Annotated in this window: 109 protein-coding genes and 3 riboswitches (2 of these 112 only partly in view); of the genes, 64 read left to right on the top strand and 45 right to left on the bottom strand. The window is 69.5% G+C overall.

Going from position 1 to position 113,170, the window contains the following annotated elements; translation table 11 throughout:
• On the bottom strand, window positions 1–184 hold the 5' portion of the coding sequence (locus SK854_RS07625) for an NAD(P)/FAD-dependent oxidoreductase (protein ID WP_319974285.1). It extends 1,613 nt beyond the left edge of the window; the window shows 184 of its 1,797 coding nt (coding positions 1–184); the start codon lies at window positions 182–184; its stop codon lies beyond the left edge, outside the window.
• Window positions 185–281: 97 nt separating this feature from the next.
• Between SK854_RS07625 and SK854_RS07620 the strand changes: the two genes are divergently transcribed.
• Entirely contained in the window at window positions 282–1,451 is a 1,170-nt protein-coding gene (locus tag SK854_RS07620; protein ID WP_319974284.1) for a helix-turn-helix domain-containing protein, read from the top strand.
• Between the two features lie 134 nt (window positions 1,452–1,585).
• Window positions 1,586–2,788: an SdrD B-like domain-containing protein gene (locus SK854_RS07615; RefSeq protein ID WP_319974283.1), complete on the top strand. Its 1,203-nt coding sequence runs from the start codon at window positions 1,586–1,588 to the stop codon at window positions 2,786–2,788.
• 60 nt (window positions 2,789–2,848) lie between these two features.
• Here the strand turns inward: SK854_RS07615 and bdeA are convergent, their stop codons facing one another.
• Window positions 2,849–3,700 carry a bis(hydroxyethyl) terephthalate hydrolase gene (bdeA, locus tag SK854_RS07610; protein ID WP_319974282.1) on the bottom strand — a complete coding sequence of 284 codons (852 nt, stop codon included), beginning with the start codon at window positions 3,698–3,700 and terminating at the stop codon, window positions 2,849–2,851.
• Between the two features lie 189 nt (window positions 3,701–3,889).
• On the opposite strand from bdeA, the gene SK854_RS07605 reads away from it, so the two are divergent.
• From SK854_RS07605 to SK854_RS07590, 4 genes are all read left to right on the top strand, one after another.
• Window positions 3,890–6,259: a helix-turn-helix transcriptional regulator gene (locus tag SK854_RS07605; protein WP_319974281.1), complete on the top strand. Its 2,370-nt coding sequence runs from the start codon at window positions 3,890–3,892 to the stop codon at window positions 6,257–6,259.
• 13 nt (window positions 6,260–6,272) lie between these two features.
• Window positions 6,273–6,686 carry an acyl-CoA thioesterase gene (locus SK854_RS07600; protein WP_319974280.1) on the top strand — a complete coding sequence of 138 codons (414 nt, stop codon included), beginning with the start codon at window positions 6,273–6,275 and terminating at the stop codon, window positions 6,684–6,686.
• Window positions 6,683–7,783, top strand: a complete 1,101-nt coding sequence (locus SK854_RS07595; RefSeq protein ID WP_319974279.1) for a zinc-binding dehydrogenase — start codon at window positions 6,683–6,685, stop codon at window positions 7,781–7,783. The genes SK854_RS07600 and SK854_RS07595 overlap by 4 nt, the downstream gene beginning before the upstream one ends.
• 170 nt (window positions 7,784–7,953) lie before the next feature.
• Entirely contained in the window at window positions 7,954–9,075 is a 1,122-nt protein-coding gene (locus tag SK854_RS07590; protein ID WP_406601751.1) for a S1 family peptidase, read from the top strand.
• A 50-nt stretch (window positions 9,076–9,125) separates the two neighbouring features.
• Here SK854_RS07590 and SK854_RS07585 read toward each other — a convergent pair whose 3' ends face one another.
• Together SK854_RS07585 and SK854_RS07580 are read right to left on the bottom strand one after the other, a co-directional pair.
• Window positions 9,126–10,487, bottom strand: coding sequence for an alpha-amylase (locus tag SK854_RS07585; protein ID WP_319974277.1), 1,362 nt, complete (start codon window positions 10,485–10,487; stop codon window positions 9,126–9,128).
• A 92-nt stretch (window positions 10,488–10,579) separates the two neighbouring features.
• The gene (locus SK854_RS07580; protein ID WP_319974276.1) at window positions 10,580–12,004 is read right to left on the bottom strand and encodes an MFS transporter; all 1,425 of its coding nucleotides are present in this window, start codon (window positions 12,002–12,004) and stop codon (window positions 10,580–10,582) included.
• 52 nt (window positions 12,005–12,056) lie between these two features.
• Between SK854_RS07580 and SK854_RS07575 the strand changes: the two genes are divergently transcribed.
• The gene (locus tag SK854_RS07575; protein ID WP_319974275.1) at window positions 12,057–12,746 is read left to right on the top strand and encodes a TetR/AcrR family transcriptional regulator; all 690 of its coding nucleotides are present in this window, start codon (window positions 12,057–12,059) and stop codon (window positions 12,744–12,746) included.
• Here SK854_RS07575 and SK854_RS07570 read toward each other — a convergent pair.
• On the bottom strand, window positions 12,733–13,311 hold the full coding sequence (locus SK854_RS07570) for a class I SAM-dependent methyltransferase (RefSeq protein ID WP_319974274.1): 579 nt from the start codon (window positions 13,309–13,311) through the stop codon (window positions 12,733–12,735). The genes SK854_RS07575 and SK854_RS07570 overlap by 14 nt on opposite strands.
• A gap of 252 nt (window positions 13,312–13,563) precedes the next feature.
• On the opposite strand from SK854_RS07570, the gene cmtR reads away from it, so the two are divergent.
• Together cmtR and SK854_RS07560 are read left to right on the top strand one after the other, a co-directional pair.
• Window positions 13,564–13,881, top strand: coding sequence for a Cd(II)/Pb(II)-sensing metalloregulatory transcriptional regulator CmtR (gene cmtR / locus SK854_RS07565; protein ID WP_319974273.1), 318 nt, complete (start codon window positions 13,564–13,566; stop codon window positions 13,879–13,881).
• On the top strand, window positions 13,874–14,497 hold the full coding sequence (locus SK854_RS07560; RefSeq protein WP_319974272.1) for a cation transporter: 624 nt from the start codon (window positions 13,874–13,876) through the stop codon (window positions 14,495–14,497). Before cmtR ends, SK854_RS07560 begins: the two co-directional genes overlap by 8 nt.
• Here SK854_RS07560 and SK854_RS07555 read toward each other — a convergent pair.
• Window positions 14,454–15,107, bottom strand: coding sequence for a class I SAM-dependent methyltransferase (locus tag SK854_RS07555; RefSeq protein ID WP_319974271.1), 654 nt, complete (start codon window positions 15,105–15,107; stop codon window positions 14,454–14,456). The two genes, SK854_RS07560 and SK854_RS07555, sit on opposite strands and share 44 nt — an antisense overlap.
• 43 nt (window positions 15,108–15,150) lie before the next feature.
• On the opposite strand from SK854_RS07555, the gene SK854_RS07550 reads away from it, so the two are divergent.
• Complete coding sequence (locus SK854_RS07550) at window positions 15,151–16,308, top strand: glycosyltransferase (RefSeq protein WP_319974270.1); 1,158 nt, start codon at window positions 15,151–15,153, stop codon at window positions 16,306–16,308.
• A gap of 42 nt (window positions 16,309–16,350) precedes the next feature.
• Entirely contained in the window at window positions 16,351–19,326 is a 2,976-nt protein-coding gene (locus SK854_RS07545; RefSeq protein WP_406601750.1) for an MGH1-like glycoside hydrolase domain-containing protein, read from the top strand.
• Here the strand turns inward: SK854_RS07545 and SK854_RS07540 are convergent.
• From SK854_RS07540 to SK854_RS07525, 4 genes are read right to left on the bottom strand one after another with little or no spacing between them, the layout of a single operon-like run.
• Entirely contained in the window at window positions 19,323–19,931 is a 609-nt protein-coding gene (locus SK854_RS07540) for a TetR/AcrR family transcriptional regulator (RefSeq protein WP_319974268.1), read from the bottom strand. The genes SK854_RS07545 and SK854_RS07540 overlap by 4 nt on opposite strands.
• Before the next feature lie 56 nt (window positions 19,932–19,987).
• A complete protein-coding gene (locus SK854_RS07535) occupies window positions 19,988–21,526 on the bottom strand; it encodes an acyl-CoA synthetase (RefSeq protein ID WP_319974267.1) in 1,539 nt (512 codons plus the stop codon).
• Entirely contained in the window at window positions 21,526–22,653 is a 1,128-nt protein-coding gene (locus SK854_RS07530) for a DUF5938 domain-containing protein (protein ID WP_319974266.1), read from the bottom strand. The genes SK854_RS07535 and SK854_RS07530 overlap by 1 nt, the downstream gene beginning before the upstream one ends.
• A 4-nt stretch (window positions 22,654–22,657) precedes the next feature.
• Window positions 22,658–23,461, bottom strand: coding sequence for an SDR family NAD(P)-dependent oxidoreductase (locus tag SK854_RS07525; protein ID WP_319974265.1), 804 nt, complete (start codon window positions 23,459–23,461; stop codon window positions 22,658–22,660).
• A 134-nt stretch (window positions 23,462–23,595) separates the two neighbouring features.
• Between SK854_RS07525 and SK854_RS07520 the strand changes: the two genes are divergently transcribed.
• From SK854_RS07520 to vanX, 4 genes are all read left to right on the top strand, one after another.
• A complete protein-coding gene (locus SK854_RS07520; protein ID WP_319974264.1) occupies window positions 23,596–24,234 on the top strand; it encodes a TetR/AcrR family transcriptional regulator in 639 nt (212 codons plus the stop codon).
• Window positions 24,235–24,302: 68 nt separating this feature from the next.
• A complete protein-coding gene (locus tag SK854_RS07515) occupies window positions 24,303–25,259 on the top strand; it encodes a D-isomer specific 2-hydroxyacid dehydrogenase family protein (protein WP_319974263.1) in 957 nt (318 codons plus the stop codon).
• A complete protein-coding gene (locus SK854_RS07510; protein WP_319974262.1) occupies window positions 25,256–26,272 on the top strand; it encodes a D-alanine--D-alanine ligase family protein in 1,017 nt (338 codons plus the stop codon). Before SK854_RS07515 ends, SK854_RS07510 begins: the two co-directional genes overlap by 4 nt.
• The gene (vanX, locus tag SK854_RS07505; RefSeq protein ID WP_319974261.1) at window positions 26,269–26,877 is read left to right on the top strand and encodes a D-Ala-D-Ala dipeptidase VanX; all 609 of its coding nucleotides are present in this window, start codon (window positions 26,269–26,271) and stop codon (window positions 26,875–26,877) included. The genes SK854_RS07510 and vanX overlap by 4 nt, the downstream gene beginning before the upstream one ends.
• 9 nt (window positions 26,878–26,886) lie before the next feature.
• Here the strand turns inward: vanX and SK854_RS07500 are convergent, their stop codons facing one another.
• The 4 genes from SK854_RS07500 to SK854_RS07485 form a co-directional block, all read right to left on the bottom strand.
• Entirely contained in the window at window positions 26,887–27,942 is a 1,056-nt protein-coding gene (locus SK854_RS07500) for a sensor histidine kinase (RefSeq protein ID WP_455032260.1), read from the bottom strand.
• Between the two features lie 122 nt (window positions 27,943–28,064).
• On the bottom strand, window positions 28,065–29,192 hold the full coding sequence (locus tag SK854_RS07495) for a BMP family lipoprotein (RefSeq protein ID WP_319974890.1): 1,128 nt from the start codon (window positions 29,190–29,192) through the stop codon (window positions 28,065–28,067).
• Between the two features lie 82 nt (window positions 29,193–29,274).
• Window positions 29,275–29,799 carry a GNAT family N-acetyltransferase gene (locus tag SK854_RS07490; RefSeq protein WP_319974259.1) on the bottom strand — a complete coding sequence of 175 codons (525 nt, stop codon included), beginning with the start codon at window positions 29,797–29,799 and terminating at the stop codon, window positions 29,275–29,277.
• Window positions 29,796–30,788, bottom strand: a complete 993-nt coding sequence (locus SK854_RS07485; protein ID WP_319974258.1) for a hypothetical protein — start codon at window positions 30,786–30,788, stop codon at window positions 29,796–29,798. Before SK854_RS07485 ends, SK854_RS07490 begins: the two co-directional genes overlap by 4 nt.
• Before the next feature lie 133 nt (window positions 30,789–30,921).
• On the opposite strand from SK854_RS07485, the gene SK854_RS07480 reads away from it, so the two are divergent.
• From SK854_RS07480 to SK854_RS07450, 7 genes are all read left to right on the top strand, one after another.
• Window positions 30,922–31,488 carry a MerR family transcriptional regulator gene (locus tag SK854_RS07480; protein ID WP_319974257.1) on the top strand — a complete coding sequence of 189 codons (567 nt, stop codon included), beginning with the start codon at window positions 30,922–30,924 and terminating at the stop codon, window positions 31,486–31,488.
• Window positions 31,485–33,806: a VIT domain-containing protein gene (locus tag SK854_RS07475; protein ID WP_319974256.1), complete on the top strand. Its 2,322-nt coding sequence runs from the start codon at window positions 31,485–31,487 to the stop codon at window positions 33,804–33,806. Before SK854_RS07480 ends, SK854_RS07475 begins: the two co-directional genes overlap by 4 nt.
• 45 nt (window positions 33,807–33,851) lie before the next feature.
• Entirely contained in the window at window positions 33,852–35,786 is a 1,935-nt protein-coding gene (locus tag SK854_RS07470; RefSeq protein WP_319974255.1) for a GH36-type glycosyl hydrolase domain-containing protein, read from the top strand.
• A gap of 30 nt (window positions 35,787–35,816) precedes the next feature.
• Entirely contained in the window at window positions 35,817–36,086 is a 270-nt protein-coding gene (locus SK854_RS07465) for a hypothetical protein (protein ID WP_319974254.1), read from the top strand.
• A gap of 63 nt (window positions 36,087–36,149) precedes the next feature.
• On the top strand, window positions 36,150–37,550 hold the full coding sequence (locus SK854_RS07460) for a fatty acid desaturase (protein WP_319974253.1): 1,401 nt from the start codon (window positions 36,150–36,152) through the stop codon (window positions 37,548–37,550).
• 10 nt (window positions 37,551–37,560) lie between these two features.
• A complete protein-coding gene (locus SK854_RS07455; protein ID WP_319974252.1) occupies window positions 37,561–38,169 on the top strand; it encodes a TetR/AcrR family transcriptional regulator in 609 nt (202 codons plus the stop codon).
• A 21-nt stretch (window positions 38,170–38,190) separates the two neighbouring features.
• On the top strand, window positions 38,191–39,144 hold the full coding sequence (locus tag SK854_RS07450; protein WP_319974251.1) for an SDR family NAD(P)-dependent oxidoreductase: 954 nt from the start codon (window positions 38,191–38,193) through the stop codon (window positions 39,142–39,144).
• Here the strand turns inward: SK854_RS07450 and SK854_RS07445 are convergent.
• From SK854_RS07445 to SK854_RS07430, 4 genes are read right to left on the bottom strand one after another with little or no spacing between them, the layout of a single operon-like run.
• On the bottom strand, window positions 39,141–39,497 hold the full coding sequence (locus SK854_RS07445) for a 5-carboxymethyl-2-hydroxymuconate Delta-isomerase (protein ID WP_319974250.1): 357 nt from the start codon (window positions 39,495–39,497) through the stop codon (window positions 39,141–39,143). The two genes, SK854_RS07450 and SK854_RS07445, sit on opposite strands and share 4 nt — an antisense overlap.
• The gene (locus SK854_RS07440; protein WP_319974249.1) at window positions 39,461–41,410 is read right to left on the bottom strand and encodes a HEAT repeat domain-containing protein; all 1,950 of its coding nucleotides are present in this window, start codon (window positions 41,408–41,410) and stop codon (window positions 39,461–39,463) included. The genes SK854_RS07445 and SK854_RS07440 overlap by 37 nt, the downstream gene beginning before the upstream one ends.
• 59 nt (window positions 41,411–41,469) lie before the next feature.
• Window positions 41,470–42,135: a GNAT family N-acetyltransferase gene (locus tag SK854_RS07435; RefSeq protein WP_319974248.1), complete on the bottom strand. Its 666-nt coding sequence runs from the start codon at window positions 42,133–42,135 to the stop codon at window positions 41,470–41,472.
• The gene (locus SK854_RS07430) at window positions 42,132–42,635 is read right to left on the bottom strand and encodes a winged helix-turn-helix transcriptional regulator (protein WP_319974247.1); all 504 of its coding nucleotides are present in this window, start codon (window positions 42,633–42,635) and stop codon (window positions 42,132–42,134) included. Before SK854_RS07430 ends, SK854_RS07435 begins: the two co-directional genes overlap by 4 nt.
• An 89-nt stretch (window positions 42,636–42,724) precedes the next feature.
• Here SK854_RS07430 and SK854_RS07425 point away from each other — a divergent pair, with 89 nt between their 5' ends.
• The 3 genes from SK854_RS07425 to SK854_RS07415 all read left to right on the top strand — a co-directional run bounded on the left by SK854_RS07425 (window position 42,725) and on the right by SK854_RS07415 (window position 43,761).
• Window positions 42,725–43,015: a putative quinol monooxygenase gene (locus SK854_RS07425; RefSeq protein ID WP_319974246.1), complete on the top strand. Its 291-nt coding sequence runs from the start codon at window positions 42,725–42,727 to the stop codon at window positions 43,013–43,015.
• Window positions 43,015–43,512 (top strand): PaaI family thioesterase, encoded by a 498-nt coding sequence (locus SK854_RS07420; RefSeq protein WP_319974245.1) that lies wholly within the window; start codon window positions 43,015–43,017, stop codon window positions 43,510–43,512. The genes SK854_RS07425 and SK854_RS07420 overlap by 1 nt, the downstream gene beginning before the upstream one ends.
• 69 nt (window positions 43,513–43,581) lie before the next feature.
• Entirely contained in the window at window positions 43,582–43,761 is a 180-nt protein-coding gene (locus SK854_RS07415; RefSeq protein WP_319974244.1) for a hypothetical protein, read from the top strand.
• Window positions 43,762–43,847: 86 nt separating this feature from the next.
• Here SK854_RS07415 and SK854_RS07410 read toward each other — a convergent pair whose 3' ends face one another.
• A complete protein-coding gene (locus SK854_RS07410; RefSeq protein ID WP_319974243.1) occupies window positions 43,848–44,612 on the bottom strand; it encodes an SDR family oxidoreductase in 765 nt (254 codons plus the stop codon).
• 102 nt (window positions 44,613–44,714) lie between these two features.
• Here SK854_RS07410 and SK854_RS07405 point away from each other — a divergent pair, with 102 nt between their 5' ends.
• A complete protein-coding gene (locus SK854_RS07405) occupies window positions 44,715–45,554 on the top strand; it encodes a helix-turn-helix transcriptional regulator (RefSeq protein WP_319974242.1) in 840 nt (279 codons plus the stop codon).
• Here SK854_RS07405 and SK854_RS07400 read toward each other — a convergent pair.
• Entirely contained in the window at window positions 45,547–46,023 is a 477-nt protein-coding gene (locus SK854_RS07400; protein WP_319974241.1) for a GNAT family N-acetyltransferase, read from the bottom strand. The two genes, SK854_RS07405 and SK854_RS07400, sit on opposite strands and share 8 nt — an antisense overlap.
• Window positions 46,020–47,042 carry an alpha/beta hydrolase gene (locus SK854_RS07395; RefSeq protein ID WP_319974240.1) on the bottom strand — a complete coding sequence of 341 codons (1,023 nt, stop codon included), beginning with the start codon at window positions 47,040–47,042 and terminating at the stop codon, window positions 46,020–46,022. The genes SK854_RS07400 and SK854_RS07395 overlap by 4 nt, the downstream gene beginning before the upstream one ends.
• Window positions 47,043–47,095: 53 nt before the next feature.
• Here SK854_RS07395 and SK854_RS07390 point away from each other — a divergent pair, with 53 nt between their 5' ends.
• The 6 genes from SK854_RS07390 (at window position 47,096) to SK854_RS07365 (ending at window position 51,656) form a co-directional block, all read left to right on the top strand.
• Window positions 47,096–47,677, top strand: coding sequence for a TetR/AcrR family transcriptional regulator (locus SK854_RS07390; RefSeq protein WP_319974239.1), 582 nt, complete (start codon window positions 47,096–47,098; stop codon window positions 47,675–47,677).
• Between the two features lie 46 nt (window positions 47,678–47,723).
• The gene (locus SK854_RS07385) at window positions 47,724–48,494 is read left to right on the top strand and encodes an SDR family NAD(P)-dependent oxidoreductase (protein WP_319974238.1); all 771 of its coding nucleotides are present in this window, start codon (window positions 47,724–47,726) and stop codon (window positions 48,492–48,494) included.
• A 96-nt stretch (window positions 48,495–48,590) separates the two neighbouring features.
• Complete coding sequence (locus SK854_RS07380) at window positions 48,591–49,499, top strand: DMT family transporter (protein WP_319974237.1); 909 nt, start codon at window positions 48,591–48,593, stop codon at window positions 49,497–49,499.
• Window positions 49,496–50,140, top strand: a complete 645-nt coding sequence (gene epsC / locus SK854_RS07375) for a serine O-acetyltransferase EpsC (RefSeq protein WP_319974236.1) — start codon at window positions 49,496–49,498, stop codon at window positions 50,138–50,140. Before SK854_RS07380 ends, epsC begins: the two co-directional genes overlap by 4 nt.
• A gap of 22 nt (window positions 50,141–50,162) precedes the next feature.
• Window positions 50,163–51,158, top strand: a complete 996-nt coding sequence (gene cysK / locus SK854_RS07370; RefSeq protein ID WP_319974235.1) for a cysteine synthase A — start codon at window positions 50,163–50,165, stop codon at window positions 51,156–51,158.
• 6 nt (window positions 51,159–51,164) lie between these two features.
• On the top strand, window positions 51,165–51,656 hold the full coding sequence (locus SK854_RS07365) for a cupin domain-containing protein (protein WP_319974234.1): 492 nt from the start codon (window positions 51,165–51,167) through the stop codon (window positions 51,654–51,656).
• Window positions 51,657–51,699: 43 nt separating this feature from the next.
• On the opposite strand, the gene SK854_RS07360 is transcribed toward SK854_RS07365, so the two are convergent.
• The 5 genes from SK854_RS07360 to SK854_RS07340 all read right to left on the bottom strand — a co-directional run bounded on the left by SK854_RS07360 (window position 51,700) and on the right by SK854_RS07340 (window position 57,243).
• On the bottom strand, window positions 51,700–52,701 hold the full coding sequence (locus SK854_RS07360) for a LacI family DNA-binding transcriptional regulator (RefSeq protein ID WP_319974233.1): 1,002 nt from the start codon (window positions 52,699–52,701) through the stop codon (window positions 51,700–51,702).
• Window positions 52,702–52,729: 28 nt separating this feature from the next.
• Window positions 52,730–54,052 carry a GH1 family beta-glucosidase gene (locus SK854_RS07355; RefSeq protein WP_319974232.1) on the bottom strand — a complete coding sequence of 441 codons (1,323 nt, stop codon included), beginning with the start codon at window positions 54,050–54,052 and terminating at the stop codon, window positions 52,730–52,732.
• A complete protein-coding gene (locus SK854_RS07350; RefSeq protein ID WP_319974231.1) occupies window positions 54,049–54,870 on the bottom strand; it encodes a carbohydrate ABC transporter permease in 822 nt (273 codons plus the stop codon). The genes SK854_RS07355 and SK854_RS07350 overlap by 4 nt, the downstream gene beginning before the upstream one ends.
• A gap of 2 nt (window positions 54,871–54,872) precedes the next feature.
• Window positions 54,873–55,847, bottom strand: coding sequence for a carbohydrate ABC transporter permease (locus SK854_RS07345; RefSeq protein ID WP_406601739.1), 975 nt, complete (start codon window positions 55,845–55,847; stop codon window positions 54,873–54,875).
• Between the two features lie 112 nt (window positions 55,848–55,959).
• Window positions 55,960–57,243, bottom strand: coding sequence for an ABC transporter substrate-binding protein (locus tag SK854_RS07340; RefSeq protein ID WP_319974229.1), 1,284 nt, complete (start codon window positions 57,241–57,243; stop codon window positions 55,960–55,962).
• Between the two features lie 310 nt (window positions 57,244–57,553).
• On the opposite strand from SK854_RS07340, the gene SK854_RS07335 reads away from it, so the two are divergent.
• Together SK854_RS07335 and SK854_RS07330 are read left to right on the top strand one after the other, a co-directional pair.
• Window positions 57,554–59,782, top strand: a complete 2,229-nt coding sequence (locus SK854_RS07335; RefSeq protein WP_319974228.1) for a glycoside hydrolase family 9 protein — start codon at window positions 57,554–57,556, stop codon at window positions 59,780–59,782.
• 93 nt (window positions 59,783–59,875) lie between these two features.
• Window positions 59,876–60,820, top strand: a complete 945-nt coding sequence (locus SK854_RS07330) for a glycoside hydrolase family 6 protein (protein ID WP_319974227.1) — start codon at window positions 59,876–59,878, stop codon at window positions 60,818–60,820.
• Here the strand turns inward: SK854_RS07330 and SK854_RS07325 are convergent.
• Window positions 60,780–61,787 (bottom strand): helix-turn-helix transcriptional regulator, encoded by a 1,008-nt coding sequence (locus tag SK854_RS07325; RefSeq protein WP_319974226.1) that lies wholly within the window; start codon window positions 61,785–61,787, stop codon window positions 60,780–60,782. The two genes, SK854_RS07330 and SK854_RS07325, sit on opposite strands and share 41 nt — an antisense overlap.
• A gap of 62 nt (window positions 61,788–61,849) precedes the next feature.
• Here SK854_RS07325 and SK854_RS07320 point away from each other — a divergent pair, with 62 nt between their 5' ends.
• Window positions 61,850–62,248 (top strand): VOC family protein, encoded by a 399-nt coding sequence (locus SK854_RS07320; RefSeq protein ID WP_319974225.1) that lies wholly within the window; start codon window positions 61,850–61,852, stop codon window positions 62,246–62,248.
• Between the two features lie 7 nt (window positions 62,249–62,255).
• Here SK854_RS07320 and SK854_RS07315 read toward each other — a convergent pair whose 3' ends face one another.
• Window positions 62,256–63,692 carry an FAD-dependent monooxygenase gene (locus SK854_RS07315; protein ID WP_319974889.1) on the bottom strand — a complete coding sequence of 479 codons (1,437 nt, stop codon included), beginning with the start codon at window positions 63,690–63,692 and terminating at the stop codon, window positions 62,256–62,258.
• A gap of 416 nt (window positions 63,693–64,108) precedes the next feature.
• Window positions 64,109–64,320, top strand: a riboswitch (cobalamin riboswitch).
• Between the two features lie 111 nt (window positions 64,321–64,431).
• On the opposite strand from SK854_RS07315, the gene SK854_RS07310 reads away from it, so the two are divergent.
• Both SK854_RS07310 and SK854_RS07305 read left to right on the top strand, forming a co-directional pair.
• Window positions 64,432–66,786 (top strand): ribonucleoside-diphosphate reductase subunit alpha, encoded by a 2,355-nt coding sequence (locus SK854_RS07310; protein WP_319974224.1) that lies wholly within the window; start codon window positions 64,432–64,434, stop codon window positions 66,784–66,786.
• The gene (locus tag SK854_RS07305; protein WP_245822242.1) at window positions 66,783–67,811 is read left to right on the top strand and encodes a ribonucleotide-diphosphate reductase subunit beta; all 1,029 of its coding nucleotides are present in this window, start codon (window positions 66,783–66,785) and stop codon (window positions 67,809–67,811) included. Before SK854_RS07310 ends, SK854_RS07305 begins: the two co-directional genes overlap by 4 nt.
• A gap of 53 nt (window positions 67,812–67,864) precedes the next feature.
• Here SK854_RS07305 and SK854_RS07300 read toward each other — a convergent pair whose 3' ends face one another.
• A complete protein-coding gene (locus tag SK854_RS07300) occupies window positions 67,865–68,866 on the bottom strand; it encodes a prenyltransferase/squalene oxidase repeat-containing protein (protein WP_319974223.1) in 1,002 nt (333 codons plus the stop codon).
• A gap of 33 nt (window positions 68,867–68,899) precedes the next feature.
• Window positions 68,900–69,009: riboswitch (cobalamin riboswitch) on the bottom strand.
• 86 nt (window positions 69,010–69,095) lie between these two features.
• Window positions 69,096–69,235: riboswitch (cobalamin riboswitch) on the top strand.
• 80 nt (window positions 69,236–69,315) lie between these two features.
• Between SK854_RS07300 and SK854_RS07295 the strand changes: the two genes are divergently transcribed.
• From SK854_RS07295 to SK854_RS07260, 8 genes are all read left to right on the top strand, one after another.
• Complete coding sequence (locus SK854_RS07295) at window positions 69,316–71,769, top strand: hypothetical protein (RefSeq protein ID WP_319974222.1); 2,454 nt, start codon at window positions 69,316–69,318, stop codon at window positions 71,767–71,769.
• The gene (locus SK854_RS07290) at window positions 71,769–72,608 is read left to right on the top strand and encodes a hypothetical protein (protein WP_319974221.1); all 840 of its coding nucleotides are present in this window, start codon (window positions 71,769–71,771) and stop codon (window positions 72,606–72,608) included. The genes SK854_RS07295 and SK854_RS07290 overlap by 1 nt, the downstream gene beginning before the upstream one ends.
• Window positions 72,605–73,513 (top strand): ABC transporter substrate-binding protein, encoded by a 909-nt coding sequence (locus SK854_RS07285; RefSeq protein ID WP_319974220.1) that lies wholly within the window; start codon window positions 72,605–72,607, stop codon window positions 73,511–73,513. The genes SK854_RS07290 and SK854_RS07285 overlap by 4 nt, the downstream gene beginning before the upstream one ends.
• Window positions 73,510–74,619, top strand: coding sequence for an energy-coupling factor transporter transmembrane component T (locus tag SK854_RS07280; protein WP_319974219.1), 1,110 nt, complete (start codon window positions 73,510–73,512; stop codon window positions 74,617–74,619). The genes SK854_RS07285 and SK854_RS07280 overlap by 4 nt, the downstream gene beginning before the upstream one ends.
• A complete protein-coding gene (locus tag SK854_RS07275; protein WP_319974218.1) occupies window positions 74,616–76,211 on the top strand; it encodes an ABC transporter ATP-binding protein in 1,596 nt (531 codons plus the stop codon). The genes SK854_RS07280 and SK854_RS07275 overlap by 4 nt, the downstream gene beginning before the upstream one ends.
• Window positions 76,208–77,026, top strand: a complete 819-nt coding sequence (locus tag SK854_RS07270; protein WP_319974217.1) for an ECF transporter S component — start codon at window positions 76,208–76,210, stop codon at window positions 77,024–77,026. The genes SK854_RS07275 and SK854_RS07270 overlap by 4 nt, the downstream gene beginning before the upstream one ends.
• 92 nt (window positions 77,027–77,118) lie before the next feature.
• Entirely contained in the window at window positions 77,119–78,252 is a 1,134-nt protein-coding gene (locus SK854_RS07265) for a carboxylate-amine ligase (RefSeq protein ID WP_319974216.1), read from the top strand.
• A gap of 94 nt (window positions 78,253–78,346) precedes the next feature.
• Entirely contained in the window at window positions 78,347–79,552 is a 1,206-nt protein-coding gene (locus SK854_RS07260; protein WP_319974215.1) for a GAF domain-containing protein, read from the top strand.
• A gap of 48 nt (window positions 79,553–79,600) precedes the next feature.
• Here the strand turns inward: SK854_RS07260 and SK854_RS07255 are convergent, their stop codons facing one another.
• Window positions 79,601–81,115, bottom strand: coding sequence for a catalase (locus SK854_RS07255; RefSeq protein ID WP_319974214.1), 1,515 nt, complete (start codon window positions 81,113–81,115; stop codon window positions 79,601–79,603).
• 354 nt (window positions 81,116–81,469) lie between these two features.
• Between SK854_RS07255 and SK854_RS07250 the strand changes: the two genes are divergently transcribed.
• The 3 genes from SK854_RS07250 (at window position 81,470) to SK854_RS07240 (ending at window position 86,100) form a co-directional block, all read left to right on the top strand.
• Window positions 81,470–82,054, top strand: coding sequence for a transglycosylase family protein (locus SK854_RS07250; protein WP_319974213.1), 585 nt, complete (start codon window positions 81,470–81,472; stop codon window positions 82,052–82,054).
• A gap of 186 nt (window positions 82,055–82,240) precedes the next feature.
• Window positions 82,241–84,700: a glycosyltransferase gene (locus SK854_RS07245; RefSeq protein ID WP_319974212.1), complete on the top strand. Its 2,460-nt coding sequence runs from the start codon at window positions 82,241–82,243 to the stop codon at window positions 84,698–84,700.
• Window positions 84,700–86,100: a radical SAM protein gene (locus SK854_RS07240; RefSeq protein ID WP_319974211.1), complete on the top strand. Its 1,401-nt coding sequence runs from the start codon at window positions 84,700–84,702 to the stop codon at window positions 86,098–86,100. Before SK854_RS07245 ends, SK854_RS07240 begins: the two co-directional genes overlap by 1 nt.
• Window position 86,101: 1 nt before the next feature.
• On the opposite strand, the gene SK854_RS07235 is transcribed toward SK854_RS07240, so the two are convergent.
• Entirely contained in the window at window positions 86,102–86,710 is a 609-nt protein-coding gene (locus tag SK854_RS07235; RefSeq protein WP_319974210.1) for a TetR/AcrR family transcriptional regulator, read from the bottom strand.
• Between the two features lie 92 nt (window positions 86,711–86,802).
• Here SK854_RS07235 and SK854_RS07230 point away from each other — a divergent pair, with 92 nt between their 5' ends.
• Window positions 86,803–87,489: an SDR family NAD(P)-dependent oxidoreductase gene (locus SK854_RS07230; protein ID WP_319974209.1), complete on the top strand. Its 687-nt coding sequence runs from the start codon at window positions 86,803–86,805 to the stop codon at window positions 87,487–87,489.
• Window position 87,490: 1 nt separating this feature from the next.
• Here SK854_RS07230 and SK854_RS07225 read toward each other — a convergent pair whose 3' ends face one another.
• Window positions 87,491–88,048 (bottom strand): TetR/AcrR family transcriptional regulator, encoded by a 558-nt coding sequence (locus SK854_RS07225; protein ID WP_319974208.1) that lies wholly within the window; start codon window positions 88,046–88,048, stop codon window positions 87,491–87,493.
• Between the two features lie 95 nt (window positions 88,049–88,143).
• Here SK854_RS07225 and SK854_RS07220 point away from each other — a divergent pair, with 95 nt between their 5' ends.
• From SK854_RS07220 to SK854_RS07205, 4 genes are all read left to right on the top strand, one after another.
• The gene (locus SK854_RS07220; RefSeq protein WP_319974207.1) at window positions 88,144–89,025 is read left to right on the top strand and encodes an NmrA family NAD(P)-binding protein; all 882 of its coding nucleotides are present in this window, start codon (window positions 88,144–88,146) and stop codon (window positions 89,023–89,025) included.
• 110 nt (window positions 89,026–89,135) lie between these two features.
• Window positions 89,136–90,053 (top strand): TauD/TfdA dioxygenase family protein, encoded by a 918-nt coding sequence (locus SK854_RS07215; RefSeq protein WP_319974206.1) that lies wholly within the window; start codon window positions 89,136–89,138, stop codon window positions 90,051–90,053.
• Between the two features lie 520 nt (window positions 90,054–90,573).
• Entirely contained in the window at window positions 90,574–91,545 is a 972-nt protein-coding gene (locus SK854_RS07210; RefSeq protein WP_319974205.1) for a LysR family transcriptional regulator, read from the top strand.
• A gap of 9 nt (window positions 91,546–91,554) precedes the next feature.
• Complete coding sequence (locus SK854_RS07205) at window positions 91,555–92,508, top strand: TIGR03564 family F420-dependent LLM class oxidoreductase (protein ID WP_319974204.1); 954 nt, start codon at window positions 91,555–91,557, stop codon at window positions 92,506–92,508.
• Between the two features lie 221 nt (window positions 92,509–92,729).
• Here SK854_RS07205 and SK854_RS07200 read toward each other — a convergent pair whose 3' ends face one another.
• A complete protein-coding gene (locus SK854_RS07200) occupies window positions 92,730–94,526 on the bottom strand; it encodes a rhodanese-like domain-containing protein (protein ID WP_319974203.1) in 1,797 nt (598 codons plus the stop codon).
• Window positions 94,527–94,632: 106 nt separating this feature from the next.
• Window positions 94,633–95,103 (bottom strand): Lrp/AsnC family transcriptional regulator, encoded by a 471-nt coding sequence (locus SK854_RS07195; RefSeq protein WP_319974202.1) that lies wholly within the window; start codon window positions 95,101–95,103, stop codon window positions 94,633–94,635.
• A 93-nt stretch (window positions 95,104–95,196) separates the two neighbouring features.
• Between SK854_RS07195 and SK854_RS07190 the strand changes: the two genes are divergently transcribed.
• Window positions 95,197–96,024: an LLM class flavin-dependent oxidoreductase gene (locus tag SK854_RS07190; protein WP_319974201.1), complete on the top strand. Its 828-nt coding sequence runs from the start codon at window positions 95,197–95,199 to the stop codon at window positions 96,022–96,024.
• The gene (locus SK854_RS07185) at window positions 96,021–96,437 is read left to right on the top strand and encodes a nucleoside deaminase (protein ID WP_319974200.1); all 417 of its coding nucleotides are present in this window, start codon (window positions 96,021–96,023) and stop codon (window positions 96,435–96,437) included. Before SK854_RS07190 ends, SK854_RS07185 begins: the two co-directional genes overlap by 4 nt.
• Here SK854_RS07185 and SK854_RS07180 read toward each other — a convergent pair.
• Window positions 96,428–97,381 carry a zinc-binding dehydrogenase gene (locus SK854_RS07180; protein WP_319974199.1) on the bottom strand — a complete coding sequence of 318 codons (954 nt, stop codon included), beginning with the start codon at window positions 97,379–97,381 and terminating at the stop codon, window positions 96,428–96,430. The genes SK854_RS07185 and SK854_RS07180 overlap by 10 nt on opposite strands.
• A 48-nt stretch (window positions 97,382–97,429) precedes the next feature.
• Between SK854_RS07180 and SK854_RS07175 the strand changes: the two genes are divergently transcribed.
• Window positions 97,430–98,008 carry a TetR/AcrR family transcriptional regulator gene (locus SK854_RS07175; protein ID WP_319974198.1) on the top strand — a complete coding sequence of 193 codons (579 nt, stop codon included), beginning with the start codon at window positions 97,430–97,432 and terminating at the stop codon, window positions 98,006–98,008.
• Here SK854_RS07175 and SK854_RS07170 read toward each other — a convergent pair.
• Entirely contained in the window at window positions 97,980–98,981 is a 1,002-nt protein-coding gene (locus tag SK854_RS07170) for an NADP-dependent oxidoreductase (protein ID WP_319974197.1), read from the bottom strand. The genes SK854_RS07175 and SK854_RS07170 overlap by 29 nt on opposite strands.
• Before the next feature lie 94 nt (window positions 98,982–99,075).
• Between SK854_RS07170 and SK854_RS07165 the strand changes: the two genes are divergently transcribed.
• The 3 genes from SK854_RS07165 (at window position 99,076) to coaA (ending at window position 102,320) form a co-directional block, all read left to right on the top strand.
• Window positions 99,076–99,939: a LysR family transcriptional regulator gene (locus SK854_RS07165; protein ID WP_319974196.1), complete on the top strand. Its 864-nt coding sequence runs from the start codon at window positions 99,076–99,078 to the stop codon at window positions 99,937–99,939.
• Window positions 99,940–100,139: 200 nt separating this feature from the next.
• Entirely contained in the window at window positions 100,140–101,321 is a 1,182-nt protein-coding gene (locus SK854_RS07160; protein ID WP_319974195.1) for an ATP-grasp domain-containing protein, read from the top strand.
• A 36-nt stretch (window positions 101,322–101,357) separates the two neighbouring features.
• Window positions 101,358–102,320 (top strand): type I pantothenate kinase, encoded by a 963-nt coding sequence (coaA, locus tag SK854_RS07155; protein ID WP_319974194.1) that lies wholly within the window; start codon window positions 101,358–101,360, stop codon window positions 102,318–102,320.
• A 1-nt stretch (window position 102,321) separates the two neighbouring features.
• Here coaA and SK854_RS07150 read toward each other — a convergent pair whose 3' ends face one another.
• Complete coding sequence (locus SK854_RS07150) at window positions 102,322–103,359, bottom strand: fatty acid desaturase family protein (RefSeq protein ID WP_319974193.1); 1,038 nt, start codon at window positions 103,357–103,359, stop codon at window positions 102,322–102,324.
• A gap of 162 nt (window positions 103,360–103,521) precedes the next feature.
• Window positions 103,522–104,157, bottom strand: a complete 636-nt coding sequence (locus tag SK854_RS07145; RefSeq protein WP_319974192.1) for an ANTAR domain-containing protein — start codon at window positions 104,155–104,157, stop codon at window positions 103,522–103,524.
• Window positions 104,158–104,504: 347 nt separating this feature from the next.
• Between SK854_RS07145 and SK854_RS07140 the strand changes: the two genes are divergently transcribed.
• Both SK854_RS07140 and SK854_RS07135 read left to right on the top strand, forming a co-directional pair.
• A complete protein-coding gene (locus SK854_RS07140; protein WP_406601738.1) occupies window positions 104,505–105,002 on the top strand; it encodes a DUF5994 family protein in 498 nt (165 codons plus the stop codon).
• 46 nt (window positions 105,003–105,048) lie between these two features.
• The gene (locus SK854_RS07135) at window positions 105,049–105,921 is read left to right on the top strand and encodes a transglutaminase-like domain-containing protein (RefSeq protein ID WP_319974191.1); all 873 of its coding nucleotides are present in this window, start codon (window positions 105,049–105,051) and stop codon (window positions 105,919–105,921) included.
• Window positions 105,922–105,933: 12 nt separating this feature from the next.
• On the opposite strand, the gene SK854_RS07130 is transcribed toward SK854_RS07135, so the two are convergent.
• From SK854_RS07130 to SK854_RS07120, 3 genes are all read right to left on the bottom strand, one after another.
• Window positions 105,934–106,689, bottom strand: coding sequence for a GAF and ANTAR domain-containing protein (locus SK854_RS07130; RefSeq protein ID WP_319974190.1), 756 nt, complete (start codon window positions 106,687–106,689; stop codon window positions 105,934–105,936).
• 43 nt (window positions 106,690–106,732) lie between these two features.
• Window positions 106,733–107,464: a GAF and ANTAR domain-containing protein gene (locus tag SK854_RS07125; protein ID WP_319974189.1), complete on the bottom strand. Its 732-nt coding sequence runs from the start codon at window positions 107,462–107,464 to the stop codon at window positions 106,733–106,735.
• A gap of 69 nt (window positions 107,465–107,533) precedes the next feature.
• On the bottom strand, window positions 107,534–108,451 hold the full coding sequence (locus tag SK854_RS07120) for a hypothetical protein (RefSeq protein ID WP_319974188.1): 918 nt from the start codon (window positions 108,449–108,451) through the stop codon (window positions 107,534–107,536).
• Window positions 108,452–108,687: 236 nt separating this feature from the next.
• Between SK854_RS07120 and SK854_RS07115 the strand changes: the two genes are divergently transcribed.
• Together SK854_RS07115 and SK854_RS07110 are read left to right on the top strand one after the other, a co-directional pair.
• Window positions 108,688–109,836: a N(5)-(carboxyethyl)ornithine synthase gene (locus tag SK854_RS07115; protein ID WP_319974187.1), complete on the top strand. Its 1,149-nt coding sequence runs from the start codon at window positions 108,688–108,690 to the stop codon at window positions 109,834–109,836.
• Window positions 109,823–109,981, top strand: coding sequence for an RGCVC family protein (locus tag SK854_RS07110; RefSeq protein WP_319974186.1), 159 nt, complete (start codon window positions 109,823–109,825; stop codon window positions 109,979–109,981). Before SK854_RS07115 ends, SK854_RS07110 begins: the two co-directional genes overlap by 14 nt.
• An 11-nt stretch (window positions 109,982–109,992) precedes the next feature.
• On the opposite strand, the gene SK854_RS07105 is transcribed toward SK854_RS07110, so the two are convergent.
• Together SK854_RS07105 and SK854_RS07100 are read right to left on the bottom strand one after the other, a co-directional pair.
• Window positions 109,993–110,433, bottom strand: coding sequence for a YybH family protein (locus tag SK854_RS07105; RefSeq protein WP_319974185.1), 441 nt, complete (start codon window positions 110,431–110,433; stop codon window positions 109,993–109,995).
• Entirely contained in the window at window positions 110,430–110,996 is a 567-nt protein-coding gene (locus SK854_RS07100) for an NADPH-dependent FMN reductase (protein WP_319974184.1), read from the bottom strand. Before SK854_RS07100 ends, SK854_RS07105 begins: the two co-directional genes overlap by 4 nt.
• A gap of 126 nt (window positions 110,997–111,122) precedes the next feature.
• Here SK854_RS07100 and sigJ point away from each other — a divergent pair, with 126 nt between their 5' ends.
• Window positions 111,123–112,007, top strand: a complete 885-nt coding sequence (gene sigJ, locus SK854_RS07095; protein ID WP_319974183.1) for an RNA polymerase sigma factor SigJ — start codon at window positions 111,123–111,125, stop codon at window positions 112,005–112,007.
• Between the two features lie 3 nt (window positions 112,008–112,010).
• Here sigJ and SK854_RS07090 read toward each other — a convergent pair whose 3' ends face one another.
• Both SK854_RS07090 and SK854_RS07085 read right to left on the bottom strand, forming a co-directional pair.
• Window positions 112,011–112,814: a hypothetical protein gene (locus tag SK854_RS07090; RefSeq protein ID WP_319974182.1), complete on the bottom strand. Its 804-nt coding sequence runs from the start codon at window positions 112,812–112,814 to the stop codon at window positions 112,011–112,013.
• A protein-coding gene (locus SK854_RS07085; protein WP_319974181.1) for a hypothetical protein crosses the window boundary here: on the bottom strand, window positions 112,811–113,170 show its 3' end. 411 nt of this gene lie beyond the right edge of the window; 360 of the gene's 771 nt are visible here — the last part of the coding sequence; its start codon lies off the right edge, out of view — the gene reads right to left on this strand; its stop codon occupies window positions 112,811–112,813. The genes SK854_RS07090 and SK854_RS07085 overlap by 4 nt, the downstream gene beginning before the upstream one ends.

The following is a 113,170-nucleotide window of genomic DNA, read 5'->3' as shown; positions in this document are numbered from 1 at the left end:
CGACCCCCTCGCGCCCTTCGACGGTCTTGATGTTCCAGGTGAAGGCGACGAGATCACGCCAGTAGCTGTCGATGGCGAACATCCCCGCGGCGGCGTCGACGTCCCGGGCCCTGAGCGCGGCCTCGAACTGCTCCAGCCAGGCGTCCACGCGAGCTTGCGCCGTGCGATCCATCGTCTGCGTCATCGCCACTCCTCGTCGCTCGTCGTGCTTGCATTCACCTCCTTGCCGCGCTTCGGTGAAACCGTTGCACCGGATTGCATCCCTGGTCCATGCTCGACCGGTGAGCGTGCCCAGGGCAGTGCCGCCCGGTCAGCACCTGCCCACGTATGCCCGCGAACTCGTGCGCATGCACGACGCGGTCATCGCCGGCAGCCGCTCCGCACTGCGCCCACGAGCCCTCGTCTCCCGCTCCTGGAACCGCGTCCTCGACCTGGGCCTGCGAGCAGACGACGTCAACACCCGCGACTGGCTCGGCTCAGCCGAGATCGGCCGCCGCCAGGAAGCGTCCCCGCTGCGCGAGGTGGTCCCGGACCTGCGAGCCGTCGTCGGATCGCTGGCCGACGCCTCCCAGCTGCTGTTCGTGGTGACCGACCACGAGGGCGTCATCCTCTGGCGTTCCGGCACCCCGGCCGTCCGCCGCAGGGCCGACGCGCTGGGCTTCTTCGAGGGCGCCGACTGGACCGAACGCCGCGTGGGCACGAACGCCATCGGCACCGCCCTCGCCGAAGCCGCGCCGGTGGAGTTGCTGGCGGGCGAGCACTTCGAGCAGGGCCAGCACCCCTGGTACTGCACGGCGACACCCGTCCACGACCCGCGCACGGGCTCGTTGCTCGGGGTGATCGACGTGAGCGGTCCGGCGTTGACCCTGCATCCGGCGATCGGCGCGCTGGTCGAGACCGGCCGGATGCTGGCCGAGTCGCGGCTGTGGCGGTATCACCAGGAACGGCTCGACCGGTTGCGGTCCGCGGCCCTGCTCACCGGACCGTCGCTCGTCGTGGACGACAACGGGTGGGTGGCGGCTTCTCGCGGAGTCGCGGTGGGTTCGCGGATCGCCGCTCCCGTTGCCGGGCACCCCGTCGCGGTGCCGGGACTCGGTGCCTGCACGCCGGAACGCCTCGCGGGCGGCTGGCTGATCCGGCCGTCCTCTGTGGACCGGACCGTCGGCTTGGAGCTCGACCTGACCCGGACGCCGCAGGTTCGGTTGTCCGGCGGTGACGCGGACTGGCGTCGCACGATCACCCGGCGGCACGCGGAGATCCTGGTGCTGCTGCATCGCGCCGGACGGGCCGGGCTGTCCGCCGAGGCGTTGAGCAACGCTGTGTACGGGGACGCCGAGCACGTCGTGACGGTGCGGGCGGAGGTGTCGCGGTTGCGGCGGCTGCTGGGGGCGTTGGTGGAGACGCGGCCCTATCGGCTGTCCGGCGATGTGCGGATGACTGTCGTCGACTAGCACCTGTTTCCCTCGGGAGGTGCTGACAGCTGCTTCAGGTCGGCCGACGGTGACGGAGTCCGTCGCGGACGTACCCGCCGGGAACGAGTGGCCACCCGTGCAACGGTTCCTGACGTGGTGGGCACTTCCGGGTTGTGCTGAGAACAGTCATCTTCGTGCTCGTCGTCCTGCTGGCGACGGGAGGAACGGGCCTGGCGGCGGCGCAGGACGGCGCCGAGGTCGAGGTCTTCTGGGACCGCAACCGCGACGGCGTGCGGCAGGCCGACGAACCGCCGTTCGGTCACGCCTACTTCAGCGTCACGAATCCGGACTTCCGAGGTTATCCGGACACCGCGGGCTATCCGGTCTACACCGACGACCACGGACTGGCGAAGCTCGAACCTCGCCGGTGGTCGGTGGCGTTCCCGGAGGAGTCGTACGTGGTCACGACCACGGCGGTCGCGGAGGTCGACCCCGGCGAGAAGCTGGTGATCGGTGTGCACGGCGCCGCGATCTGCGGAACGGCCTGGCTCGACGAGAACGCCGACGGCCGGCGGCAGGACGGCGAGCGCCTGATCGGTGGCCACGAGATCCGGGCACGCCATCCCGTGAACGTCGGGGGCGAACGCACGACGACCACGGCCGACGACGGGACGTACTGCTTCCGCGACCTCCCGGTCGACCACTACCAGCTGACGTCCGCCGACCGCCTGGCCATCGACAGGACGACCTGGGGCGTCGCCCACTGGCGGTCCGATGACGCCGACGAGGACCAGGTGTCGAAGTTCGACGTGGCGGACGGCAGGTCCAAGGTGCTCAAGGTCGACATCCCTGGCACCGACGTCGACGACGTCGACACGGCGTTCGTCAAGGCCGACGAGAACACCGTCGAGCCGTTGGGGATCACCGTCGTCAACCCCGACGGCTCGACCTCTCCGCGAGACCTGGCGGTGGGTGACCGCATCAGGGTGATCGGCGAGTTGCGGGCGAGGGGCCCCGCCTACGACAGCTACAACGGGAGTCTCCACCTGCCGGAAGGCCTGAAGATCCTCGGGACGGAGGGCATACCGGCGAAGGTGGAGGAGCGCAACGCCGTCAGGGTCGGGTTCCCCGATCGCCGTGCGCCCGAACAGGTGGAGCGGGTCGTCGTGATCGCGGAGGTCGAGAAGGCGTTCTCTCACACGGAGGTGAGCCTGTACGGGACGCGCGGGCCGGTGACGGTGAAGATCCAGGCCCTGGGCTTCGAACCCGCGAAGCGCGCGACGACCGTGCGGTGGGACCTGGTGATCACCTTGGCGCTGCTGCTGATGATGGTCTTCTCCGTCTGGTGGCTGCGCGGGCGCAGGACCAGGAGCTGAACGTGGGTCGGGTCGCGGCGCCCCGCGCTCGGGTTGGCGCCGCGACCCGCGTTCAGAGGATCAGGAGTGCGGGCACGTGTCCCGGTACTCCTCGATCAGCGTGCTGCGTCCCGGCGCCGGGCAGAGGAACTGCTCGTAGCGGGTGTCGTTGTCGATGAACCGCTTGAGCCACGAGATGCTGTACTTCGCGATCGTCGTGTTGGACGAGTTGGGTGCGAAGTGCGAGGCGTTGTTGAGCTCCAGGTACGCCTTGTCCAAAGTGGACGGCAGTGACGTGTAGAACGGTTCGGAGTGCGACGAGACCGGGGCGACCGAGTCGCTCTCCGCGCCGACGACCAGGGTCGGGACGCGGACGGACGACCAGTTCTTCGTGGTGTGCCAGGCGGTCAGCGGGATCGCCGCTTGCAGTGCCGGGCGCTGGCTTGCCGCGCGCAGGGTGCCGCCGCCGCCCATCGAGTGGCCCATGACGCCGAGGCGTGACGAGTCGATCCGGGTGCGGACGCTGCTCTGCTGGGTGAGGTAGTCGAGTGCCGCCAGCAACTGCGACGCCCTGCTGTCGGGCTGGTCGTAGATCGTGTTCGTGTCGATCGTGAAGATCACGAAGCCCTGCGACGCCAGGCGCGGGCCGAGCCACGAGATGCTCGACTGCGTGCCGGTGTAGCCGGGGGAGATGACCACGGCGCCGAACGTGCCGGCGGAGGTGCTGGTCGGGTAGTAGATCGTGCCGCCACCGAAGCCGCCCACCAGTGACGACACCGAGGTCTCCGACACGGCGAACGAGCCGCGTGTCGCCTCGATGCTCGAGTTGGTCGGCGCGGGGCCGCGTTCGAACGGGTTGTCCGCCGCGCGGGCTTCAGTGCCCGTGACGAGCACCAGGGAGAGTGCGATGGGAATCAGGGTGCGGAGTTGCACAGCGCTGTACACCTCATTCGGCAGGGAACAGGGGGAGGAACGACCTCGACCCTGCTGCCCCGGCCGCCGGGTCCGCATCGGTGCAACCACCGGTCTCGGTGAACAACTTCGGTGGCAAAACTAACGGTGGTAGGTGAATTTGGGGCCTACCCCTTCCGGAGGAGCCGCTACCGCCGTAAGACTGGTCCGATGCTGCGTGGCCGAGAGCGGCAACGCGTCGCCGTGGACGCGTTGGTGGACCGTGCGCGCGTTGGGCGCGGCGGGGTGCTCGTGGTGCGCGGAGAAGCCGGTTCAGGCAAGACGGCGCTGCTCGACGCCGTGCGGCAGACCTACGACGCGTTGTTGTGTGTGGACGTCCGCGAACTCGACGATGACCTCGTGCAGCTCGCACGGGACGTCGTCGGTACGCGGGCCGCGCTGCTCATCGCGACCGAGGGCGAGGCGTACGGGTTGCCCAGCGTCACGCTCGACCCGCTGGACCCCGCGACGAGCCTGCGGGTGCTGCACGACCTGGTGCCCGGCCTGCCCGCCACGCTCGCCGCCGACCTCGCCGACCTCGCCTGCGGGAACCCGCTGGCGCTGGTCGAGCTGGCGGGCTCGCTCACGTCCGCGCAGCTCGGAGGCATCGCGGCGGCGCCGGAGGTGCTGCCGGAGAACAGCTCGCTGCGGCTGCGCTGGCGAGCGCGGTTCGACGCTCTCTCGCCGCGGGCACAGCACGTCGTCGCGCTGGTCGCGGTGGACGAGGAGATCGACGCGGAGGCACTCGACCTGGACGCGGTGATCGAGGCGGGCCCGTTGGTCGACCCGCGCAGGCTGGTCCGGTCCGCGCTTCAGGTGGACGTGCCGCTGCCGCTGCGGCGAAGAGCCCACGCCGAGCTCGCGGAGACCTTGCCACCCGGTGCCCGGCGCACGTGGCACCAGGCGGTCACGACGCAGGACACCGGGCTCGCCGACGTCCTCACCACCCACGCCGAGCACGCCCGCCTGTGCGGGGACTTCGCCACCGCCGCCCGCGACCACGACCGCGCGGCCCGGCTGACGACCGACCCCGAGGAGAAGGCGCACCGCCTGCTCAAGGCCGCCGCCGACCACTGGGCGCACGGAGCGCCGCACCGGTCGCGGGCCGTCCTGCGCACCGCGGTCCGGATGACCCACACCCCGGAGCTCAGGGCGCTCATGGACCTGGTCGTCGGCGGCATCGACCTGGGCGAGAGTCTCCCGGACGTGGCGGCGGACCGGCTGGTGCGCGCCGCGAAAGGCCTGGTCAGCACCCGTCGCACGCTCGCGGTGGCCGCGCTGGGGTTCGCCGGTGAGGCAGCGAGCATCGCCGGGGACCACCGCCGCTACACCGCGGTCGCCGAGTTCGCGCGGGAGATCCGCCGCGACGACGAGCCACCCGACACCCGGCTCACCCTCGACCACCTCACCGGCATGTTGGCGACCTTCGACGGACGGCACGACGTGGCGTTGCCCGCGCTGCGCACGGTCGTCGACCTCGCCGAGCAGGTCCCCGGCCCGCAGGCGCGGATCTGGGCGAGCCAGGCCGCCTACGTGCTCGGGGACGCGACCCGGTCGCACGAGATGGCGACCAGCGCGGTCACGGCGGCGCGGGAGAGCGGGTTCGTCGCGCTGGTGCCGTGGGCGCTGGTGTACCGGGCGTTGTCGGCGTTGCTGCTGGACCAGCACGCGGCGGCGCTGACGGCGGCCACCGAGGGTGTGCACGCGGCGACGGCGATCGGGCAGCACAACGCCGTGGTCGACCACCTGACGATCCTCGCGCTGCTGGCGGCGCTCCGCGGTGACGCGGACACGGCGCTGGACCGCATCGACATCGCCACCGAGCACATCACCCAGCGCGGACTCACCCGGCCCGGCACGTTCGGGGCGTGGGCGTTCGCGTGCGTCGACCTGGCCCGCGACCGGCCCGCCGACGCGCTGGACCGGTTGCGGCTGCAGCCAGGACACGCCGGCATCAAGGTCATGGCCGCACCGCACGTGGTCGAGGCCGCTGTGGCGTGCGGCAAGCCGTCCACGGCGGACAGAGCGCTCCAGCCGTTCGAGAAGTGGGCCGGCGCGACGGGAAGCACGGCCCGCATGGCGCTCTCGCACCGCTGCCACGGCCTGCTGGAGACCGGAACGGCCGACGAGCACTTCGAGGAAGCCATCCGGCTGCACCGCGCCAGCGGCACCGCCCTGGAACTCGCCAAGACCGAGCTGTTGTACGGGAACCGGTTGCGGCGCGGGCGCAAGCCCAAGGCGGCGCGCGAACATCTTCGCGACGCCGTGCGCATCTTCCAGTCCTACCAGGCTGATCACTGGGTCGAACGGGCCCGCGCGGAACTGCGCGCGGCCGGCGACTCCACGAGCGAGCCCAGGGACCACCCCGGTTTGACGCCGCAGCAGGCGCAGATCGCCAGGCTGGTCGCCGAGGGCGCCACGAACCGCGAGGTCGCCGCGCGGTTGTTCCTGAGCCACCGCACCGTCGAACACCACCTGCGCAACATCTTCGCGCGGCTCGGCGTGCGGTCGAGGGTCGAGCTCACCAGGAGACTCGATTGATCTTGGAGGTTGCGTGCGCGAGCAGTACCGGCACTGGCAGCGGATTCCGACCCGATGGGCGGACAACGACGTCTACGGCCACGTGAACAACGTCGTCCACTACGCGTTCATGGACACGGTGATCAACACGTGGCTCATCGGCGCCGGGCTGGACATCCAGGCCGGGCAGCAGATCGGGCTGTGCGTGGAGTCCCACTGCAACTACCGCGCTTCGGTGGCGTTCCCGGAGGCGCTGGACGCCGGGCTGCGCGTAGGGCACCTCGGCCGGTCGAGCGTGCGCTACGAGGTCGGGTTCTTCTTCGAGGGACGCGAGGACGTCGTGGCGGACGGCCACTTCGTGCACGTCTTCGTGGACCGGGCGACGCGCAAACCGGTGGAGATCCCCGCGAACCTGCGCACGGCGATGGAAGGTCTGGTGGTGGCGTGAAGACGCGAGGCGCGGTGCTGACCGGAGTCGGCGGGCCGCTCGAGATCGTGGAGCTCGAACTCGACCCGCCCGGTCCCGGCGAGGTGCTGGTGCGCGTGCACGCCACCGGCCTGTGCCACTCCGATCTGTCCGTGATCGACGGCTCGCGCATCCGGCCGCTGCCGATGGTGCTCGGCCACGAGGCGGCGGGCGAGGTCGTGGAGGCGGGCCCGAACGCCGAGTTCGCGCCGGGCGACCACGTCGTGCTGTCGTTCGTGCCCGCGTGCGGTGCGTGCCGCCGTTGCGCGTCGGGCCGCCAGGCGTTGTGCGAACCAGGGGCGGCCGCGAACCGTGACGGCACGTTGCTCAGCGGACAGCGGCGCTGGACGCTCCCGGACGGCACGCGTCCGCACCACCACCTGGGCGTGTCCGGGTTCGCCGAGTACACGGTGATCTCCGACCGGTCGGCCACCCGAGTGCCGGACGATCTGCCGTTCGACATCGCCGCCCTGTTCGGGTGCGCGGTGCTGACCGGTGCGGGAGCGGCGTTCTACAGCGCCGAGGTGAAACCGGGGGACCGGGTCGCGGTGTTCGGGCTCGGCGGCGTCGGCCTGGCGGCGGTGCTCGCGGCCGTGACGGCGGGTGCCACGCAGGTCGTTGCGGTGGACGTGGTCGAGCACAAGCGCAAGCTCGCCCTCACGCTCGGCGCGACGCACGAAGCCGCGGGCGGCCCGGACGTGGTCGCCCATGTGCGCGACCTGACCGGTGGTGGCGCGGACAAGGTCATCGACACGACCGGCGTCGCCGCGGTGCTCGAACAGGCTTACGCCGCCACGGCCGTGGGTGGCACCACGGTCACCGTCGGCCTGCCGCACCCCGATCGCACCGTGTCGCTGCCCGCGTTGAACCTGGTCGCTGAGGAACGGACGCTCAAAGGCAGCTACCTCGGCTCGTGCGTGCCGCGTCGGGACGTGCCGCGGTTCGTCGACCTCTACCGCGCGGGACGGCTGCCGGTCGACGGCCTGCTGTCCGGGCGGCTGGGGCTGGACGAGATCAACGACGGGTTCGCCAAGCTCGCCTCCGGGGAGGCCGTCCGGCAGGTCGTCGTCATGGAGTGACGCCCGATTCGGCCCATCCGGGCAGGAATCGGGCAGGACAGTTCCGGTGTCAGCTGTTGACCACCGAGGTCTGGCTGCTGCACGGTGAGAGCGCTCTCATGTTCGTCGCCATTCGCAACGGGGCGGGTGGCGATCCCTGCACGGACAAGGAGAAGAGCATGCGCTTCACCATGCCCAGAATCGTGCCCGCGCTGGCACTCGTGCTGGTCGGGTCCACCTTCACCGTTCCGGCCCAGGCGTCGGAGAAGGAGATGTCACCCGGCCTGCTCACCGCGATGAGCTCGGCGTTCGGGCTGACCGAGAGCCAGGCGCGGCTGCGTCTGGAGAAGGAACAACGCGCGTCGGTCCTCGCCCCGCGCGCCGAAGGCGAGGCCGGTGCCGCACTCGCCGGCAGCTGGTTCGACGAGACGAAGAACCGCCTGGTCGTCGCGGTGACGGACCCCTCCGTCGCCCGCAAGGTCGAGGCCACCGGGGCCGAAGCCGTTGTCGTCGGCCGTTCGGCGAACTCGATGGCGGCCCACAAGAACCGCCTCGACGCCCTGTCCGCGGCCGGCTCGGTGCCGTCCGCGGTCGCGAGCTGGCGTCCCGACGCGCGCACCGGCACCGTCGTGGTGAGCGTGGAGGCGGGCAAGCAGACCGCTGAGGTGGCCTCGTTCCTGGACAAGGCACGTCAGTTCGGCGCCATCACCGTGCGCACCGAGGGCGTCCAGCAGCCGCAGACGTTCGCCGCGGGCACGGTCGGCGGCGACCCGTACTACACCGGCAACGTCCGGTGCTCCATCGGCTTCTCCGTGCACGGCGGCTACGTCACCGCGGGCCACTGCGGCGGCAACGGCGCGGCCGTCTACGGCTGGGACCGCTCCTACCAGGGCAACTTCGCCGGTTCGTCGTTCCCCGGCAACGACTACGCCTGGGTCCGCACCGGCGGTGGCTGGTGGACCGTGCCCGTCGTGCTCGGCTGGGGCACCGTGAGCGACTCGCTGGTGCGCGGCTCGTGGGAGGCGCCGGTCGGTACCTCCGTGTGCCGCTCCGGTTCGACGACGCGCTGGCACTGCGGCGTGATCCAGGGCCGCAACGAGACCGTGAACTACCAGCAGGGCGCGGTCTACCAGATGGTCGGCACCTCGGTGTGCGCCGAGGGCGGCGACTCCGGTGGTTCGTTCATCACCGGTGACCAGGCCCAGGGTGTCACGTCCGGCGGCTACGGCAACTGCTCCAGCGGCGGCCGCACGTGGTTCCAGCCGATCAACGAGATCCTCAGCGTCTACGGCCTGAGGCTGCACACCGCCTGATGAAACTCCCGGCTGTCCACCACTTCGTGTGGTGGACAGCCGGTGATTTCCTAGCGTGCGTTGACGTGCAACGCCAGGGCGGTTCCGGCGCCGAGCGTTGTCGTGAACCTGCCCGAGGAGTCGACGGTCACGCGGACGCAGCCGTTCTCCTGGACGTTGCAGTAGTTCCCGGGCGGCAGCGCCGTCTGGAACGTGCGGGTCACCGGGAACGTCTCGCGGTTGATCGCGACGAATCCCTTGTCGCCGCGGCCGAACGCGATCATGTCGAACCCGTTGTCCTGCCAGTTGTTGACGTCGGTGCCCGCGACGGTGTTGCGGAACGCCACCATGTTCGCGACCTGCGTCCACGCGTGCTGGCACTTCCAGCCGCTGTAGCAGACCGAGTTGCCGGGCGGACCCGCGTCCTTGTCGGTGAACTCGTAGCCCGAATACACCTGCGGCGCACCGTAGTTCCACGCCAGCATGAAGACGTTCGCGAGCGTGTAGGTCGACCCGTCCTTGTACGTCAACGTGGACCCGTTGCGTTCGGTGTCCCAGTTGTCGACGAACGGCCGTGCCTGCCCGCTAGGCAGGAAGCCCCACGCCTGCCCGAACGTCTTCAGGTAGGCCAGGTTCTCGTTCTGGAAGATCCGCTTGACGTCGTAGGCGTACCGGAACTCGTCCACGTCACCGGACCCCGTGTACTCACCGGGCTGCACCGCCTCACCGGAGCCGTAGATCACCTCGTGCACCCAGAACACGTTGGGGTTGCTCAGCTTCCCCTTGATCGCGGCGAGGTCCGCGGCCGCGATGTGCTTGGCCGCGTCGACGCGGAACCCGTCCACGCCCATCGCGATCAACCGGTTCAGGTACGCGGCGATCGTCCCGCGCACGTAGTCGCTGCCGGTGTCCAGATCGGACAGGTTGACGAGCTCGCAGTTCTGGACGTTGTAGCGGTCCTGGTAGTTGTTGATCGCCGAGCGGCACCCGTGGAAGTCCCAGTCGCTGTAGAAGCCGGGGTAGTTGTACTTCGAATAGCCGGAACCGCCGGTGCCCGTGCCGGATCCGGCGCTCATGTGGTTGATCACCGCGTCCGCGATGACCTTCACACCCGCGTTGTGGCAGGTGCTGACCATGTTCCGGAACGCGTTCTCGTCGCCGAGCCTGCCCGCGATCTTGTAGCTGACGGGCTGGTAGCTGGTCCACCACTGCGGACCCTGGACGTGCTCGGTCGCGGGAGAGACCTCGACGTAGCCGTAGCCCTTGGGGCCGAGAACGTTCGTGCATTCCGTTGCCACGCGGGCGAACGGCCATTGGAACAGGGTGACGGTGACGTCCTTGGCGCCCGGTGGCGCCGCAAGACTTTGCACCGGTGTGGACAGTCCGACGATCAGCAGCACCGCTAGAACGGTGCGCGAAGCCGAGGAAACCACGTTGTCTCCTTGCTGCAGGGGTTCACCACACGTCGTAGCATCCGAAGGCACACCGGGCAAAGCGTTGCAAGAACTTTCCGGAGCAATTCGGCCTAGTGCGCGCGACGCGCCCGGAGGTACGCCCAGCCGACGAGGGCGCCGGCCATCGCGGTGAGCGCGAGGCCGCCGATCGTGACAGCGCCTTCGAACTGCGCGGTCTGCACGCTGGTCCAGTCCGGTTGCGCGATGCCTCCGGTGAACAGCACCGCCAGCACCGTGCCGCTGACGGCGACGCCCGCGGCCGAGGTGACCTGGGACGCGGTGTCGACCAGGGCGGCGCCGATCGAGGTCCGGTTCTCGGGCAGGCCCTTGAGGACGTTGACGCCCGCGACGGCGCCGACCACGCGGATGCCGATGGCGACCAGCACCAGGGCGACGGCGACCGGTGTGTAGCCGAGGCGGCCGAGTAGGGCGTAGACGGCCAGTCCGGCGACGACGCAGAGCGCGCCGAGCCACACGGCCCGGTCGAGGCCCGCCCACCGCACGAAGCGGTTGACCAGCGGGCCCGCGGCGATGAGGACGGCGACCTGCGGCAGCATGCCGGCGGCGGCGAGCGCGGGGGACCAGCCCCAGTCGAGCTGGAGCTGGAGCGTCACGAGGTAGGTGAGGCCGGCCGCGGCCAGTCCGGTCGCGGCCTTGTACGCGAGGCCGCTGGCGACCAACGGGTGGGCGACGAGCTTGAGGTCCAGCAACGGATGGCTGGCCGTGCGCGCGCGAATCACGAACAGGACCGCGGTCACGACGGTCAGTGCGGCAGCGCCCCAAGCGGTCCAGGAGCCTTCGACGAAGAGCGTCGGCACCACCAGCGCGAGTGCGATGGTCGCGGTGCCGAGCAGGCCGCCGAGGTAGTCGGCGGGACCGCGGTGCAGGTCCGTGTCGGCCTGGATGCCACGGGCGATGCCGATGAACGCGAGCACCGCGATCGGGACGTTGATCAGCAGCAACGCCTGCCAGGGCGCGACGGCGAGCAGGAAACCACCGAGCGGCGGGCCGATCGCCAGGCCGACGAGGCCCACGGTCGAGATGAGCGTCATCGCGCGGACGCGGAGGTCGTCGGCCTGGAACAGGCGGAACGCCAGCGCGATCGAGCCCGGCGTGGTCATGGCGGCGGCGATGCCCATCACCGAACGCACGGCGATAAGCCCGCTCACGGACGTGACGAACAGGGTCGCGAGGCTCGCCACCCCTAGAAGCGCCAGTCCGGCGAGCATCACGCGGCGGCGGCCGAAGCGGTCCGCCACGGCGCCGAACACCAGCATCAGGCCGCCGAACACGACCGCGTAGGAGTTCGACACCCACTGCAGCGCGGTCGTCGAGGCGTGCAGGTCGCGGCCGATGGTGGGCAGGGCGACGTTGAGGATCGAGTTGTCGAGCATCTCGAACAGGAACACCACGGAGAGCCCGGCGAGGGCGATCCACGCTTCCCGCAGGGATCGCGGTGAGCGCAGTCCGGGCTGCGCGAGATCGTAGGTAGTCACGAACACTGTTCTACTCACGAACAGTGTTCGGGTCAACTGGTAGGCTGGTCACATGAACCGCAAGTCCCGCGAGGAGTGGGCGAGCCAGATCGCCGAGCTGGAGCAGGAACCCGCCCCGGCACGCAAGGAACCGATCACGGTCGGCCGCATCGTCACCACGGCGTTGACGCTGGTCGAGGCCGAGGGCTTCGACGCGCTGACCATGCGCCGCGTCGCCGCCGCGCTGCAGACCGGACCCGCCTCGCTCTACGCGCACGTGCGCAACAAGGCCGACCTCGACGACCTGCTCATCGGGACGCTCAGCAGGAACGTGTCGGTACCCGCGCCCGACGCGGAACGGTGGCGCGAGCAGGTCCTCGACGTCTGCGGTCAGCTGCGCGACCAGTTCCTGCGCTATCCCGGGATCGCGCGGGCCGCGTTGTCCGCCCCGCCCGCCAACCTCGACACGCTCCGGATCACCGAGGGCCTGCTCGGGATCTTCCTGGCCGGTGGCGTGTCACCACGGTCGGCGGCGTGGGCGATCGATGCCGTACTCCTGTACGTGAGCGGCTACACGTACGAATCGTCGTTGCGCGGCGGGCAGCCGGACCGGGCCGAGATGCTCGCACGGCTGCGGATGCTTCCGGTGAGCCGCTTCCCGCACGTCGTCGAGCACGTGGAGACGCTGAACTCCGGCGAGGGGCACGAGCGGTTCGAGTTCGCGCTCCGGCTGTTGCTCGACGGCCTGCCTACCGCCGGCTGACCAGCAGGTAGCGCTCGTCGTCGATCGACCGCCCCCACAGGTCCTCGCTGGTCAGCGGGGTGACCACGGCCTCCGTGCGCACCCCCAGCACCAGCGAACGGGTCTGCGCGGCGGTCAGCCCGGCACCCGTCGACCACCGGCCCTCCACCAGCAGGAGAACGCCTTCCGGCTGGAGCAACGACACCCATTCCCGCAGTGCCGCCGCCGGATCCGGCAACGCCCACAGCACGTGCCGCGCCAGCACGACGTCGAACGACGCCTTGGGGTACGGCGGACGAGCCGCGTCGCCGATCGTGAAGGTGGCGGACATGCCTGAAGTCTTGGCTCGTGCGGCTTTCACCATCTCCTCGGACAGGTCCAGGCCGTGCACGTCGTGGCCCGCTTCGGCGAGCAGGACCGACAGGCTGCCGGTGCCACAGCCGAGATCCACCACGGAGGATTCCGCGGGGACGAGCGGCAGGAGAAGGCGAGCCCAGGCGTCGCGCACCCGTGGGTCACGAAGTCCGTGGTCAGGCTCGTCGTCGAACGTCGCGGCGTGCTCGTCCCAGAACTCTCGCGTCGTCACGAACGCAGTTTCTCCTAAGAGACCATCAAGCCTTGCCCAAATGAGATGCGATCTCCGTCGTACGGTCCCTAACCTCGGTCCATGAGGCTTGTGCTCTGGCTCACACTCGCGTGCATCTGCGCGCTCAGTGGCGACCACGCGCTCGCGGCCGTCCTGGTGATGCTCCTCGTCGGCTGCGCGACCGACCGCGTCCGTCCCTGAACAACTATTCAGTGCTGGCTGTACTACAGCCAGCACTGTACTGTTCCGCCCATGCTGACCTGTGAGACGCGGGAGGCGGCCCTCGCCCGGCTGGGCCGCGCCCTGGCGGACCCGACGCGGTGCCGCATCCTGATCGCCCTGCTCGACGGTCCCGGCTATCCGGCGCAGCTCGCCGAGAAGCTGGAGCTGACCAGGTCGAACGTCTCCAACCATCTCTCCTGCCTGCGCGGGTGCGGCCTGGTCGTCGCGACCTACCAGGGCCGGCAGGTGCGGTACGAACTCGCGGACCAGCACCTCAAGCGCGCGATCAGCGAACTCGTGGACGTCGTGCTGGCCGTCGAGCCCGGACCGGACTGCGTCGATGAGTGACACCTGCTGCGCACCCGCCGTGGACGAACGCAAGCTCGTGCTGCGCCGCCGGGTCCGGATGTTCGTCGCCGCCACGATCGCCTACAACGTCGTCGAGGCGGTCATCGCACTCTCGGCGGGCACGGTGGCGGGCTCGACGGCGCTGATCGGGTTCGGGCTGGACTCGATCATCGAGGTCGCGTCGGCGACCGCCGTGGCCTGGCAGTTCGCCGGGCGGGATCCCGAGCAACGCGAACGGGCTGCGCTCCGGGTGATCGCGGTGTCGTTCTTCGCGCTGGCGGCGTACGTGTCGTTCGAGTCCGTGCTGTCGTTGCTGCAGGGGGAACGGGCGGGGCACTCGACGGTCGGCATCGTGCTGGCCGCGGTGTCGTTGGTGGTCATGCCCGGCCTGTCGTACGCCCAGCGCAGGGCCGGTCGTGAGCTCGGGTCGGCGAGCGCGGTGGCGGACTCGAAGCAGACGCTGTTGTGCACCTACCTGTCGGCGGTGCTGCTGGCCGGGCTCGTGGTCAACAGCCTGTTCGGCTGGTGGTGGGCCGACCCGCTGGCGGCTCTGGTGATCGCCGTCGTGGCGGTCAAAGAAGGCCGGGAGGCGTGGCGGGGTCACCACTGCTGCTGACCGGTTTGCGCGCGACGAGTCGTTCCACCACGCCGAGCTTGAAGCGCTGCCGTTGCTCGACGACCAGGCCGCGGGCCTCGACCAGGTGCAACGGACGGCGCAGGAAGTGTTCGCCCGCCATCGGCACCGTGACCCGTTCCACCAGCCACTGCACGCCTCGTGCGATCCGGGACGTGCTGGCGACGTGGTCGAGCAGGATGAGCCGTCCGCCCGGCCGCAGGACCCGGACCATCTCGGTCACCGCGGTCTCGTGGTCGGGGATCGCGCACAGGCCCAGCGTGCACACGACCGTGTCGAACGAGCCGTCGGCGAACGGCAGGGCGTGCGCGGTTCCTTGCCGCAACGTCACTTCACGGCCCAGGTCAGCGGCACGGGTGCGGGCGAGGCCGAGCATCTGCTCGCTCAGGTCCAGGCCGGTCACGGTGGTGCCGGCGGGGTAGTGCGGCAGGTTGAGGCCGGTGCCGACGGCGACCTCCAGCACCTCACCGGAGGCCTGGGAACAGGCCCACTGGCGGGAGTCGCCGAAGATCCGGCGGTCCAGGACGCCGATCTCGGCGTCGTAGGTCGCCGACTTGCGGTCCCAGTACGTCTGCCAGCGGGCCTGGTCCATGCCGTCCAGTCAACACCAGCGCGAACAGGGCAGGATCTGCCCCGTGCGAGTCGTCGTGGTCTCCGGGGGCGATCCCGGTCATGTGGTGCCGGCCATCGCGTTGTGCCTGCGGTTCACGGAGGCCGGGGACACCCCGATCCTGCTCACCGGCGACCGCTGGGTCGAGCCCGCCGCGGCCGAGGGGATCACGGCGTCCCGGGTCCCAGGCCTGTCGCTCGACGACCTGCGGGACGTGCCGGATCTCGGGCGCGCGCTGCACGATCAGGCCGCGGTGCTGGCGTCGGCACTCGCCCCGCAACTCGCTGAGCTGGAACCCGACCTGGTGGTCTGCGATGTTCTAGCCCTGGGCGCGAGCATGGCCGCGGAACTGCTCGGCGTGCCGTGGGTGCAGTTGTCGCCGCACCCGCTCTACGAACCGTCGAAGTGGCTGCCGCCGATGGGCAGCGGACTGGCGGCCGGAACCGGCGTGCGCGGCAAGCTTCGGGACGCGGTGCTGCGGGCGATGACGGCCAGGTCGCTGCGCCAGGGTGAACGGCAGCGAGCCGTTGTGCGGCAACGGATCGGCCTCACCGCGAAGGAGCCCGGCCCGGCCGCGCGGTTGATCGCGACACTGCCCGCGCTGGAGGTGCCGCGCCCGGACTGGCCGCGCGACGCCCACGTCGTCGGGCCACTGCTCTGGGAGGCGAGCCGGGCGACGCTGACCCCGCCGCCCGGCGATGCCCCGCTCGTGATGGTGGCTCCGTCCACGGCCTGGACCGGGGCGGAGAGCATGGCCGAGATGACCCTGGAAGCGTTGCGGGACATGAATGTCCGGGCGGTGGTGTCCACGTTCGCGCCGGCTCCTGCCGATCTGCCGGGGTGGGTGCGGTCGGGGCCGGGCAAGCAGGACGAACTGCTGCGCCAGGCCGCGGTGCTGGTGTGCGGTGGCGGGCACGGAATGCTGGTCAAGGCGTTGCGGGCCGGGGTTCCCGTCGTGGTCGTGCCCGGTGGTGGCGACCAGTGGGAGATGGCCTGCCGGGTCGCGCGGCAGGGTAGCGGGGTGATCGTCCGGCCGTCCACCGTGGACGGGCTGAGGGACGCGGTGACGCGCGTGCTGGGCGACCCCGGGTTCGCCGCGGCGGCAGCTCTCGCGGCGGCGACGATCGCCGATGTTCGAGATCCTGTGGAGGTATGTCGGACTGCGTTGAGTCTTGCGCGTTGAGAGCGCTCCCACTTCAATGGGCCCATGCGCGTGTCAATGACGATGCTCGTGGTGGCTGCGTTATCGATCTCGACCCTGCCGGCGGTGGCGCGGCAAGACCGCGCTGTGGCGCCCGACCTGTACCCGGCCGTGGGCGCGGGGACGACCTTCCTCAACCACTCCGAGCTGCTGGGCAACGTCCCGGAGCCGGCCTGGTACGAGGCGAACATCCCGTTCGTGGACCTCCCCGACCGGGAGATCCGCGACACCTACTACTACCGCTGGCGGACCTACCGCGAGGCGCTCAAGTACACCGGCCCGAAAGACGGCTGGATCATCTCGGAGTTCCTCGGCCCGGTCGGCTACTCGGCGCCGAACGGCGGAATCGTCGCCGCGGCGGGCCATCACGTCTACGAGGGCCGCTGGCTGCGTGATCACCGCTACCTGGACGACTACGTCGACTACTGGCTGCGCGGGTCGGGCGCCGGTCCCAAGCCCGCGACCGACTTCCTGAACAAGAACACCACCGACTGGGCCCACCAGTACTCGTTCTGGGCCGCCGACGCCGTGGCCGCCCGTGCCGCGGTCGACGGCCGCTCCCGGTTCGCCACCGACCGGCTGCCCGAGCTGGTCCGGCAGTGGCAGCGCTGGTCGCCGCAACTCAACCAGGACCTCGGGCTCTACTGGCAGACGCCGGTGTGGGACGCGATGGAGTACACGGCCAGCTCATACCAGAGCCCCGATCCCTACCACGGCGGCGACGGCTTCCGGCCGACCCTCAACGCCTACCAGTACGGCGACGCACGGGCGATCGCGCAGCTGTTCAGGGCACGGGGTGACGCCGCGGGCGCGCGTCCGTTCGACCAGGCCGCCGACGCGTTGCGCGCGAACCAGGAGCGGTGGCTCTGGGACGACGCGGGCAAGTTCTACAAGCACGTCATGCGCGACAACAACCCCGGCCGCACGAAGCTCGCCGACCGCGAGGAGATCGGCTTCGTGCCGTGGTACTTCCACATGCCACCGGCCGCGAACAGCGCGGCCTGGGCACAGCTGACCGATCCGCAGGGGTTCGCGTCTCCCTACGGCCCGACCACCGCCGAGCGCCGCAGCCCGTGGTTCATGCGCGACGCGCTGAACGGGTGCTGCCGCTGGAACGGCCCCAGCTGGCCGTTCGCCACCAGCCAGACCCTGACCGCGCTGGCGAACCTGCTGATCGACTACCCGAGCCAGCCCTACGTCGACCGCGACGACTACCTCGCCGTGCTGCGCGGTTATGCCCTGACCCAGCGCAAGAACGGCGAGCCGTACGTCGCCGAGGCGCACCACCCCGACGAGAACCGCTGGCTGTACGACGGCAAGGACCACAGCGAGGACTACAACCACTCGACCTTCAACGACAACGTGCTCTCCGGGCTGCTCGGCATCCGGCCGCAGCTCGGCAACACGGTGTCGATCGCGCCGCTGGTCCCGGACTCCTGGAACCACTTCGCCGTCGAGAACGTGCCGTACCACGGCCACAACCTCACCGTGCTGTGGGACAGGGACGGCAGCCGCTACGGCAAGGGCGCCGGTCTGCGCGTCTGGGTCGACGGCAGGCTCACCCACACCCAGGCCGGTCTGGCGGCGGTGCGCTTGACCATCCCGGCGCGTACCTCGGGGGACGTGCCAGAACTGGTCGACGACTTCGCGAACGTCAGCCAGTCCGGGTTTCCCACCGCGCGTGCGTCCTACAACTACAGCGCCGACCCGCCCACGAAGGCGATCGACGGCCAGGACTTCCACCTCGACGTGCCCGGCACGCGCTGGACGTCGTACGGCAGCCCGAACTCCGCGGACTGGCTGGAGGTCGACCTCGGCGCGCCGACCCAGATCTCCGACCTGCGCGTCGTGTTCTACGACGATGGCGGGGGAGTGCGGGTGCCGACGACGTTCGACCTGCAGTACTGGGACGGCCAATGGCGCGACGTTCCGGGCCAGCGAAGAACTCCCGCGCAACCGGTGGCGCGTCAGGTCAATCGCGTCCTGGTGCAACCGGCGCTGACCACCAGCCGGGTGCGGATCCTGCCGCGTCGCGCCGATGGCGGAGCTGTGGGCATCACGTCGTTCTCGTCGTGGCGCTCGGCCGTCCGTGGTCTGCGCGCTTCACTGCCGGATGATCTCGCCGTCCGTGCCGGCGGGGTCGAGACAACGACGACTTTGCAGGCGCAGCAACCGTTGCGCGGCGTCCGGGCGTCTCTCGCCGTGCCTGCCGGGTGGAACGCGGTGCCGCTCAGTTCGGCTTACGCCGCGCAGCTCGCGCCGGGCCGGAGCCTCGTGACCCGGTGGCGCGTCACGGCACCGGCGGGCCTGCGACTGGGTGAGCGTGCGCCGATTCGTTTGCTGGCAACGGCTTCCGGCTCTGGCGGCGCGACGTCCTCGGTGAGTTCGGCGCAGACCGTGTTCGACCCTGCCGACTACGGCACCGTCGTGTGGGACGACGCGTTCGACTCCAGCGTGGCCTCCTACCGGGTGGACGGCCCGTTCGGCGAACCGCCGCCGACGTTGAAGGTCGCGGACGGCGTGCTGACCGCCTCAGCCGGTGGTCGCGCCGGTGCAGTGCTGGCCGCGCCGGTGACCGGGAACGCCCGCGGGACCGCCGTCGTCGTCGAACCTCGGTCGTTCGCGGGCTCGGCACCCGAGGACAGCCTGTTCCTCGGCCAGACCGCCGGCACCCGCGACTTCGCCCTGGCCTGGTTCAACAACGCGGGCAAGGCCTCGGGCGTCGACGTGACCGTGGACGGCGTCCGCCGAGGCGACGAGGCGACCGGCGGGTGCTGCGCGAGCCTGACCTGGGCGCCGGGCGACCGGCTCGCGGTGGTGGTCGAGAACGGTCAGCTGACCAGCTGGCAGGAGCACGCGAGCCGATGGACGCTGCTGCGCTCCGCCCCGATCGGGACCGCCGTGGATCCCTCGGTCGTCGCGGGGTGGGCACCGGCTCTCGGCCTGCGGCTGGACGCGGGCGCGCTGACGATCGACCGCTTCACCGTGCGGGCCCGCTAGCCGCAGACGCGCTCGACCAGGACCTGCCAGCTGGTGATCAGGTTGTGCACCACGGCTTCCGGGTCGGGCGCGTCGCCGTCCTGCGCCCGCAGGTAAAGCAGGATCGGCCCTTCCAGCGCGGCGACGAGCTGAAGGGCGAGGGTGCCGCTCGCGGCGTCGTCGGGACATGCCTCGCTCAGAAGCATGTGGACGTGGAACAGCGAGGGGCTGTCCCCGGCGGGGACGGGCTGGCCGGGGTCCAGCGAGGCACGTGCCAGGGCGGTGTGTTCGATCAGGAACTCGAGCCGCGCGCGGCCGAACGCCGCGAGCCGCTCGGCCGCCGGCGCACCGGGACCCAGCGGCGGCGGCCCGGTCATCACCCGTTCCTGGAAGAGCTTCTCCTCCTCGTCCAGCAGGGTGTGGAAGATGCCCGCACGGGTGCGGAAGCGCCGGAACACGGTGCCCTTGCCCAGCCCGGCGCGTTCGGCGAGCCCGTCCATCGTGACCTTGTCCACGCCCAGTTCCGTGACCATCTCGCGGGCGACCTCGATCAGATGGGCACGGTTGCGCGCGGCATCGGCCCGCTCTTCCCGGGGACGTCCCAACGGCAGCGCAACAGGTTCCACGACCTGAACGCTACCTGTCGATCACCCGAGACGCGCAGCGCCTGACCTCGCCGAACTCACGGCCCGGCGGCGAGCCGTTGCCTGATCTCGGCCTTGAGCACCTTGCCCACCTTCGACCGCGGCAGGTCCGGCCAGATCTCCACCTGCTTGGGCGCCTTCACGCTGCCCAGCTGGTCCTTCACGAACGCGATCAACGCGTCGGGGTCGGCCTGACCGGAGACCCGCAGCTGCACCACGGCGGTCACCCGCTCGCCCCACTTGGCGTCGGGCAGTCCGACCACCGCGCTGTCCTGGACCGCCGGATGTGCCCGCAACGCCTGCTCGACCTCGGCCGAGTACACGTTGAACCCGCCGGTGATGATCACGTCCTTGGCGCGGTCGACGATGAACAGGTAGTTGTCCGCGTCGAGGTAGCCGATGTCACCGGTGTGGTGCCAGCCGAAGGCGCTCACCTCGGCCGTGGCCGCCGGGTTCTCGTGATACCCGGCCATCACCAACGGCCCGCGCACGACGATCTCGCCGCGTTCACCCGGCGGCAGCAGCGTGCCGTCCGCGGCCATGATCGCGACCTGCGTCAACGGCGTGGGCCTGCCCGCCGACGACAACCGGTCGACCGCGATCGACCCGTCCGGCAGGAAGTGGTCGGCCGGGGCCAGCGTGGCGATCATGTTCGGCGCCTCGGTCTGGCCGAACAGCTGTCCCATCACGGGCCCGATCCGGTGCAGCGCCTCGGTGAGCCGCACCGGTGACATCGGCGCGGCGCCGTACCAGAGGCACTGCAGCGAACCGAGTTCCGTCGAGTCCAGGGCGGGGTGGTCGAGCAGGCCGTAGATCACGGTCGGCGGCAGGAACGCGTGCGTGATCCGGTGGTGCTCGATCAGCCGCAGGAACTCGCCGAGGTCCGGCGCGGGCATGATCACCGTCTCGCCGCCCAGCGACATGATCGGGAACGTGAGCACGCCCGCCGAGTGCGTGAGCGGGGCGAGCGCGAGGTAACGCGGCCGGGCGCTGAACGGGTAGCTCATCAACGTCAGCGCGGTAGCGGTCTCCAGGTTGTGGCCGGTCAGCCGCACACCCTTGGGTCGCCCGGTCGTGCCGCCGGTGCCCGCCAGCACGCAGAGATCGTCGTCGGCCACCGTCACCGGTTCCGGCTCACGTCCGTGTTCCGAAAGCCAGTCGGCGAACGTGATCGCGCCCTCCACCTCGCCGTCCAGGCACACCAGCGTGGCCAGCGCGGGCAGATCGCCGCGGATGCGGTCGACGAGAGGCGCGAACTTCGCCTGGAAGAACAGGCACCGGCACCCGAACAGGTCGAGCAGCTCGCGGTTCTCCGCCGCCTCGTTGCGGGGGTTGACCGGGCACCACACCGCGCCGGCCCGCGAGATGCCGAACACGCAGGTGAGCGCGAGCGGATCGTTCGCGCTCAGCACGGCGACCCGGTCGCCGAGCCCGATTCCGCTGCCCTGCAACGCTCCCGCGATGGCGCGGGAGCGTTGCCGCACCTCGGCATAGCTCTGCGAGACCCCGCCGATGGTCAGGCAGGGCGCGTCGCCCCCGAGCGACGCGCCCTTGTCCAGGTAGTCGCAGAGGCGCATCAGCGGTGCACTTCGACGATCGGGTCGAGCACCAGGCCGAACGACCGCAGCGCGCCCAGCAGTTCCCGGTGCCCGAACGCCTGGCAGCCGGACGCGAACCCGACGCGGCGAGGCGCGTCCTGCAACAGGTGCACAGCGGCGTGCACGTTCAACAACGCCGTCTGCTTGTAGTTGCAGTTGCCGTGGATCACGCAGTGCGCGCGGCCCAGCGGACCCGAGGCGTGCACGGAGTCCAGCGAGATGTTGATCCGCGGGTTCTCGCGCGGCGGCATCTCACTGCGCACCTGCGCGGAGAACGCGTCGACGATCTCGTACTTCTCCTTGTCCGACTTGCCTTCCATCTGCTCCAGCGCCGCCGCCACGATCTGCGGCACACCCTGCATCAACGGCCGGTTGAACACACCGCCGAGCGCGCGCACCGACGCCACCCGCGGATCCCTCTTGAACCACACCGGATGAGCCGTTCCGCCCCACGGCAGCGCCAGGCCCAGTTCGTGCTGGCCCGGCACGACGAGCTCGTAGAGACCGGCGTCGGCGGGCCATTCGACGTACTCGTTCTGCTCCAGGTAGAAGGCCTTCGAGAACGCGGCGTTCGTCAGGATGGTGTTGGTGGAAGCGACGGTGGGATAACCCTTCCAGAACACCCCGATGTCCAAAGTGTCCAGTCCGGGCTGCTCCAGGCAGATCTGCGCGGCGATCTCGCCGACCGTGTACATCTGCGCGATGCCGGGGGAGAGCAACAGGCCCTGCTTCGCGAACTCGGCACCGTACTGGGCGTCGGTGTCGATCATCCAGTCCTGCTCGCCGTTGGTGTCGGTGTAGTGCGCGCCGACGTTCAGGCTCGCCTGCACCGCTTCGTGGCCGTAGCGGGAGAAGGGGCCGACGGTGTTGAGCACGACCTTGGCACCGGTGAACGCCTCGGTGAGCGCCGCCTCGGTGTGCTCGACCTCCACGACGTCGTAGGAGACCGTGTCGATACCGGGCACGGCGTCGACGGTCTCCTTGACCCTCTTGCCATCGCGACCGGCGGCGAGGAACGGGATCCCGTACTCGCGCAGGTATTCGCAGATCAGGCGTCCGGTGTAGCCGGAGGCTCCGTAGACGACGACAGGCTTGTCCGTGGGCATCGCGTCACATCCCCATTCCGCCGTCGACCGGAAGACCCGCTCCGGTGATGAACTTGGACGCGTCGGACGCGAGGAACACCACGGCGTCGGCCATGTCGTCGACCTGTCCGAGGCGGCCGAGCGGGGTGAGCTCGATGACCGCGCCGACGGCGGCCTCGACCGACGGGAACAGGCCCAGCTGGGCGCAGTCGACGGCCAGCTGGTTGCCCATGGCGGTGGGCGTGAGGCCGGGGTAGATGCAGTTGACGCGCACGCCGTAGCCGAGCTTGCCGGACTCCGCGGCCGCGACCCTGGTCAGCCGGTCGATGGCGGACTTGGTCGCCGAGTAGACGCTGATGCCGGGGAAGGCGATGGTCGCCGCGACGGACGCGACGCTGATGATCGAGCCGCCGTTGCCCGCCGCGCCACCGGGACGCATCGCGCGCAGGCCGTGCTTCATGCCGAGGGCGGTGCCCAGGACGTTCACGTCGAGCATCTTGCGGACGTCGGCGGGGTCGAGCTCGGTGATCAGGCTGGTGATCTCGATGCCCGCGTTGTTCACGAGGATGTCGAGGCCGCCGATCGCGTCGACCGCCGTGCTCACCGCCGAGGCCCAGCTCGCGTCGTCGGTGACGTCCAGCGGAACGAACTCCGCCGTCGCGCCCGAGTCACGCAACGCCTGGGCGGTCTGCTTGCCCTCTCCCTCCAGGACGTCGCCGATCAGAACCGCCGCGCCGGCCTGCGCCAGGGCCTGGGCCATGCCCGCGCCCAGTCCTCGCGCACCCCCGGTGACCAGCGCTTTTCGTCCGCTCAGCTGATAACTCGTCATTGAGTCGCCTCCTCGGTGAGATGGCTCACACCCTAGCTTTTCCTTGACAGTCGTCAAGTTTTTCTTTGACGACTGTCCAAGATTTTTTGGACGAATGGTCAATGTTTGTCGCAGTGAGCGTTAGGATCCGAGGCGTGACGGATGTCGCTTCGCGCAAGCAGGACCGCATCACCCGCCGGCAGGTCGACAAGTTCGACGCCCGGCGGACTGAGCTCGCCGTGGCGACCCTGCACACCCTGGCCGAGCTCGGGTACGCGCGGACGAGCCTGCGGGAGATCGCGCAGAACTCCGAGTTCTCCCACGGCGTCCTGCACTACTACTTCGCGGACAAGCGCGACCTGATCACCGAGGCCGTCCGCCAGTACGAGGTCGTCTGCGTGACGCGCTACGACGAGGTCGTGGCCACCTCCGCGACGGCGGACCAGCTGCGAGACGAGTTCGTGGCGATGTTCTTCGACACCCTCGGCCAGGACGCGACGCTGCACCGCCTCTGGTACGACCTGCGCAACCAGAGCCTGTTCGACGAGTCGTTCCGCGCGGACGTGCTGGAGATCGACGGCCACCGCGAGGACATGGTGTGGCGCGTGGTCAGCCGCTACGCCGAACTGGTCGGTGGCGCGGTCGCCGTCTCGCCCACCATGATCTACGTGACGCTCGACGGCATCTTCCAGCGGGCACTGCTGAACCACCTGGCGGGCAACGCGGACAACGTCGCCCAGTTGCGCGTCGAGTTGCCGGCCGCGATCGGTCTGATGGTGACCAAAGCCGAATAGCGCCATATCGCCTGTATATCGAAAACCGCATACGGACTGGCAACGCCGTGCCGTCTTGACTGAGGCGCATGGCAACGGGCATCACGATTTACGGGTGCGGGCGGGACGAGGCCGTCCTGTTTCGAAAAATGGCACCCCGCTGCGGCGTGACACCGACCATCGTCGAAGACGCGGTATCCGAGTCCAATGCTGAACTGGCGCGCGGAAACCAGTGCGTCAGCGTCGGCCACAAAACCCGCATCACTCACGCCACTCTTTCGGCGCTCGGCCGCGTGGGCGTCCGCTACATCTCCACCAGAAGCGTCGGCTTCGACCACATCGACGTGGAGTACGCCGAGAGCGTGGGCATCACCGTCGGGAACATCGCTTACTCACCCGACAGCGTCGCCGACTACACGTTGATGTTGATGCTGATGGTCCTTCGCGACATGAAGTCCGTCCTCAGGCGTGCTGACCTGCGCGATTACCGGCTTCAGGCCGTGCGGGGCAAGGAACTGCGCGACCTGACCGTCGGGGTGATCGGCACCGGGCGCATCGGTGTGGCGGTCCTGGACCGGTTGCGCGGCTTCGGTTGCGGCGTGCTGGCCCACGACAGCAGGCCGCGCAACTCCGCCGACTACGTGCCGCTGGACGAACTGCTGCGGCTGTGCGACATCGTCACGTTGCACACGCCGCTGAACGCGGAAACCCATCACCTCCTCGATCGCGACCGAATCGGGTTGATGAAACGCGGCGCGGTCGTCATCAACACCGGACGCGGCCCGCTGATCGACACCAAAGCGCTGGTCGAGGCGTTGGAAAGCGGCAGCCTGGGTGGCGCGGCATTGGACGTCGTGGAAGGTGAAGAGGGAATCTTCTACACCGACTGCCGTGCCCGCGAGATCGACGGTGAACCGCTGTTGCGGTTGCAAGAAATGCCGAACGTGCTCATCAGTCCGCACACGGCCTATTACACGGACCACGCGCTGAGCGACACCGTGGAGAACAGTCTCATCAACTGCCTGAACTTCGGGGGAAGAGCATGACCAAGGTGAAGATCGGAATCATCTTCGGCGGGTCGTTCGAGGAACATCCCGTCTCGGTGAAGTCCGCGCGGGAGGTCGCGGGGAGCCTCGACACCGCGAAGTACGACCCGTTCTGGATCAAGATCACGCGTGGCGGCGACTGGAGGCTGTGCGACGGCCCGGACGCGACGGACGGCCGCCCGGTCGTGCTCTCCGCTGGCGGACTGCTCGTCCTCGACGAGGACCGGTTCGAGTCGATCGGCCTGGACGTGGTGTTTCCCGTGCTGCACGGCAGGCTGGGGGAGGACGGTGCGATGCAGGGCCTGCTGGAGCTGTCGGGCGTGCCGTACATCGGGTGCGACGTCCAGAGTTCCGCGCTGTGCATGGACAAGTCCCTCACGTACGTCGTCGCCAGGAGTGCCGGGGTCGCGACGCCGAACTTCTGGACCGCGACGCCGGACGAGAAGATCGAACCCGGCGAGCTCGCCTACCCGGTGTTCGTCAAACCGGCCCGCTCCGGGTCGTCCTTCGGCGTCACCAAGGTGTCCGCGGAGGACGAACTGGCGGTCGCGGTGGAGGTCGCCCGGCAGTACGACTCGAAGGTGCTGATCGAGGAGGCCGTGGCCGGCAGTGAGATCGGCTGTTCGATCCTGGGCAACGACCTGGACCTGGTCGCCGGCGAACTGGACCGGGTCGCGCTGACCCACGGCTTCTTCCGCATCCACCAGGAGAGCACGCCCGAAACGGGCTCGGAGAACTCGGCGTTCATCGTGCCCGCGGACATTTCCGCGGAGTCGCGCGCACTCGTCCAGGAGACGGCGAAGGTCGTCTACCGCGCACTGGGCTGCTCCGGCCTGGCGCGAGTCGACATGTTCCTGACGCCGGAAGGAAAAGTGGTCCTCAACGAGGTCAACACCATGCCCGGCCTCACCTCCTACAGCCGCTACCCGAGGATGATGGCGGCCGCGGGCCTGTCGCTCGGGGACGTGATCGACCGGCTGGTGTCGCTGGCGCTGACGGGAAGGTTCCAGTGAACCCGGACTTCGTCTTCGTGGACGAGTGCGCGCCCGGAATCCGCTGGGACGCCAAGTACGCCACGTGGGACAACTTCACCGGCAAGCCCGTCGACGGCTACCTCGTCAACCGCGTCGTGGGCACGCGCGCCCTGACCGCCGCGCTGGAGAAGGCGCACGAGAAGGCCGAGTCGCTCGGCTTCGGCCTGCTGCTGTGGGACGGCTATCGCCCGCAACGCGCGGTGGACTGCTTCCTGCGCTGGGCGGACCAACCCGAGGACGGCCGGACCAAGGAGCGGTTCCACCCGAACATCACCAGGGCCGAGATGTTCGAGAAGGGGTATGTGGCGAGGAAATCAGGCCACAGCCGAGGCAGCACCGTCGACCTGACGCTCTACCACCTGGCCACCGGCGAACTCGTGCCGATGGGCGGCGACCACGACCTGATGGACCCGATCTCGCACCACGGCGCGTTCGGGATCACCGAGGCCGAAACGGCGAACCGCCAGCACCTCTGCTCGATCATGGAAGCCTGCGGGTTCCACCGCTACGACAGCGAGTGGTGGCACTACACCCTGATCGACGAGCCCTACCCGGACACCTACTTCGACTTCCCGATCGGCTGAAGCCTCGCGTCACGGTGCGGGCAATCGCACTGTGACGCGAAGCCCGCCATCGGTTCGAGGCGTGAGGGTGAGAGTGCCGTCGTGTGCGTGGGTGATGCTCTTGACGATCGCCAGCCCGAGCCCGACCCCCGCGTGATGGCGGCGGACGCGTTCGGCGCCGCGCTGGAACGGCTCGGTCAGCGTCGACACCAGGTGCTGCGTGAGCTGCTCGCCGGTGTTCTCCACGGTGAGCGTGACGAACGCGGGCCCGGCCGCGGTGCAGACCCGCACGGTGCCGCTTTCGGCGAGGTTGTGGACGATCGCGTTGTGCACGAGGTTCGTCGTGATCTGCAACAACAACGCGGGTGAGCCGACGGCGAGAGCGAGGTCGCCGGACGTCTCGATGGTGACACCGTGCTTCTCCGCCAGGGGAAGCAACGTCTCGGTGGCCTCCTCGGCGACCAGCGACAGATCGACCCGCTCCTTGACGAACGACCGCTGATCGGCCCGGCTGAGCAACAGCAACGCCTCGGTCAGGTCGATCGCCCGCGCGTTGACGACGTGCAACCGCTCGACGAGCTCGTCGGAGTCGCGGTCCTTGCGGGCCACGTCGAGCAACGTCTGAGTCACCGCCAGCGGGGTGCGCAACTCGTGAGAGGCGTTGGCCGCGAACCGCTGCTGCTCGGCGACGTGCGTCTCCAGCCGCCCCAGCATGGCGTCGAAGGCGTCCGCGAGCTCGTGGAACTCGTCCGAACGCCCAGGCAACTCGATGCGATGCGAGAGCGAGCCGGTGGCGACGACGCGCGTGGCGTCGGTGATGCGGTCGAGCGGCGCGAGCATGCGCCCGGCCAGGAACCAGCCGCCCAGAAGCCCGAACACCAGCAGGAAGCACAGCACGCCGACGATGAACGGCGCGAAGGAGCCCAGGAGCCGCCCACGGTTGATCATGAAGTCGCCGGTGGGGGTGAGGATCCAGCCGGTGGGCAGGAAGTACGTGTAGTAGACGAGCACCGCGGCCATCAGCAGGATGCCGGTGAGCACGAGGAAACCGGCATAGCTGATGGTGAGTTTGAGGCGGACGCTCACACCCGGTGCCCTGTCCACGCCCGCCTCCCCAGCCCGTCGCCGCGAGGCTAGAGGACGGGCCATATCGCCCGCGTATCCACAGCGCGGCTGGTGGGGTTCGACGAACCCCACCAGCGTGAGCACTACGGCGTGTCCGCGACCTTGATCTTGCCGTCGACGATGTCCTTCTTGTAGCCCTCGAGAATGCCCTGCAGCTTCGCGTCGATCTTCCCGCCCGACGTCGCGTACCCCATGCCGTTGACCTTCAGGTCGAAGACCTTGGGCAGTGACGCGAGGTTGTTGGCGGCGGCCGCGTGGAAGAAGTCGTAGACGGCGACGTCCACGCGCTTGAGGCTCGACGCCACGATGACGTCCCTGTTGGCGGCGAGGGTCGGCTGGTTGTACTGGTCGGCGTCGCAGCCGATCGCGAGCACGCCCGCCTGCTTGACCGCGGCGAACACGCCGATGCCGGACGCGCCGGCGGCCGGGTAGACGACGTCGGCGCCCTTGTCGATCAGGCCCTTCGCGGCCTCCTGGCCCTTCGGCGGGTCCTGGAAGCCGGTGAAGTCGCCGGCCGGGGTGATGTACTTCTTGTCGATCTTGACCTTGGGCGCGGCGGTGCGGGCGCCCTGGTTGTAGCCCGCCTCGAACTTCTGGATCAGCGGGATGTCCACGCCGCCGACGAAGCCCACGTGGCACTTCTTGCTCTGGTAGGCGGCGACGACGCCCGCGAGGAACGCGCCCTCCTGCTCGGCGAAGACCAGGGGCGTCACGTTGGCGGCGCCTTCGACCGCGGAGTCGACCAGGCCGAACTTGACGTTCGGGAACTCCGGTGCGACCACCTTGAGCGACTCGGTGTACGCGAAGCCGACGCCGACGATCGGGTTGAAGCCCTCGGACGCGAGCTGACGCAGGCGGGTCTGCTTCGCGGCCTCGTCCTCGTTCGGCGCGGCGGAGAGCTCGCGGGTGTTCTCCTTCTTGACGCCCATGTCCTTGATCGCCTGGTCGAACCCGAGGGCGGCGAGGTCGTTGAACGACGCGTCGCCGCGGCCGCCGATGTCGTAGGCCAGGCCGATCTTCAACGCGCTACCGTCGACCTTGTCGCCGCTCGCGGCGCTGGTGCTCGACGTGGCGGGCGCGGTGGGCGGCGTCGAGAACTCGCAGGCGCTGCCGGACGCGGTGGGCGTGGTGCCACCACCGGAGTCCTTCGCGCAGGCGCTCACCACCATGAGGCTGGTCAGCGCGATCGCGGCCACGGCGGTGCCACGCATACGACGACGCACGGTTCGTCTCCTCTAACTCGGCTTTAGGAGGCGGACGGTACCTCGCACCTCGATCAAACCGGTTGAGAGTTCACTTACTGGGATCGAGATCTTTACGGAAGACGAGGAAGTCGCACGGGCACGCCAGGCGCGGTACCAGGAACGGATATGCGTCTTCCAGGCTGTCCTTGCGCACGACCTGATAGCCGATCCTCGTGTACCAGCCGCGCAGGAACTCCTTGACCGGATGCGCCCACCCCTGCGGCACCAGCAGTTCCAGCTGCATCTCCGCGTAGCCGCGCTCACGGCCCCAGTTCTCGGCGAACGACACGAGGTCGCGGCCGATGCCGGTGCCGCGCTCTTCCGGCGCGGCGACCAGCATCCCGAACTCGCCGACGCCGTCCTCGATCTCGTGCACGCGCACCGAACCCACGATGCGGTCGTCCGACTTGAGCACCGCGATCTGCCCGGTGGCGATCAGCTCCGCCACCTCCTCCGGGGTGGTCCGGGCGCTGCCCTCCTGCCAGATCCCCTTTTCCGCCTCGGCGTACACGCGGTTGATCAGGCCGGCGATCTCCGCGGCCAGTCCGGTGTCGGAGATCAGGACAGGAGTCACCACGGCGACGGCTGGGAGATCTTGGCGAGCTCGTCCGCGTGCTGGAGCACACCGAGTTCCCGCAACATCCGGTCGCGTTGGGTGGGGTCGTGCGCGACGTGCGACGCGTGCAGCGCCTTGCGCAGACGGGCTTTGCGGCGCGGCGTCCACCGGCTGGCCAGTGCCAGCTTCGCGGCGCGCAGGGCGGCCTTGTCACGGGTGCGCGCGGCGGCGTCCCGGTGGTCGTCGCCCAGGCCCAGCAACGACAACAGGCGTTCGCGGAGCTCACGGCCCACGCGTGCCCAGGTCGTCGTGCGCTGCCGGGAGGCGCGGATCTCGATGCCGAGCGCGAGGTGCAGCATCACCAGGCCGAGGACCGGTCCGAGCAGGACGCGGGCGGTACCGGCGACCGGACCGGACAGGCTGAAGGCCGCGAAGGCGGCGAACGCGGTCAGCGCCCACGCCACCAGGCGGGCAGGACCGGGGCGGCCGTCCCGGCGCACGCCACCGCGCATGGCCCAGCCACACGCGACGAGTGCTGCCTCCATCACGGAGAACAGGACGACCCGCTCCACGACGTCGGTGATGCCCAGGCGCTGCTCGAAGAACCGCCACGACGTGTCCACGCTGACGCCGATGCTCATGAGCGCGACGGCGTAGAAACCCTTGGCACCGGCGGGCTTGGAAGGCTCCGCGGGCTCCGCGGGTGGTTCAGGAGCGGGGGAGGTGGCCTCCGCCTTGTCGAGCTCGGCGATCAGTTCCGGTGTCAGCAGCACGTGACCGCCCGTGTCGGTCATGCCGTTGCGGGCACGCCACTCGTTCACGATCGTCCTGGCGTGGGAAGCGGTGGGTACCACCTGGCCCTGCTTGTGCAGCCAGCGCCGGACGTCCTCGACCGTGCCGCCGCGCGGCATGTTCTCCAGCGCGTAAACGATCTGGGCCTTCTTGGTGCTCAACCGGCCTAACTCGGCGCGGTGGTCGGTCAGGGTGCCGACCTCGTCCGTGGTCACTCGTGCTCTCCGTCCTCATGTGGGGTGGGCTTGCAGGGGCACGCGGACGCGCTGGACCCTACCCGGCTACCAGGCGTGAACATCATCGGTTTCGACGTTGACACTGTCACGGTTGCAGTGTCAGTATCGAGGGGTGTGGACGCTCGACGAGTTGCTGGACCGTGTCTCCGCCGCGCTGACGGCGGAGTACTCGGGCGCGCCCAACGGCCGCGTCCGGGACGTGCCCGACAAACGGGCCGTCCGCTGGTACGCGACGACGGGGCTGGTCGACCGGCCATCGGCGATGCGCGGCCGCACCGCGTTGTACGAGAAGCGCCACCTGCTCCAGCTCGTGGCGGTGAAGAGACTTCAGTCGCAGGGGAGGACGCTGGCCGACATCCAGGCGGAGCTCGCAGGCGCCACCGACACGGCTCTGGCGGCCGTCGCCCGCGTCCCGGAACACCTGCTCGACTCCGGTGACGCACCGCAGCCGGAGGCCGTTCGCCCGAGGTTCTGGGCCGAACCCGTTGCCGCACCGCCCGCTCCACCCGCATCTCCGGAGGCGTTCGCGCTCAACGGCGTGGCGCTCGGCGGAGGTGCCGTCGTCCTGGTGCCGGGGACGCCGACCGCCGCCGACCGCGCCGACATCGCCGCCGCCGCCCGCCCACTGCTCGACCTGCTCGCCGCCCGTGGCCTGCTCAACGAAAGGGACCCGTCATGACCATCTCCGTCGCCCCGATGAAGGCCGCCGAAGCCGACCGCATCGGCCGGACGACCGAGGACGCGGGTGTCGGTGCGCTGCGCACCGAACGCGGCAACCTGCCGCTGGAGCGGCTCGACGTGCGAGCGACGGTCACCGGCCTCGTCGGCCGCGTCGTGCTGACGACCGGATTCGTGAACACCTACGACACCGCTCTCGAAGCGACCTATGTGTTCCCGTTGCCGGATCGCGCCGCCGTCACCGGCATGAAGATGACCGCCGGCGACCGCACCGTGGAAGCCGACCTGCAGGAACGTGCGCAGGCTCGCCAGACGTACGACGACGCGATCGCCGCGGGCAGAAGAGCGTCGATCGTGGAGGAAGAACGGCCCGACGTCTTCACCATGCGCGTGGGCAACATCCCGGCCGGCGAGCGGGTCACCGTCGAGCTGACGATGGTGGGGCCGCTGGTGTTCGAGGACGGCGCGGCCACGTTCCGGTTCCCGCTGGTGGTGGCACCGAGGTACGTGCCGGGCACGCCGCTGGAGGGCCCATCGGTGGGTGACGGGTACGCGCAGGACACCGACGTGGTGCCGGACGCGTCGCGCATCACGCCGCCCGTGCTGCTGCCGGGCTTCCCGAACCCCGTGCGGCTGGGCATCGGCGTGGAGATCGACCCGGCCGGCCTGGAGCTCGGCGAGGTGCGGTCGAGCCTGCACACCGTGGTCGCCGAGGGCAACACCGTGACGGTCGCGCCGGGTGAGTGGGTCGACCGCGACTTCGTGCTTCGCCTGGCGTACCGGGGAAACAGCTCCGCCGTCGTGTGCGTGCCGGACCTGGACGACAGCGGTGAGGGCACCTACCAGCTGACCGTTCTGCCGCCCGAGCCCGAGGCCCCGGTCCGTGCGCGGGACGTCGTGCTGCTGCTCGACCGCTCCGGCAGCATGTCGGGCTGGAAGATGGTCGCGGCCAGGCGCGCGGCGGCCCGGATCGTGGACACGCTGACCGCGGACGACACGTTCTCGGTGATCACCTTCGACGACCGCCTGGAACGGCCGGAGACTCTCGGTTCGGCGCTGGTCACGGCCACCGACCGGCATCGGTTCCGCGCCGTCGAACACCTGGCGGTCGTGCAGGCCCGCGGCGGCACCGAGATGTACGAGCCGTTGCGGCAGGGCCTGAGCCTGCTCGCCGACGCGACCTCGGAGCGCGACCCCGTCCTCGTGCTGGTCACGGACGGCCAGGTCGGCAACGAGGACCAGATGCTGCGAGACATCGCACCGATGATCAACCGGACGCGGATCCACGCCGTCGGCATCGACACGGCCGTCAACGCGGGCTTCCTCGGCAGGCTCGCCGCCGCCGGTGCGGGCCGCTGCGAACTGGTCGAGAGCGAGGACCGGCTGGACGAGGCGATGACGCACATCCAGCGGCGCATCGGCGCGCCCGTCGTCACCGACGTGGTGGTGTCGCCGTCGTCCGATCTGCCCCGGCAGCCCACGGCGATCTATCCGGGCGTGCCGCTGGTCGCCTTCGGCCGGTACCAGGGCGCGGCGCCGGAGTCGTTCAGCGTGCGCGGCCGGACCAGGGACGGCGCGGACTGGCAGGAGACGGTGGCCGTTCAGCGGCACACGTCACCGGCCGTCCGGGCGCAGTGGGCCCGTGCCGCGCTGCGTGACCTGGAGGACCGGTACGCGGTCGGTGACCGGACGCTGGAGTCGTCGATCGTCCAGACCTCGTTGAAGTTCGGGGTGTTGTGCCGCTTCACCGCGTTCGTGGCGGTGGACGAGCGGGTGGTGTCCGACGGGACGGTGCACCGGGTGGTGCAGCCGGTCGAGCAGCCCGCGGGATGGGAGCGTCCGGCGCCGGGGTTCGCGATGCCGGTGGCGTCGGCGAGCTTCGCCGGTGCCGCGCCCGGTGGCGGCTACGGCGCACCGCCGCCGCCCATGGCCGCCGCGCCGATGGCCAGGGCAGCGGCGCCGAAGCGGATGCGCGACTCCGCGTCGATGCCCGTGCCGCCACCGATGCCCATGCCCGTGCCGGTGCAGGAACCCACCGACCTGCGGGAGATCGTCGCGCTGGAGGTCCAGCGCCTCGAGAAGGACGTGGCACTGCCCTCGTGGGAGCGTCGCGACCTGCTCGCCGACCTGGCCAGCCGGCTCGGCACCCTGATCGCCGGTCGGCAGGGCGATGCCCACGCGCCGTTGCACGGCCTGGTCGCGGCGATCACGGCCGGGGGAGACGTCGACGTGCTCTGGGCGCGGGCACTGGAGGTGCTGCGGGAGTTCGTGGCGGGGAAGCCCGCCGAGCCGGAGCGCCGTCGCAGGTTCTGGCGCTGATCGGACGATTGCCCGCCGGGTGGTCGTGCCGGAACGCTCTCCCGTGTGAGCGCGTTCGGTGAGTGGACGACAGTCGAGGGCCTGCCCGCGTTCGAGTACCGGGCGGGCCCTCGGCCGTGGGATCCGATCATCGACCCGCCGTCGTCGACGCATCGGGTGCACCTGGGCAACCGCCGGATCACCCTGGTCGCCGACAGCGACGGGCTGTTCGGGCTCTGGGACGAGCACCTCGGGTGCCGGTGGATCGCCGAGCACACCGGTGTCGCGCGGTTCGGTGACCTGCCGATCGTCTCCTCCGTGAAGCTGTTCGGGCCGACTTTCTGCCGGATGGCGGTGGTTTCGGGCGACGTCGACATCGAACGCACGGTGCTGTGCCCGGAGGGCGAGGTGCCGTGGGTGTTGATCAGGGTCGACGTGCTCAACCGGGGCGATGTGGCGTTGCGTCGGTCGTGGACCGAGGAGTGGGGCGTGCGGCCGCGCCTCGTGGATCTGGAGTTCGGGCCCGTGCGCGGAGATGCTCCGCCGGACGCACCCGTGGTGGCGCTGGAGAACTTCGGCGGCGAACGGGTAGCGACCACCGCCGGGTCACTGGTGGTCAGGAGCGAGCTGGACGTGCCACCAGGGGAGCGGACGACGGTGTGGTTCCGGTTCGGGCTGCTGGACGATCCCGCCGACCCGGCGGCGATCTACACGACCAGTCTGGCGGGACTGCGCGAGCGGCTCCCGTCCGGCGCGTCCAGCCGCGCTCCCGAGGCCGTCGCCGAGATTCCCTGGCACGCGGCCCTGCTCACCGGCGCTGCCTGCGTCGACGGTGTGCTCGGCGGTCACACGCTGAACCAGGGGTCCGCCTACTCGTTCCGGCACGGTTTCAACGGCGCCGCACGGGATCCGTTGCAGCACGCCCTGCCGTTGGTGCACCTCGAACCGGACCTCGCCCTGTCGGTGCTGCGCAACACCTGTGCCTGGGGAAGCCCGGACGGCGACCTCCCGTACGCCCTCGACGGCCGCAAGCAACCGTGGACGCAACTGTTCCGCCCGTCCGACCAGAACCTGTGGGCGCTCTGGCTCGCCGCCGAGTACGCGGCCGCGACCGGTGATCTCGCCGCGTTCAGCGAGCCCGTGCCGTACCACCCGTGTCACGGTGCCGATCCTGTTTCGCTCGCCGAGAATCTGCGGCGTCAGTTCCGGTTCTTCGTGGACGAGGTGGGCGTGGGAGAGCACGGCCACGTCCGGATCCTCAACGCCGACTGGAACGACCTCGCGATCAAAGAGTCCGGTGTGGACCGTGAGCTGATGATCGAACGCGGCGAGTCGGTCCTGAACTCGGCGATGGCCGCCTGGGTGCTTCCGCTGTACGCGGACCTCGCCGAACGACTGGGCGACGACGCGACGGCTGCCGAGGCACGCGAACGCGCCGCGGCACTCCGTTCGCTGGTCGCAGGGGAGTGGAACGGCCGTTGGTTCCGGCGCGCACACGGCCCTGGCGGCAAGGTCGTCGGCGAGCACGACCTGTGGCTGGAGGTGCAGCCGTGGGCGATCCTGTGCGGTGCCGCCACTTTGGACCAAGCGCGCGCACTGCTCACCACGATCGACGAGACGTGCCGGGCCGGTTCGCCGCTGGGCGCTCGTCATCGCTGGCCCGTTCCGGACGGCACGCACGGCCAGGTGTGGTTCTCGGTCAACATGACACTGATCTGGGCGGCCTCGCGCTACTTCCCGGACCTGGCCTGGGACGAGTGGCGGCGCATGACCCTGCACGCGCACACGGCCGCTTATCCAGACGTGTGGACGGGCACGCTTTCCGGCCCCGACTGCTATCTCGCGCCGGAGAGCGACCGTCCCGGCGAGACGTGGGCGTTGCCCGACTTCGGCACCGCGATGCAGGCGTACCCCGTCGCGAACCTGCACAGCCACTCCCAGCCGTTGCTCGCTCATCTGCGGTTGACCGGTGTCGTACCTCGATTCGGTGAACGAGCGTGACGTACCAGGGACTTGTGCGGTCCTGATGTCGTGACCCTGCGCCAGTTGCCCGAGGACGAGCGGCTGTCGCTCGTCGAGCAGACCGCCCTGTGCCACCCGGCCGTGCACAGCGTCGAACTGTCCTCCGAGGACGAGATCCGCGTCGAGGTCGTGGTGTGGCGCGGAAGTTCGCCGTTGCGGACCGTGCACGACATCACCGCCGCTCTCGGTGCCGTGCTTCCAGGCGTGCCCGTACGCCTGGCGGTATCGGCCGTCGCCTACAGGAGGCGCGCCACCACTCTGCTCGCGGTTTACAAATAGTGCCCTCTTGTCAAACCGGCTTTACATGTCCTACCGTTTTGTCAACCTCCTGAGGAGCGTGGCATGAGCGACATGAAGGCAACGGTGCCCGTCGGCTCAACCGAGCAGTGGACGGACGGCAAGCGGTACCTGTGGCTGCTGGGGCTGGTCGTGCCGTCCCTGGCGTTCCTGGCGATCGGGATGCACGCGGCGACGGGCTGGGGCGTGTGGTTCTGGATCGGCCCGATCGTGGTGCTGGTCATCGTCCCGGCGATCGACCTCTTCGCGGGCCTCGACCGCAGCAATCCTCCCGACGACGTGATCGAGCGGCTGGAGAACGACCGCTACTACCGCTGGATCACCTACCTGTTCCTGCCGATCCAGTACGTCGGTTTCGTGGTGGCGTTCTGGCTGATCGCGCGCGGAGATCTGTCCGTTGTGGACAAGATCGGTCTGGCGGTGTCGATCGGGTGCATCGGCGGTATCGGCATCAACACGGCGCACGAACTGGGCCACAAGAAGGAGAGTCACGAGCGCTGGCTGTCCAAGATCGCGCTGGCGCAGAGCTTCTACGGCCACTTCTACATCGAGCACAACCGCGGCCACCACGTGCGGGTCGCGACCCCGGAGGACCCGGCGAGCAGCAGGGTGGGCGAGAGCTTCTACCGGTTCTGGCCGCGCACCGTGTTCGGTTCGGTCAAGTCCGCGTGGCGGCTCGAACGCAAGCGCTACGGGCGGCGCGACCGGCACCCGTACCGGCTGGGCAACGACGTGCTCAACGCGTGGCTGATGTCCGCGGTGCTGTGGGCGGCGATGATCATCTGGCTCGGCGCGGGCATCGTGCCGTACCTGCTGATCCAGGCAGTGATCGGCTTCTCGCTGCTGGAGGTCGTGAACTACATGGAGCACTACGGGATGTTGCGGCAGAAGGTCGGGGCCCCGGACCGCAGGCGGTACGAGCGGGTCGATCCCAGCCACAGCTGGAACTCGAACAACATCGCCACGAACGTCCTGCTCTACCACCTGCAGCGGCACAGCGACCACCACGCCAACCCGACCCGGCGCTACCAGACGCTGCGCGACTTCGCCGAGTCCCCGGTGCTGCCGACCGGCTACGCGGGCATGATCCTGCTGGCACTGGTGCCGCCGTTGTGGCGGCGCGTGATGGACCCGCGGGTCCAGGGCCACTTCGGCGGCGACATCGGCCGCGCCAACATCCAGCCCGGCAAGCGCGCGAAGGTCCTGGCCCGCTACGGCGGCGTGGACACCGGCGAGGAGGTCGTCACCGACACCCGTGGCGACGCGACCGCGGGCGGCATGTGCCCGGGCTGTGGTTACGTCTACGACGAGAAGACCGGTGACCCGCGCGAGGGCTTCCCCGCCGGAACGCGGTGGTCCGACATCCCGGACTCCTGGTGCTGCCCGGACTGCGGCGTGCGCGAGAAGATCGACTTCGTGGCGCCGGGACGCGTCGGCACGGCCTAGGATCGCTCGTATGGGCGGGACTTCAGCGGCGACCTCCGGCCGGCGGCAGCCGATCATCGAGGCGGCCATCGAGATGACCGCCCGCGACGGCTGGGCCGCGGTCACCATGACGCGGCTCGCCGAGCAGGTCGGGGTCAGCCGCCAGACCGTCTACAACGAGATCGGCTCGAAGAACTCCCTGGCCGACGCCATGCTCGCCCACGAGCTCGGCCGGTTCCTCGCTGTGATCGGCGCCGCGTTCGACCGTCACGCCGACGACCTGGTCGAGGCCATCTACGACGCCGTCCGCGACGTCCTCGACCTGGCCCGCGACAACCTGCTGGTCCGCGCCATCGCCTCGGCGACGCACGGCGCGGACACCGAACTGGTGCCGCTGCTGACCACCCACGCCGAAACCCTGCTGATCGAGGTCAAGACGATGCTCGCCGCGCGGGTCGAGTCCTACCGGCCGGGCCTCACGGGCGAGCAGATCGAGGTGCTGATCGACCTCATGACCCGGACGGTGCTCAGCCACGTCGTCCAGCCGACGGGCACCCCGGCCAGCACCGCCGACGGCCTAGCGTGGCTCGCGTCACGTGTGCTGGAGGAGCCCGCGAGGAAACCGCTCCGCTACGGCTGACGAATGCATGGGGTGAAGAGTGTGAGCGGACTGTTCCGCGTACTGGACACCGTCGCGGACCGGCTCGTGGTCCCCGGCTACTCGAAGCTGGGTTTTCAGCTCCGCCGTCGCGGCTGGCCCGACCTGAAGCCCGATGCGTTGCGCGGCAGGAGAGCCGTCGTGACCGGAGCCGGCACGGGCATCGGCAAGGCGACCGCGCTGGGCCTGGCCCGCCTCGGCGCCGAGGTGGTCCTCGTGGTGCGCGACGAACGCAAGGGCGCCGCCGCTCGCGACGAGATCGTCGCCGCGGTGCCCGGCGCTGTGGTGGAGATCAGGCTTTGTGACCTGTCGAGCCAGGAGTCCGTGCGCCGGTTCGCCGCGGAAACGCAGGACGACCGTCTCGACATCCTGGTGCACAACGCCGGCGTCCTGCCTCAGGAGCGCACGGAGACCGAAGACGGCCACGAGCTGACGTTCGCCACGCACGTGCTGGGCCCGTTGCTGATGACCGACCTGCTGCGCCCGCTCCTCGCCGCGTCCCAGGACCCGCGAGTCGTGCTCGTCTCGTCGGGAGGCATGTACACCCAACGCCTCCGCGCGGACGACCCCGAGTACCGCGAAGGCGACTACCGCGGCGCGACCGCCTACGCCCGCACGAAACGCATGCAGGTCACGCTCGCCCCACTGCTGACCGAGCGCTACGCCCAGGACGGCATCGGTGTGCACGCCATGCACCCGGGCTGGGCCGACACCCCGGGCGTCGCCGGTTCGCTGCCGGGCTTCCACCAGCTGACCAAGACGTTCCTGCGCACCGCCGAGGAAGGCGCGGACACCATCGTCTGGCTGGCCGCGACCAGCCCCGCACCCCGCTCCGGCCAGTTCTGGCACGACCGCCGTGCGCGCCCGACACACCTGCTGCCCACCACCGGCGAGAAGCCCGAGGACGTCGTCGCGTTCTGGCAGCACTGCACCAGCGCGGTCGGGATCCTGCCCTAGAGAACCACCTTCTGGTACTGCTCGCGATCCATGTCGTAGACCTCCAGCGTCACCTGGGTCGGCAGCCCCTCGACCGGCTTGAGGTGATCCCGGGCGATCCCGAGACTCACCCGCCCGACCTCCTGCTTGAGCTCGACCGACCGCCCGGTCAGCAACCCGACCCGGACGTGGATCATCGCCGCCGCCGACCCGTCCCCGATCACGGACTCCTCGATCTGCCGGAACCGCGTCTTGAACGCCGACACCTCCGCGCTGACCAGCGGCCCGACGGCCTGGTGCAACGCGAGGGCGAAGGCGCGGCGGTCGAACGCGTCGCTCAGTTCGGCGGAGTACTCGACGGTGATCTGTGGCATGGGCTCACGCTACCGGCGGCGGCCAGGACCTCGCGGACCGTCTCGCACAGCAGATCATCATCTGGGATTCCCCTGGTGGGACGCACGTCCGTGGTGAGCAACGGCCGCAACACGGATACGGCCGGTGCGGCGAGAGTGCCCAGCGACACCAGATTGCCGACAGCGCGAATGCAATAGCGGCCGAAGACTCCGTCCGAACTGATCGCCAACCGTGTGGCGGTGGCGAACGAGAGCCCGTCCTCAGGGTCTCCGGTCATCCGCCACAGCGCGTATTGGAGTTCCACCAGCGCCCATCCGCGATGCAGCGCTGTTCGGTCGCGCACCCGGTCCGCGAGCCTGGCCGCTGCCGGGCCCAGTTGGGCCAGCACCTCGGCGTGCTGCCGCAGGTTGGGGTCGTCCGCCTGGAGGTGGACCAGGAGTTCTCCGGGCTCGCCGGTCACCTTCCACCGGCGTACTGCCGCCCTCGTGGAGACCGGAACGTCTTTGGCGGCCACGACCGCGGGCAGCGCCGCCTCGCGTGCTTCCTCGGAATCCAATGCGATGAGGGCGTCCAGTGCCCAGTCTTCTGCCTCCGTGCCGATGAACGACGTGATCTCCGCGAAGGCGTCCCGGGCGTCAGGACCCCAGTTCGCCAGCACCAGCAGCAAGTCTCGTTGCTCCACGAGCATGCTCGACGACGTCAGTCGCCGCCGGACGCCCGGCAGCAGTTGCGCGGCAGCGGGGCGTAACAGCTTGAGCAGGTTGGACAGCGACGGGCCGTTGCATCCGGCGGAGCGCGAGAGCGTGTGGCCGGGTGCGTCGAGCAGGTCCGCGACCAGGCCGACGGCTTCGGGAGCGCCGATCTTGACCAAGGCCTGCAGGGCAGGCAGGGCCACGGCGGGTTCGTCCTCGCACGCGTCGAGCAGCTGTGCCGTCCAGGGCGCGGCCGCCCGGCCGGCGGACGCGAGGATCGAGGCTGCGGACCGCCGCTGCCGGGAGTCGGGATCGGACAGCCGGTTCGCGACGAGCGGCAGGAGCGTCGTGACGGGGGAACGCCAGCGCTCCATCACGGCCGCGGCGGTGGTCAGCGCGTTGGTGCGGCGGTCGGCATCGGCGCTGCCCAGCAGGGTCGCGGCCAGCCTGGTTCTGCCGTCCCGGTCGTCGTCGAGAAAGTCGTTCGTCCACCACAGGAGCCGTCCGACGACCCGTCGTCCTACCGACCAGACGTCGTGCCACACAGCCAGATCTGCGGTGGACAGGTAGGACGCGGCCTCGTCGACGTGCCGGGGGTCGCGGCCGCCGAGCCCGCAGTGGCGTGCCGCCATAGCCCCGGCGAACCGGAGTGCGGGGTTTTCGTTCTCGCGCAAGGAGGAAAGCCAGTCGATCACCTCCACCGGCCATTCTCCGGACGTGTCGCGCAGCAGTTGGGCGGCGGCCAGCACGTACTTGAGCCGGGCCGCCTCATCGAGTTCCTCGTGCCACCTCGCGAGCAACGCGGGCAACACGTGCGCGACCTGGTCGGCGGCCTGTCCCAACGGGGACGCGGCCGCTCTGCGGACGACCGGATCGGGGTCGGAGAGCAGGTCGAGCAGCCGCGGCAGTGCTTCCTGCCATGCCGTCGGCCACGCGGCGTTGACGTACTCGGGATCGGCCTTCCGCGCGGTCTGGGCGAGGTCGCCGATGAACCTGATGGCCGCGTCTCGCAAAGCGAAACCCGGATCATGGGCCCACAGCACGAGAACGGGGAGTACGGGTGGTGCGGCGGACAGGATTCCGCCACCCTGGTGGTACACCTTGTTGTGCAGTTCACCGAATGCATCGGGATCGGTGGCGCTGGCGAGGAGCAGAGCGGGAATGTCCTCTGCGGAGCCGTAGTGGTGCTGCAGAGACACCCACGGGACGTTGTCGACCATGGGCGAGAGATCCTGGGACATCCAGGCGACTTCTTTTCGAATCGGACCGCCAACGGACGGTCATGTCCCCTCAGCCTAGGTCATGCGGCCTCGGAATGAGTGAGGATCAGGAGTTCCGTGCTCAGCCGCAGCCGGAACCCGAGCTTCTCGTACAGCCGAATCGCCCCGGCGTTGGACGCGAGCACGTGCAGGAACGGCGTCTCCCCACGCTCCTGGATGCCGTGCGCGACAGCCAGCAACAGCCGCGTCCCCAACGCCTGCCCACGCGCGTCCGGATGCGTGCAGACCGCACTGATCTCGGTGTAACCGGGCACGCGCAGCCGTTCGCCGGCCATCGCCACCAACCGGCCGTCACGCCGGATGCCCAGATACGCACCCATCTCGATGGTGCGCGGCAGGAACGGGCCCGGCCGCGTGAGTTCCGCGAGCGCCATCATCTCCGGAACATCCGCGGCACCAAGGCGGACGGCCGCGGGTTCCTGTGCGGCCGCGAGGTCCTCGCCGACGTACTGCAGCAGCGGCAGGCGTCCCTCGATCTCCCAGCCGGACGGAGGCTCGTGGCCGGTCACGGCGGCATGTGGGGCCAGTGCGGCGAGGTCGAGCCAGTCGCCTTCGGACGGTGAAGGAGGCAGTGCCACGAACGGCGACATGTCCGTCGGGTAGCGCAGCACGTTGCCCTTGTGTTCGGCGAACTGGGCGTGCGGGCCGGTCAGGGCCGAGTGGGCGGCGTGGTCGAGCGGGTTCATGCGAGCGGCTCCATCAGGCGGCGGGGCGTGTTGAGCAACGCCGAGACGGGATCGGGGTTGGCGTTGCCCGGTTCGAAGCCCGGGCCGGGGTCCACGCGGGTGTCCGCGGCGGGAACCAGGCCGCCGCAGGTGGCGCAGCGGCCCTCCGCATCGAGGCGACCGTTGTCTGCTGCGTGCCAGAAGGTGCGTTTTTCGCCGTTGGGGGAGTAGTGGTCGTCGCCCCAGGTCATCATCGCCCGCAGGATCGGCCAGAGCTGGACGCCCTTGGCGGTGAGCCGGTACTCGCCGTCGGTGTGGGCGAGCACGTCCTCCTGCACGAGGAACTTCAGGCGGTTGGTCAGGACGGCGCGCGGGATGCCCAGCTGGGTCGCGAAGTCGCCGAACCGGCTGATGCCGAGGAAGGCGTCGCGGACGATCAGCAACGTCCACCGCTCGCCGACGATCTCCAGCGCTCGTGCCAACGAGCAGTTGCGGTCCGCGTAGGTGCTGGGCAGTGCCATGGTTTCCACAGTAGTTCATTCACTGAACTGCCATGCTACGGTTCGTCTAGTTCAGTGAATGAACTGGCCGATCGAGAGAGGCTGCCGCCGTGTATCAGTTCCTGGTGTCGTTCACCGTCCACCCCGCGCACCGCGAGGACTTCGTGAAGGTCGCTCGCAAGACCGCCGAGGACTCCCTCGCGAACGAACCCGGCTCGCTGCGGTTCGAGGTCATCACGGACGAGGAGAACCCGGATCTCTTCTACCTCAACGAGGTCTACGCCGACGTCGACGCGTTCACCACCCACGCGGCCGGGCCGTACTTCGGCGCCTTCTTCGCTGAGGCCAGTGCTTACGCCGAGGGTCCGACGTGGCTGATGAAGGGGAACGTGGCCGCCTGATGTCCGAAGAACGCACGCGGACGGTCACGTGGGCCGATCCGCAGAAGACCGCCGCACTGGCCATGAAGCTCGACGGCCTGGACTTCCTCCGCGCCATCGCCGCAGGAGAGGTGCCGCCTCCGCCCGTCGTGGAACTCATCGGCGCCCGCATGGTGTCCGTGGACAAGGGGTCGGTCGTCTTCTCCCTGGACCCGGCGGAGTTCCACTACAACCCGATCGGCTCGGTGCACGGCGGCGTCTACGCGACGCTGCTCGACACGGCGACGGGCTGTGCCGTGCATTCGGCGCTCCCCGCCGGAACCGGGTACACGAGCCTCGATCTCGCCGTGCGGTTCCTCCGTCCGATCAGGACGGACACCGGCACGGTCACGTGTGTCGGAACCCTTGTCCACCAGGGAAGGCGGACCGCGCTGGCCGAGGCGCGTCTCGTCGACGGCGCCGGGCGGCTGCTGGCGACCGCGTCGAGCACCTGCCTGATCCAGGAAGGAAGGAGTTGACGCGGATTCTCGTGAGCGGTGCCACCGGACGGCACGGCGGCAGCGGCGCCCACCTGGTGCGACGGCTGCTTGAGGAGGGCCGCCACGAAGGAGTCCTGGGCAGGCCGGTTCGAACCCGTCTCCGCGGAGCAGTGGCGGCGTGAGCTCGTCGAACTGTCCGCTGTGGACGATGTCGTGATCGTCGACATGACCGGCCACGTCACCGCAGTGGCGGAGCACGGCTCGACGATGGCGCGCTGGCGGGTCTGATCGGCGCGGACCGGTCACGTTCCGGGAGTCGCCCGCGGCCTGTGACCGGCGCGGGGCAGGCCTCGGAGGACGCCTGCCCCGGAGCGTCACTTGCCGTGCGGGTCCTCGGTGTTGAGCACGGCGACGACCTGGTCGTAGTCGCCGCGCGCCTCGGCGTAGCGCAGGAACTTCACGCGCTCGACCTGGATCTCGCGGGCGTCGGGCTGGGTCTCGATGATGCTCATGACCTCGGCGACGTACTCGTCGAGCGGCATGGCGTGATCGCTCTCGGCCTGGCCGGGCAGCAGGTCGGTCTGCACCGACGGCGGCTCCAGTTCCACGACCTTCACCGACGTGTCGGCGAGTTGGAGTCGCAGTGTCTCGCTGAGCATGTGGATGGCGGCCTTGGACGCGTTGTAGCTCGGCGTGATCTTCAACGGCGCGAAGGCGAGGCCGGAGGAGACGGTCATGATCGTGGCGTCCGGCAGCGACTGGAAGTGCTCGACGAACGCGGCGATCAGGCGGATCGGGCCTAGCACGTTGGTCGTGACGATGCCCTCGGCGGATTCCAGGAACGACTCGGGGCGGTGCCAGTCCTCGACGCGCATCACACCGGCCATGGTGACCAGCACGTTGACCGACGGGAAGCGGGCGATGACGTCCTTGGCCGCCGTCTGGATGCTGGAGGCGTCGGCGGTGTCGATGCGGACGGTCTCGACACCGGGGTGCTCGGCGGCGATCCGGTCGAGCAGTTCGGTGCGCCGGCCGCCCACGATCACGATGTTGCCGCGCTCGCGCAGGGCGAGGGCGAGCGCCAGGCCGATGCCGCTGGTGGCGCCGGGGATGAAGACGGTGTTTCCGGTGATGTCCATGGCACCGAGTCTCGGTCCGATCGCTGGTACCTCGCCAGAGAGCCCTTATCGGGGGATCGGCGATCCCTGGTTGAACCGGCTGGGCCCCGGATACTGGGGTGCATGGATCGGATGGAACTGGCCGGCTTCCTGCGCCGCCGCCGGGAGGAGCTGAGGCCGCAGGACGTCGGCCTGCCGGCGGGCGCGCGCAGGCGGGCACCGGGGCTGCGGCGCGAGGAGGTCGCGGCGCTGGCCGCCATGTCCACGGACTACTACACGCGCCTGGAACAGCAACGCGGCCCGCAGCCCAGCGAGCAGATGCTGGCCTCGCTGGCCCGCGCTCTCCGGCTCAGCGACGACGAACGCGACTACCTGTTCCGCGTCGCCGGTCGCAACGCCCCGTCACCACAGGCCACTGCCACGCACGTCGCGCCCGCGTTGCAACGGGTGCTGGACCGGCTCAACGACACCCCCGCGCTGATCCTGTCCAACCTCAGCGAAGTCCTCGTGCAGAACCGGTTCGCCGAGGCGTTGTACGGCGACTCCTCGCACTTCACCGGGCACGCCCGCAGCGGGATCTACCGCTGGTTCACCGACCAGGACGAGCGCCTGATCTACCCCGAGCACGACCGCGACCGGCAGAGCCGCACCCAGGTGGCGAACCTCCGTGCCGCCTACGCGTCGATGGGCCCGCGCTCACGGGCCGGGGAGCTCGTTCGCGCGCTGCAGAAGGAAAGCGAGGAGTTCGCCGAACTGTGGGAACGGCACGAGGTCTCGAAGCGGTTCGAGGACCACAAGGTGCTGATCCACCCGCAGCTCGGCGAGATCGAGGTGGACTGCCAGGCGTTGTTCACCGAGGACCAGTCGCAGGCGTTGCTGGTGCTGACCGCGCCGCCGCGCACCGAGGCGTTCGACAAGCTGCAGCTGCTCGGCGTGCTGGGCACGGAGAAGTTCGTCAGCTGAGGACGAGGATCGTCTCCTCGATCTCGGCTTTCCGTGCCGCCGCATAGCCGACGTCGGTGCCGACGGGCTTGAACCCCGCCCTCGTCAGCACGCGCAGGGAGGCCGCGTTGTCACTGGCGGCGCGGGCGTGCAGGGGCCGGACCGGCACGCGTTCGAGCAGCAACGCCAGTGCCCGCCCGGCGACGCCCTGACCCCACACCGCGCGGTCGATCCAGTAGGTGATCTCGGTGTCGCCCTCCATCACGAAGCTGGCGATGCTGCCCACGACCACGCCGTCGCCGAGGATCACGTGGTTGAGGGTCTCGGGGTTCGCCCGGATCTTGCGCATGTGCGCGTCGAACGCCTCGCGGTCGTCCGGGTCCTCCGCCGTGAACGCCGCCATCCACGCGGCCTCTGGATCACGCATGAACTCGAACAACACGTCCAGGTCCGCGTCCTCGACGCCCCGCAGAGTCACTTCACCGATCATCGAGCCAGCCTAGTCGCGAGCCATGCCAGCGAGAGGGGATAGCGGAAGTCGATGCCGCCGTGGCCCGCGTCGAAGAGCTCGAAGTGCACGCGGTCGTCCGGAATCCCGGCCAGCGCGATCTCCCTGCGGAACGCCTCCGCGCCCAGGTCGAGGAAGTACTCGTCCCTGGTGCCCGCGTCGATCCACACGGCCCGCAGCGAACGGATCGCTTCGGCGTGAGCGGGGACCATCCGCACCGGGTCCCAGTCGAGCCAGCGCTGCCACACCTCGGGCCTGAGCGCTCCGGTGACGGAGTCGAACGGCAGTTCCGGCGTGCCGTCCTCGGTGGCCGAGAAACACGCCGCCACCCCGAGAATCCCGACCAGGTCCATGTCTTGGGGCTTGGTGAACGCCGTGCGGCTCTGGAAGTCCGTCCACCACTTCTGGACGTCGTTGTCATACCCGCGCAACGCCCGCACGGCCTTGCCGAAGTCCGCGAGGTAGCAGAGCTCGTAGAGCGAGTCGCCCGCGTGCGTGGCCAACGCGCCGAACAGGTCCGGCCGCAGCATCGGCGTGATCATCGCGCCGAACCCGCCCGACGACTTGCCCGCGATCGCCCGCGACTCGCGGTCGGGGATCGTGCGGTAGTGCTCGTCCACCCACGGCACGATTTCGTCGCACAGGTACGAGTGGTAGCGGCCGGTGCCAGGTGAGTCGACGAACTGCGAACCGCCGTACGACGTCCACGCGTCGACGTACACGACGATGCAGCCGGGGGCTCCCTGCGCGAACACCGCGTCGGCCGTCTCGATGAACGGCTGGCGGAACGGCGTGCGGTTCGCCCACATCTGCACGTGCCCGGTGTAGCCCTGGATCATGTAGACGGTGGGGTAGTGCTCGGTCCCGGAGTCGTAGCCCGGCGGCACGTACACCCACAGCGGCCGCTCGTGCGGATCTCCGAGCGGGTTGTCGCGCAGCACCGTGGACTCGACGGTGTGCCGGTCGAGCCGGCCGGCGAGAGGTCCCTCCCAAGGCAGCATGATCCCAGTCAACCACAGTGGACCTGCCGGTCCAGAAAACGTACTCTGGCGGTATGAAGCTCACGGCGAAGGGGCAGGCGACCCGGCAGCGCATCATCGAGGGTGCGGCGTCGTACCTGCGCAGTGACGACGCGGCGAGCGTGACCCTGGACGACATCCGGGCGATCACCGGGACCAGCAAGGGTCAGATCTTCCACTACTTCCCGGACGGCAAGGAGGAGCTCTTCCTCGCCGTGGCGCGGTTCGAGGCCGCCCGCGTTCTCTCCGACCAGCAGCCACATCTGAGCGCCCTGACGTCGTGGGCCGCCTGGGAACGCTGGCGCGACTCGGTCGTCGCCCGCTACCGGGCGCAGGGCCGGACCTGCCCGCTGGGCGTGCTGATGGGCCAGCTCAACACCACGCCGGGCGCGCACGAGGTCATCGGCACGCTCCTGGACCGGTGGCAGTCCGAGTTGCGCGAGGGTGTCGCCGAGATGCAGGAGGCCGGTCTGGTGCGCTCCGCGGTGGACGCCGACAGGGCCTCCGCCGCGCTGATCGCGGGCATTCAGGGCGGCGTGCAGGTGCTCCGGTCGACCGGTGACGTCACGCACCTGGAGGCGGCCCTCGACCTCGTCATCGACTACCTGCGCGGCTGAAGTCCTGGACTTGCGGGTCCAAAAATGCGGACCTAGCTTCGAGGACATGGCACAACGACTGCAGGGCAGGACCGCCCTCATCACCGGTTCCACCAGCAACATCGGCCGCTCGATCGCGGTCGCCTTCGCCCACGAGGGCGCGCACGTCGTCGTCTCCGGGCGCGACGAGGCCAGGGGAGCGGAGGTCGTCGACGAGATCCGCTCGTCCGGCGGACAAGCCGACTTCGTCCGCGCCGACCTCGACGGCTCGTCCGCCGCGAGCCGCGCGCTGGCCGCGGAAGTCCTGACGCTGCTGGGCGGCCGCGTCGACGTCCTCGTGAACAACGCCGGCATCTACCCGTCGCCGGGCACGCTCGACACCGACGACGAGACCTTCGACCGCGTCTACGGCGTCAACGTGAAGGCCCCGTTCTTCCTGACGCAGGCCCTGGTTCCCACGATGATCGGCGCCGGTTCCGGCGTGGTCATCAACCTGGGCTCGTGGATCGCCCGTCTGGCCGTGCCGCGCGGTTCGCTCTACAGCTCCACCAAGGGCGCCATGGAAACGCTTACCCGCGCGTGGGCGGCGGAGTTCGGACCGCAGGGCGTGCGGGTGAACGCCATCTCGCCCGGCGTGGTCGTCTCGCCGGACTGGGACCCCTCCACCGTCCACCCCGGCGAGGTGATGATGCACGGCACGCCGGCCGGGCGGTCCGGGCATCCCGACGCGATCGCCGGGGCCGCCGTCTACCTCGCCTCGGACGACGCCGCGTTCGTGCACGGGACCGTGATCGACGTCGACGGCGGGCGGACCGGGGTCGCTGTGGTCGCCGGCTGATCTCCTCGCGCTGACGGGGCTCGCTCTAGTGAGCCCCTAGGAGCATCTGTTGAAGTGTCCAAACGACTACTGACAGATGATCCGAATCGAGAAGCAATGGACAAGGCATCCGTCGCGCGCTTCCTGCTGCTGGCGCTGCTGTGGGGAAGCAGCTTCACCTTGATCAAGGTGTCCCTGGAAGGTTTGACACCGGGACAGCTCGTGCTCAGCAGACTCATCCTGGGCGCGGCCGTCCTGCTCTCCATCGCGGCCGTCCGCAAGGTCGCCCTGCCGCGTTCCGGCCAGATCTGGGGGCACATCGCCGCCGCCGGCCTGTTCGGCAACGTGATCCCGTTCCTCCTGCTGTCCTACGGCGAGAAGACCACCGGCGCCGGCATCGCGGGCGTCCTGATCGGCGCCAGCCCGTTGCTGACGCTGGCGCTCGCCACCGCCGCTCTGCCGACCGAGCGGGCGACCTCCCGCAAGGCGGTCGGCCTGGTGCTCGGCTTCATCGGCGTGGTGCTGCTGATCGGCCCGTGGGACGAGGCGCTCGGCTCGTTCAGCGGGCGGCTGGCCTGCTTCGGCGCGGCCGTCAGCTACGCGATCGGCTTCGTGTACGTCCGCAAGTACCTGTCGCCGCTCGGCCTGGCACCGCTGTCGCTGGCCGCGTCGCAGCTCGTCGCGGCGGCCGTGCTGCAGGCGGTCGTGACGCCGTTCCTCGGCTGGCGCACGCCGGACTTCACCGGCCCGGTGACGATGAGCATCGTGCTGCTCGGGCTGTTCAGCACCGGTCTGGCCTACGTGCTGTACTTCCGCCTCATCGGCGACGTCGGGGCCACCACGGCATCGGCGGTCAACTACGTCGTGCCGGTGTTCGCGGTGCTCGTCAGCGTGGTGTTCCTCGGTGAGCACGTCACGTGGAACCTCATCGCGGGCGGTCTCGTGGTGCTCGTCGGCGTGGCCTACGCGGAGAACAGGCTCGGACAGCTCCGCAAGACCCCGGAGAAGGCGGGAGCGGTCCGGTGAACCCGCGGGCGCTGCTCGGCGCGATCACCGCGGACCTCGACATGGTCCTCGACCGCGACCCGTCGATCACGTCGCGCAGCGAGGCTTTGCTGCACCCGACGGTGATCGCGATCTGGGGCTATCGCGTGTCGCACTGGTTGCACCTGCGGGGTCACCGGCGCAGCGCCCGGCTGGTCATGGTCATCGCGAGGCTGCTCACCGGCGGCATCGAGATCCATCCCGGTGCGGAGATCGGCCGCGGCTTCTTCATCGACCACGGCGCAGGCGTGGTGATAGGCGAGACGGTCATCATCGGTGAGGACGTCACGATCTTCCACCAGGTGACGCTCGGCGCGGTCGGGTGGTGGCACGACAACCAGCGCCCGGAAGGATCCCGGCGGCATCCGAAGCTCGGCGACCGGGTCGTCGTCGGGGCCAACGCGACGCTGCTCGGCCCGATCACGGTCGGCCACGACTCGGTGGTCGGCGCCCAGGCACTCGTCATCCGCGACGTACCGGCGGACTCGCGTGTCCTGGCGCCGTTCTCCGTGCCCGCACTGAGGTCGACGCGTGGCGTGGTGAAGGCCGCCAGGGCCCGTCATCCCGTGCAGATCACGGGACTGCGGCACAAGGGCGCCCAGGCCGTGTTCCCCACGTGGTGACAACTAACCGATCGGAGTTCGCGTGAACACCCGAGTCAGTCAGCCCCTCACCAGACGACCGCCCGCGCACTCGCTCGTGGACCTGATCGGCGGCACACCCACCGTCCGGCTCGACCTCGGCGTGACCACCGCGAACCTCTACGCCAAGCTGGAGATGGCCAACCCCCTGTCCAGCGTGAAGGACCGCGCCGCGCTCTACATGATCAACGGTGCGGAAGAGCGCGGGGACCTGACCAGGGGGACGGGCACGATCGTCGAGGCGACGTCGGGCAACACGGGCATCTCCATGGCGGCCATCGCGGCCGCCCGCGGGTACAAGTGCGTGATCGTCCTGCCGGACAGCGCGACCAGCGAGCGCATCCAGCTGCTGCGCGCGTTCGGCGCCGAGATCGTGCTGACCCCGTACCAGGAGGGGTACGTGGCGGCGATCGCCAAGGCCGAGGAGATCTACCGCGAACGGCCGGGGTCGTGGTTCGCCTGCCAGCACGAGAACTCCGACAACGTGGCGGCGCACTACGCCACCACCGGACCGGAGATCTGGAACGACTCCGACGGCGAGGTCGACGTCTTCGTCTGCGGTGTCGGCACCGGCGGAACGCTCAGCGGCACGGCGAAGTACCTGAAGGAACGCAATCCCGGCATCCGCGTTGTCGCGGTGGAGCCGGAAGGGTCACCGGTGCTGAGTCAGGGATGGGGCGGCCTGCACCGCATCCCGGGCCTCAACGGCGGTTTCGTCGCGCCGACGACGGACGTGGCCCTGATCGACGAGATCCTCGCGGTGTCCGATGAGGACGCTTACAGCACGGCAAGGGAACTCGCGCGGACCGCGGGGCTGCTGGTCGGGGTCTCCTCCGGCGCGGCGGCGCACGCCTGCCGGGTGCTCTCCGCGCGGCCGGAGTACGCGGGCAAGAACCTGGTCACCGTGTTCCCGGACACGGGCGAGCGGTACCTCTCGTGGTTCAACCAGGAAGACACGACGGACAGCGGCGAGACGCCCGCAGCCATCAACGAGGAGTGAACAGACATGACGCAAGTGTCCAACATCCTGCTTCCCGGCGAAGGCGAGTCGGTGCAGATCGGCACGACCACCCACACCACCTTCAAGGCCAGGGGCAGCGAGACGGACGGGCGCCTCGGCCTGTACGAGCACCGGATGGCCGCGGGAGCTCCCGGTGCCTCGCCGCACGTGCACAACGAGCAGCTGGAAGCGTTCTACGTCCTGAGCGGCATGGTGGAGCTCCACCTCGACGGCAAGTCGTTCGCCGCGCCTCCCGGCACGTACGTGAACGTCCCGATGGGTGTGTCGCACGGGTTCCACAACCCGTACCAGGACCAGGCCACGATGCTCATCATCTTCACGCCCGCGCTCAACCGCGAGGAGTACTTCCGGGGCCTCTCGGAGATGTACGCGGACGGCAACCAGCCCACCGAGGACGAGTTGCTGACCCTGATGGCGAAGTACGACCAGTTCGAGGTCGCCATCGACGGCACCGTTCCCGGCTGGGGCAGGCACTGAGTTGACGTCGGGCGCCCGTTTCCGGGCGCCCGCCACCCTTTTCTCAGGCCGAGTCGCGCACGACCAGTTCGGTGGGCAGGATCAGCGACGTCGGCTGTTCGCCGTTCAGCAGCCGGATCAGCATCCTGGTCATCTCCCGGCCGAGCGCCTCGATGGGCTGCCGGACGGTGGTCAGCGCGGGCTGGGTGTGCCGCGCCGTCACGATGTCGTTGAAACCGACGACCGCGACGTCCTCGGGAACCCGCTTGCCCTGCTCCCGCAGGACTGCGAGCGCCCCGGTGGCCATGGCGTCGGAGGCGACGAACACGCCGTCCAGGTCGGGGTGGTCGTCGAGCAGGAGTTTCATCCCCGCGGCACCGCTGGCCTCGCTGAAGTCGCCGTGTGCCACGCGTTCGTCGCTCAGGCCCGCCAGCACGACGGCCTCGCGGAAGCCCATGTAGCGCGACATGCCGGCGTGGGTGTCGAGCTCGCCGGTGATAGTGCCGATCCTGGTGCGGCCGGTGGAGATCAGGTGCTCGACGGCCGTGCGGGCCCCGCCCCGGTTGTCGGCGTCGACGTACCACTGCGGTGCGCGGTCGAGCGAGCGTCCACCGTGGACGGCCGGCAGGCCGCTGTCCTCCGCCATCTTCGACAGCGGGTCGTTCTCCTTGAGCGCCAGCAGCATCACGCCGTCCGCGCCGCGCGACTGGAGCACCTGCGCGAACCTGTCCCTGCCCCGCTGGGACGCGGCGAGCAGCAGCATCAGGTGCAGGTCGGTCTCCTCGAGCGCCGCGTTGACCCCGCTGATCACCTCGGCGAAGAAGAGGTTGGCGAAGATCGCCGGGTCGTCGCTGGAGATCACCAGGACGACGGCGCCGCGCCGCTGGCTCGCGAGTGAGCGGGCGGCGGTGTTCGGGACGTAGCCCAGATCCGCGATGGCGCTCTGGACGGCACGTTTCGACTTCTCGCTGACGTGGCGCGCGTTGTTGATGACGCGGGACACGGTGCCGGTCGAGACGCCCGCGCGTTGCGCCACTTCCTCCAGGGTGGGAGGCCGGGTGTTCATGGCCGCACCCTACCAATCTTGTAAGCGCTCACAGTCCACCTCGGGCGATCACGTCCGCGTACCACCGGGCGCTGTCCTTCGGGGTGCGGCGCTGGGTGTCGTAGTCGACGTGCACCAGGCCGAACCGCTGGGCGTAGCCGAAGGACCACTCGAAGTTGTCGAGCAACGACCAGGCGAAGTAGCCCTTCAGCGCCACGCCTTTCGCCACGGCCTCCGCGCACGCCCGCACGTGCCCGTCGAGATAGGCGACGCGGCCGGCGTCGTGCGTCTCGTCGTCGAACGCGGCGCCGTTCTCGGTGATGTACAACGGGATCGCGGGGTAGTCGCGGTCCAGCCGCAGCAGCAGGTCGGACAGTCCGCCGGCGTCGATCTCCCAGCCGATGGACGTGCGCGGCCGGCCGCCGTCGAGGTGCCGGACGTGCTCGGAGCCGACGTAGGCCGAGGGCGACGGGCTGGCGCCGTGGCCGACGAGCATGGGGGAGTAGTAGTTGACGCCGAGGAAGTCGATCGGCGCGGCGATGGTCTTGAGGTCGCCGTCCTGGACGTGGTCGAGGCCCGTGATCGGCTCCAGGTCCCGCAGCACGTCGTCCGGGTACTCCGCCAGCAGCACGGGGTCGAGGAAGAGCCGGTTCTGCATGCCGTCGATCCGGCGCGCCGCGTCGAGGTCCGCCTCGGTGGCCGAACCCGCCGTGACGTGGGTGAGGTTCAGCGTGATGCCGACCCGTGCGTCGGGCATCGCCCGCGCCGCGAGTCCGTGGCCCAGCAACAGGTGGTGGGCGGCGCGGATCGACGCGGCCGGGTCCTGGCGGCCTGGGGCGTGCCTGCCGGTCGCGTAACCGAGGAACGCCGAGCACCACGGTTCGTTCAGCGTCGTCCAGTGCGTGACGCGGTCCGCCAGCGCCTCGTGCACGATCTGCGCGTACTCGGCGAACCGCAGCGCGGTGTCGCGTTCAGGCCAGCCGCCCGCGTCCTCCAGCGGTTGCGGCAGGTCCCAGTGGTACAGCGTCGGCCACGGCTGGATGCCGTTGTCCAGCAACGTGTCCACGAGCTTGGAATAGAAGTCGAGCCCGCGCTGGTCGGCCTTGCCGGTGCCGAGCGGCTGGATCCGGGGCCACGCGACGGAGAACCGGTAGGCGCCGAGCCCGAGTTCGCGCATGATCGCGACGTCCTCGGGATAGCGGTGGTAGTGGTCGGCGGCCACGTCACCGGTGTCACCGTTGTCGACCTTGCCCGGTGTCGCGCAGAAGATGTCCCAGATGGACGGTCCGCGCCCGTCCTCGGCCACCGCGCCCTCGATCTGGTAGCTGGACGTGGCCGCGCCCCAGAGGAAACCGGGTTCGAACGTGGTCATGCCTTGACCGCCCCTTCCATGATGCCGCCGATGATCTGGCGACCGAACGCGACGAACACGAGCAGCAACGGCACGGTGGCGATCAGCGCTCCGGTGAACATGAGCGTGTAGTCGGTGTAGTAGGTGGTGGAGAGCTGCGAGAGCGAGAACTGGACGGTCGGGTTGTCCGCTTCGAGGACCGCGAGCGGCCACAGGAACTCGTTCCACGCGCCCATGAACGTGAACAGGCCGAGCACGGCGGCGCCGGGTCGCAAGGCGGGCAGCACGATGCTCCAGAAGGTGCGGAACGTGCTGCACCCGTCGATGCGCGCGGCCTCGATGAGCTCGTCCGGCACGGCCTGCTCGGCGTACTGGCGCATCAGGAAGACACCGAACGCGGACACCAGCGCCGGCACGATGATCGCTTCCATCCGGTTCTGCCAGCCCAGCTCGACCATGATCATGTACAGCGGGATGATGCCCATCTGCACGGGGATCATCATGGTCGCGAGGATGACGAGCAGCAGCCCGTTGCGGCCGCGGAACTTCAGCTTGGCGAACGCGAAACCCGCGAGCGACGAGAAGAACACGACCGAGACGGTGATGACCGCGGAGCTGAGCAGTGAGTTCCACAGGCCCAGCAGGAAGTTCGCGTCCTCCGCGGCGAACAGCCTGCCGACGTTGTCGCCGAAGTTCGGGCCGGGTGCCAGCGGCGGCGGCCAGTCGCCGACGACGTCGTTGGCGCGGGTGGCGACGACGAAGAGCCAGTAGAGCGGGAACGCCGACAGCACGATGCCCGCGAGGAGCGTGAAGTAGACCAGGGGATGGGTTTTGCGCATGGCTACCTCGACCTCCGCGTGATCAGGAAGTTGACGACGCCGAGCAGCGTGATCAGCAGGAAGATCATCCAGGCTACGGCCGAGCCGTAGCCGTAGTCGAAGTCCCGGAAAGCCTTCTCGAACATGTACATCGACACCGTCTGGAACTGCCGCAGGCTGCCGCCGGAGATGGCGAAGCTGCCCTGGCCGAAGATCAGCGGCTCGGTGAAGAGCTGCATGCCCGCGATGGTGGACATGATGACGGTGAAGACGATCGCGGGCCGGATGTTCGGAACCGTGATGCTCCAGAACTGCCGGATCTTGCCCGCACCGTCCACAGTGGCCGCTTCGTACAGGTCCTTCGGGATCGCCTGCATCGCCGCGAGGTAGATCAACGCGTTGTAGCCGGTCCACCGCCAGTTGACCATGGTGGCGATCGCGGTCCACGACGACCACTTGTCGGCGCGCCAGTCGATCGCGTCGATGTTCACCAGACCGAGCAGGCCGTTCACCATGCCGGCGTCGCGGTCGAAGATCTGGCTGAACACGATGCCGACGGCGGCCACGGACGTGACGATCGGCAGCAGCACGCCCATCCGCAGGAACGTGACGGCGCGCAGCTTCTGGTTGAGCAGGCTCGCGAGCACCAGGGCGCCCAGCAACTGCGGCACGGTGGCGAGCACGAGCATGCCGAGGGTGTTGACGACCGCGTTCCAGAAGTCCGGGTCGGCGAACAGCGTGACGTAGTTGTCGAGCCCGACGAACGCGCCCGCGCCGGTGATGTCCCAGTCGTGCAACGACACCCAGGCCGTGTAGATCAACGGGAACAGCCCGAAGACCACGAAGATCACGAAGAACGGCGCGATGAACAGGTACGGCGACCACTTCACCTCGACGCGCGAGATCCGGTCGCGCAGCCGGAAACGTGGCTGCTCGGGAGGCCTGCTCCCGGCCGCCGGGGTGCTTGGGGCCGTCCTCGGCCGCAGATCAGTCACCAACGTGTGTCCTCAGGTGGTGGGATGACGGCCGGGACGGGTTTCTCCGCAGCGCCCCGGCCGCCAGGTCTGTGGTCGGCCGCGGCGCGGGGACTTCCGCGCCGCCCCGAGCCCCCTACTTGGCCAGGCGCTTGGCGTCGTCGACGGCCTTGGCCCAGGCCTCGTCGGGCTGGAGCTTGCCCTGCTCCACCGCGAGTAGCGCGTTGCCGACGCGGTCACCGATGGCGTTGTTGTCCGGGCCGAGGTAGACCGGCTTGAGTGCCTTCACGCTCTCGCCGAAGATCTTGCCGACGGGCGCGTCGCCGAAGTACGGGTTCTTGAAGTCCTGCACAACAGGGTCGTCGATGGCCTGCGGCGAGGACGGGAAGTTGTTCTTCGCCTTGAACGCCGTGGTCTGCCCCTTGGCACTGGTCAGGAACTTGGCCAGCTCGGCGGCCTCCTTCTGGTGCGTGCTCTGCGCCGGCACCGCCAGGAACGAGCCGCCGCGCACCGCGCCGTTGCCCGGTACCTTCGCGACGTCCCACTTGCCCTTGTTCTCCGGACCCGCCTGCTTCTCGATCGTGCCGAGCATCCAGGACGGGCACGGGATCGTGGCGAACGTGCCGTTCTTGAAGCCCGCGTTCCACTGTGGACTCCACATCTCGATGTTGGCCGACAGACCGGCCTTCACCATCTCGACGGACTTGTCCCAGGTGGCCCGCACGGCCGCGTTCGAGTCGATCACGAGCTTGTTGGTGGCGTCGTAGTACGTGTGGTCGCCGGACTGCATCAGCATGTTCAGGTAGACGCCGCCGGTCGAGTCGTAGAACCCGGCGCCGGGGGTCTTGGCCTTGAACTGCTTGCCGGTGGCGAGGTAGGCGTCCCAGGTGGGCCAGAGCTTGCCGACCGCCTCCCGGTCGGTGGGCAGGCCCGCGGCTTCGAAGAGGTCCTTGCGGTAGCACATGCCCTGCGCGCCCACGTCGGTGCCGAGGCCGACGACCTTGCTGCCGTCCGAAGTGGACGCCTGCTGCCACTTCCACGGCAGGAAGTTGCCGGACAGTTCCTTGGCGCCGTGGTCGAGCAGGTTCACGAACTGGTCGGGCTTCGCCATGAACTGCGAGAGGATGCCCTCCTCGATCGCCACGACGTCGCCCGCGCCCTTGCCGGTGGCGAGCCACTGCTGCAGCTTCGGCGTGTAGTCACCGAGCTTGCCGATGTTCTCCTCCTTGATCTTGATGCCGGGATGGCTCGCCTCGTACTCCTCGTAGAGCTCGTCGTAGCCGAACTGGCTGAAGGTCTTGACGATCAGCGTGACGTCCCCCGACGACGCGGGGTCGGCGGCGCCGCCACACGCGGACACGGCCACCAGCGAGCTGAGCAGAGTTGTGGCGAGCAGAGCGCGCCTCGGTCGAACACCCATCGAAGAACCTCCAGTTGGCGGATGGTCTGCAAGCGCTAACACATAAATTTGGTCGTCTTGCAGACCACTGGAACACCGTTCACCTGCTGCGACGCTGCGGCTTCGGCCGGTGTGCGCCCATCGGGATCGGGGGAAACTGTGAGCGCTTACAGGACTGTAACCACGAGGCCATCCGGATGTGAAGAGGTAGCGCCGGTCAGATTTCGATGACGCGGGAGCGTTGACAGGCGGGGTCGGGTGGGTGAACATTCGCCTCGACGCTGCGGTCGCGCCGGGAGACAGTCGACCTCGAGAGGCCCCCGGTATGTCCGTGAAGACCAGGCTGGTGGCAACCGGCCTTCCGTTCGTCCTGATCGCCACGATCGCGGTACCCACGATCGCGGTACCCGCGACCGCGGCTGAGCCCTATGAGCGCGTGCTCAACGGCAAGTTCGACAGTGTGAAGACCCCGTGGTGGAGCAGCGGAATCGCTCCGTCCACAGTGGTCGGTGGCAGGTTGTGCGCGCAGATCCCCGGCGGCACCGCGAACCCGTGGACGGCGATGATCGGCCAGAACGACATCCCGCTGGAGGCCGGTCAGCCCTACACGCTGCGCTTCACCGCGACCGCTTCCCGGAGCGTCACGGTGCGGGCGGCGGTGGCTCTGTCCGTCGCGCCGAACACCACGATCCTGAACAAGGCCGCCGCGCTCACCGGCACTCCCAAGACGTTCGAGTTCACCGGAACGTCCACAGTGGCCACGCGTACGGGCGGCCAGGTCGCGATCCAGGCCGGTGGCGTGTCGGCGGAGCCGTACACGCTGTGCATCGACGACGTGTCGCTGACCGGCGGCATCGTCCCGCCCGGTGGCGGCTGGGACTACGGCTCACCGGTGCGCACGAACCAGTACGCCTACCCGACGGCGGGCACCAAGCGCGCGTCGATCGTGAACAGCTCCACCACGCCGGTCGACTGGCAGCTGCGCGACGCCGCGGGCGCCGTCGTCCAAACCGGGAAAACACAGGTCAAGGGCGATGACGTGATGACGCGCGACCACGTGCACATCGCCGACTTCTCGGGCTACAAGAAGGCTGGAAGCGGTTACAGTCTGACGGTCGGCGACCAGAGCAGCTTCCCGTTCGACATCACCGACAAGCCCTATGACCAGCTGCGACGGGACTCGCTGGCGTACTTCTACCACAACCGCAGCGGCATCCCGATCGAGGCGAAGTACGTGGGTGAGGCGTACGCGCGCCCCGCTGGACACGTTGGCGTGGCGCCGAATCAGGGCGACGTGTCGGTGCCGTGCCTGCCAGGGGAGTGCGACTACTCGCTCGACGTGAGCGGCGGCTGGTACGACGCGGGTGACCACGGCAAGTACGTCGTCAACGGTGCCCTCGCCGCGTGGCAGCTCATGGACACCTACGAACGGTCGCTCTACACGCTCGACATCGAGGGCTTCCGGGACGGCCTGCTGTCCATACCCGAGCAGGACAACCACCGGCCCGATGTGCTCGACGAAGCGCGCTGGGAGATGGAGTTCCTGCTGAAGATGCAGGTCCCGGCGGGCGAACCGCTCGCGGGCATGGTCCACCACAAGATCCACGACCTGGCCTGGACCGGCCATCCGATGCTGCCGGGCAACGACCCTCAGCCGCGTTATCTGCACGCCCCGTCGACGGCCGCCACGCTGAACCTCGCCGCCGCCGGCGCCCAGTGCGCCCGCGTCTACAAGCTGTGGGACCGCGCGTTCTCCGACAAGTGCCTGGCCGCTGCGGAGACCGCCTGGAAGGCCGCTCTGGCCAACCCGGCGAAGTACGCCCCGAAGGAGGACAGCGTCGGCGGTGGCGCCTACGACGACACCAACGTGACCGACGAGTTCTCGTGGGCCGCGGCCGAGCTGTACGGGACGACGGGCAAGCGCGAGTACCTGAACAAGGTCACCACGAAGCTCACCTCGGCCGGGTTCTCCTGGAAGGACACCGGCGGCCTCGCCGACCTCACGATCCTGCGGCTGCCGTTGAAGTTCCCGCTCGACCGCGTGATCACCGCCCGCGCGCGGGTCATCAACGTCGCCGACGGGCACCTGCGCGACCTGAAGTCGCAGGGTTACCCCAACCCGTCCAAGCCCGCCGACGGCCTGTACGCCTGGGGTTCGACCAGCGCCACGCTCACCGCGTCGATGATCATGGCGATGGCCTACGACACCACGCTGAACCGCAAGTACAGCGACGCGGTGCTGGAGTCGATGGACTACCTGCTCGGCCGCAACGGCCTGAACCAGTCGTTCATCAGCGGCTACGGCGAGAAGGCCAGCAGGAACCAGCACCACCGGCACTGGGCCGACCAGGTCGACGCCAGGATGCCGAACCCACCGGCGGGATCGCTCGCCGGCGGCCCCAACTCGGGCCTGCAGGATCCGGTCGCCCAGCAGAACCTGCCGGGCTGCGCGCCCGCGAAGTGCTACCTCGACGAGCTCGGCTCGTGGTCGACGAACGAGGTCGCCGTCAACTGGAACTCTGCCCTGGCCTGGGTCGCGGCGTTCGCCGACACCCGCTGACCTCCCCGTCCACGAGAACTCCCACCGCTCGCCCGCGCACTGCCGGGCGGGCGGCGGGTGAGAGGAACAGTCCCATCCGAGAGGAGATCCACAGTGCGGTGGATTGCCCGTTCGACGGTCGCGGTCTGCGCGGTCTTGCTGCTGTCCCCGGCCACCCCTGCCACAGCAGCCAGTCCGCTCGATCTGACCAGCGGTTTCTACGTCAACCCCAACTCCGCGCCCGCCACCTGGGCCCGGAACAACCCGAGTGACTCCAGGTCCGCGCGGATCCAGTCCTCGATCGGCTCCAGGCCGATCGCACGCTGGTTCGGCAACGACTCCAGCATCGGCTCGACCGTGGCGAACTACGCGGGAGCGGCCGACGGCCAGGACGAACTCCCCGTCCTGGTCGCCTACAACATCCCCAACAGGGACGCCTGCGGTGGCCACTCCGGTGGTGGCGCCGGAAGTGCCGGTGCGTACCGGACCTGGATCTCGGGCTTCGCGGCCGGGATCGGGACCAAGCCCGCGGTGGTGATCATCGAACCGGACGCGCTCGCCGCCTACGACTGCCTGACCGCGGCGCAGCGGACGGAGATGGCGGGCCTGCTCAAGTACGCCACCGAACAGCTCAAGGCCAAGGCCCCCAACACGTACGCGTACCTCGACGGCGGCAACGCCGGCTGGGTGTCGCCGTCCACCATCGCGTACCGGCTGAACGAGGCCGGCGTGCGGAACGTGCGCGGGTTCTCGGTGAACGTGTCGAACTACTACACCACGAGCCAGTCGACGAGCTATGCCGGTCAGGTCAACGGCTTCCTCGGCTACCAGGCCGGTTTCGTGGCGGACACCAGCCGCAACGGCAACGGGCGTGGTGACGGCTGGTGCAACCCGGCCGGTCGCAAGCTCGGTGTGGCGCCGCAGATCGGCGGCGGTGCCGACCTGTTGTTGTGGGTCAAGACTCCGGGTGTGTCCGACGGTCCGTGCGGCATCGCGCCGACCACGCCGGCGGGCACGTTCAACCCCGATCTGGCCGTCCGGCTGATCGACGGCGTCTGACGACCTGACGGCGCCGGGCGGAATCCTTGAGCCGGTCGGCCAGTGCCTCCACGAGGTCGCGCAGCTCGTCCGGTCGCTCGATCACGAACGGCAGGTCGAGTGACGCGAGGACACCGGGCAGCCAGTCGAGTCGTTCCACCCGCAGTTCGACGTGAGGCCAGTCGGGTGCCGACTCGGTGATGATCGCGACGCTCGCGGGCAGCCGGGTGCGGATCTGTTCGGCCGTTCCCCGGATCCGCAGCGTCACCTCGTGCCGGTGAGCGGCGGTGGCGAGTCCACTGAGGACCCGCTCCGCCGCGTCGACTCCTTCTGGCGGGTCGAACGAGCCGGGCAACGTGCGTGCACTGGCGATGCGATCCAGCCGGAACGTCCGGTCCTCGCCGATCGCGGGATCGGCGCCCGTCACGTACCACCGGCCCGAGTGAGCGACGAGCCCGTACGGATGCAGCGTGCGTTCGCTGTGCCGGCCATCCCTTGCGGTGTAACGGATCGAGACCGGCCGGTGGTGGCTGACCGCGTCGGCGATCGCGAGCAGCACCGTGGCGTCAGGGGCGGCCGGCTCACCTTCGGGTGCGGTGAAGGCGATCGAGCCGAGGACGGCGTCGAGCCTGCCGCCGAGCCGCTGCGGCAACACGCGCCTGATCTTCGCCGCCGCCGTCTCACCGGCTGTGTTCGTGGCCGTCGTCAAACCGGATCGGCGCCCTGCGACCAGGCCGAGCAGCACGGCGAGCGCTTCCTCGTCGCTCAGCATCAGCGGAGGCATGCGGTAGCCGGAAGCGAGCCGGTAGCCGCCGTAACGGCCGCGCACCGACTCGACCGGCACGTCGAGATCGACGAGGTGCTCGACGTACCGGCGCACGGTGCGTTCGTCCACACCGAGCCGGTCGGCGAGTTCGGCGACGGTCCGGACGCCTCCCGACTGCAGGAGTTCCAGCAGGGTGAGGACGCGGGCGGTGGGCCGGGGCATGGTCAAAAGTATTCCGCAGATACCGGGCGGATTCTGTCCGGTATCGCTTCTAGCGTGCGGTCATGGACTTCATCTCGATCCGCGTCATCACCGGTGACATCACCCGGCTCGTCGGCTTCTACGAGCGGGCCACGGGCCTGCGGGCGAACTGGGCGAACGACGACTTCGCCGAGCTCGCCACCCGTTCGGGCACCCTCGCGATCGGCAGCACCCGCACCGTCGGCCTGTTCGCGCCCGGTTCGGCCGAGCCGGGCGCGAACCGCAGCGTCATCATCGAGTTCCTCGTCGACGACGTGGACGCCGTGCGCGAGAACCTGGCCGGCTTCGTGGAGGACGTCGTCACCGAACCCACCACGATGCCCTGGGGCAACCGCGCGTTGCTGTTCCGCGACCCCGACGGCAACCTCGTCAACTTCTTCACCCCGGTCACCCCGGCCGCCATCGCGAAGTTCGCTCGCTGACGGCTCGTCAGGAGGAGACGAACGGCTTGCCGAACCAGCGGGCGAGGTGGTCGTTCAGGTCCTGCTGGGCCTCGCCGATCCAGGCGACGTGCCCGTCCGGGCGCAGCAGGACAGCCGGAACGTCCAGTGCCGCAACGGGATCCGCGAGGAGATCCACGCGATCCGACCAGCCCTCGACGGCCAGACGCCCGGTGCGGTCGAGCAGGAGACCTCGCCCCTGGCCCATCCGGTCGTAGAGACGGCCCTGGGCCAGGTCGGTGTCGGGCAGCCGGCGGCCGAGCAGGTCGGGGCCCTCGCCGAAGTCGTAGCGGATGCCGAGCGCGGTGATCTTCTCGATCAGCCGCCGGTTCACCTCGTTGATGTCCATCAGTTCGGTGAGCAGCCTGCGCACTGCCTGCGCGCCCGGTTCGGGGGAGGAGAGCTGCACCTGGGCACGGGTGTTGTCCAGGACGTCCGCGGCGACCGGATGACGTTCGGCGTGGTAGCTGTCCAGCAACGTCTCCGGCGCCCAGCCGCGGACCTGCGCGGCCAGCTTCCAGCCGAGGTTGACCGCGTCCTGCACGCCGAGGTTCAGGCCCTGACCGCCGGCGGGCGGGTGGATGTGCGCCGCGTCGCCGGCCAGCAGCACCCGCCCGATCCGGTAGTGCTCGACCAATCGGGTGGAATCGCCGAAACGGGACAACCAGCCCGGGGAGTGCGCGCCGAAATCGGTTCCGGCGACGGCGCGCAGTTCCCGCCGGAAATCATCGATGGTCGGCGGTTCCGCGCGTTCCTCGCCGGCCTCCGCACAGGAGACCACAACGCGATAAATCCCATCCCCGAAATGTCCGAGCTGGAACACCTTGCCGGTCTCGCGGATCGCCGCCACCTTGGCGGCGATCTCGTCCTCCGGTGCGCCGAATTTCATCTCGCCCATCAGCGTGTCGTTCCGCGAGGGCTCGCCGGGGAACCCGACGCCGAGAAGTTTGCGCACCGTGCTGCGGGCGCCGTCGCAGCCGACCAGGTACCGCGACCGCAGCCGCTCGCCATCGGCCAGTTCAACGGTCACGCCTTCGTCGTCCTGCTCGAACGCGACCACCCCGTCACCGCGCCGGACCTGTGCGCCCAGTGCGATCGCGTGGTCGGCGAGCAGGTGCTCGGCGGTCGGCTGCTGGATGCCCAGCAGGAAGGTGAACGAGGAATCCAGGCCGCCGGGCGTGGGCTTGGGGATGGCGGCGAAGGCTCCGCCGACCGGGCGCTGCCTGCCGCGTTCCAGAAAGCGATCCAGCAGTCCGCGCATCGCCAGGACTTCCAAACTGCGAATGTGCAGACTCACAATCCGCACGAACGACGACGAGGGCTCCGGTTCCTTTTCGAGAACGAGCACCTGCACGTCGTGCAGTCGCACTTCGGCGGCCAGCATCGCGCCGGTCGGACCGCATCCGGCAATGATCACGTCGAACATGAACCACCCGTTCAGCCCTGGCATCGGCGGCTCAGTGTGGGGCTCCTCGGATCTAGTCGCAAGCGAAATACGGTGAACGATGTATTCACGGTGTGCACACAGCTGCGCGACGAGATCGTGGCCTGGGGCCTGGCGCCGGGTGCGCACCTGAAACGCCGAGTTCGCCGACGGCGACCCCGAGGAGTTGATCGCGCGGCTGGACGCGTTGATCGACGAGGCAGCGGGCAACCCCTACCTCGGCGAGGCGCTCGGGGCGTTGCGCGGGCAGCTGCGGCGGTTGCGACTGGCCGCTCGCCGGAACGCCCGGCGATGTCGTTCCACATCCACGACAGCCTGCGCGCCCTGGCCGACGTCCTCTGGGCCAACTGAGCGACACGCCCACTAGATGTAGTTGCTCGTGGCTCGACGGCGCCCATGTATTGTGCTCCGAAGCTGGTTCGGCCGATCCTCCAGATCGGTCGTCGCAAGAGGGAACCCGGTGTGAGTCCGGGACTGCCCCGCAGCGGTGAGTGGGAACGAAAGCCGTCAGAAAGCACTGGACATCGATGTCTGGGAAGCGACGGCCGGTAGGCGCCTGGCGACAGGCTCGCCCATGAGTCCGAAGACCTGCCAGCGCCCCGCACGTGCCTGCGTGCGGGCGTCCGCGGCCCCGAGGGAGGGCGGGAGGACGTGGCGGTCGCGCGCGCCCGTTCACTCCTCGCTGTCCCCGTGGCCACCCGAGCTCGCGAGGAGAGAGCTAGTGACGGCGGTCGACACGGTCACCACCACTATGCGCGTCAAGAAACGCAACGGTTCACTGGAACCCGTTGACTTGAACAAGATCGTGCGCGCGGTGGAGCGCTGCACGGTCGGTCTGCACGACGTCGACCCGCTGCGGGTCGCCACCAAGACGATCAGCGGCCTCTACGACGGCGCCACCACCGAGGAACTGGACCGGCTGTCGATCCAGACCGCCGCGGCGCTCGTGTCCGAGGAGCCCGAGTACTCCAAGCTCGCCGCCGGCCTGCTCGCGGCGTTCATCGAGAAGGAAGTGCGCCGCCAGGGCGTGATGTCCTTCAGCCAGAGCATCGCGCTCGGCCACGCGGAAGGCCTGATCGGCGACGCGACCGCGGAGTTCGTGGCCGCCAACGCCCGCAAGCTCGACGACGCGATCGACCTCGACGGCGACCGGCGGTTCGAGTACTTCGGCCTGCGCACGGTCTACGACCGCTACCTGCTGCGCCACCCCGCGAAGCGTTCGGTGATCGAGCAGCCGCAGTACTGGCTGCTGCGCGTCGCGTGCGGTCTCTCGCAGACCGCGACCGAGGCGATCGACTTCTACCGGCTGATGTCGTCGCTGGCGTACCTGCCCAGCTCGCCGACGCTGTTCAACTCCGGTACGCAGCACACCCAGATGTCGTCGTGCTACCTGCTGGACTCGCCGCGCGACGAGCTCGAGTCGATCTACGACCGCTACAAGCAGATCGCCCGGCTGTCGAAGTTCGCCGGCGGCATCGGCGTGCAGTGGTCCCGGGTCCGTTCGCGCGGTGCGCTGATCCGCGGCACGAACGGCCACTCCAACGGCATCGTGCCGTGGCTGCGCACGCTCGACGCGTCGGTCTCGGCGGTCAACCAGGGCGGCCGACGCAAGGGCGCCGCCTGCGTGTACCTGGAGACGTGGCACCCGGACATCGAGGAGTTCCTGGAGCTGCGCGACAACACCGGTGAGGACGCGCGCCGCACGCACAACCTCAACCTGGCGAACTGGATCCCGGACGAGTTCATGCGCCGCGTCGAGGCGGACGGGGACTGGTCGCTGTTCGACCCTGACGAGATTCCCGAGCTGGTCGACCTGTGGGGCGACGAGTTCGACCGCGCCTATCGCGGCGCGGAGGAGGCCGGCCGCGCCGTCCGCACGGTCAAGGCTCGTGACCTTTATGGACGGATGATCCGCACGCTCGCCCAGACCGGCAACGGCTGGATGACGTTCAAGGACACCGCGAACCGCAGGTGCAACCAGACCGCGTCGCCGTCGAACGTGGTGCACCTGTCCAACCTCTGCACGGAGATCCTCGAGGTCACCAGCGACGAGGAGACCGCGGTCTGCAACCTGGGCTCGGTCAACCTCGGTGCTCACGTCGAGGGGTCCGACATCGACTGGGAACGGCTGCGTGCCACGGTCCGCACCGCCGTCGTGTTCCTCGACCGCGTGATCGACATCAACTACTACCCGACCGAGCAGGCGGCGCGCTCCAACCCGCGCTGGCGCCCGGTGGGTCTCGGTGTCATGGGCCTGCAGGACGTGTTCTTCAAACTGCGCCTGCCGTTCGACTCGCCGGAGGCCCGTGAGCTGTCGACGCGCATCGCCGAGGAGATCTACCTGACGGCCCTGGAGTCGTCGGCGGAGCTGGCCTCGTCCGCGGGCGCGCACCCGGCGTTCCGGGAAACCCGTGCCGCCAAGGGAGATCTGCAGCCCGACCTGTGGGGCGTCACGCCCACGCAGACCGAGCGCTGGAGTGCTCTGCGCGAACGCGTCAGCGAGCACGGCCTGCGCAACTCGCTGCTGATCGCGATCGCGCCGACCGCGACGATCGCGTCGATCGCCGGCTGTTTCGAGTGCATCGAGCCGCAGGTGTCGAACACGTTCAAGCGCGAGACGCTGTCCGGTGAGTTCCTGCAGATCAACTCCTACCTGGTGCGCGAGCTCAAGGCTCGCGGCCTGTGGACGGAGGCCGTGCGCAACCGGCTCAAGCAGGACGACGGCTCCGCGCAGGGCATCGCCGAACTGCCGGAGGACGTGCGTTCGCTGTTCCGCACGGCCTGGGAGCTGCCGCAGAAGGCGCTGATCGAACTGGCCGCCGCGCGTGGCCCGTACGTCGACCAGAGCCAGTCGCTGAACCTGTTCGTCGCCTCGCCGACGATCGGCAAGCTCTCCTCGATGTACCTCTACGCCTGGAAAGCCGGGCTCAAGACCACGTACTACCTGCGCTCCCGTCCGGCGACGCGCATCCAGCAGGCGACCACGACGACGACCACGGCGGTGCCCGTCGTGACGTCGGACGAAGCCATCGCCTGCTCCCTGGAAAACCCCGAGTCCTGTGAGGCCTGCCAGTGACCACGCTTGCCAGCACCGCCCGTCAGAACGCCCTGCTCGACCCCGGCATGGACCTCACCCTGCGGCCGATGCGCTACCCGCTGTTCTACGAGCGTTTCCGCGACGCCATCAAGAACACGTGGACGGTCGAGGAAGTCGACCTGCACTCGGACCTCGCCGACCTGAACAAGCTGTCGGAGGCCGAGCGGCACCTCGTCAACCGGCTCGTCGCGTTCTTCGCGACCGGTGACACGATCGTCGCGAACAACCTGGTGCTCAACCTCTACGAGCACGTGAACGCGCCGGAGGCCCGGCTCTACCTGTCGCGGCAGCTGTTCGAGGAGGCCGTGCACGTCCAGTTCTACCTGACGCTGCTCGACACCTACCTGCCCGACGAGAACGACCGCATCGAGGCGTTCGCCGCGGTGGAGACGATTCCGTCGATCCGCGCCAAGGCGGAGTTCTGCTACAAGTGGATCGACTCGATCTCGGACCTCAAGCGGCTGGAGTCGCGGGAGGACCGCCGGTCGTTCCTGCTCAACCTGATCTGCTTCGCGGCGTGCATCGAGGGCCTGTTCTTCTACGGCGCCTTCGCCTACGTCTACTTCCTGCGTTCGCGCGGGCTGCTGAACGGTCTCGCGTCGGGCACCAACTGGGTGTTCCGCGACGAGTCGATGCACATGGCGTTCGCGTTCGACGTCGTGGACACCGTGCGCCGCGAGGAGCCCGACCTGTTCGACGACTCCTTGTACGAGGAGGTCAAGCAGATGCTGCGCGAGGCAGTCGACGCCGAGGTGCAGTTCGCGGAGGACCTGCTCGGTGGCGGTGTCGCCGGCATGTCGGTGGCGGACATGCGGTCCTATTTGGAGCATGTCGCGGACCGGCGGCTGCAGGTGCTCGGCATCGAGCCGATCTACGGTTCCAAGAACCCGTTCGCGTTCATGGAGCTGCAGGACGTGCAGGAGCTGTCGAACTTCTTCGAACGGCGCGTGTCGGCCTACCAGGTCGGTGTGACCGGCACGGTGGCGTTCGACGAGGACTTCTGAGTCGTGCGGACGCGGTGCCCCTGGCCGGGAAGCCGGTCAGGGGCACCGCTTCGTCAGCAGGCGAGCGTCGGCGCGGCGAGGTTGCCGCCGCCGTCGAGGTTCGCGAGCTTGACCCCGGTCAGGCCGAGGACCGCCTGAGCCGTGGCACGCGGCGCGGTCGTCTGGTCGAATCCCGTTGCGTCGTAGGCGATCGCGCCTCGGTCCGCGACGGCACCCGGGCAGCCGACCGTGAGCGAACGCAGGAACTGCCGTGCCTTCGTCGCGGCGGCCGGGCGGTGACCGGCCAGCGCCTGCGCGGCCAGGCCGGTGCTGTTCGCGTTGGAAGCGTTGGCGCCGACGGAGAAACCTCCGTCGGCGTTCTGCTTCGACGCGAGCCACGTGGTGCCTTCGGCGGCGTTCACGCTGTCACCGGTGGCGCGCAACGCCTGCACGACCAGCGCGGTCGAGTCGACGTCACTGGCGCACGGGGTCTGACCGAAGTTCAGCGGGAAACCTCCGTCAGGGCACTGGGTTCCGGCGAGGAAGGTCCTGGCCGAGGCGGGCGCGCCGCCCGGCGTGCGGTCGAGGGCCAGCAGCGCCAGGGACTGGGTGAAGACGTTGGAGAAGTCGCCGAAGTCCGAGCGGTCGGAGAACCTGCCCGACGGCGCGAGCAGACCGCGCAGACCGGCTTCCAGGTCGGCACCGCCGAACGCGTTGCCGTTCTTGTGTCGCACCTTCGCCGCCAGCAACAGCTTGGCGTGCGCGCCCGCGTAGGCCTCGGTGCCGGAACCGACGTACCCGGTGGTGATCTCCGGCCTGGCCAGCCACGTGATGGCCTTCTCGGCGTTGGTGTCCGAGGAACGAGCGGCCGCGAACGCGAAGATCGCGTCGATGGTCAGGCCCTGGTCGGGGAACTTCTGGCCGCCGAAGTCGGCCTCGAACCGTTCGCCGTCGACCAGTTGCCGGGCGAGCCAGCCCGCGGCGGCGTCGGCTTTGTCGTGCGATGCCGCCACCGCGGGGGTGACAGCGGTGCCAATGCCCAGCATCAGGACAGCAGCGAGCACCAGACGTCTCATGAGAACCCTTTCCCGCACTTCCACGACAGGAGTTGGTGAACACCGCGCGATGCGGGTGACCGGGCTCGCCCGAAGGGGCACACCGTTGCGGGACAGCGCCGGATTCTCACCGGACTTCCCCCGCGTCGCGCTGAACGCCCAACAGGTTCTCATGCCGCGCAAGGCCCCGTGCCGGGTTGGGATGTGACGCTCGCCTCCGACCCCGAAGGCGGTGCCGAACGGCGGTTTCCAGGTGTTAACCTCGCCCGGCTCGACAACTTCATACCTCGCCCGTGACGGGGAAGCCGGTCGGAATCCGGCACTGTCGCGCAACCGTGGGCCACTGCTGCAGTGGCGAGTCGGGTCACCATCCGGGCGGGGTGAACAGACCGACCGCTGTCGCGAAACGCAGGGGTGGCTGCCGGCGCCCTGTGCCGTCTCCTCTCCTCGAGCAGCACGAGGGGGAGAGGATGACCCGGCGAAGGACCCTGGCCGCACTGGCGTTCGTCGTCAGCGCGGGCCTGATCGCCACGACGATCGCCGGAACCGCGGCCGCCGCGGGTGATCGCGAAGCCGCCCACTCCAGCTCCGTGTGGCTCTCCCACCAGCTGCGACCCGACGGCACCCTGGAGAACCCGCTCGGTGGTGAGCTGCCCGACCACGGTCTGATGCTCGACCTGGTCTTCGCGATGCACGCGTCCGGCGACGGCGCGCTCGCCGAGCCGATCGTCAAGTTCCTGGACGACCAGGGACACGCCACCGACTACTTCACCTGGGACGGCCTCGCTCCCGGTCAGGGCTTCGACCAGATCATCGTCGGCGGCGCGGTGGCCAAGACCCTGCTCGCCGCGCAGATCTCCGGCCGCGACCCGCGCGACTTCGACGGCCACGACATGGTCGCCGAGACGAAGGCGGCGATCCGCCGTTCGGGCGTCGACGCCGGCCGGGTCAGCGACTACTCGAAGAACCCCGAGTGGTCGGACATGGTCAACAACAACGCCAACGTGTTCGGCCAGTCCCTCGCGGTGATCGGCCTGGCGGTGGCGGGGGAGAACGACCAGCTCGCCATCGACAAGATGGTGACGCAGCAGTGTTCCGAGGGCTATTTCCGGATCTTCTTCGGGTACGTGCAGGGACCTGAGGGCCTCAGGGTGTCGTCGTGTGACGAGGGCAAGGCCGACGGCTCGTCGTCCCCGGACGGCGACGCGACCGGCCTCGCGCTGTCGGCGATGCTCGCCGCGAAGCGCGCCGGGGCGGCCGGGCTCGACGAGCCGATCGCCAGGACCGTGACGTGGCTGAAGAACAACCAGGCCGACGGTGGTGGCTGGGGCGGCGGTGTCGGTACGGAGGCGCCGAACACCAACAGCACCGGCCTGATCGTGCAAGCTCTCGCTGACGCCGGTGGCGCGGGCCCTGAGGTGGGCAGGGGCGTGGAGTTCCTGAGGTCCGCGCAGGCCGGCGAGTCCGACTCGGGTACCGCGCTGGCCGGGCAGATCGGTGCGATCGCGTACAACCCCGCCTCGTACCAGGCAGCGCGCACCGGCGGGATTTCCGGCGTCGACACGTGGATCAGGGCGAGCGCGCAGGCCTCGCTCGGGTTGTCGCAGATCGGTTTTCACGCGCTCGCGACGGGTGGCGGGCCCGAGCCGACCACGACCACCTCTACAACCACCGGCGCCACCACGACGACTCGGACCACCACGCCGCCACCTGCCGCGGTGCACACCACGACCGCGACGGTCACCGTTCAGACGCCCGCGCCGACGACCAAACCGAAGGCCGTGGTCCGCCAGCCCGCCCCGGCGCCGAAGACCGTGCAGCCGGCCGCGAAGACGTCCGCCGCGAAGCTCGGCGCCTATCTGGCCAACAAGCTCGTGCGCGGTGACCACGTCGAGGTCACCGAGAACGACAGGACCTACGTCGACTACGACGCGACGGGCGACCTGGTGCTGGCACTCCACGCGCTGGGCGAACAGCCGGACGCGGCGAGGAAGGCCACGGAGTTCCTGCTGACGCCGGACGCGATCAACGCCTACGCGCACGGCGCCGGGCAGGAGACGGGCGAGGCCGCCTACGCCGAACCGCTCGCGAAACTCGTGATCCTCGCTCAGTTCCAGAAGTCCGGCGACCTCGCGAACCGGCTGCGCACCGAACTGACCGGGCTGCGGGGCTCGGACGGCCTGTTCACCGACACCGGTTCGTTCGCGGACTCCGAGGACTCCGTGCGCCGCCACACCTGGGCGGTGCTCGCCACCGTCGCCGACCCCGGCCAGGCGATCGAGGCGCTCGCCGCCCGCCAGTGCGAGGACGGCACCTTCCCGGAACACATGGACGAGAACGACTGCAAGGCAGGGGATCTCGCTTCCACCGCCGCCGCGGTGACCGCGCTGAACAGCAGGCCGTTCACCGAGGACGCGCCCGCCGCCCAGGCCCCGGCGGAGTGGTCGAAGGAACGCGCGGCCGCGTTCGTGAAGGCGATCTCGTTGCTCAGTGCCAAGCCGAACGGCAAGGGCATGGTCGACGACGAAGGCGGCGCGCCCTCCATCGCGTTGAGCGCCTCGGTCGCGGGTGCCCGGCAGGCGGCGGGCCTGGACGTGAGCGGCGCCGCGAAGACGATCGGCGGGATGGTGCTCGGCGACGGTGGTCTGCCGCGGGTGTCCGGCGGTGACGGTGCTACCGACTTCGGCACGAGTCTCGTTGCCGCACAAGGGATCGCGGGTCGCTCGTGGATCAGCGCGGACGGGTCCCCGTTGTCGCCGGTGGTGCGTCTGCCGCTGACGGACGCCAAGCCGGTTCCCGCACCGGTCGCCCAGAACGCTCCGTGGCATCCGCCGCTGTGGTCGTACTTCGCACTCGGCGGCGCCATGGTGCTCGCCGGTCTCGTTCTGCTGCTTCGCCGTCGTCTCACTCAGGGGGTTCAGTGATGAAGAGAGTTCTCGCCGCCGCGTTGGTGCTCACCGGACTGGTCATCGCGCCCGCTCCGGCCAGTTCCGCGGGCTACGACGGCATCTGCACCGGCGCGGACGCGTTGAGCGGCACGACGATCGTGGTCGACTTCCAGGAACTGGACGGCAACGGCGGGGTGGCCGCGCCGACGATCACCCGCTGCTCGCCCAACGCCAGTCCCGGTACGGACCGCACCGGCATCAAGGCGTTGCAGGACGCGGGAATCACGGTCGCGGGCACCGTCAAGTGGGGCCTCGGGTTCGTGTGCCGCGTGAACGGCCGTCCGTCGTCGAGCGAGAACATCCCGGTCACCGGCAACCCGACCTACAAGGAGGGGTGCTTCAACACCCCGCCCGGCGCCGCGTACTGGGGTTACTGGCACGCCGACGGTTCCGGCTCGACCTGGACCTACAGCAGCTACGGCGCCTTGAACCGCAACGTGGTCCCCGGTGGTTTCGAGGGATGGTCGTTCTCGCTGAACAAGTCGGCCGGCACCAACCCGGTTCCCGGCGTGACGCCGACGAACCCGGCCGTGAACGCGAGCAACCCCACCGCGGCACTCTCGATCAACGACCTGGACCGCAAGATCACCCTCGGCCAGACCACGTCGCTCACCTGGACCACGACCAACGCGACATCGGTCAGCGCGTCCTCCGTCGCGCCCGCCAATGGCGGCGGTAGCTGGTCGGGTTCGCTCGCGGTGCCCGGCGGCACGCAGAACATCACGCCCACGGCGGCCGGCACGTACACCTACATCATCTCCGCGACCGGGAACGGGGTGACGGTGTACTCGTCCACCACCCTGACCGTCCAATGAGGACGATCGCGGCACTGGCCGCCGCCTTCCTGACGGTGTCGGCGGCACCCGTGGTGCACGCGATCGACCACGGCAAGGGTTATCCCGGCTTCTGCAAGGACGACAACGGCGTGACCGTCGTCATCGACTTCCAGCAGCTCGGGGGCGACGCGATCGTGCGCTGCAACCCGCAGTCGGCCGCGGGCACCGGTCTGGACGCGATGAAGGGTGCGGGTTTCCAGGTCGCCGGCGCGCAGCGGTGGGGCGAGGCCTTCATCTGCCGAGTCGAGAACAAGCCCGCCGCCGCGGCCCAGATCCCGATCAACGGCCGCGAGAACTACCGCGAGCTGTGCATCGACACCCCTCCCGCGGCGGCCTACTGGTCGTACTGGCACGCCGGGAACAACTGCGCCTGGGACTACAGCCAGTGGGGCGTGAAGAACCGCCAGTTCATCCGGGGTGGTTTCGAGGGCTGGTCGTTCTCCCTGAACGCCACCGCGGACACGAACCCGGTGCCGCGCGTTGCCGCCGTGCGCCCCGGCACCGAGGGCAGGGCGTGCAACGCCGCCGAAGAAGCGAAGCCCGTCAGCAACGACCCCGGCGAGACGCAGGCTCCCGTCCAGGGCCGCCCGCCGCAAGCCACTTCTGAGGCAGAGCAGCGGGAGACTCCGCCGCCCGGTGCGCCGACCGGTGCGTTGCCGCCGCCCAGGCCCCGTGCCAGTGCCACCGCGCGGCCGAAGGCGAACGACCCGTCGAGCAACATCGCATTCAGCGGCGGTGAGAACGCCGAGGACGTGGACGAGGTGATCAAGCGGACGTCCGGCGCGAGCGATTACGCGCCGTGGGCCGCGGGCGGTGCGGTCGTGGTGCTGCTGGCCGCCGGGTTCTTCGTCGCACGGCGGCGGAGACGGGTCAACGAGTCGTGACGTCGTACTTCCTGCCGCGCGACCTGCACCCGGCGGCGTGGTGGGTGTGGGCGCTCGGTCTCGCGGTCGCGGCGACCCGCACCACGAACCCGTGGCTGCTGCTCACGATCATCGCGGTGGCGGGGTACGTCGTCGTGGCCCGGCGCTCCGAGGCGCCGTGGGCGCTGGCGTTCCGGCTGTACCTCGTGCTGGGCGCGTGGATCGTGGCGATCCGGGTGTTCTTCCGGCTCGTGTTCGGCGGGGCAGAGGGGTCGACGATCGTCCTGAGGCTGCCGGAGATCCCGTTGCCGGCGTGGGCGGCGGGCATCCGCCTGTTCGGTGACGTGTCCGCGGAGTCGTTGCTGGGCGGCCTCTACGACGGCCTGCGCCTCGCGACCATGGTGATCTGCCTCGGCGCCGCCAACGCGCTGGCGAATCCGAAGCGGTTGCTCAAGGCCATGCCTCCGGCGCTCTACGAGGTGGGCACGGCGGTGATCGTCGCGCTGTCGGTGTTCCCGCAACTCGCCGAGAGCGTGCTGCGCGTCCGTCGCGCCCGGAAGTTGCGTGGTGGCAGCGGAAAGCGCACACAGGTGCTGCACTCCGTCATGATCCCGATCCTGGAGGACGCGCTGTCCCGCTCGTTGCAGCTCGCAGCCTCGATGGACTCCCGCGGCTACGGCCGGGCGGGACTGGTCGAGGCACGGCAGCGCGTCCTCACCGGCACGATGATGATCGTCGGCCTGATCGGTGTCTGCGTGGGCGTCTACGCGACGCTGGACGGGTCGACGCCGCGTTTCCTGGCCGCGCCGGTGTTGTCGGTCGGGCTGCTGGTCGGCCTGGTCGGATTCCGCATGGCCGGTCAGCGAGTTCAACGCACCCGCTACCGCCCGGATCGCTGGCACCTGCCGGAACTCGTGGCGGCGTCGAGTGGACTCGGTGTCGCGGCCGTGTTGTTCGTGACGTCGAGCGTGGACCCGACGAACCTCAATCCGTCGCTGATCCAGCTGTCGTGGCCGCTGCTGTCCTGGGGGCCGCTGCTGGGCGTGCTGATCGGCGTCCTGCCCGCGTTCCTGACCCCGGTTCCGGAACCGCCTTTCGCCTCGCTCGAAGAAGTGGCCGCCTCATGATCGAAATCGACCACGTCAGCTTCTGGTACGCGGGCCGGTCCGATCCGGTGCTGCGGGACATCTCGCTGTCCATCGGGGAAGGCGAGCTCGTGCTGTTCGCCGGCCAGACCGGCGCGGGCAAGTCGACGTTGCTCGGCACGATCAACGGCCTCGTCCCGCACTTCACGGGCGGCCACCTCGAAGGTGACGTCTCGGTGGCCGGCGTGTCGACCCGGTCGCGCCCGCCGCGCGAGTTCGCGCACCTGGTCGGTGTGGTCGGCCAGGACCCGCTGGCGGGCTTCGTCACCGACACCGTCGAGGACGAACTCGCGTACGGCATGGAACAACTCGGCCTGTCACCGCAGGTCATGCGCCGCCGCGTCGAGGAGACCCTGGACCTGCTGGGCATCGCGGAACTCCGCCGCAGGGCACTGCGCACGTTGTCCGGCGGCCAGCAGCAGCGCGTCGCCATCGGCTCGGTGCTGACCACGCACCCGAAAGTGCTGGTGCTGGACGAACCGACGTCCGCGCTGGATCCGACGGCCGCCGAGGACGTGCTGGCCACGCTCGCGCGTCTGGTGCAGGACCTCGGCACGACGGTGCTGATGGCGGAACACCGCATGGAGCGCGTGATCCCGTTCGCCGACCGGATGATCTACGTGCCGGGCAGCGGGGGAGTGCTCGACGGCACACCCCCGGAAGTGCTGCGGGACATGCCGATCGCGCCCCCGATCGTCCAACTGGGACGGTTGGCCGGCTGGGACCCGCTGCCGATGTCCGTCCGGGACGCCCGCCGCCGCGCCTCGTCGCTCACGCTCGGCAGCCCGCCGGCCAGGACCACGACCGCCGGGGACGTGCTGCTCGCCGCGTCGGGAGTCGTGGTGCGGTACGGGCCGAAGGTCGCCGTCCGCGACGTGGACCTTTCACTGCACGCGGGCGAAGTGCTGGCCATCATGGGCCGCAACGGTTCCGGCAAGTCGTCGCTGCTCTGGGCGGTGCAGGGCTCCGGTCCCAGGCAGGCCGGCACGGTTCGCGCGGGCGGCGCGGACCCGAAGTCGCTGAGCAGTTCCGAAGGCCGCAAGCTGGTCGGGATGGTGCCGCAGACCGCGAGCGACCTGCTGTACCTGCAGACCGTCGAGGCCGAGTGCGCCGCCGCCGACGCCGAGTCCGGCGCGGAACCAGGCCTGTGCCGGAGCCTGCTCGACCGGCTCGCTCCCGGCGTCGATCCCGCCGTGCACCCGCGTGACCTGTCTGAAGGCCAGCGCCTCGCGCTGGTGCTCGCGGTCCAGCTCTCCGCGGCGCCGCGCGTCATGCTGCTGGACGAACCCACCCGAGGCCTCGACTACACCGCGAAAGCCGCACTGGCGCAGATGATCGCCGGTCTGACCGCCGAAGGACGCGCCGTCGTCGTTGCCACGCACGACGTCGAGTTCGTCGCGACGATAGCCCAGCGCGTGGTCGTCATGGCCGAGGGCGAGGTCGTCTCGGACGGTCCGACCGCCGAGGTCCTCGGCGGCTCACCCGCGTTCGCCACCCAGGTCGCCAAGATCCTCGGCGAACCCTGGCTCACCGTCGCCGACGTGCGCGCGGCCCTGCCGCAGGAGGTGCGATGACCGCCTCGGCCGTGAAGATCGGCAAGCGCTCGGCGGTCGTGCTGACGCTGGCCTCGATCGCGAGCCTGATGATGTTCGTCTGGCCGTTGCTCGTCCGCGTCGAACCGCAGTCGATGCAGCACGGCCCGGACGCGCCGTTCGTGTTCATCGGCATCCTGCCGATTCTGATCGTCATCGTGCTCGCCGAGTTGTCCGAAGGCGGCATGGACTCCAAAGCGCTGGCGATGCTCGGTGTCCTCTCGGCGGTGAACGCGGCACTGCGGCCGTTGGGCGCGGGGACGGCGGGCATCGAGACCGTCTTCTTCCTGCTGATCCTGGCGGGCCGCGTCTTCGGCCCCGGTTTCGGTTACGTCCTGGGCTGCACGTCGTTGTTCGCCTCGGCGTTGCTGACCGCCGGTGTCGGGCCGTGGCTGCCGTTCCAGATGATGTGCTCGGCGTGGATCGGCATGGGCGCGGGCCTATTGCCGAAGCGGGTCACCGGCAAAACCGAGATCGCGATGCTCGTGGCGTACGGGATCGTGGTCGCGTACGTGTTCGGGTTCCTGATGAACCTGTGGTTCTGGCCGTTCATCACCGACGCCGAGGTCCCGTACCACGACGGCCACATCTCTTACGTGCCAGGCGCTCCGATGCTGGAGAACCTCCACCGGTTCGCGGTGTTCACGGTGCTGACCTCGACGGCGGGCTGGGACACCGGCCGCGCCATCACGAACACCGTCGCGATTCTCGTCCTCGGCCCGGCGGTGCTGGCGACCCTGCGTCGCGCATCGCGCAAGGCCTCCTACGGCGCGTTACCGACGTTCACCGGCCGTTGATCGGGTTTCCCCTGGTGGGAAAGGGGTATTCGCCGGTTCCCGGAATCCCCGGCGCGCAACGGCGCCCAGAATCAGGTTGGTGAGACGTGGAAATGGCGTCATCGAAGGACGCGTGGAGTCCCACCCTCGGCGTCGAGGAGGAGTTCCTCCTGGTGGACGCGGCGACCGGTGTCGCCGTGAACCGTGCGGACGAGGTCGTCGCCATCGCACGGGAACAACTCGGCCTGGATCTGCACCACGAACTGACCGGGGCGCAGGTGGAGATCAACACAACGGTGTGCGCCGACGCGGAGCAGGCTCACCGCGAACTGCTCGACCTGCGTCGTCTGGTCGCGCAGGCCGCGCGAACGGCGGGATGCCGGGCCATCGCCGTCGGAGCGCCGCCGCTGGGGCGCGCGACCGGTGAGATCACGGACAGCCTGCGGTTCCGGCGGATCGCCCGCGAGTTCGGCGCGCTCGCCGAGCAGCAGCTGATCTGCGGATGCCACGTCCACGTCGCCGTGCCCGACCGGGAGACGGCCGTGCAGGTGTGCAACCACGTGCGGCCCTGGTTGCCCGTGCTGTCGGCGGTGACCGCGAACTCGCCGTTCTCCGACGGAGAGGACACGGGCTTCGCGAGCTGGCGTTCGACCATCTGGTCGCGTTGGCCGGTGTCCGGTCCGCCGCCGTTCTTCACCTCGTGGGAGCACTACGAGGAGGTCTCCGACACGATGATCAAGGCCGGCACGGCGCTGGACCGGGCGATGGTCTACTGGGACGTCCGCCCCGCCACCGACCTGCCGACCGTCGAGGTGCGGGTCGCGGACGTCGCGGCGACCGCGGACGAGGCGGTGCTGCTCGCGGCACTCGTTCGCGCCCTGGTCGCTCAGGCCGTGGTCGACGTGGAACGCGGTGTGCCGGCGCGGGACGTTCCACAGGAGACGTTGAGACAGGCGTGCTGGGGCGTGTCCAACGAAGGCCTGCGGGGCGACACCTTCGACGTGCTGTCCGGTGAGACACGGCCGGTGCGCGAACAGCTGGACGACCTGGTGCGCCAGCTGACCCCGGTGCTGGAGTCCAACGGTGATCTGCCTGCGGTACAACGAGGTCTGCGGCTGCTGGACGGCGAGGGCAGCGGCGCGGATCGGCAGCGCCAGGTGTTCCGCGGGGGCAAGGTGGAGTCGTTGCTCGTCCTGCTGGACGTCGACAACGCGGACCGCGCCGAACCCGACCAGAAGTGCTCGTGATCGACGATCATCGGCGTTGCGTACGATCGCGGCTACTCGCCGTGGAGCGGGAACCAAGAAGAGCGTCCGAGGTCAAACAGCGAGCCTGTGACGCATGGCGAGAGGGCGCGCCGTGAGCGCATTTGGCATGCACGAACAGACCGAGGACGTAAGGACACTTTTCGGGCAGTCCGCCGCCATCTTCGCGGCGTTCACCGGGCCGGAACACGCGGTGGAGACCGCCAACCCGGCCTTCGTGGCCACCATCGGCGAGGATCGGACCCACCTCGATCCACTGCTGGACGAGGTGTACCGCACCGGTGAGCCGAGCACCGGCCGTGACGTCCGGGCCGTGCTGGGGACCGGGCCGCACGCGCGGGAGGCGTTCTTCGACCTCACCTGCGAACCGCGCCGGGACGTGGCCGGCGACGTGGCCGGAGTGACGGTCATCGGCGTGGAGACCACCCAGGTCAAGCACGCCCAACGGCTGATGGCCGAACACCGCGCGTTGCTGGAGCAGATCGCACGGCAGGCGCCGCTGACCGAGGTGCTCGACGGGATGGCCCGGTGCATCGAGGAACTGGCGCCGGAGGAAGTGCTCGTGTCCGTGCTGCTGGCCGAACCCGATGGCCTGCACCTGCGGCACGGCGCCGCGCCCAGCCTGCCCGCGTTCTACAACGAGGCCATCGACGGCATCGCCACGGGCGAAGGCGTCGGTTCCTGCGGCACCGCCGCGCACCGGCGGGAACCGGTGATCGTCACGGACATCGCCACCGACCCGTTCTGGGACGACTTCCGCCACCTGGCCGAGCAGGCCGGGCTGGGCGCGTGCTGGTCCACGCCGATCCTGGCGCGCGACGGCGGCCTGCTGGGCACGTTCGCGATGTACCACCGGGCCCCGCGGGCGCCGCAGGACACCGACCTGGCCCTCATCAGCGTCTTCGCCGGCACCGCGGCCCTGGCCATCGAACGCCACCACACCGAGCAGGCGAAGCAGGCGGCCGAAGCGCGCTTGGCCGAGGCGATGCGCGCGGAGCAGGAACTGCGCGCCGACGCCGAGCAACGCGCCACCGCCGCGGCCGAGCTCGCCGCCCAGCTGCGCGTGGCCGCGGCGGAACAGGCCGCCACGCCGCACCCCGAGCACTGCCAGCTCGGCGGCAGGCCGGGGTGCACGGCGGCGGCGGAGGTCAAGGTCGCCGACTCGTGGGGCGACTCGGCCTGGGGCTGCGCCACCCATGTCGAGGAAGCCCTGATCCACGTGCGGTCGGTGTACATCGCCAGCGAGGAGCTCGGCGGTCTGGCGGCCTACCGGAACCGGTGAGCCGACGGGCTGGACGAGCAACGGCGTCCAGCCCGTTCACGGCCTGGTTCAGGCTTTTCGCTGCATGCTCTCGCGTGCCGGGTTCGCCTGCTTCTCCGCCTTCGGATCCTTCTCGTCCTGCTTGGCGCGCACCCCGGCCTCGACCTGCTTGCCGAGGTCCTCGTCGACGTTGCGCCAGTACTCGAACGCGCGGACCAGCACCGGTTCGGACACACCGTTGAGCAGGTGACCGACGACGTTGTCGACCAGCCGCGTCCGCGCGTCGTCGTCCAGGACCTCCCGGACCATCGTGCGGGCCTGGCCCCAGTCGTCGTCCTCGGCGTGCGAGACGTACGCGGCGCGCACCATGTCGCCTTCCGCCGCCCATCCCGCCGGTGTGCCGTACTGCTCGACGTCGGCGCGTGGGCCGCCCTTGGAGTTCGGCGCGTAGACGGGGTCGGACACGTTCGTCACGCGCATCGCTCCGTCCTTGCTGTAGCTGTGCACGGGCGACTTCGAGGCGTTGACCGGGATCTGCTTGTAGTTCGCGCCGATGCGGTACCGGTGCGCGTCGGCGTAGGCGAACATGCGGCCCAGCAGCATGCGGTCCGGGCTGGCGCCGATGCCGGGCACCAGGTTGTTCGGCTCGAACGCGGCCTGCTCGATCTCGGTGTGGTGATCGGTGGGGTTGCGGTCGAGGGTCAACCGGCCGACCTCGGTCAGCGGGTAGTCCCCGTGCGGCCAGACCTTGGTCAGGTCGAACGGGTTGAACCGGTAGCCCGCCGCCTCGTCGAACGGCATGAGCTGCACGAACAGCGTCCAGCTCGGGTGCTCGCCCTGCGCGATCGACTCGAACAGGTCGCGCGTGTGGTAGTCCGTGTCGGCGGAGGCGAGTTGGTCCGCCTCGTCCTGCGTGAAGAACTCGACACCCTGGTCGGTCTTGAAGTGGTACTTCACCCAGAACCGCTCGCCGGCGGCGTTGACCCACATGTAGGTGTGCGAGCTGTAGCCGTTCATGTGCCGCCACGTGCGCGGAATGCCCCGGTCACCCATCAGCCACGTGACCTGGTGCGCGGACTCCGGTGACAGCGTCCAGAAGTCCCACTGCATGTCGTGGTCGCGCAGGTTGTTGTCGGCCCGCCGCTTCTGCGACCGGATGAAGTGCTGGAACTTCATCGGGTCCTTGATGAAGAAGACCGGCGTGTTGTTGCCGACCATGTCGTACACACCTTCTGAGGTGTAGAACTTCAGCGCGAACCCGCGAGGGTCGCGCCAGGTGTCGGGGCTGCCGCGCTCACCGGCGACGGTCGAGAACCGTGCCAGCACGTCGGTCGTGACGCCCGGCTGGAACACCGCCGCCCTCGTGAACGACGACACGTCCGCGGTCACTTCGAACCTGCCGAACGCGCCGCTGCCCTTGGCGTGCGGCTGGCGCTCGGGGATGCGCTCGCGGTTGAACTGCGCCATCTGTTCGATGAGGTAGTGGTCCTGCAGGACGATCGGGCCACCGGCGCCGATCGTGAGCGAGTGCTCGTCGCTCTCGACCGGGATGCCGGCGTCGTTGGTGGTGGGAAGGTCAGACATCGGGTCCTCTCAGCTGCTCGGCGCACACGGGTGCGGTAGGCGGACTGGCGAGCCGCTGACCGACGGATCGACCTCACGGCGGTGACGCAAACACGTTCACCGTGAACACGGTCGCGCGAAGCCGAAACACGAAGTTCGTGATCATCACCGATCGAGTGATCTTGCTCGCGTCCGGACGTGCGGATCCGGCCCGGCGTTCTTACGGTCCTGCCAGCGACCGCAAGGCCGCTGCAGCACCAGGGCCCGCCGTGCGCTCACCTGTCCAGCGGCCGGGCCTTGTTCCAGGTCACGGAACACGTCTCCGCCGGACAGGCGCCCTCACCGGCGAGAGCGCGGCGGGGCCCGAAAAGGGACATGCGTCATCTCAGCGTCACCGCCCGCGTCCTGCTCCTCTCCGCCTCCACGGCGGCACTGATCGCGGCGGGCGGCAGCATCGCCTCCGCCGCGCCGTCGGTCGACTGGGACCGGATCGCGCAGTGCGAGAGCGGCAACAACTGGTCGACGAACACCGGCAACGGCTATTCCGGCGGACTGCAGTTCAGCCCGTCCACCTGGCAGGCCAACGGCGGTACCGGCAGCGCACACCAGGCTTCCCGCGAGGAGCAGATCCGCGTCGCGGAACGCGTGCTGGCCAGTCAGGGAATCGGGGCGTGGGGCGCGTGCGGACGGCGCGGCGGCAGCAGCCCGCAGCCGGTCCGGCAGCGGCACGTCCCGGTCGGCAGCAAGGCCGTGTCGCGGGTGGTGCCCGTGGTGCCGGTGGCCGCGCCCTCCGCGAGCAACCCGGACGGCGACTACACGATCAAGCCCGGTGACACGCTGAGCAGCATCGCCACCGAACTCCGCGTCGACGGGGGCTGGCAGGCGTTGGTGGCCAAGAACTCCCGGTTCCTGACCAACCCGGATCTCATCAGGGTCGGGGACAGGATCGCCACGAAGTGACGCGAGAACGGACCGCTCACCGCTGAACGTGGTGAGCGGTCCGTTCGGCGTCGAGCCCATTGAGACGCAATCTGGTGGGGAAGCGCTTCCATGCTAGGTTCGAGTGAGAGTGACTCACTCGAAACGGAGCAGCCAATGCCGGCTCTTTGGGGTGTTTCTTTCGATGCCACGGCAATGTCCGGTGTGGTGGTCGAGTTTCTCAAGACCACCAAGTCCTTCGCGGACCAGGGATATCGCGTTCACCTCGATCTCGGGTACGACATCAAGGCTGACAAAGGCCGGTTCTTCCAGGACTACCGGCACGAACGCGTGCCGGACTGGGTGACGCTCGACCGCGTCGACGGCGTCGCGCGCATCGCGGGATACGACCGGGAATTCGTGGCCGCGACCCTGGAATCCGTGCGTAGCAACGAGTTGCCCGACACCGATCGCGTCACCGCTGAACTCGCCGACGCGATCGTGCGGACCTGGGAAGACCGCGGCGTCGCGCTCGTCGTGGTCGAGAACGGGACGCTACCGGAGAACGTCGCCTACACGAAGGCGCTTTATCAGGCGATCGCGAGATACGGCGCCGCGCACGAGCTCGGCCGGTTCGTGTTGTGGCGGGATCACGACCTGATGTGGCAGAGCGAGCCGGCCAAGTACGGCAGCTTCCCTTATCCGGCAACGCCTCCTATGGTGAACTCGCCGCACATCCACTACTTCGCCCTGCACGGAGAAGCGAAACGGCGCACGCTCGAATGGATGCCGCAGCTGCGCAATCTCGACGTGCTGCCGAACACCTTCACCCCGCCGATTCGGCCAGGGCGGCTGGACTTCCGCGAACGGCACGGCATCGCACCGGACATGAAGATCATCGCCCGGTTCACCAGGATCATTCCGCAGAAGCGCATCGATCGCGACCTGCACCTGGTGGCTCAGCTCCCGGGTACGTGTCTGTTCATCGCGGGCGACACCGAGGAGAACCCGGCCGAGACCGCGAAACTCCGTGCGCTCGCGGAAGAACTCCAGGTGCCGGTCGTGTTCGGCGGCGTGCTGGAGCCGTGCGAGTCGGCCAGCGAGGAGTTCTCGGTGCGCGACTTGCTCGCGCACGCCGACATCGTGTCGTTCCTGACGTCGTACGACTACGAGAGCTACGGCAACCCAATCGGCGAGGCGATCGCGGCCGGCGTGCCGTACATCGCGAGCCGCTATGCCCTGTACGACACGGTGTACGCGGGTTTCGAGGCACCGGTCCTCGACATCCTGGAACACGACCTGCCGACGCCGGAGTTCGCGCGTCGGGTGCACGATCTCATGACGAACGCGGAGAGGCGGGCGGAAGTGGTGGCGCACAACCGGCAGCTCGGCACGCACACCCGCGAGGTCGCGGACGAGCTGGTGACAACGTTGTACCCGCCCGCGATGGGCGCGCAGGTCCGGCTCAGCGTGGTGCTGCCGGTGTACAACGAGGCCGCGAACATCGACGCCGTGCTGCTGTCGTTGCAGAACCAGGACGACATCGATCCCAGTACCTACGAGATCGTGCTGGTGGACAACAACTCCACGGACGACACGGTCGAGATCGCCCGCAGGTTCGCCGAGAACTCACCGGTCGACATCCAGGTGATCAGCGAACGCGAGCAGGGCGTCGCGTGCGCGCGCCGGGCGGGCATGGAGTTCGCGGTGCGCAGGAGCAGGAACCGGAAGGACCCCGGCGAGCGCTTCTACCTGATGTCCGCCGACGCGGACTGCCGGGTCGACCGTCGCTGGCTCACCGAGCTCCTCGCGGCGATGGAGAAGGACAAGGCCGCGATCGGCGTGTGCGACTACTACTACAACGCCGAGCACTTCGTTGGCAGGCCACGACTCTGGGACGCGATCCAGCGCACTTTGCGGTGCCGCGCGGTGACGTTCTCGCTGTTCGGCGGCTTTCCCGACGGCAAGGGCTTCGCGGTGGAGCGCGAGGCCTACGAGGACGTCGGCGGCATTGAGATCTTCTACCAGCTGCAGCACGGCCGGTTCGTCAACCACCTGTCCGACGACTGGGACTTCGGCATCAGGGTCGCGGGCTCGGGCCACGACATCACCTATGCCCCGAAGTCGAAGGTCGAGATCAACCCGCGGCGCGTGAACCACGCCATCGACGAGGTCATCACGGGCCGCGCGTACGGCAACGACGGCATCATCGTGATGCGCGACATCCGGCCGGAGGCGCCGCCGGTGACGGTCGACCTCACCGAGGCAGAGGCGTTGCAGGCCTGGGAGTTCTCCATCAAGGACTTCACCCCGAAGAACACCATCCTCCCCGTCCTGCTCACACCGTCCTTTCTGGACGAGGACGCCGTGGTCGAGTTCTTCGGCGAGGACCTCGCGCACCGCTTGGGCGAGCGCATCGCGGAGATCAAGGCCGAGATGAGCGTCACCGACTTCCTGCCCATCCACTCGTACAAGACGCCGTCGTACCGGCTGTACCTGGAGTTCCGGGACGAGATCTTCGCCCGGTTGCGCGCGACGGTCGGCGAGGACATCGGCTTCCCGCCACCGCTGCCGGAGTGCTTCGACTCGGTACCGGCCGCCAGGTTCGCGGAATTCGTGAAGTACTACTGCGAGGACCGCGAGTCGGGGGAGGCGCACAACTACTTCGGCAATGGAGGCGTGTTCTGATGAACCGAGTCCTGACGAACTCCGAACCGAGGGTGTGGGCGGCCTTGCAGGACCCCGCCAACGCCCACCTGCTCGACTACGTCACCGAAGACCCGTTCGGCGCGCACGTGTTCCCCGGCAACGTCGAGGGTTACGGCGTCGACGACTTCCTCGACGACCTGACGGACCAGCTCGTCGGCACCGCGCCGATCCACCTCTGGTCGTACATCCCCACGTGCGCCTACAAGTGCCGCTTCTGCCAGTACCCGGTCGTGCTGGTCAAGGGCGGCCGCAACGAGCAGAAGCTGACGCAGTGGGTGGACTGGAACATCCGGGAGGCCGAGCTCTGGCTGCAACGGGTGCCGGAGCTGGCGACAGCGCCGGTCGGTGAGTTCAACGTCTTCGGCGGCACCCCGTCGTTGTTGCCGGAGAAGGACATCCGCCGGTTGCTCGACTTCTACCGGGAGAACTTCGGGTTCACCGACGACACGACGATCCGCTTCGAGGGCGACCCGAGCACGTTCACCCCGGCCAAGCTCGAGACGCTGAGGGAACTGGGCTGCACCAAGCTGTCCAGCGGCGTGCAGTCGTTCGACGACGACGTGCTGCGGGAGTGCGGCCGCGAGCACTCGGCGCAGATGTGCGTCGACTTCGTCCGCAACGCGCAGGCCGCGGGCTTCGAGTGGGTCAGCATCGACCTGATGTACGGCCTGCTGGACCAGACCGTCGACAGCGTCAAACGCGACCTCGACGTTGTGCTGGAGAACGAGATCACCGCCGTCGTGTGCACGAAGCTGCACCTGAAGTCCTACGCCGAGACCAGGACAGGGGTGGCGGGCGAGCAGCCGGCGCCGTGGCAACTGCCGCAGTACCGCGAGAAGCTCGTCAAGGACGGTCACTTCTGGCCGACCCTGCAGGAGCAGTACCGGATGCGCGAGGTGCTGACCGACGGCCTGCGCGCCGCCGGCTACACCGAGCACCCCACCATGTACTTCGCCCGCGACGGCCTCGGACCGGAGAAGTGGAAGTCCATCATGGTGGACCAGGACAAGCAGGAGGCCGAGGTCGCGATCGGCCTCGGTGGCAGCTCCAGTTGCCGCGCCTCCGAGGCGATCACTGACGTGAACTGGAAGAACTACGCCCAGGCCGTCGACGAGGGCAGGGTGCCGCTCGGCTCCGCGACGGGGTTCGACGCCGCCGCGCAGGAGGCTCGCGCGGTCAAGATGGCGCTGTCGACCCTGCAGCCTCTTCGCGCCGACCTGCACAGCGCGTTGTACGGCAGTTCCCTGCACGAGAGTCCGTGGCGGGAGAAGTTCGGTTCCCTGGCCGAACGCGGCCTCGTGTCGGTCGACGCCGGGGGAGTCACGCTGACCGAAGACGGCGAGGTGCTGGTGGAGGCCATCATCAACACGGAGCTGTGAGTCAGGGCAGCGGCCAGGTGCGCAGGGCGGCGTCGGCGAGCTCCTGGAGTTCCGCGGGATCGACGCCGCCGGCGGCCTCCACGGCGATGCCCTGCTGCAGGACGGCGATGTAGCGAGCCAGGAGCGCCGGATCGGTGCCCGCGGGCAGATCTCCCTCCGCGAGGGCTCGCTCGAACCGCTCCCGGATGCGCGCGAAGCCGTTCTTGCGCCAGTCGACGAGCAGAGCGCGCACTTCCCGCCCGGCGTCACCGGTGGCCAGTGCACCCTGCACGCCCAGGCACCCGAGCGGCTGGTCCGGGCGGGTGGTGGTGCGAATGGTGCCGGCCAGCAGTGCCCTGGCGACGTCGAGCGCGGTCGGTTCCGCCAGGGCCAGGGGCACGTACGCGCTCGGGCCCTCGTCGTAGCGCTCCAGGGCCCTGCGGAACAACTGCTCCTTGTTGCCGAACGTCGCGTACATGCTGGCCGTGGAGATGCCCATCGCCTCGGTCAGGTTGGCCAGGCTGGCCCCCTCGTAGCCCTGCCGCCAGAAGACCAGCAGGGCGCGGTCGAGCGCCTCGTCGGCGTCGAACCCCCTGGGTCGGCCGGTCGCACGGCGCGGAGTGGTCGTCACCTCCGCAGCCTACCTCTTCTGAAGTGATCGCTGCAGAACGTGCTACGGTCGAGTTCTGAAGTGATCGCTCTAGAACTGAGGGGTAGAAGCGCATGACCATCACGCTGATCACCGGGGCCAACAAGGGCATCGGTTTCGAGACCGCCAGGCAACTGCTGGAGCTGGGCCACGTCGTCTACGTCGGTGCGCGTGACGCCGAACGCGGCGAGAAGGCCGCAGCCGAACTCGGCGCCCGGTTCGTCCAGCTCGACGTGACCGACGACGACTCGGTGGCCGCCGCGCTGGCCGCGATCGACGCCGAGGAGGGGCGGCTCGACGTGCTGGTGAACAACGCGGGCATCCTCGCCACCGAAGCTCTCGACGGCCCCATGGCGCTGCGTGCCTTCGACACCAACGCGGTGGGGATCGTGCGCGTCACGGAGGCGGCCCTGCCGTTGCTGCGGAAGTCCTCGAACCCGAACGTGGTCAACATTTCGAGCAGCCTGGGGTCCTTCTGGGCGGTGACGAACCCCGAACGGCCCGAGTTCGGTCTGCCGCTCGCGCTCTACGCCGCCTCCAAGTCGGCGGCGACCATGCTGACCGTTCAGTACGCCAAGGCCCATCCGGGCATCAAGTTCAACGCGCTGGAGCCCGGCGCGACCGCCACCGACATGACCGCGGCGTTCGGGATCGGGCGGCCGGTGGAGGAGAGCGCCAGGGTCGTCGTGCGGTTCGCGACGTTCGGGCCGGACGGGCCGACCGGAACCCTGCAGGACGAGTCCGGCGAACTGTCCTGGTGAGTCAGCGGACCGGGCTGATCCCCGCCACGGCCAGCGCCCACAGCCGCTCGGCCGAGGCGGCGGGATCCTGGTGGTGCTCGGTGACGGTCACGATGCCGACGATCATCGTGACCAGTTCGGCGACCGTCACGCCGGTGGTCACCGCGCCGGCCTGCATCGCCCTGTGCAGCAGCGGTTTCGCGGCCTCTTCGATGGCTGACGCACAGGAGTTCCCGTGCACCGGATCGCCTTCGTGGGCAAGTGCCGTGGCGAGCCCGCGCGCGGCCACGCAGTACGCGATCACGTCGTCCAGCCAGGTGAGCAGCGCGTCCCGGCTGTCGCCCACGCCGTCGAGCTCACGGGCCCGGTCGCAGAGTGCTTCGATCCGTTGTGCGGACACGGCTTCCAGCAGGGCGTGACGGGTGGGGAAGTGTCGTCGCACCGTCGCCGAGCCCACTCCGGCGACGCGGGCGATCTGTTCCAGTGACGCGCCGCCGCCGTGTGCGGCCACCTCCTGCTCGGCCACGGCGAGGATTCGCTCGTAGTTGCGCCGGGCGTCGGCGCGCTGGCGGTCGGCCATGGTCACCCTCTTGCTAAGTGGCGGGGTCCGCCATATCGTAGCGGACGTCTAAACGGCGGGCCCCGCCGTTTATGTTTTCGCAGCTTAGGAGAGTCATGTCCGCACCAGTGCTGGTCACGGGAGCTACCGGAAAACAGGGCGGTGCCGCTGTGCACGCCCTCAAGGCAGCAGGCGTGCCTGTGCGCGCGTTGGTCCGTGATCCGTCGGCCGATCGAGCAACCGCACTCGGCGTCGAGCTCGTGGCGGGTGATCTGAACGACCGGGACTCGCTGGTCAGTGCCGCCAAGGGCGCTCGGGCCGTGTTCTCGGTGCAGATGGCCGCGCTGACCGAGAAAGGGTTCGACTTCGCGGGCGAGCTCGCCCAGGCCACCAATCTGCTGGAGGCTGCGGCCCAAGCCGGCGTGCCGCAGTTCATCCAGACCACAGTGGACGGTGCGGGGGACCGCATCACCGACGAGCGCTTCCCGATCCGGGAGGCGTCGTTGAACACCAAGGCGGAGATCCAGGACCGGGTCCGCGCGGCCGGGTTCGAGCGGTGGACGTTGCTCAAGCCCGGCTTCTTCATGGAGAACTTCCTGCCGTCGTCGGCGTTCCTGTTCCCGCGCGGCGTCGAGGGCGGCCTGGTCAGCCTGCTCAAGCCGGACACGCGACTGTCCCTGGTCGCGGTGCAGGACGTCGGAACCGCGGTGGCCGCCGCCGTCGCCGAGCCGGAGCGGTTCGACCGCGTCGAACTGGAGCTCACGAGCGAGCACCTCTCGATGGCGGAGATCGCCGCGGTGCTCTCGGACGCGCTCGGCGTTCCGTTGTCCGCACCGGACATGACCCTGGAGGAGGCGTTCGCCGCGGGCATGCCGGAGATGGGCGCCGGGCACGACCGGTTGAACGAGACCGGCATGGTGGGGCGTCCCTCGTACGCCACGGCGCTCGGTCTGCCGCTCACGAGCTTCGCGCAGTGGGCTGCCGAGACGGTGTCCTGAAGGGGTCCAGCTGCTGGGAAGTCTTGATTTCCTTCGTCGCAATGTTGCGTCGGCCGTGCGGGCTTGAGCACGGTGGAGGGGTTCGCCTTTCCAGGGAAGGAAGATTTGCGATGACCGCACAGCTTTCGAGCACTGTCACCGTGCACAAACTCGGCGCGGGCATCGGCGCGCGGATCGACGGCGTCCGGCTCGGCGGGGACGTGGCCGTGGAGGTGGTCGCGGAGATCCGGGAGGCGTTGCTGGCCAACAAGGTTGTGTTCTTCCGCGATCAGCAGCACCTCGACGACGCCGGGCAGCTGGCCTTCGCGCGGTTGCTGGGTGAGCCGACGCTGGCGCATCCCACGGTGGCGGGGCAGTCGCACAGCAACGTCCTGGCCATCGACTCCGAGCACGGCAAGGCCAACAGCTGGCACACCGATGTGACGTTCGTCGATCGGGTGCCCGCGATCAGTGTTCTGCGTGCTGTCGAGCTTCCTCCCTACGGTGGTAACACGGTGTGGGCCAACACCGCTCGCGCCTACCTGGAACTACCGGAGGCGTTGAAGGCGTTGGTGGACCGGCTTTGGGCTGTGCACACCAACGTCTACGACTACGCGGGGCACGTCGACTCGACCCGGATCGGGGGAGTGGACGTGAAGGAGCAGGCCTACCGCGAGGAGTTCGTGTCTCAGCGGTACGAGACCGAGCATCCGGTGGTTCGCGTGCATCCGGAGACCGGGGAGCGGGCGTTGTTGCTGGGGCAGTTCGTGAACCGGATCGTGGGGGTCAGTCCGCAGGAGTCCCAGGTGATCTTCGAGTTGTTGCAGAATCGGGTCACTCGGTTGGAGAACACCGTGCGGTGGCAGTGGGTGGATGGGGATGTCGCTGTGTGGGACAACCGCGCTACTCAGCACTACGGAGTTGCGGACTACGACGACCTTCGGCGTCGGTTGCACCGGATCACCGTTGCCGGTGATGTGCCGGTCAGTGTGGATGGGGTGGCGAGTACGACGATCGTGGGGGATGCGGGGCACTTTTCTGCGATCTGACGGCTTGTGGGGTGCGGGTTGCGTGCGGGCCGCTCCTGTTCCAGCGGGGTTGGTCGCGTTCCGTGCGAGTGGCCGCCTTGCGAGGGTGGGCGCGCGGGTCGTGACGAAGTGCGGGGTTGCGATTGGGGCTTGACCTTGAGCCTCTAGCTGGGTGCGTAGTCGGCCTCAAAGACCGGGGTGAAGAGCGCCCCGGCCGAGCCCAGACAGGGTGGCACCCAGCCCCTCAAGGTCAAGCCCCAATCGCCATGAGCGGGGCTCACCGCTTACCCGGCGCCCTAGGTTCAGACGGCTCGCTTCGCATCGCCACGCCAGGCTTCGTACGTGGTTGCCTTTGTGGGGCCGCTCCTGGTGGCACCGCGCGGGTCGTTTTGCGTTGGCGGCAAGGGGGCCGCGTTGGTCGGCTTGCTGTGGCTGGTGCCGGTTGGCACCGTGTGGGTCGGCTTGCCGTGGCTGGCACCGATTGGCACCGCGTGGGCGTGCGGGCGATGCCTGCTGGGCATCGGCGTGGCAGGCTTGGGCTGTGGAGTTGAGGCAACTGCGGTATGTGGTGGCGGTGGCCGAGCATCGTCACTTCAGGCGTGCCGCCCAGGCGCTCGGCATGACTCAGCCCTCGTTGTCGCGGCAGGTGGGTGCGGTGGAGCGGGAGTTGGGCACGGCGTTGTTCGAGCGGACTGCGCGTGGTGCCGTGTTGACGGCGGCGGGTGAGGTTTATGTCGTGCACGCTCGGCGTGTGCTGGACCAGGTTGCCGCTGGGGCGACTGAGGCGCAACGGGCCGCGCGTGGGCAGACCGGGGCGTTGCGGCTCGGGTTTGTGGGCGAGGCGTTGATCGAGCTGTTGCCGTCGCTGTTGGCGCGGTTCCGGTCCGCGCATCCCGGCGTGCACCTGGAGTGTTGTGAGCTCTCCACCGCGCAGGGTGGTGCCGCGTTGCTTGCGGGCGACATCGACCTGGCGATCAGTCGTGGTGCGCCTACCGGCGATGGCGCGGAGAGGCTGACTGCGGTGCCTGTGGCCGGTGATCACCTCGTTGTCGCGTGCCACCGTGCTCACCCCTTCGCCAGTCGGCCGGCGGTCTCGGTGGAACAGTTGCGCGGGCAGGCGCTTGTTGCCGCGTCCGCCGCTGACGAACCTGCGGCGGTTCGCGTGTTGCAGCCGCTGCTTGGGGCGGCTAGCGGAGTTACGCATGCTCGTGATGTGCACACGGTGATTGGGCTTGCCGCCTGTGGGATTGGGGTTGGGTTGCTGCCGTCCTCTGCACGGCGGCTCACGCGGGCGGAGACCGTGATGGTGGAGGTGGAGCCGCCGTTGCGGCTGCCTGACCTCACGATGGCGTTCCGGACTGCGGACGAGTCTCCGCCGCTGGACGCGTTTCTCGCCGTTACGGCTGTGCATTGTCCTGATACCGGTAAGCGGCTCAATCTGCTGATGCTCAAGAGGCATCGGAAGGCCGGTGGGCGGGCATCATCACCACCTGAGGAGGCCTTCGCCGAGTGAGATTGCGGCATGACGATCACAACCCGTTATGGCGTGACCTTGGCAGGTTCGGCCGGGGACAACCTGGTGGAGGCCGCGGTGGCCGAAGCCCGCGAGGCCGCCGAGCACGGCGTCGACTCGGTCTGGATGGGGCAGCGACTCGACTACGACGCGGTCGGGCTGGCCGGGATCGTCGGCACTCGGGTGCCGGGCATCGACGTCGGGGTGTCGGCGGTGCCGGTGTTCGGTCGTCATCCGTTGCTGGTGTCGAGCCAGGCTCAGACCGCGCAGGCGGCCACCGGAGGTCGGTTCCATCTCGCCGTGGCCCTGGGGGCGCCACCGATCGTCGAGCAGGCGTTCGGGCTGGCCTGGGAACGGCCGGTGGCGCGGTTGCGCGAGTTCCTGACCGTGCTGGGGCCGTTGCTGCGCGGTGAGGCGGTCGAGCACGAGGGCGAACTGATCACCGCCCGCTCGTTCCTTCCGACGCATGTTCCCGGCGCTCCGCCCACGCCGCTTCTGGTCGCTGCCATGGCTCCCAAGGCATTGCGGGTCACCGGTGAACTGGCGGACGGGACCGTGCCGTACCTGGCGGGTCCGCAAGCACTGGCGGAGCACATCATTCCCGCCATCACGGCCGCTGCTGAAGCTGCCGGACGGCCCGCGCCGCGCGTTGTCGCCCTCGTCCCGGCCGCGGTCACCACCGATGCCCAGGCGCACGACAAGATGGCCGAGGGGCTCTCCTTCTACACGCAGTTCGAGTCCTATCGGCGCGTTCTCGCGCTCAACGACACCGAGAACCCCGTGGACCTCGCCCTGATCGGCGACGAGGACCACGTGGCGAAGGGGGTGCGGCAGTACGCCGAGGCAGGGGCGACCGAGATCGTTCTCACCGCGCACCACGACCTCGACGCCGCCACCCAGAGCCGGACCCGGCGACTGGCCGGTGAACTCGCGAAAGCTGTCAGAAGCCCTTCGCCGGGTTGAGGATTCCGCGCGGATCCAGCGCTGCCTTGATCGAGGGCCAGGGCGAAGACGTCGTCACCAGGCTGCCGCACCGCCTCCGATGGAGCCGGGATGCGGATCAACCCGTTCCACGGTTCGCCGGAGGACGTGACGGATGCCGTGCTGGCCGATCCCGGTCGCGGTGACGCCGGCACCCGTGCTGGGGTGGACGTCGGCCGTTGTGCCGGCGTCCCTTGCTCACGTCACTCCGGGCCGGTCGCGACCGGCCGCTCCGGGTCCGACGACCAGGCCGACCACGAGCCGGGGAACAGCGCGGCGTCCACCCCGGCGATCGCGAGCGCCGCGATCTCGTGCGCCGCCGTCACGCCGGAACCGCAGTAGACACCGACGTCCGCCCCGTCCAGGTCCGCGTACCTGGCGCGAAGTTCTTCGGTGGACAGGAAAGCGCCGTCCTTCAGGTTGGCCGCCGTCGGTGCGGACCGCGCACCGGGGATGTGCCCGGCGCGGGGATCGATCGGCTCCACCTCGCCGCGGTACCGTTCCGCCGCCCGTGCGTCCAGCAGCACGCCCTTGTCGGCGAGCACCGCTGCCTCGTCCGCGGTGAGGGTGGGCAGGTTGCCTGCGGACAGCACGACGTCGCCCGGTTCCGCGGTCTCGTCTCCCACGGAGATCTCGAATCCCTCGGCCTGCCATGCCTTCCACGCACCGTCCAGGATGCGCACGTCGCTCAGGCCCGCCCAGCGCAGCAGCCACCAGGCCCGTGCGGCCGAGGTGCCGCCGTTGTCGTCGTAGACGACGACGGGGCGTTGCGCGGTCACACCCCAGCTGCGCGCGCCCTCCTGGAGATCGGCGATGTCCGGCAACGGATGCCGGCCTGCCGTGGCGGGCGCGTCGTGGTTCGCGAGCTGGGTGTCCAGGTCCACGTAGACGGCGCCCGGGATGTGGCCCGCGCGGTAGTGGTCGTGGCCCTTCGCGTCGCCCAACGCCCAGCGCACGTCCAGGAGCACCGGTGCCTGGCCGTTCTGGATGAGCCGGTGCAGTTCGGCCGGTTCGGCGAGGACGGCCCGGCGAGTGAGGCCGGGCAGGGTCGCGACCAGGTCGGCGTCGTCGAGGCTGCCCGGTTCGACGCCGTCGGCGGCGGCGCGCTGGACGCGTTCGGCCAGGGCGGCGTTGTAGGGCGCGTGCTGGCCGGAAAGCCTTGCCTGCAGGGCCACTTCGCCGCTGAGGTAGTCGGTTTCCGGTGCGGCGCCGCGCTGAAGGCTTTGCCAGGTCGACGAACCGCTGCGATCGTGGCCGGCGACGGGCCGGATGTTCACGACCTCCCTGATGCGGTCGGGAACCAGGCCGGGGACCCCGAGAACGAGCTCGGCCTCCTGCCGGGTGAGCCGCAGGGCGGCGCTGCGCAACTGGCTGGGGCGGTAGAGCGCGTCGAGGGCGTTGCCGGTGTTGCCGACGAGTTTGGCGGCCTTCCACCGTTGGACGTCGTCGACGACCTCGGTGTGGAAGTGCGCGTCCGTCAGGTCCTCGGCGATCTCGGTCAGCCTCGGATGCGTGCCGCTGGGATAGGCGCCGAGCCAGAACGCGCCGACCGCGGGCTCCGACGGCGACACGACCTCACCAGGTGCGAGATGACTGGTCGGGATCCACACGACCGCGCCGAACACCGTCGCGAACCTGCGCAGCGCGATCCGTTCGTTCTCCAAACCGTTCTGCAGCAGCACGATCGGCAGTGCGGCCGCCGCGGTGCTCGCGCCGACCGGCCGCCATGCCCACGCCCGCACCACTTCCTCGGTGTCCTGGGACTTCGTGGCGACGACCAGCACGTCGTCCTGCTGGAGTTCGACCTCGTCCGGCCCGCCGACCACGGCGAGACGGATCTCCGACACACCGCCGGGCCGGACGTACCGCAGGCCATCGGTGCGCAGGGTGTCGAGGTTGGAGCCTCGGGCGACCAGGATCACCTGGCGCCCGGCCTCGTGCAGCTCCGCGGCCACGGTGGCGCCGACCGCGCCTCCGCCGATGATCACGTATCTCGTCATGTGCGGTTCTCCCAGGCGGTCCGACAGTGCACTGTGGACGGTCAGATGTTCCTTCCCTGCGAGGAGAAGGCTCGTCGGCTCACCGGTCGCTGTCAATCGCTTCCAGCTACTGGGAGGCCTTGTCCTCCGGCGGCGCCGTGAGCACGCCCCGGTAGCCCAGGGTCTGGCTGTAGACGATGTTGGTCGTGGTGCTGCCGAACGCGATCAGCTCGTCGACCACCTTCTCCAGGTGGGGCATCGAGGTGGCGGCGATCTTGAGCGTGTAGCAGTCGTCGCCGGTGGTGCGCAGGCACTCCAGGATCTCGGCGCGGCGGGCCAGCAGCCGGTGCAGAGGCTGGTGCTGGTTGCCGGGGTACTTCAGGCGCACCACGGCCAGCACGCCGTAGCCCACCTTGCCGAGGTCCACCGTCGCGCGGTAGCCGGTGATGACACCGATGCCCTCCAGGCGCTTGACGCGTTCGGTGGTGGCCGAGGCGCTGAGACTGACCCGGCGGCCCAACTCTGTGAGCGGGACGCGGCCGTCCTGCTGCAGCTCCGCGAGGATCGCCCAGTCGGTCTCGTCCAGAGTCTCGGTCATCTGGCCAAACTACCGTGGAATCCACGGCTGAACACCGCCCAAGCCGTGAAGACTCCCTTCAGCGGCAGGCTGGGAACGCCTAGCCTTGATCACGTGTTGATCGGCGTGAACGTCCCCAACTTCGGCCCCGGCACCAGCCCGGCCGTGCTGCGCGACTGGGCGCGGACGGTGGAAGGCCTGGGCTTCGACCTGCTCATGGTGTCCGACCACGTCGTCGTGACCCCCGACGTCGCGGAGCGGTACCCGGCCCCGTTCTACGACCCGTTCACGACGCTGGCGTGGCTCGCCGGCGTCACGGAACGGATCACCCTCGGCACGACCGTGCTGATCGCGCCGTACCGGCACCCGCTGCTGGTCGCGCGGATGGCGGCCAATCTGGCGGAGTTGAGCGGCGGCCGGTTCGTGCTCGGCGTCGGGGTCGGCTGGGCGCGGCAGGAGTTCGAGGCACTGGGCGTCGACTTCCGCCGTCGCGGCAAGCTCACCGACGAGCTGATCACGACGGTGCGCGAGGCGTGGTCCGACGAGGGCTATCGCGCCGGGGACATCCCGATCTGGGTGGGCGGGGACAGCGACGCCGGTCTGCGGCGCGCGGTCCGGCTCGGCGACGCCTGGCACCCGCTGCGGCAGACGCCGGACGGGTGGCAGGAGTCGCTGACACGACTGCGGAAGGTCGCGGTGGAGGAAGACCGGCCGCTGCCCGACCTGGCGCCGCGCATCCTGCTGCGGCTGACCGACCGGCCGCTCGACGACCGCAGGCTGGGGGAGGGCACGCTGGAGCAGGTCGTCGGCGACCTCGAACGACTGCGCGCGGACGGCGCGAAGGCCGTGGTCCTGGACCCGTTCCTCGGTGATCCGGAGGAGACTCGGCGTCCGGAAGCGGCGTGGCACGCGCTGGCCGCGGTGCGAAAGGAGATGCGGTGAACGAGGAACACGTGCGCAGGGCGATCGCGCTGGCGGCGGAGGCGAGGGCCGGAGGGAATCCGCCGTTCGGGTCGCTGCTGGTCGGTCCGGACGGGTCGGTGCTGGCGGAGGAACGCAACTCCTGCCTGACCGACGACGACATCACGGCCCACCCCGAACTGAAGCTGGCCCGCTGGGCGGCCCAGAAGCTGGACCCGGCCACCGCCGCCGGCACCACGATGTACACGAGCTGCGAACCGTGCGGGATGTGCGCCGGAGCGCTGGCCCGGTCGGGCATCGGGCACGTGGTGTTCGCGCTGTCGGGCAGTCAGCTGAACATGCTGAAGACCTCCGGCGGTTTCGCCGACGTGCCGACCGACGGACCGCACCTGTTCGAGGAGGCGTGGATCCCGGTCAAGGGCTACTACCCCTGAGGGATCAGCACGATCCTGCCGAACACCTCGCCCGCGTCCATCTTCCGGTGCGCGAGCGCGGCCTGCGTCAACGGCAGCTGTTCGTGCACCACCACCCGCAGTTCGCCGCGCGCGGCCGCGGCGAACTGCTCGGCCCGCACCACTCGTCCGTCCGATTCGGACACGGTGGAGGCGCTGAACGTCGCGAACGACAGCGACTTCTGGAACGCGCCCATCATCCGGGTGCCGAAGTCGTCCGGCGGCTGGCCCGCGACGGCACCGACCACGACCATGCGCCCGTTCGGGTTGAGCCTGCCGAAGAACGACGGCAGGTCCGGCCCGGCCACGACGTCGATGATGACGTCGTAACCGGCCCGGCCGCCCTGACCCGAGCGGTCCAGCACCTCGGTCGCCCCGAGCGCGCGCAGCCGTTCGCCTCGCGCGGCCGAGGACGTGGTGACCGCGACCGCGCCCGCGCCACCCAGTGCCGCCAGCTGGACCGTCATGATCCCGAGGCTCCCCGACGCGCCGCGCACCAGCACGGACTCGCCGGGAACGAACCGGCCGTGCGCGAGACCGAAGTGCGCCACGAGACCGGCGCTGCCGAGCGCCACCGCGTCGACCGCGGACAGGGTCACCGGAAGGGCGATGAAGTCCGCGGCGACCGCGTACTCGGCGTACCCACCACCGGTGCCGGTGGCCGCCCACACCCGTCGCCCGATCCAGGACGTGTCCACGTCGTCGCCCGCCGCGATCACCGTGCCCGCGACCTCACCGCCGAGGACATGGCCCTCGCGGAACCCGTAGGCGGCGAGATCACCGCGCCGGATCACCACGTCCACCCCGCCCACGCCGATCGCCTCGACGGCGATCAAGACCTGCCCCCGCACGGGAACGGGGGTGGCGAGGTCGACCACGGCCATCCCCTCCGGGCTGCCGAACTCCTGCACCGCAACAGCTTTCACGAGCGTGAAACTAACGGACGCACCCGTCCGTTTCGCTAAAGTGAGAGCATGCCCGGTCGTTTGTCTCAGACAGTGCGTTCCGACGCGCGGTACAACCGCGAACACATCCTGGACGCGGCGCGCGAGGTGTTCGCCGCGGAAGGCCTGAACGCGCCGATGCGAGAGGTGGCCCGCCGCGCCGGTGTCGGACCGGCGACCCTCTACCGCCACTTCCCGACCAAGGAGATCCTCGCCACCGAGGCGTTCGCCGGCCAGATGCGGACCTGCGAGACCATCGTGGAGGAGGGACTCGCGGATCCCGATCCGTGGCAGGGCTTCTGCTCGGTGATCGAACGGATCTGCGAGCTGCACGCCCGTGACCGGGGCTTCACCGCCGCCTTCACGTCGGCCTTCCCCCACGCCGTGGACTTCACGGAGCGGCGCGAGCGAACGCTCAAGTCGGTCGCGAAGCTGGCCCGCAAGGCCAAGCGGTCCGGTCACCTCCGGCAGGACTTCGTGCTGGACGACCTGATCCTCGTCCTCATGGCCAACAGCGGCATCCACGCGAGCTCACCGGCCACCCGTGCCGCGGCCTCCCGGCGGTTCGCCGAACTCGTGATCAGGGCCTTCCGGACCAGTCCTCAGTAGACGTCACGCGGACCAGCATCTTGCCGATGTTGTCCCCGCGCAGCACGCCGAGGAACGCCTCGACGACGTTCTCGAACCCGTCCACCACGGTCTCGGACGCGCGCACCGTCCCGTTCTGGACGTGCGGGACGAGGAAGCGCTCGAACCGTTCGCGGGCGTCGAGGTGTTCGCGGACCAGAAAGCCTTCCAGCCGCAGGGACTTGAACATGACGTCGGCCAGGTTGCGCGGCGCGGCGGGCGGAGCCGAGCTGTACTGGGCGATCGCGCCCGACCACGCTATCCGGCCGTGCGGGCGCAGCGCGTCGATCGCGGCGGCGAGGTGGTCGCCGCCGACGTTGTCGAGGTAGACGTCGATGCCGTCCGGCGCGGCCTGCGCGAGCTGTTCGCCGACGGGGCCCGCGCGGTGGTCGAACGCCGCGTCGAAGCCGATCTCCTTCAGATGCGCCACCTTCGCCGCCGACCCGGCGCTGCCGATGATCCGCCCGGCGCCCATCAGCCTGGCGATCTGCCCGGCCGCACTGCCCACTCCTCCCGCGGCGGCGGACACGAACAGGTCCTCGCCCGGCTGCAGCGCGGCGATCCGGGTGAGCCCGACGAATGCCGTCAGACCCGTGCCACCCAGCACACCGAGGTACGCGCTCAGCGGTACGCCCTCGGCCTGATGCACGCGCCGAACCTCCCCGGCGCCTGCCACCGCGTGCGTCGACCACCCGCCGCGGTGGAACACCGTTGTGCCGACGGGGAGTTCCGGTGCCCGGGACTCGACGACCCGGCCGATCGCCCTGCCTTCCGTGCCGGCCTCGCCGGTGTTCATCAGCTGCCGCATGTACGGGTCGACCGACAGGTGGACGTTCTCGACCAGCACCTGTCCGTCGGCGAGTGGGGGCAGGGACTCCGTCACGACGGTGAAGTCCTCCGCGCTGGGCGTGCCCCGCGGGCGGCGCACCTGACGGACGGCGAGGAATGTGCTCATGCGGAGAACGTAGGGACGGCAGGGCCTGGCGCGGCAGAGGGCGAAGTCGATCGATCCCGCCGTTCCATGAACCGCGCTCATGGATAGTGGACTCGTGGACCTGAGCCCTTCCGACCTGCGCCTGCTCGTCGCCGTGGAGCACACCGGCAGCTTCACCGCCGCAGGACGCGAGGTCGGCCTCTCGCAGTCCGCGGTGTCGCACGCCGTGCGGGAGTGCGAACGTCGCGTGGGAGCCGTCCTGTTCGAACGCGGCAGGCGAGGCGCGAGCCCGACACCGGCCGGTGAACGAGCACTCGTGCACGCACGCCAGATCCTGCGCCAGCTGGAACTGCTGCGCACCGAGGCGCGCGACGCGGCGGCCGGATCGGTCACCGGCACGGTGCGCATCGCGGCGTTCCGCACCGCCGCCGCGCACCTCCTGCCGCCCGCGCTCGACCGCCTGACCACCCGGTTCCCCGGGCTGAAACCGCAGGTCCTGGTCGTGCCCGAACTGGGCCGCGGCGCGGCGGGCGAGGTCGCGGACGGCCGCGCCGACCTGGCCATCGCCACCCTGGACGACCACGCCGAACTCCCCGGCCTGCACCACGGCGACCTGCTGACCGAGCCGTACCTGCTGGTGCACCCGGCCGGGCACCCGCGGCCGCGCACGCTGCCGTTGCTCGACTGGCCGGAGAACTGCTCCTCCTACACCCGCACCTGGTGGAGGACGCAGGACTGGCTGCCGTCCAGGAGGCTGGACGTGGCCGACGACAGCGTCGTGCTGTCGATGGTGGCGCAGGGCATCGGCATCGCGGTCCTGCCCCGGCTCACGGTGATCGGTCCTCCGCCGGGGGTGGAGCTCGTCGACCTCGGCCCTGACCGGCCGACGCGCAGGCTGGTCCACGTGACCACGAGTGCGGCCAGGCACTCCCTCGCCGTGCGCGAGCTGATCCGCGAGCTGCGGGCGAGCGCCCACTGAGGCGCACCGTCCAAGCGGTGCACGGACGTCGAGGCGGGGAACGTCGCGAAGATCCAGCTGCGGGACTGCTCCGGCACCCGCGGCAACGCTGGTCGCCTCCACGTGGCCCATCCCACTGCCGCGGTGCTGGCGGGCGGGTGCGAGGTTCCGGAAGGCTCGACCGGGACCGGTGTCCGCGCGTGAGCAGGGGGAGATCCTCGATGAGGACGACGATCGTCGCGTTGCAGTCGAAACAGCCGCTCACCGTCGCACCGTCCGTGGCGTTCCCTCCCGGCGAGTTCGACCTCGTCGTGCTGACGGACGGCGCAGCGGGCGCGGTGCTGCGCGAGGACGTGACCGGCCCGGCGCCCGAGGTGACCGTGCTGGACCGGGAGAAGTGGCTGGAGCAGATCCGCGGCTTCGAGGGGCCGGTCGAGGTCGTGACGAACGACGAGTACTGCCTGGCCGAGTGCGCGCGGCTGCGGGAGGAACTGGGCCTCGCGGCGCGGCATCCGCGCCGGCCGGTCGCCTACCTGGACAAGGTCGTGATGAAGCGGCTGCTCGCGGCCGATGGGGTGCGGGTGCCGAGGTTCCACGCCTTCGAGCCCGTCGTCACCGCGGAAGCGGCCGAGTTGTTGCTCGAGGAGATCGGCCTGCCGGCGGTGGCGAAACCGCGGCAGGAGGCGAACTCGCGCGGCATCACGTTCCTGCACACGCCGCAGGACCTGAGTGACTGGCTGGCGGAGCACGACGGCGAGCCGGGCTGGCAGGTCGACGAGTTCGTCGACGGCACGCTGCACCACGTCAACGCGCTGGTGCGGGACGGCGAGATCACCCCGGTGCAGGTGGGCCGATACCTGGGACCGCTGGTCGGCGTGCACTCCGGGCGCACCCTCGGTGGTGCCACCGAACAGGAGTCGGAGTTCACCGAGGCCGCGCACGAGATGAACGAACGCGTTGTGCGCGCGTTGGGCAGTGAGGGAAGTTTCGTGGTGCACACCGAGTTCGCGGTGAACACCGACGGCGAGATGGTGGTGCTGGAGGTCGCCGGACGGGCACCGGGCGCGCTGGTGTCGGAGCTGGCGCTGCTGCACGCCGGGGTGCAGCTGGAGGTGGCGAACCTGCGGATGCAGGCCGGGCTGCCGGTGCCGGAACCGGTCGCGCAGGACCTGCAGGCCGCCTGGCTGTGGCCGGCGGTCATGCCGGGCACGAGGTTCCACGAGCCGGGCCCGGACCTCAACGGCCTGGCGAGCGGGCACGAGGTCCACGTCCGCCGGGCCGCCAGGGAGGGGAACGAAACCGACGGTGGACTGATCGGCGCCTCGGTGCTGCTGTGGCACCGTGACCCCGCCCGGCTCGCCGAGGACGTCGTGGCCGTTGGCGACATGGCCTGGTTCGCCTGAGACTGGACCGGTACGCAGACGATCGGGGGAGAGAGCGTGTCCATTTCGGAGTTGTCCACAGGGGACCGTGCGGCGGTCGGCCACTTCGACTTCAGCCGGGCCGAATGGGCGCGGTTGCGGCAGTCCACGCCGATGACGCTGACCGAGGAGGAGCTGACCGATCTCCAGGGCCTCAACGAGGAGCTGTCGGTCGAGGAGATCACCGAGGTCTACCTGCCGCTGTCCAGGTTGCTGAACCTGTACGTGGTCGCGACGCAGGGCCTGCACCACGTGGCGAACGACTTCCTGGGCCGTGAGCCGGTGAAGGCGCCGTACGTCATCGGGATCGCGGGCAGCGTCGCGGTCGGCAAGAGCACCACGGCACGCGTGCTCAGGGCGTTGCTGTCGCGGTGGGAGAACCATCCCGAGGTCGCCCTGGTGACCACGGACGGCTTCCTGCACCCGAACGCGGTGCTGAAGGAGCGCGGCCTGATGGACCGCAAGGGTTTCCCGGAGAGCTACGACGTGCGCCGGCTGATCCGGTTCCTGGACGAGATCACCTCCGGCCGCGACGACGTCGAGGTGCCGAAGTACTCGCACCTGGTCTACGACGTGCTGCCCGACGTGGAGAGGATCTCGACGCCGGACATCCTCATCGTCGAGGGCCTGAACGTGCTGCAGACGTGGACCGGTCGCGCCGAGGACGCGCCGTCGGTGTTCGTGGCCGACTTCCTGGACTTCACGATCTACCTCGACGCCGGGCACGACCTGATCAGGAAGTGGTACGTCGACCGGTTCCTCACCTTGCGCCGCACCGCCTTCCGCGACCCCGCCTCCTACTTCCGCAAGTACGCGGAACTGTCGGTGCCGGACGCGCGCAGGACCGCACTCGACATCTGGGACCGGATCAACAGCCCGAACCTCGTGCGCAACATCGCGCCCACGCGGTCACGGGCCCACCTCGTGCTGCAGAAGGGCCCTGACCACCGGGTGGACCGGGTCCGGTTGCGGAAGCTGTAGCTCAGCTCGCCCGGCGCAGCGGCGCCCCGGCGTCGTGCAGGTGGCGCAGCACCTCGGCGTAGGAGCGGACCATGGTGGTCTTGCTGTACGGGATGCCGTGCCGGGCGCAGAAGTCCTCGACGACGGGCTGCGCGCGGCGCAGGTTGGGGCGCGGCATGTGCGGGTAGAGGTGGTGCTCGATCTGGTGGTTCAGGCCGCCGAGCAGCGCGTCGACCCAGAGGCCGCCGGTGACGTTGCGCGAGGTGAGCACCTGCTTGTGGAGGTGGTCGAGGCGCTGGCCCTCGGCGATGATCGGCATTCCCTTGTGGTTGGGCGCGAACGAGCAGCCCAGGTAGACGCCCATCAGGCCCTGGTGCACCGCGATGAACACGAGTGCCTTCACGGGCGACAGGACGATGAACGCCGCCGCGAGGTAGGCGGCGAGTGGCAGGAGCTGGAGGGCGGCCTCGCGCCAGGGGTTGCGCAGTTCCTTGCGGCACAGGGCCACCAGGCCGGAGATCCGCAGCACGGCCGCCTCGGCGAGCAGCAGCGGGAAGAACAGGAACGCCTGGTTGCGGGTGATCCAGCGGTACACACCGCGTTTGGTCTCGGCCTGGGCGCGGCTGAAGGCGAGGGCGTGGATCTCGATGTCCGGATCCTGGTCCTCGTGGTTGGGGTTCGCGTGGTGGCGGTTGTGCTTGGCTACCCACCACTGGTAGCTGATCCCGGTGAGGCTGCCGTGCAGGTGCCCGACCACGTTGTTGTTGCGGTGACTGCGGAAGATCTGCCGGTGTCCCGCGTCGTGCCCGATGAAGGCGAGCTGGGTCGAGGCCACGGCCAGCGCGACCGCCGTGATGACCTGCCACCAGGAGTCGCCAACCCACACGAACGCCACGGCGATCGCGGCGAGCGCCAGCGCGTTGATGGACATCCGCAGCAGGTAGTAGCCGCGCCGGCGGTCCAGCAGGCCGGCCGCCTTGAGCTCCTTGGTGAGCCGGGCGAAGTCACTGCCGGGCTGTCGTTCCGCTGTCGAGGTCGGGATGGTGTGCGTCGTGGTCATGTACCTGCTCCGGGTCGAGGTGCTGCGGGGAGGCTCGGACATGCCGAAGGCGGGAATGAACGCACAGCGGTGATGTTCGCGGAGGGTCCGGCGGCGAACCTCCCGTGCGGAGCTTCGAACGCACGGGCTATCTCCTTTGTACCCTGTCCTCGCGCACTTCACTCACCAGCAGGGCCGCGGCTTGCTCACTCTCGTCAGGCCGGCGATCTCCGGCGATCGGGCGTTGACCTGCTCGGCGATGTCGGAGAGCAACTGGCCGGTGTTGCGGGCGTAGGTCCGCATGAGGGCGAAGGCGTCCGCGACGCCGATCTCCAGCTGTTCGGTCAGCACCCCTTTGGCCTGTTCGATCGCGACGCGGCCGGCCAGCGCGGTCCGCAGTTGCTCGGCGACGCCGTGGTCCTGCCGGACCGCCCGCACCTGCAGGAGGCTGATCGTCGCGACGTTCGCGAGCGACTGCGCCAGGGTCGCCGTCTCCGGCGGGAGTGCGCCGGGTGAGGTCCGGAACAGCTTCAGCGAGCCGATGACCTCCGCGCGCAGTCGCATCGGGAACGCGTCGACCGCTGCCCAGCGGGAAGCCCCGCCGCTCTGGACCTGCTCAGGAGAACTCACCCGGTCGCTGGACGTGGCCACCAGTCGGAGCACGCCCTGGTGGTCGGCGAGCAGGATCCCCGCCGAGTCCACGCCGAGCAGGTCCACGCACCGTTCCGCCAGGACGTGCAGGAACTCGATGCCGTCGAACCGTTCCACGAGCGTGTCGGCCAGCTCGAGGAACGTCTGTGCCACGCGATGGTTCGACACTTGCGTCACCTCGTGATTTCACTGTTGCTACTGGGTGACCGCAGGGGCCGGGCGGTGTTTTCATCGTAGTACCAGGTCAACGGGCGTCAAACCTTCTGGTCGACTTTTTCTGTGCTGTCAGCCGGGTGCCGGGAAGCCGACTGAGAATTGTGCCTCCAAACGGCTGAGCAGCGCTGACGTGCACGTGTAAGGGGCAGGTAAATACTTCGAGTTATTTCGGTTGATCAGACTGCTTGGCGTGTAGTGTCGAATTCGTCGAGAACTTCTCGCACCTGAGCGGTCAAGCTCAAGTCGTGCTCGGCAAAACCAGAACCGGCCGTTTTTCGGTCGGAGACGGGAGTCTCGGCATGATGTCGGCTCCGCACCTTTCCCACGCCCCACCGGCCATGAAGGCCAGCGAGCAGCCTCGGTGTCCGCTGCGATTGCGGTTGCGGCCGAAGGCGCCCACCACGGGGCACGTGGACGGTGCTTGGTGGCCACGTACCCGGGACCTCGCCGCCGAGCTGCCGGCACTGCTCGCGGTGCTGGCGGTTCGGCTGGGCGACATCCCGCGGGTGAGCTACAACCTGACCGAATGGGACAGCGCCCCGCGTCAGATCGCGGTCGGCGGGGTCCGGGTCCGCCTCAGCGGGTTCTGGTCCAGGCCCGAGCACACCGTGGACGTCGTCGCGGCTGACCGAAGCCGGACCACGTTGCTGCTCGTGCCGCCCGACGCCGACCCGTTCGCCGCTCACCAGGCCATGATGCGCGCTGCTCTGCGCGACAACACCGACTCCGTCGAGACCCTGCTCCGCGCCCGCAAGTCCACTGTGGACGTCATCAGACAGGAGACGCGAGGATTCTGATGACCACGTCGCCACGCGCTTCGGACGACTGTTCGGAGCGCATTCGTTGACCTCGCACCGCGACAACGGCCGCGAGGAGGCGCAACCGGCGCGGGCACCCCGAATGCTCCGCGTCGGTTGCGCGTTCACCTACCGCGCCGAAGTGCCCACACCGGCGGTGTTCCTGGTGCGCCCGGACCGCCAGGGTGACGTGAAAGTCAGCTGTGAGCGCATGTCCGTGGAGCCGGACACCCCGGTGCGGCACTACTTCGACCTCTACGGAAACTGGCTGGCGCGCCTGGTGCTGCCGCCCGGACTGTCCACGGTGAACTACAGCGCGTGGGCCGAGGTTCCCGACGACACCGAGGCCGTCGACGAGACCGTGCCGGAGGCGTTGCCCGACGATCTTCCCGACGACGTGCTGCTGTACACGCTGCCCAGCCGCTACTGCGTGTCCGACGTGCTCGGGGACGAGGCCTGGTCGAGGTTCGGCGCCCATCCTCCCGGCTACGGCCGGGTCCGGGAGATCTGCCGGTACGTCCACGAGACGCTCAGCTTCCGCTACGGCGCCTCCACCGCGCTGTCCACGGCGGCCGACGTCAACGCCGCGGGGTTCGGGGTCTGCCGCGACTTCACGCACCTGGCGATCTCGTTCTGCCGCGCCCTCAACATTCCCGCCCGCTACGTCTTCGGCTACCTGCCGGATCTCGACGTGCCGCCCGACGGCGCGCCGATGGACTTCGCGGCGTGGATGGAGGTCTGGCTGGAGGACCGCTGGTGGACCTTCGACCCGCGCAACAACATGCCGCGCAAGGGACGTGTGGTGGTCGGCCACGGCAGGGACGCTGCGGACGTCGCCATGGTCACCACGTTCGGTGGTCCGGTGCTGGAGTCCATGGTCGTGCGCGCGGAGGAGGAGATCAGTCCCGCGCGCGGGTGACGCTCGTCCCGACTACGGCCGCGGGTGCCGGGTCGCCGGCCTCGCCTCGGTGACGGCCGTCAGCGCGGCCACGTCGATCGTGCCGGCGATGACGTCCGCCGCCACGGTGCTGAGGTAGTCGTTGTGGCTTCGCGCGTACCGGCGCAGCGTCTCGAACGCCGTGCTGATGTCGATCTGGAGCCGCTCGGCCAGCACACCCTTGGCCTGTTCGATCAGGACCCTGCTCTGCAACGCGCGCTGCAACTGTCCGGCGAGCAGTTCGCGATGGCTGATGACCTGGGCCTGGAGCAGGCCGATGGTGGCGACGTCCGCCATCGCCTGAGCGACCCGCAGCGTCGGCTCGCTCAGCGCGCCCTCCTCGACGCTGAACAGGTTCAACGCCCCGACGGTCTGCTCGCGCAACCGCATCGGCAGGGCGTGCAGCGCGCCGAACCCGGCGTCCTTCGCCACCGCGGAGAACTCCGGCCACCGCTGGGGCGCTTCGGTGAAGCCGGCGACCGTCACCGGCTCACCAGTGAGGTAGCACTCCATGCACGGACCCTGCCGGTGCTGGAGCTCGAAGAGCTCGATCAGCCGGGCGCGGTCGCTGGAGGCACCGACCACCTGCAGTTCGCCGTGGTGGTCGACGAGAAGGATGCCGGCCGCGTCCACCTCCAGCGTGGCGACGCACCGGTCGGCCAGCAGATGCATGAACTCGACCGGGTCGAAGTCGGCGACCAGCGTGTCGGCCAGCTCGACGAACGTCTCTGCCAGATTCTCCAGGAACATGGGAGTCACCTCTGTAGGTCTTCTCGCCGGGGAGGGGGCGTGATCATCGGGGATCGGACCTGCTCTCCGGGCGCAGTCGCAGGCGTCGGCCGACGATGTCGCGGGCCACGTCGACGACCGGCTGGTCATGAGCGAACGCGTGAGCGCGAAGCCGCACCAGGGCTTCGTCCAAGCTCACCCCCATCTGGACGGACAGCATTCCGGTGGCCTGGTGCACCTCGGCACGGCTGAGCGGCATGCCGTCCGGCGGAAGGACCTCGGCGTCGAGGTGGGCGATGGTCAGTTCGTCGAGGAGCAGCGACATGATGACGTCGGCCACGACGTGCGCGTCGAGGATCTGCTCCTGGGTCAGCGGGCCGGGGCTCGTCCGGTGCAGCACCAGCGCACCGATCCGGATGGCGCCGCTGCGCAGCGGGAACACGAAGACCGCTCTGGCGCCGACGGCGACGGCGGCCCGCACGTACAACGGCCAGCGCTGGTCGTTGTCCCACGAGTCCAGGTCACCGGCGAGCACCGGCGTGCCGGAGCGGATCGAGTCCTCGCACGGTCCTTCGCCGAGGGTGAAGCGCAGGTTCTCGAGCTGGGCGCCGATGTCGTTCGTCGCGTAGCGGGACTCGCCACGGCCGGTGCCGTTCATCAGGGTCAGCTGCGCGCCGGTCACCCCGATCAGTGACACACACGCCTCACAGGCGGCCTCGCAGGACGTCGCCACGCCTCTCGCCGCCGCTTCGCCGGCGAGATGCGCCAGCACCTTTGCCAGTCGCTCACCGCTCACCGACTCCGCCTTCCGTTGTGCGGAAGCATCCCACGCGAGGGTGCGCACCGCGGAAGGGGCCGCGCCCGTTCACGCCGCCGAGACGGCGTCGATCCGGTCGGCCAGTTTCCGCGCCCCGCAGTGGCCGCGGTGGCGTCGCGCGTGCGAGACGAGTGGCCGGAAGCGGTCGCGCACGCGGGCGGAGCCGATCGGCCCCGACGACGCCAGCGCGCGCAGCCCGGCGTCCACGCCCGCGTCGAGGTCGCCCTCGATCAGATGACTGGTGGACAAGGAGATCAGGCCGAGTGTGCGGCTGCGGGCCATGCCCTCGTCGTAGCCGTCGATCGCGCTGGTGAGCAGCGCGACGGCCGTCTGCGCGTAGTGCCGGCCCGCGGTGACCGCCAGGTCCGTGTGCACGGCCCCGGCGAGCCCGGACAGGTCGGCCGGGGTGAAGAACTCCGCCCAGCCGGCCACGCCCGTGCGGCTCGCGGCGTCGAACTGCGCCCGGCCGCGGTCGAGCAGCGCGCGGGCAGTGTGCTCGGCGCCCTTCTTCGCGCACGCCCAGGCCGCGTTGCCCGACAGCAGGCCGGCCGCGAGTCCGTCGCCGGAGCGGGAGGCCGCGAGCTGACCGAGGTCGAAGTACCGCAGCGCCTCGTCGAAGTGCCCGTGGTGCAGGAAGACGCGGCCAAGCCGATAGCACACGTTGGCGGTGAGCTCGTCCGCGCGGGCGAGCGCGGCCAGCGCCAGGGCGTGGCAGAAGTGGTTCTGCGCGTTGTCGACCAGGCCGGCGTCGAAGCACACCCAGCCCGCCAGGTTCCGCAGGTCCGCCACGGCGACGTGCAGCCGTTGCCGGACCTGCTCCGGTGCGGGCGCGGTGAGCAGCGGGAGGTTCTCACGCAGGCACAGGCGGACGCCGTCGAGACAGGGCTCGCCCCCGCTGCGGTAGTCGAGTTCGCGCAACGCGCGGGTGGCTTCTTCCAGACGCGTGACCTCGGACAGGCCGATCATGACGGGGGCACCTCACACCGGAGTCGGTTGCGAGCGGGCACCGCCGAGGTCCGGAGCGGCCGGGGCGTCACCGATTCTAGCGTAAGCTGTACCCACCGAGGGCATGTCGTGCAGCAGCGGTCAAGCTGGTGCCGCCTTGGGCGCACCAGGAAGCCCGGCCGTCTGGCTGGAGGCGGGAGCGCCGAGTTGAGCTCGGATCTGCTCTGCATCAAAGAACTTCTCGCGGAAAGCGGTCGATGCTGACCAGTGCCGCGCACCTCAGTCTCGGCGTCATCGCACTGTCGCGCAAGGAGAACGAGCACCGGCTCGCGATCCATCCGCTGCACCTCGACCGGATCGACGCTGATCTGCGTGAGCGCGTCTTCCTCGAACGCGGCTACGGCGAGCGCTTCGGTGTCTCCGACGAACAACTTTCGTTGTCCGTGGCGGGATTGCGCACCCGCGAAGAGCTGATCGCGGAGTGCGACGTCATTCTGCTGCCCAAACCTCTCGCCGAGGACGTCGCGGAGCTGCGCGAAGGCCAGGTGCTGTGGGGCTGGCCCCACTGCGTGCAGGACGCGAAACTCACCCAGCTGGCCATCGAACGGCGGCTGACGCTGATCGCGTTCGAGGCCATGAACCACTGGACCACCGACGGTTCGTTCGGTCTGCACGTGTTCCACAAGAACAACGAGCTGGCCGGGTACTGCTCGGTGCTGCACGCCCTGCAGATCGCCGGCTCGACCGGTGACTACGGCAGGAGGCTGACCGCCGCCGTCATCGGATTCGGTGCCACCGCACGAGGTGCCGTCACGGCGCTCAAAGCGCACGGCGTGCACGAGGTCAACATCCTCACCAATCGCGGCGTCACCGCGGTCGGCTCACCGATCCACTCGGCGCGGATGGTCCACTTCGACCACGACGACGAAGACCCGCGGCGCAGCCACGCGCTGACCGACGAGGGGCGGGTCCCGCTCGCCGGTTACCTCGCGCAGCACGACATCATCGTCAACTGCGTGCTGCAGGACCCGGACAAGCCGCTGACGTTCCTCATCGACGACGACCTGCCCACCCTGCCGCCCGGCACCCTCGTCATCGACGTGTCGTGCGACCGGGGGATGGGCTTCAGCTGGGCCCGCCCCACCTCGTTCGCCGAGCCGTCGTTCGTGGTGGGCGACCACGTCGTGCACTACGGGGTCGACCACAGCCCGTCGTACCTGTGGAACTCGGCGACCTGGGAGATCAGCGAGGCGCTGCTCCCGCACCTGCGCACCGTCCTCACGGGCGCCTGGGACGCCGGGGAGACCATCCGGCGCGCCATCGAGATCCGCGACGGCGTCATCCAGAACCCCGGAATCCTCACGTTCCAGCATCGTTCATCGGAGTATCCGCATGACCACGTCTGAGCCCCTGACCACCACCACCGATCCCCTCGCCGTCCTCACCTGTGACGTGTGCCCCCACCCGTGGCACGAGCACGACCCGCTGGGAGTGCGGTACTGCAACGCCACGGCGGCGTCCGCACTGCCCAGAGGATGCATCTGCTCCTGACTCCGACCGGTTCAGGGCTCGAGACCGGTCACCGCCGCGCCAGCGGCGACGTCGAACGGCACCGAGACCTGATCGTGCGTGACCAGCCAGTGCCCGCCGATCCTGCGGAAGCAGAACGTCGCCCGCACCCACATCCCGGCTACCGGCACGCCGTTCTTCAGCGTGCCGTGCAGCCGTCCGAAGCCGTGCGCGAACGCGACGTTCTCGTCCGCCGTCACCGCCAGATCGCGAACCTCGTACCGCACGTCCTGGAAGAACGCGAACGCCTTGGCCCAGTTCGCGAGCTTCGCCTCGATGCCGGCGTGCCGCAACGGCGGCTCGACGTCGAACGACACGACATCGTCCGAGTAGAGCTGCCGCAGCCCGTCCAGATCCTTGGCCTCGATGCCTTCGACGATCCTCTTGATGTGCTGCGCGATCGCGTCCATCGTCTGTCCTTTGTGCACGGTCATGCCACGGCCACCGGGGAACCGGCGCGCAGCGGGAGAAGGGAAGTGCTCCAGGCGACGACCTGGTCCAGCGTCCGGTCCAGGGCGGCGGTGTGGTGTTCGCCCGGCGCCAGCACCGCGAAGTTCTCGAACTCGGTCGCCAGCGACAACGTCACCTGTGACGACACGTCCGCCATCTCCAGCGCCCCGCACATCAACCGCAACTGCTCGACCGCGCGGGCGCCGCCGACCCCGCCGTACGAGACGAACCCGACCGCCTTGTCTCGCCACTCCGCGCGCAGGAAGTCGATCGCGTTCATCAGCACCCCCGGCGCCGAGTGGTTGTACTCGGGCGTGACCACGACGAACCCGTCGAACGAGGCGATCGTCTCCGCCCACGCCCTGGTGTGCGGGTGCTCGTACTCGCCGGGCAGTTCGTCCAGGTGCGGCAACGGATGCGCGAGCAGGTCGACCACCTCGAACTCCGCGTCCGCGCGCAGCCGCGCCCGTTGCTCCACCCATCGGGCCACCTGCTCGCCCCGGCGACCCGGCCGGGTGCTGCCGAGGACGATGCCGATCCTGATCATCGGTCTCCTTCGTTCGCGTGTCGCTTCCGAGTGCTACGACGACACGACCCCGGGAAACGTCAGGCCTGACGTTCCGGCGCGCTGTCTCGTCAGACTGGGTGAAGCCACGAACGGACGGGAGCACCGGTGACCGACGCGATTCTCGGCGAGCGCCGCCATCTGATCAACCTCGGCTACCGGCTGCTGGGCTCCCTCGCGGAGGCCGAGGACGCCGTCCAGGAGGCCTACGCCCGCTGGTACGCGTTGTCCGGGTCGAAGCAGGACGAGATCGCCTCTCCCGGCGCCTGGCTCACCACCGTCACCAGCCGCATCTGCCTGGACCTGCTGGGGTCGGCCCGCGCCCGCCGCGAACGCTATGTCGGCGAATGGATTCCCGAGCCGCTGCCCGATCCCACCGAGGGGACCACCGCGGACCCGGCCGACCGCGTCACCCTGGACGAGTCGGTCAGCATGGCGTTCCTCGTCGCGCTCGAATCGATGACGCCTGCCCAGCGCGTCGCGCTCGTCCTGCACGACGTGTTCCGCTACTCGTTCAGCGAGGTCGCCGAGATCACCGGCCGCACCCCGGCCGCGTGCCGTGAACTGGCCTCCGCAGCCCGCCGCCGCGTCAGCACGTCCGTGCCGCCCGCCGCGGTGGCCGTCCGTCACGCCGGCGTGGTCCGCGACTTCAAGCACGCCTGGGAGGCCCGGGACATCCCCGCCCTGGTCGGGTTGCTGGACCCCGGCGCGACCTTCACGGCGGACGGGGGCGGCCTGGTCACCACCGTGCTCGACCCGATCGAGGGCGGGGACCTGATCGCCCAGTTCGTCGTCGCCGTCGCCACCAGGGTTCCCGGCGACTTCACGATCACCGAGCGCACCGTCAACGGCAGGCCCGGTCTGCTGATCGAGAACGACGGCGTGACGTCGTCGGTCTACGCGTTCGACATCGCCGGCGACCGGATCACCCGCATCTGGGCCGTCCGCAACCCCGAGAAGCTCCGCGCCTGGCAGGCCATCTCCGAGAGGTGATCATCACGGGTTGTAGATGTAGCGGTACACGATCCTTCGGTGGATTCCGAACTCATAGGCGATCTGTTCGACGGTGTGCTTCCGATTGCCGTCGTCGTCGACCTCGTCGTGCATCTGCCGGAGGATGCGGATCTGGGTCGGGCCGAGGCTCGCGTCCTGGATGCTGATCAGGTGTCGCATGATGACCGTCCAGCCCAGCACGCAGACCAGCACGAGCGAGTAGGTGCTGAGCACCACCTCGGTCTGCACCTGGAAGAGCTTCATGACGACGGAACTGCCGCACACCAGGACGATCAGGAACGTGACCGCTGCCAGCGACCTGATGCTGGGATATCGAGGATGCTTGCCTGTCGGGATCGGTAACTGTGGTTCGCCGCCCTGCGGATCCTGGTGTGCCGGTGGTTCCTCCTCCGGGAGTTCCGGCTCCTCCTTGAGAGCCGAGGGCGCGTCTTCCTCGGGTGCTTCCTCCTTGCTGTCCCTTCTCTCCTGTTCCTTGAGACGGCTCCACACTTTGAGCCACAGCTGTGCCTCGTCCGGCGACACGTCGCACACCTTGAGGAACAGCTGCAACCTCTTGCGACTGGGGAGGGTCTCGCTGTTGAGCATCACCTGTGCCGTGCTGCGAGGGAGACCGCCGCGGGCGAGCGCGGCGATCTGGGCGTAGGACAGCCTCAAACTGTTCCGCAGAGCGTTCAGCTGCTCCAAGAACATCCGCGCGTTCGTCGCGTCCTCGGCGGAACGCACGGCCAGCGACAGGCGGGGTCTGGCGACCGGGAGTTCTGTGGATGTGGACTGCGCTTTGGTCATGTCGCTCGGCCCCCGATCACAGGCGGAGCGACGAGCCGGTCGTCGTCGAACAGTTCGTCGGTGACCACTGCGTAGCGATCAAAGTGTTCCTTGTCCTGTGGCCAGATGGGATGCCGTTTCCTGATCCAGGTCGCCACGCAGGCACCAGCGATCGACTGCAACGCGCAGATCGCTTCTCCCGGCATGCCGAGCACCGTCAACAAGATCGTGCCGGCCACGCTCGTCATTACACTTACCGCGAACCATCTCAGCGTGTGCCACAACAAGTTCCATTGGCGTGGAATTCGCTTGTGGAGCGTTGGCCAGGTCGCCGGCGGTGGCGGCGTGACCACCACCTTCGGCGCAGGAGCCAGCCG

Source organism: Lentzea sokolovensis (assembly GCF_033949975.1).
GTDB lineage: Bacteria > Actinomycetota > Actinomycetes > Mycobacteriales > Pseudonocardiaceae > Lentzea > Lentzea sokolovensis.
This window is presented reverse-complemented; position numbering and strand designations above follow the sequence as displayed.

Bases quoted from the DNA above. Each gene is read 5' to 3' on its own strand.
- cmtR (WP_319974273.1), top strand. From the start codon at position 13,564: ATGCTGACCTGTGAGACGCGGGAGGCGGCCCTCGCCCGGCTGGGCCGC.
- SK854_RS07160 (WP_319974195.1), top strand. From the start codon at position 100,140: ATGAGGACGACGATCGTCGCGTTGCAGTCGAAACAGCCGCTCACCGTC.
- SK854_RS07140 (WP_406601738.1), top strand. From the start codon at position 104,505: ATGATGTCGGCTCCGCACCTTTCCCACGCCCCACCGGCCATGAAGGCC.
- SK854_RS07515 (WP_319974263.1), top strand. From the start codon at position 24,303: ATGGCAACGGGCATCACGATTTACGGGTGCGGGCGGGACGAGGCCGTC.
- SK854_RS07285 (WP_319974220.1), top strand. From the start codon at position 72,605: ATGAGGACGATCGCGGCACTGGCCGCCGCCTTCCTGACGGTGTCGGCG.
- SK854_RS07460 (WP_319974253.1), top strand. From the start codon at position 36,150: ATGAGCGACATGAAGGCAACGGTGCCCGTCGGCTCAACCGAGCAGTGG.
- SK854_RS07290 (WP_319974221.1), top strand. From the start codon at position 71,769: ATGAAGAGAGTTCTCGCCGCCGCGTTGGTGCTCACCGGACTGGTCATC.
- SK854_RS07110 (WP_319974186.1), top strand. From the start codon at position 109,823: ATGACCACGTCTGAGCCCCTGACCACCACCACCGATCCCCTCGCCGTC.
- SK854_RS07170 (WP_319974197.1), bottom strand. From the start codon at position 98,981: ATGAGCACATTCCTCGCCGTCCGTCAGGTGCGCCGCCCGCGGGGCACG.
- SK854_RS07215 (WP_319974206.1), top strand. From the start codon at position 89,136: ATGACCGCACAGCTTTCGAGCACTGTCACCGTGCACAAACTCGGCGCG.
- SK854_RS07560 (WP_319974272.1), top strand. From the start codon at position 13,874: ATGAGTGACACCTGCTGCGCACCCGCCGTGGACGAACGCAAGCTCGTG.
- SK854_RS07270 (WP_319974217.1), top strand. From the start codon at position 76,208: ATGACCGCCTCGGCCGTGAAGATCGGCAAGCGCTCGGCGGTCGTGCTG.
- SK854_RS07225 (WP_319974208.1), bottom strand. From the start codon at position 88,048: ATGGCCGACCGCCAGCGCGCCGACGCCCGGCGCAACTACGAGCGAATC.
- SK854_RS07195 (WP_319974202.1), bottom strand. From the start codon at position 95,103: ATGACCGAGACTCTGGACGAGACCGACTGGGCGATCCTCGCGGAGCTG.
- SK854_RS07525 (WP_319974265.1), bottom strand. From the start codon at position 23,461: ATGACGAGTTATCAGCTGAGCGGACGAAAAGCGCTGGTCACCGGGGGT.
- SK854_RS07420 (WP_319974245.1), top strand. From the start codon at position 43,015: ATGTCCGAAGAACGCACGCGGACGGTCACGTGGGCCGATCCGCAGAAG.
- SK854_RS07530 (WP_319974266.1), bottom strand. From the start codon at position 22,653: ATGCCCACGGACAAGCCTGTCGTCGTCTACGGAGCCTCCGGCTACACC.
- SK854_RS07535 (WP_319974267.1), bottom strand. From the start codon at position 21,526: ATGCGCCTCTGCGACTACCTGGACAAGGGCGCGTCGCTCGGGGGCGAC.
- SK854_RS07440 (WP_319974249.1), bottom strand. From the start codon at position 41,410: ATGTCCCAGGATCTCTCGCCCATGGTCGACAACGTCCCGTGGGTGTCT.
- SK854_RS07590 (WP_406601751.1), top strand. From the start codon at position 7,954: ATGCCCAGAATCGTGCCCGCGCTGGCACTCGTGCTGGTCGGGTCCACC.
- SK854_RS07240 (WP_319974211.1), top strand. From the start codon at position 84,700: ATGAACCGAGTCCTGACGAACTCCGAACCGAGGGTGTGGGCGGCCTTG.
- SK854_RS07260 (WP_319974215.1), top strand. From the start codon at position 78,347: ATGGCGAGAGGGCGCGCCGTGAGCGCATTTGGCATGCACGAACAGACC.
- SK854_RS07130 (WP_319974190.1), bottom strand. From the start codon at position 106,689: ATGTTCCTGGAGAATCTGGCAGAGACGTTCGTCGAGCTGGCCGACACG.
- SK854_RS07390 (WP_319974239.1), top strand. From the start codon at position 47,096: ATGAAGCTCACGGCGAAGGGGCAGGCGACCCGGCAGCGCATCATCGAG.
- SK854_RS07360 (WP_319974233.1), bottom strand. From the start codon at position 52,701: ATGAACACCCGGCCTCCCACCCTGGAGGAAGTGGCGCAACGCGCGGGC.
- SK854_RS07105 (WP_319974185.1), bottom strand. From the start codon at position 110,433: ATGACCGTGCACAAAGGACAGACGATGGACGCGATCGCGCAGCACATC.
- SK854_RS07380 (WP_319974237.1), top strand. From the start codon at position 48,591: ATGGACAAGGCATCCGTCGCGCGCTTCCTGCTGCTGGCGCTGCTGTGG.
- SK854_RS07315 (WP_319974889.1), bottom strand. From the start codon at position 63,692: ATGTTCGACGTGATCATTGCCGGATGCGGTCCGACCGGCGCGATGCTG.
- SK854_RS07250 (WP_319974213.1), top strand. From the start codon at position 81,470: ATGCGTCATCTCAGCGTCACCGCCCGCGTCCTGCTCCTCTCCGCCTCC.
- SK854_RS07340 (WP_319974229.1), bottom strand. From the start codon at position 57,243: ATGGGTGTTCGACCGAGGCGCGCTCTGCTCGCCACAACTCTGCTCAGC.
- SK854_RS07205 (WP_319974204.1), top strand. From the start codon at position 91,555: ATGACGATCACAACCCGTTATGGCGTGACCTTGGCAGGTTCGGCCGGG.
- SK854_RS07255 (WP_319974214.1), bottom strand. From the start codon at position 81,115: ATGTCTGACCTTCCCACCACCAACGACGCCGGCATCCCGGTCGAGAGC.
- SK854_RS07120 (WP_319974188.1), bottom strand. From the start codon at position 108,451: ATGATCGGCCTGTCCGAGGTCACGCGTCTGGAAGAAGCCACCCGCGCG.
- SK854_RS07400 (WP_319974241.1), bottom strand. From the start codon at position 46,023: ATGATCGGTGAAGTGACTCTGCGGGGCGTCGAGGACGCGGACCTGGAC.
- SK854_RS07395 (WP_319974240.1), bottom strand. From the start codon at position 47,042: ATGCTGCCTTGGGAGGGACCTCTCGCCGGCCGGCTCGACCGGCACACC.
- SK854_RS07090 (WP_319974182.1), bottom strand. From the start codon at position 112,814: ATGACCAAAGCGCAGTCCACATCCACAGAACTCCCGGTCGCCAGACCC.
- SK854_RS07175 (WP_319974198.1), top strand. From the start codon at position 97,430: ATGCCCGGTCGTTTGTCTCAGACAGTGCGTTCCGACGCGCGGTACAAC.
- SK854_RS07495 (WP_319974890.1), bottom strand. From the start codon at position 29,192: ATGCGTGGCACCGCCGTGGCCGCGATCGCGCTGACCAGCCTCATGGTG.
- SK854_RS07355 (WP_319974232.1), bottom strand. From the start codon at position 54,052: ATGACCACGTTCGAACCCGGTTTCCTCTGGGGCGCGGCCACGTCCAGC.
- SK854_RS07575 (WP_319974275.1), top strand. From the start codon at position 12,057: ATGAACCGCAAGTCCCGCGAGGAGTGGGCGAGCCAGATCGCCGAGCTG.
- SK854_RS07605 (WP_319974281.1), top strand. From the start codon at position 3,890: ATGCTGCGTGGCCGAGAGCGGCAACGCGTCGCCGTGGACGCGTTGGTG.
- SK854_RS07350 (WP_319974231.1), bottom strand. From the start codon at position 54,870: ATGCGCAAAACCCATCCCCTGGTCTACTTCACGCTCCTCGCGGGCATC.
- SK854_RS07555 (WP_319974271.1), bottom strand. From the start codon at position 15,107: ATGGACCAGGCCCGCTGGCAGACGTACTGGGACCGCAAGTCGGCGACC.
- SK854_RS07320 (WP_319974225.1), top strand. From the start codon at position 61,850: ATGGACTTCATCTCGATCCGCGTCATCACCGGTGACATCACCCGGCTC.
- SK854_RS07230 (WP_319974209.1), top strand. From the start codon at position 86,803: ATGACCATCACGCTGATCACCGGGGCCAACAAGGGCATCGGTTTCGAG.
- SK854_RS07410 (WP_319974243.1), bottom strand. From the start codon at position 44,612: ATGGACATCACCGGAAACACCGTCTTCATCCCCGGCGCCACCAGCGGC.
- SK854_RS07365 (WP_319974234.1), top strand. From the start codon at position 51,165: ATGACGCAAGTGTCCAACATCCTGCTTCCCGGCGAAGGCGAGTCGGTG.
- SK854_RS07300 (WP_319974223.1), bottom strand. From the start codon at position 68,866: ATGAGACGTCTGGTGCTCGCTGCTGTCCTGATGCTGGGCATTGGCACC.
- SK854_RS07265 (WP_319974216.1), top strand. From the start codon at position 77,119: ATGGCGTCATCGAAGGACGCGTGGAGTCCCACCCTCGGCGTCGAGGAG.
- SK854_RS07150 (WP_319974193.1), bottom strand. From the start codon at position 103,359: ATGACCACGACGCACACCATCCCGACCTCGACAGCGGAACGACAGCCC.
- SK854_RS07455 (WP_319974252.1), top strand. From the start codon at position 37,561: ATGGGCGGGACTTCAGCGGCGACCTCCGGCCGGCGGCAGCCGATCATC.
- SK854_RS07200 (WP_319974203.1), bottom strand. From the start codon at position 94,526: ATGACGAGATACGTGATCATCGGCGGAGGCGCGGTCGGCGCCACCGTG.
- SK854_RS07100 (WP_319974184.1), bottom strand. From the start codon at position 110,996: ATGATCAGGATCGGCATCGTCCTCGGCAGCACCCGGCCGGGTCGCCGG.
- SK854_RS07445 (WP_319974250.1), bottom strand. From the start codon at position 39,497: ATGCCACAGATCACCGTCGAGTACTCCGCCGAACTGAGCGACGCGTTC.
- SK854_RS07325 (WP_319974226.1), bottom strand. From the start codon at position 61,787: ATGCCCCGGCCCACCGCCCGCGTCCTCACCCTGCTGGAACTCCTGCAG.
- SK854_RS07115 (WP_319974187.1), top strand. From the start codon at position 108,688: ATGCTGACCAGTGCCGCGCACCTCAGTCTCGGCGTCATCGCACTGTCG.
- SK854_RS07510 (WP_319974262.1), top strand. From the start codon at position 25,256: ATGACCAAGGTGAAGATCGGAATCATCTTCGGCGGGTCGTTCGAGGAA.
- SK854_RS07295 (WP_319974222.1), top strand. From the start codon at position 69,316: ATGACCCGGCGAAGGACCCTGGCCGCACTGGCGTTCGTCGTCAGCGCG.
- SK854_RS07385 (WP_319974238.1), top strand. From the start codon at position 47,724: ATGGCACAACGACTGCAGGGCAGGACCGCCCTCATCACCGGTTCCACC.
- SK854_RS07475 (WP_319974256.1), top strand. From the start codon at position 31,485: ATGACCATCTCCGTCGCCCCGATGAAGGCCGCCGAAGCCGACCGCATC.
- SK854_RS07220 (WP_319974207.1), top strand. From the start codon at position 88,144: ATGTCCGCACCAGTGCTGGTCACGGGAGCTACCGGAAAACAGGGCGGT.
- SK854_RS07430 (WP_319974247.1), bottom strand. From the start codon at position 42,635: ATGGCACTGCCCAGCACCTACGCGGACCGCAACTGCTCGTTGGCACGA.
- SK854_RS07435 (WP_319974248.1), bottom strand. From the start codon at position 42,135: ATGAACCCGCTCGACCACGCCGCCCACTCGGCCCTGACCGGCCCGCAC.
- SK854_RS07275 (WP_319974218.1), top strand. From the start codon at position 74,616: ATGATCGAAATCGACCACGTCAGCTTCTGGTACGCGGGCCGGTCCGAT.
- SK854_RS07405 (WP_319974242.1), top strand. From the start codon at position 44,715: ATGGATCGGATGGAACTGGCCGGCTTCCTGCGCCGCCGCCGGGAGGAG.
- SK854_RS07545 (WP_406601750.1), top strand. From the start codon at position 16,351: ATGCTCGTGGTGGCTGCGTTATCGATCTCGACCCTGCCGGCGGTGGCG.